The sequence below is a fragment of the Levilactobacillus sp. FUA 3915 genome (assembly GCF_044053135.1).
In the GTDB taxonomy this organism is placed as follows: Bacteria; Bacillota; Bacilli; order Lactobacillales; family Lactobacillaceae; genus Levilactobacillus; species Levilactobacillus lanxiensis.
On the sequence record NZ_CP168704.1, the window covers coordinates 2,479,873 to 2,595,215 of the forward strand.

Sequence of the window (115,343 nt, forward strand, 5' to 3'; positions counted from 1 at the left end):
ATCAAGGGTGGCGACCAGGAAGAGAAGCGGCGTGCGGGAACGGAAAATGTGCCCGCCATCGCTGGGATGGCCGTGGCCGCTAAGCTGTTGACGCCGGAAGTAAAGGCTGAAAAACGGGCCCGGTTCCACGGCTTCAAGCAACAGGTCGTTGACGGTCTGACCAAAAATGGCGTGGACTTTGCCATCAACGGCTCACTGGAAGGCGAGAACCTGGAGCACGTCTTAAACATCTGGATCAAGGGTATCTCGACTTACGTGATGCAAACCAACCTGGACTTGGCGGGCATCGCTGTTTCGGGCGGGTCTGCCTGCACGGCCGGGTCAATCGAACCGTCACACGTGTTGACCGCCATGTTTGGCGCCGACAGTCCCCGCATTGCGGAGTCGATTCGGTTATCCTTTGGTTCACAAACGACGAGCGACGACATTGACGCGTTCATTAAGAACGTTAGTGCCATCGTGAAGCGACTTTCAAAGAACGAGGTGAAGTAACATGTTATTTGAAAAAGAAATGAAGATCACGGGTGACACGGATACTTACGAATTGCACCCAAATATTAAGGCTTACGCGTTGAAGGATGTGGGTTTCCAAGTCTCCAACGCCGGTAACTACACGCTGGAACGGTCAGTTGACCCAACGTCCCCTTACAACAAGAATCAAATGTTAAAGGTCGTCGTGGCCAAGGACCTCAGCGGGTTCAAGATGTCCACGACCAACGCCTCCGGTAACGCCCGCGTAAACATTTTCAAGGGCACCCATGCCGAGGGTAACGTGGAACAGTACCATTTCATTCTGCAAAACCTGATTGACCGGGAAATTTTACAGAAGAAGTAAAGCATTTAACGTGGTTCTCTCCGGAGAGCCACTTTTTTTTCGCGAAAAATTAAGTTGGTATAAGAAGGTCGTTCCCGGCGGCGAATTCAAGGTGGCCTGCTGTGGGGCACGACTCCGGCCTGGAAAGCGGTCCTACGTCTCGCCTTGAAACCTCGCAAAGCCCACGAGTTTCCAAGGTCGTCCCATGCTCTAGGCTGAGTGAAGAAACCTCAGCCAAGACCATCGACACAGCAGGCCACCTTGATTCGCCTCTGGTCACTCAGGGTAGTCGTTGAATTTTAGCGAGGTGAACGTAGATTTGCTTGTGGGTGTAGTTTGGTTGGGTGACTTAAATTCTTTATGTAGTATGTAAGGGATAGTGAGTTGGTGGAGCGTCAATTCTCGGTCAACTCAAACGCCTCAATTCTGTTCGATAATAAACATACATGCTAAACTGTTGATTATAAGAACGAGGTTCGCTATCATGACAGTAATGGCAGTCAAATAGTTGATGCTGAGTTGTTTTTAAACGTGCAGTCAATCAGATAGTTGAGGGCAGACACGATTACAGGCAGGATTAATATTGTCTAAGGAACAGTCAACTGAGGGCTACCATGTCAGTGACCAGAGGTAGATCAAGATGCACAGCTGTGTCGATGGTCTTAGCTGAGTGATTTACTCTCAGCTTAGAGCATGGGGCGACCTTTGAGACCGCACTGTGGCTCAAAGTCGAGGTGGAAGCCCGTTTCTCAGGCTGGAACCGACCCCACAGCAGGGCATCTTGAATCTGCCGTCGGGAACGGGAATAACATACTAGCTACCTCAGTAAGCCATCCGTGAACGCGTAGATTTGGGGGAATGTATTGTGAATGAAATTGCAGGCGTCACCTTTTTCCAACGAGACTTGACCTATCCTACGAACCGTAATCGGCTACGGCTTGTATACTCTAAACCGGTGAATGCCTTATTCCGGGAACACCGCGTCTATAGCGAGATTCACTCGCAGGATAGTCGATTTAAAATTGATCAGGACAAAATTTTCTTTGGCAATCAGGCCGTCATCGAACCCTACACGGCGTTTGGTCGGGGGGCGGCCTTTCATTCGATGGGGGCGTTCAGTTATTCCTGGAGCGTGCTGCCGGTGAACACGGTGGTCGGGCGCTACTCCTCGATTGCTGCCGGGTCGAGCGTGATGAACGTCGACCACGCGCTACACCACTTCACGACTTCGAGCCTAACGTTTGACCACTACCATCAGCCGTTCAACGACTACTTGGCGGATCATTCTGCGTCTAAATTTGATAGCATCGGCCAGGATGGCATGTATCAGATTAAGCCGGTGGTGATTGGCAACGACGTGTGGATCGGCAAGGGCTGTGTGTTTGGCAACAAGGGCATCGTGGTCAACGATGGGGCAGTTATCGCTGCAGGGTCGCTGGTGACCAAGGATGTGCCGCCGTATGCGGTCGTTGGCGGTTGGCCGGCCAAGGTGATTAAGTTCCGCTTTGACTTTGCGACGATTCATGAGCTGATGGCGTTGAAATGGTGGCAGTATGATTTCGGCCAATTCGCCGACATTGAGGTCCAAGAGGACATTGGTCAGTTTATCGAGAAAATTCGGGCAGCGGAGGCGGCTGGCACGCTGGTTCCTTACGCGCCAGACCCCTTGACGCTGGCGGACGTTCAGGCAGCGACGGAACGGGAGGAAGCCTAAATGATAACGGTGATCAAACACAATACTTTCTTTCAGCGAGACGTGCAGTTGACCGACAAGCCGCGGGCCATCACGGTTCCCGTTCAGCCGGCCGTCGATGACTACTTGCGGGCGCATCACATCTATACCCGCTTTAATTCGGCGGACTCTCGGTTCAGGGTCGGGGCCGACCAGATTCGCTGGGGCGTGACCGCTAGTATTGAACCCTATACCACATTTGGGCGCGGCACCGCCTTTTACACGATGGGGGCGTTCAGCTATGCCTGGAGTCAACTGCCGGTGAACACGGTGGTTGGCCGCTACACCTCGATTGGGAGCCGGGTCCGTCAGCTCGGGCACAACCATCCCCTGGAGCGGTTCACCACCTCGAGTGTTAGCTTCGACGGCAAACTGGCGGCGTATCAGGATTATTTGCAAACGAGTGGACAGACTTACCGTCCCGTTGCCAATCCAGCTGCGGCGGTCCAACCCATTGTCATCGGCAATGACGTTTTAATTGGCGACGACGTGGTTTTTGGCAATCATGGCGTGGTGGTCAGTGACGGCGCGGTGGTCGCCGCTGGGAGTTTGGTAACGCACGATGTGCCACCGTACGCGGTCGTGGCGGGATGGCCGGCCCGAATCATCAAGTATCGCTTTGACTTTCCCACGATTGACCGCTTGCTGGACCTGCGCTGGTGGCAGTATGACTTTGGCCGTTTCGGGGAAATTGCCGCGGATGCGCGGATCGAGCCGTTTATTGCCCAACTGGAAAATCTGGTGGTGGCGCAAGGGTTACAGCCGTTTGACCCAGAACCGGTCACGGCTGCGGTAATACAATCGTTGGTCAGCAATCCATAAAAAACAGGCTAGCCGTTGGGTGGGTAAACCCGGGGTTAGCCTGTTTCAATTGTGAGCGAAGCTATTGTGACCGCTGACTAAACAACGGTCGCGTGTGACAACAGGATAAACTTGAGGACCGCAATCAGGAGCAGGAGAATCTGCAGGGCGAGGTCGGCCTCGTTTAGGAAGCGGTGGTCCTTGGTCGTGGTGAAGAAATCAAAGTGGCCCGTCAGCGTGACCAGAGCGAGAAAACTGATGACGGCGAGGACGATGGGCTGGGTCGTCAGGGCGGCCAGAATCAGTAACAGCAACGTGACGCCAAACAGGCCTTCCTGCAACTTAGAATTTTGTTGGACAACGTGCATAATGATCCCTCCAGTGAGCCCGGTAGATAGTACTGGGTTCGTTTGATACCGCCATTATGCCGGATTCTAGCGAAATGACCAGTTGCCGCAACTATTTTGGCAGAGATGGGTTAGCAAACTATCATAATTGACCGCGAAATCTTGCAAAAGAAGTAGTGGCTGATTGCAACTAAAAAACGTCGCTCTCCATGCTATAGTCCCCTTAAGGTTGACAGATGAAAAACTATAATTCATCTGTTAACTTTAAGGGGATTTTTCTATGCCTAGGACAAGATTTACAGCTATGGAGAAACTGGATATTTTGACTGGTCTATCACAGACCAAGTTGAACAGAAGCAAATACCTTGAGCAATATGGTATTTATGGCTCTACTATTCGTTTGTGGCGAGAACTTTACAAGCGTGATGGCCTCGACGGCCTAGAAGAACGCCATATCTGGACACGTTATAGTGCAAAGACCAAGCAGCAAGCCGTGGAAGCCTATCTAAATGGTAAAGGTAGTTTAGTTGAAATCAGCAATCGTTTTGGATTGAGAAGCGACAAGCAACTTCGCGACTGGATTAAGAAATTCCAGTATAATGGGACCAATAAATCATTGATGGCTACCCCGTCAAGAAGGCAGGTCCGCATTATGAGTCGTAAAACAACATTCGAAGAACGAATTAAAATTGTGGAGTATGTCACAGCTGGAAAGCATTCGTACTCCCAGGCATCCGAACACTTCAACGTCTCTTACCAACAGGTAAGAGCCTGGGTTCTCAAGTCCAAAGATGGTGGGTACACAGCATTAAAGGATGGCCGTGGACGTACTAAACCAGTTGAAGAAATGACTGAAGTTGAACGTTTAAAACTAGAGAATCGTCAACTAAAGGCCCAGCTCAAAGAACAGGAGGTAATGGAGCTCTTCGCAAAAAAAATCCGGGAACTACAGAACAAGGAGTGAACGCCCAACATAAATTAATATTCCAGACAATCCAGGAACTCAGTCCACAGATTCATGGCGCCCAAACCATTATTCTTCGCAAAGTGGGTCTATCTCGCCAAGCATTTAATCAATGGCTTCATCGTGAAGAAACCCCTTGGGAGCAACAAGAAGCGCAGCTTAAGCAAAAGATACTCATGTACTTCAATGCACATCGTCAGAGAATCGGCGCAGGAAAATTGAAGATTTATCTAGATCATGATTCAGATCTTGATTTTTACGTCTCGCTTAAGCGCGTTAAGCGGATTATGACTCTCCTGCATCTCAAGTGTCAAAGCAGACTGAAGAAACACCATCGAGTAAAACAAGCCGAACAAGAAATACGAGACAACGTATTAAATCAACGGTTTAATATGGCAGATAATCCAAATGAAGTGTGGTTGTCGGACGCCACCGAAGTTCGTTACGGTATCAATGGCGAGTACAAGGCTCGTTTGTGTGGTGTACTAGATCTATATGGCAGATATCTTTTATCCTACAATCTGAGTGTTACTGAGACCAGTGACGCAATGGTTGAAGTCTTTGAGCGAGCCTTTAGCAAAGCTGGAGAAGTTCATCCAATGGTTCATACCGATCGTGGTTCGGCTTACACTTCCAAAGATTTTAATAATCTAATGACCGAACACAAAGTCGTTCGGAGCATGTCCCGACCGGGAACGCCTTATGACAATGCCCCAATGGAACGTTGGTGGAATGAATTCAAGTTAAACTGGCTAGACAGCCACCCAATGCCTAAAACCAAGGAGGAGCTAATTAAGCTTATTGAGGAAGGTATTCACTACTTCAACTATATTGACCGTACAGCACAAAGAAACGGCTCCACCGCGGTTGAGTACCGCGGTGAAGCCGCTTAAACACATCTACAAAAATTATAGTATTTCATCCGTCAACTTGACAGGGACTAGTACACCATAATGGGGACGGCGTTTTTATTAGGCTAAATTTTGCCGCACTGCGGCTGCCAGGGATTCCGCCTGCTGTGGGGACGCTTCAGACTGGAAAAACACCAGTCTTCTCGCTCGCTTTGAAGCCACGAAGACCACGTGTCTTCAAAGTCGCCCATATTGTGAGCTAGCCACTGGCCAGCTCACAATATTACCACGGCTGGCTGCATCCCTGTCCTCCTCCGGCTCCACTTGTGGTTTATTACGACAATGGTTGGAAAACCTGGAGACTTAGAACTTTCAGCCTTTAGCTCACAAACTAGACCCAAAGCCATCATCTAGGTCTTGAACATAGTGTGGTGACTGATTCGGTTGGAGAAACTGGCAGAGTTCTGCTGGCTGAAAATCAATCTTGGCGAGCTGCTCTGGTGTTTTCCAGAGTAAGTGGTCGCCACTACAGGTGGTCGCTGGTAAGGTGACTGTCGTTTCGAGTTGAAATAGGAGCACCACTTGTTGCCAGGTTTCGCCAGGAATCGTGACGTGATGGTCGGCCACCGCTAGTAAGTGAATCGGGGTGACTGCAACTCCCAGCTCCTCGCGAAACTCACGGGCAATGGCCGCCGCAGCAGATTCGTGGAGTTTGACACGACCACCGATCAAGACGACGTCGGCGGTGGTCGAGGTGGTGACGAGAATGCGGCCGGTCGCATCAAAGATGGTTCCAGCCGCACGGTAGTTGAAGTTCCCGTTGGTCGTTTCTAACGTGATGTCATTGGGTTCGTGTTCCATGTCAATCTCCTTAGTTAGCCGAAACATACTTCAGTAGACCTCGTTGCCATTCAATGTAAGAAATAACCAGCAACACCCCGGTGACCAGGGCCGTCCACAGCAGCAGCCAGGTGGGCTGGTTGTGGCCGAACTGGGCCGGGACGTTGGTGATGGCCAGTGAGGGGATGACCCACAGGAAGAGCTGTTGGATCACCCGCGGATAAATTTTAGCCGGGCGCGCGGACGCGTCCATCAGGTCTTCTGGCAAGCCGTTGAGTGCGGACAGGCCGTCGACCCAAAAGGCCAGTGTGACCATGATCTGGTTGAGGGCAAAGACAAAGCCGATGCCGACCACCACTGCGACCAGGTAAAGGAAGAGGTTCAGCGGTGTCGGTTGCAGTTTGCTTAGAATCACGCCCTCGATGCCACCGGTCAGTAGCAACGTGACCAGCGAGGGAAAGTCCACCCGGTAGCACGCGTGGAACCAGTACGAATTGACCGGCCGCAACAAAGAGTAATCCAGGTTGCCGTCCAAAATTTGGTCGACCAGGTCCTCGTGCCCCGCGACAAATAAGAATTGGTAGGCGTAGCTGATGAGATTGGCCGTGGTGATGAGGTTCAGGTAATCGAGAAAATTCTAGCCGTAAATCGTCGGCGTAAACGAGAAATACACGCCCCCGGTGATCAGCTCAATGGCGTAGAACAGGACACCGAAGAGGGCGGTCAGCACGGTCGTCATCCGGTAGGTCATGGTCTCCGCTAAGCTTTGCGTGACCAGCACGCGATAAATTTTCAGCATTAGCTCCCCACCCCCTCATAGGAACGAATCCCCCGGGGCCAAACGATCTTCAGAATACCCAGGGCGACGACGGCCCACCCCAGCGCCCAACCACCCGCCAGCAAGATCTGGTTGAGCGACAGTTTGCCTAGGAGTAGCAGCGTCAGTTGGTTACCGGCCAGGGAAAAGGGATTATAAATTAGCCAGGCAAATGCCGGTGGCAGTACCTGAAGCGGAAAGGCCTGCCCACCCAGCAACAGGAAAAGCGCGCTCAGTACGGGCCGCAGCGGCCAGACCTGCACCAGCCAGAAGCTACACAGGCTGATGGCGGTGATCATCAGGAAAAACATCCCATAGGTCAACCCCATCAGGAGTAGGCTGCTCAGCGCGTACAGCAGGCCGCGGCGAAAGACCGGACTGATAAAACCCGTTGCTAGGCCGTAAATGGCCAGAAATGGCAGGCCCCGTCCCAGGTAATCCCAGAAACTTTGAATAAAATAATTGATGGGACGCATGAGCACGACGGAGAGGTTGCCACTGCGGACCAGTCCGCTGAATTTGAAAATGGGTTCCGCGGAAAAAATAAGGGCTAAAACGTTGACCACGATCAGATAGATGACCATCTGGTTGGGCTGGATGCCGGCAATGTCGCTCCGGCCGCTAAAGTTGTAGACGGCCAGCCACATGAAAATCGTGACCATGACGTTGACGGCGGTCGTCAGTAAGTGTAAAACCAGGTTGCCCCGGTAGGCCAGGGTGGCCATCAGGGCGTTTTGACAAGTCAGCCAATATTTCATTTGGTCGGCGCCTCCTCGGAAAACAGTTGCGTGAGGATGGCGTCCAGGCTGCCGTTGTGCCGGTTGACGCTTAAAATGTGGCGCGGGTCGATCGGCAGTTCGGTTAGCGTTGTCGCGTCAATTTCGTAGTGGGTCGCATCCACTTGGCGCACGTGGGTGGGCAGCGGGTCCAGCGGCGCGTCGGTCACGATTTCCAGGAGCGGGACGGTAGCGTAACGACTGATCAGGCCGGTCATTGTGCCGTCGAAGATCTTTTTACCATGGTTGATGACCGCAACGCGTTGGGCCAGCGCCTCGATATCCTTGGTGTTGTGGCTGGTCAGGATGATGGTCATCTGGGTGTCGTGATTCAGCTGCTTGAGGAACCGGTAAATGTTGGCCTGACTACTGACGTCGATACCAATCGTGGGTTCGTCCAGAAAGAGAATCTCGGGCTTATGGATCAGCGCGCAGATGAGTTCGAACTTGATGCGTTGGCCCAGCGAGAGCTTCCGGACGGGCACGTGGAGTTGGGGCGTCACGGCCAGTTCCTTGGTGAGAAAGGCCAGCCAGGTGGTGAAGGCGTCGTGGGGGATGTGGTAGATCTCCCGCAGGAGCACCAGGGTGTCCAACGGTGGTAGGTCCCAGGCCAGCTGACTCTTCTGACTCAGCATGACGCCGATGCGCTGCAGGAAGGCCGGCCGCTTGCGAAAGGGGACCTGATCGGTGAACAGGCGGACGTCACCGGCATTAACCGGCAGGATGCCCGTCATCAGTTTGATCAGGGTCGTTTTACCCGCCCCGTTGGCGCCCAGGAGGCCGAGAACCTCGCCCCGGTTGACGTGCAGTGAAATGTCTTGAACGGCCGCGACGGTGCTTTTTTGGCGGTGAAAGAGGTCGTGCCAGGCCCCGCTGAAGCCGGCTTGCTTGGTGAAGGTCACGTAGCTAAAATTCGCGTGGTCGACCGAAATAATGGGTGAAGGCATAGATGTCGCTTCCTAACTGTGATGGCTTCTAATTAATTTCTCATCATTTTATCATTATACACGTTCGGGGCGGTTTGACCAGTCATACCGCTGGAAACGGGGCAGTTAGGTGAAAGGAAACGCCAGGCTTGCAAAACCGTTTGAAAATGGGTAAACTAGGCAATACTGGATTTATGCGACCTTCAAATCGTAGATTCTCCAGAATCTGAGAGAAATGATGGTGATATCATGCAGGACAACAGCCATACACGGGTTGTCGTTGGTATGAGTGGCGGGGTCGATTCCTCCGTTGTCGCTTTGCGCTTAAAGCAGCAGGGCTACGACGTGATCGGCGTCTTCATGAAGAATTGGGACGATACGGACGAGAACGGGGTTTGTACCGCCACTGAAGACTATAAAGATGTAGCTAAGGTTGCTTCACAAATTGGCATTCCTTACTACTCCGTCAACTTTGAAAAGGAATACTGGGACCGCGTGTTCACGTACTTCTTGGATGAGTACAAAAAGGGTCGGACGCCGAACCCCGATGTGATCTGCAACAAGGAGATCAAGTTCAAGGCGTTCTTGGACTACGCATTGGAATTAGGTGCCGACTACATCGCAACGGGTCATTATGCCCAGTTGACGCGTGACGAGAACGGCGACGCACACTTAATGCGGGCCGTGGATCAGAACAAGGACCAGACTTACTTCTTGAGTCAGCTCTCAACGGAGCAGCTGGACCGCGTGATGTTCCCAATCGGTGACCTGGTTAAGCCCCAGGTCCGTGAAATTGCGAAGGAAGCCGGTTTGGCCACCGCTGATAAGAAGGACTCCATGGGAATCTGTTTTATCGGTGAAAAGGGTCACTTCAAGGACTTCTTGAACACGTATCTGCCAGCTAAGCCCGGCAAGATGATGACGGTCGACGGTGAGGTCAAGGGTGACCACGCCGGGTTGATGTACTACACGATCGGTCAGCGTCGCGGGTTAGGTATCGGTGGTGACGGTGAGGATAACGAGCCTTGGTTCGTGATCGGTAAGGACTTGACCAAGAACATTTTGTACGTGGGCAAGGGTTACCATAACTCTCATCTGTACGCAACGCACCTGTCTGCTTCGGACATTCACTGGGTCAACACGATTGACCGCGGCAGTGACTTCCACTGCACGGCGAAGTTCCGTTACCGGCAAAAGGATACTGGCGTGACCGTTCACTTGAGTGAGGACGGCCAGCAGGTCACAGTTGAATTTGACGACCCAGCCCGGGCCATCACGCCTGGTCAGGCCGTTGTGTTCTACAACGGTGACGAGTGCTTGGGGAGTGCCATCATCGACGCTGCCTACAACAAGGACCGCGAGTTACAGTTAATCTAATCTTTCAGCTCCTCATTGAACCGGCCTCGCTGGTTCAATGAGGAGCTTTTTGGTTACACGAGTCGTTGATGGGCCGCCTTACCGGGCGGAGAAAATGGGATCGGAACGCTGAGGGGAGGACGTCTAGAGCCAAGGAGCGGTCTCTAGACTCGCTTTGAGCCGAAGCCCGCGTCTCAAAGTCGCCATTTTCTGAGTAAGTCACTCAGAAAATCCCACAGCTGGACCCATTTTCTCCGCCCTCACGGCTCACGACGGTGGTAACCAGCTCCTATCGAAATGGCGGGCCGATTCATGACAACTGTGACTGTCACGAAGGGTGAGTCGTCAGTCCTGAGGTGGGGGTGACTGGTCTAGTTAGTAAGTACACGCGGTGGGCAGGACGGCCAGAGCCAAAGGGCGGTCTCTGACCTTGTTTCTGAGCCGAAGCCCGCGTCTCAAAAACACCACTTGTCATGAGAACGGAACGTTCTCACGACAAGTCCCACGGCTGAAACTATTTTCACCATCCCTGCGGCGGAGACGGCGGTCACTGGCAGCTGATGTGGTGGCGAGGTCGGTTTGATGGGAAGCTAGCGATGATTTGACTACTGGTAACTGGCAGTCGGAGTTGTGGGGATGTCCTAGGCAACGTAAGTTTAATTGAGAATTTTTAGTTAACTTAAAGTGGTGGACACGCCGACGGTAGATATAATGCCAGTGACCTAAGTGAAAGAAACACCCGTAAAATTTAAATCAGTCCGTTCTTGGGCTACCGGAGCGGAGGTGAACGGTCGGTGGGGACAGCCAGAGCGAAAGGGGGACGGGGATAGAACCCTGTGTCGGTGGTGTTAGCTGGGTGAATTTTTCCCAGCTTTACAGCACGGGACGACCTTTGAGACGTGGGCTTCGGCTCAAAGGCGAGCCGGAGGACCGCTTCTCAGTCCGCAGGCGGTCCCCACAGGGGAGCAGTCCCTAATTCACCGCAGCGGAGGCAGACCAAGAACCCAGGCAATTTGAATTTTCTAACGGATGTTTCTTTGAAAACTTAGGAAAAACTGGCATAATATAGACTATGTGACTTTACGGAAAGGACGGCAACAATTTTGAAATTATACTTTATTCGCCACGGCAAGACCGAGTGGAACCTGGAAGGCCGGTTCCAAGGCGCCGGGGGCGATTCTCCCCTGTTAACCGAGAGCTACGACCAGATGGTGCAGGTCGGCCGCTTCTTGAAGGACACGCCGTTCACCCACGCGTACGCCAGCCCCATCAAACGGGCCCGGGTGACGGCCCAACACGTGGTCAAAGAATTACATCAACAGGTGCCGCTGACGCTGGTTAGCCGCCTGGAGGAATTTCATTTAGGCAAGATGGAAGGTATGGCGTTTACCGCGGTGCGCGACCAATTTCCAGCTGAACTCGATGCCTTTCGCAATCATCCGGACCGCTACGATGCGGCGAAGATTGGTGGGGAGACGTTTACCCAGGTGATCGACCGGATGACGCCCGCCATTCAAAAAATCGTGGCGGCTAATCCTAAGCCGACCGACAACGTTCTCATCGTCAGCCATGGGGCGGCCCTGAACGCGGAAATCAACGCGTTACTGGGGACGCCACTGGCCGACCTGCGGAAACGTGGGGGCCTGCGAAACACCAGCGTGACGGTTCTGGAGACCGTGGACGGGCACCACTACGACCTGGTCGACTGGAACGATACCAGCTTCTTGACGGCAACTGCGACGCCAACCGATACAATTTAGGTGATAAAATGACTGAAGAAAAAATGACCCGCGATGCGGATAAAGAAAAATCAGAACAAATGGTTCATCAATTAGTTCAACGAATCGACACCCATCCCGGTGATGCGGAAGCGTATTACGAATTGGCAACGGTGTTGGTCGACCTGAACTCCTACGCCCAGGCCGAGGAACTCCTGATGAAGGCCCTCGGGCTCTTTGCGACCCAACCGGCCGTGGTGGAAAAGCTTCGCTACGGACTGGGCAACGTGTACTACGCCGCGGAAGATTACACCAAGGCTATTCAGCAGTTTGATCAGCTGGGGGCGCAGTGGAAGGGCGCCGGCTACCTGATGATGGCGCAGAGCTATATGGCTAACGGCGACCACAAGCGGGCACTGGCCTTTGCCTTAACGGCGCTGACCAGTCAACCGACCGACGAGGCGACCCTCCAGGTCATGGCTGAAAACCTATTGGCCTTGGGCAACATGGACCAGGCGGCCGAGTACTATGACCGCGTGCTCCAACTGGATGCCAAGAACGGCCGAGCCCACTTTGACCGCGGCCTGGTGGCCATGGTCTTAGGCCAACCCTACCAGGACCATTTCGCCCAGGCCAAGCGGCTGGACCCCACGTACTATGAGAAGGGCCAACAACGGCTAGCCGACATTGAACGCTTCGTGCAAACGCAACGGGGCAAGACTGACGACCAAAAGTAAGGGAGGCGCACAGATGGCAACCGAATCGCTCGATTTATTTGAAGAAAGTGGCGCGCCTCAGGCCGATTACGTGGTCGGCACCGTCAGTGCGGTCTTTTTTGCCAGCAACGATAGCTTCTACAAGGTCATGCTGGTCAAGGTATCCGAGACCAGTATGGACTGGCACGAGGACGAAATCGTCGTCACCGGGAACTTTGCCGATATCAAGGACGACGTGACCTACCGCTTCACGGGGAAGCGCGTGGAACACCCCAAGTATGGGGTCCAGTTTCAGGCGGATAACTATCAAAATGAAACGCCAACCACCCGCAGCGGCGTCGTGGGCTATTTAAGCGGCGACGACTTTCCCGGGCTGGGCAAGAAGACGGCCGAGAAAATTGTGGATGCTTTGGGCACCAACGCTATTGAAGAAATTTTAAACGATCCGGCGGTGCTCCAGCCACTTGGCTTGTCGCCCAAGGTATCGGCGACCCTGATCAGTCAACTCCAGACCAATAACGGGATGGAACAGATCATCATCGGCCTCAACGGTTACGGCTTCGGGAGCACGTTGGCCGCGGCCATTTACAACCGGTATCAGGAAAAAACGCTGGACGTGATTCACGAGAATCCGTACCAATTGGCCGAAGACATCAACGGGGTCAGCTTCCGACGGGCAGACCAAATCGCCACCCAGCTGGGTTACGAGGCGGATAAGCCCGAACGGTTGCGGGCCGGCCTGCTACAGACGCTCAACGACCTGTCGGTGGCTAACGGGGATACCTATACCACGGCTAAACCGTTACTGGCCAACGCGTTGAGCCTGTTGGAAAATTCACGCAACGTTCGCCTGGACCCAGCCAAACTAGCGGATGAACTGCTGGAACTGGCCAAGGAACAGAAGGTTGTGGGCGATGACCAGCGAATCTACTTGAAGACGCTCTATGACGCCGAATGGCAGATTGCGGAGCACCTTCAGCGGTTATTAAAGGCGGATGATTCGCCGGCCAAGTTCAACGATGACGCCATCCGTAAGCAACTACGTATCGTGGAGAAGCAGGGTGACATCGTGTATGATGAGTCCCAAACGGCGGCGTTGACCGCGGCTATCCAGGCCAAGGTCATGCTGCTGACTGGGGGACCCGGGACCGGGAAGACCACCATCATTCGCGGACTGGTCAATTTGTACGCCCGCATGCACGAGGTCTCGCTGGATATCAATGAGTACAAGGAAAAACCATTTCCAATCCTCCTAGCCGCCCCAACCGGCCGGGCGGCCAAACGGATGAGCGAGTCGACCGGCTTACCGGCCAGCACGATTCACCGTCTGCTGGGCCTGACCGGTCGGGAAGACAACCTGGATGAGGCGGCTACCAACGACTTAGAGGGCGGGCTGTTGATCATCGATGAAATGTCGATGGTCGACGTCTACCTGATGAAGACGCTCTTGCGGGCCGTACCCGTGGGAATGCAGGTCGTACTGGTCGGTGATAAGGACCAATTGCCATCCGTCGGCCCCGGTCAGGTCTTTCACGACCTGTTGGCCAGTGACCAGCTGCAAAAGATTCAGCTCGATACGATTTACCGGCAGGGGGATGGCTCGTCCATCATCCCGTTGGCCCACGCCATTAAGTCGGGGAAACTACCGGCTGACTTCACCAAGAACCAAAAGGACCGGTCGTTTATCGCCTGTCACGCCAATCAGGTGGAGAGCGTGATCGACCAAATCGTTCAGAAGGCCCACGCCAAGGGCTTTTCCGCCAGCGATATTCAGGTGCTGGCGCCCATGTACCGCGGCTCAGCTGGGATTGACCGCTTGAACGTGGTATTACAGGATATCTTGAACCCGAAAAAGTCTGAACGGACCAAGGAAGTTGAGTTCCGTAACCAGAAATTTCGGATTGGCGACAAGGTCTTGCACCTGGTCAACAGCCCCGAAAACAACGTGTTCAACGGGGATATCGGGGTGATCACTGGGATCGATTTGGCCAGCGATAAGCACAGCGAGGTCAAGAGTGACCAGCTGACAATTGCCTTTGAGCAGACCGAGGTCACGTACGCCCGCAACGACTGGAACCGGCTGACCCTGGCTTACTGTATGTCGATTCACAAGTCACAGGGGTCCGAATTTAAAATGGTGATCCTGCCCATGGTTGGCCAGTACAACCGAATGCTCCAACGAAACCTGCTGTATACGGCGGTCACGCGGGCAGCGGACATGCTGATTCTCCTGGGTGAGTCGCGGGCCTTCGAGGCCTGTGTCACCAGCCTGGGCGTCAACCGGAACACCACGCTGACAACGCGGATTCAAACGGTACTGGACCCAGATGGGACGCCCGTGACGCCTGCGGAGCCGGAAGAAACAACGCCAGCTGCTGAGACCGAGACGCCGGCACCGGCTGCGGCACCAACCACGGCTGAGGTGGAAACGTCCGAGCCCGTCACGGCGGATGTCGCGTCGACTGACACCCCAGAACCCACGACGCCAACGGATTACCGCTTGACGCCGGAGCTGGTCTTGAGCCGAAAGATTGACCCCATGATCGGGATGCAGGGTGTGTCACCCAAACAATTTATGCCATCCGTATAAAATAGCGGTTGCAAGCGTTGCGTTTCCGGTCAAAGATTGCGATAATAAAGACAGAAAAAAGCGCGCTACTGGGCGTCAGTTGGTCTGATGAAAATGACCAGTGCCCGGTAGTCCGTAAAATATACGAATTTGTGGAAAACCCACAGGGAGGCTGTTATGGCAGAACACGTCGAAGCTGGCAGAATGAAAGTCTTTGCTTTGAACTCGAACCGACCACTCGCCGAAAAGATTGCGAAGGCGGCAGGTGTCGAATTAGGGAAGTCAACAATCAAGCACTTTAGTGACGGTGAGATTCAGATCAGTATTGACGAAAGTATTCGGGGGGATGAATTGTTCCTGATTCAATCCGTTTCGGATCCGGTTAACACGAACCTGATGGAATTATTGATCATGGTGGATGCCGCACGGCGAGCCAGCGCTGAGAAAATCAACGTGGTCATTCCGTACTACGGTTACTCACGGGCCGACCGTAAAGCCCGTTCCCGCGAACCCATTACGGCCAAGTTAATTGCGTCATTGCTACAAATGGATGGTGTCAACCGGGTCATTGCCTTAGACCTGCATGCGGCTCAGCTGCAAGGATTCTTTGACATTCCCGTTGACCACCTCCAGAGTGACCGGTTACTGACCAGCTACTTTGAAAACAGCACGACCTTGGCTGATGAGGATATCGTCGTGGTTGCGCCTGACCATGCTGGTGTCAGTCGGGCCCGGCGGTTAGCTGAACTCTTAGGCGCCCCGATTGCCATCATTGACAACCGTTCCGATACGGAAAATGCGGCGCATCCTGAGGCTGTCATTGGGGATGTGAAGGGTAAGCACGCTATCCTGGTGGATGATATCATTGATACCGCCATCCGGATCACCGTTTCCGCTGATGCCTTGAAGAAGGCCGGTGCGGCGGACGTTTACGCGGCAGCGACCCATGCGGTTCTGTCCGGTGACGCGACCCAACGCATCAACGATTCCGTGTTGAAGAAGGTTGTCATCACCGACTCCATTCAATTGCCAGAGGACAAGCAAAGCGACAAGTTTGTCGTGATGTCCGTGGGCGAAATGTTTGGGAAGGCCATCGACCTGATTTACCATGAAGAACCCGTCGATTCCCTGTTCCACAAGGCACTTAAGCGCCAAGAACAATAAAAAAATGAATTTAATGAAGTGGTTGAGAAATAATCTCAATCACTTTTTTTCGTCGTAACAGCTAATATACAGATTTAGTAAAGTTAATGTACAGGCTTGGTAAAGGGAATTTACAACCTTTTGTGCGTTAGCTATAATGAACGAATCGGGGTGATTGTGAAAATTGGGGGGAGGTCAGAATGATGTCTAATTGGAAAGCTTTTGGGATCGATGCGCCACTCGTTCCCGTGCTGTATCTGTTGGCGGCGGTCTTTTTGTTTGTGCAGGGCTACGTGTTGCGACCAGCGGCACCCATCGTCCTAGAGGTGATTGCGGCGGTCATCGTGTTCATCGAAGGGGGCCTCTTCTTACATACCACGGTTCGCGGAAAGTATCGGTTGTTTGATCAGCTGATTCCGCGACTGGGTGTGAAGGCGACCGACCAGATTCTGGATCTCGGTTGTGGTCGGGGGGCGCTGTTAACCCGGTTGGCCGGGAAATTAGAAAAGTCGGGACAAGCCGTGGGGCTGGACTTGTGGCATTCACGCGACCAGTCGCATAACGCCGCGGCAGTCACCCAGCGAAATGTGACGGCATTAGGACTCACCGACCGGGTCAAATTAGTGACTGGCGACATGGTGGCTTTGCCCTTTCCGGACGACCAATTTGACGTCATCACCACCAGTTTTGCGTTGCATAATATTCATGGCGTCCAGCAACGACAGCAGGCGTTACAAGAGGCGGTCCGGGTGTTGAAACCAGGCGGCCAGTTGGTCATCATCGACACTGGCCATCACGCCGCTGAGTATCGTCAGATTCTCAGTGCGGCGCATCTGGATGTTCGGGAAGCCCATTCGCTGGGCATCAACGGCTGGTGGTCTGGCCCCTGGATGAACAGCTATTTGGTGCGCGGGGTTAAGTTGTAAATCAGCTGTCAGTGGTGACGGAATTTTATTTTGTACAAAAGGGGTTCCACCAAGTCGGTGGGACCCCTTTAACGTTAAATCATTTTCATATGAATTGATTTCCGGTCATAATCTAAATACCGCTCGAGCCAGTTCTGCCCGGCCGTTAAGACCACGCAACAGAGCCAGTAGAGAATGGCAATCGTGATGTAGATCGTCATGTAGTCCTGATTTGCTCCGGCCACAATTTTCGCGTCCATAAACATTTCGGTCACGGTAATCATGGCGGCCAACGAGGTGCCCTTGAACATGTCCAGCAGAATGTTGCCGAGGGCTGGAATGCTGATGCGGAAGGCCTGCGGAATGATAATCAGGCGCATGACCTTGCGATAGGGCAACCCAATCGAGTAGGCGGCTTCGTACTGACCGTGGTCGATTCCCAGAAATGAGGACCGAAAGACCTCGGACACGAACGCCGCGGCACCAATCGTAAACGAGATGATGGCGGCGGGAATGGCGGTCAGACCAAAGCCAAAGTAGACGATGAACAGGACGACCAGCATGGGCACGCCGCGCATAAAGGAAATATAAGCGCGGGCAATCCAGTGCAGTACCCGAATGTGGCTGAGTTGCGCCAGCGTCAGGAACATCCCCAGAATCGTGGCCAGCACGAAGGCCATTAAAGTTAGGTAGATGGTCATCGGCAGTCCCGCCAGGATCTGGGGGATGGATGACCAAGCCAACTTGGCGTTAAAAAATCCCGGAATCGAGAAATATTTTAGCACAGTGGCGTCACCTGACTTTCTATTGACCCGTGTACTTAGACTTAATGGTGAAGTTCTTAGAAATCTTTACGTTCGGCTTCTTCGTAACATCGGCGCCATAGTACTTTTCAGAAATCTTCTTGATGGTACCGTTCTTCAATAATTTTTGAACTTCTTTGTCGACTTCGGCCTTCAGCTTGGTGTTGCTCTTCTTCATCAAGATCCCCACACCCTGACCATCATCGCTGGTGGTAAAGTACATGTTCTTGACCAAATGCAGACCGTTGTTCGGAATAGCCTTCAACGCCAGCTTTTGCAGGTAGTAGTCGTTCATGATCATATCAGTCTTGCCATTTTTAACGTCCTTCAAATAAACATCATTCGAAACGTTGTCATAGTTGACCAATTTGGCACCAAGTTGTTGGGCCAACCGTTGATAACCCGTTCCGGCTTCACCAGCAGACTTCTTACCCTTGATGTCTGACCAGTTGTGGATGCCGGAGTCATTGCTGTTCCGGACCATGATACTGTTGAAGGAGTGCTTGTACACCGTGGACAGCGCGTACTGCTTCTTCCGGGCAGGGGACAACCCAAAGTCATTAGCCGCCATATCTGCCTTACCCGTGTTGACCGCCGTTAATTGACCGTCAACGCTGAGTTCCTTGAATTCAACCTTCTTGTGCAGACCCTTGGCGACGGCACGGACAACTTCAATGTCATACCCCGTCAGCTTACTGTTCTTAGAGGTGTGGAATGACGTGGGATACAAAGTCCCGGACGTTGCCACAATCAAGGTCTTCTTGTTAGCCACCTTGGTGTTTGTTGACTCCGACGACGATGAGCTCTTCCCGCAACCAACGAGACCGACGCCCATCACTAAGCTTAAACCTAAACCTAAAACCAACCATTTTTTCGTCTTATTCATCAATTTTTCATTCCTTTCAATTTGTGACCTAAGACTTTTTAAGTATAACTATTTGAAAACGCTTTTACAACCGTCGCGTTCGCAAATGGTGTGGCAAAAAATACTGCCGTTCCCGGCGGCGAATTCAAAGTTCCCTGCTGTGGGGAACGCTTCCAGCCAAAAGGCGGTCTTCCAGCTCGCCTTGAAACCTCGCTGAAAGTCGCGAGTTTCCAAGGTCGTCCCGTGCTCTAGGCTGAATGAAAAACTTCAGCCAAGACCACCGACACAGCAGGAAACTTTGATTCGCCTCTGGTCACTCAGATTTGCCACGGCACTTACACTTGGCGGTTGACGTCTCCTGATGTATGCGAGTGTGAAAACTTTTTCAGCGACTGTGGTGTTGTGGGCGCCTATTAGACACAACTATCGAGACTTTGTACTAGAGAGCGTGGAATGGAAATTCACAAATAGTCCATTTTGTTAGGACTTTTGGCTGGTGTTGCAGGTAAACAAAGATCAGTAAATTAGAAAACTCGTTCTTACTATGAAAAGTCGGCAAATTGCGGGGCACTGTACAACAAAATTTAATTGGAAAGCGGTATAGTTACAGTTGGTCCTAGTTTTTAGTAAGTGAATTTTTAGTGTGAGTGGTTTAATCGTGTAGTCAAAGGACTTGTTGACAGACTATTCAAATTGAATTGACATGGTTCATGAATGCATGACACGGTTACTCGCTCACTAATCGGTACTGGAATCGTAAAATATTGCGTCAATATCAGTGACCAGAGGCGAATCAAGGTGACCTGCTGTGTTGGTGTTGTTGGCTGGGGTTCTTTCCCAGCCTAGAACACGGGACGACCTTGGAAACTCGCGAACCTTAGCGAGGTTTCAAGGCGAGGTGGAAGACTGCTTTTCAGTCTGGAACCGTTCCCCACAGCTGGGCACCTTGAATTCGCCGGCGGGAACGATGGCGATGGCCCAATTTTTATGGTCTCAGAGCGACGTACATAAAATTTGTAGGAGGCGTTTGATTTGGCAATTACGGATTGGATCGGTACACCAGCATTAACGTGGGCACAACGGTTGCGCAGCGGTGAAGTGACCAGCCAAGAGCTGATTGAACGAGCATTTACCGAGATTGAAAAACAGAACCCGCAGTTAAATGCGGTGATTACGACTAGAAAAGAGAAAGCCTTAAAGGAAGCCGCGGCCCAAACCGATACCGGCCAACCATTTCTGGGCGTGCCGTTACTCTTGAAGGGCCTGGGTCAACAGCTGAAGGGCGAATCGAGCACGAGCGGGTCGCGCCTGTTGAAAGACAACGTTGCCACCCAGACGAACTTCTTTGTCGAAGCGTTGCAACGGGCCGGATTCATTGTGATTGGTCAAACCAATTTCCCCGAATTTGGGTTTAAAAATATCACGGACGCCGATATTTATGGCGACGCCCACAATCCGTGGAACCTGGATTACCAACCCGGGGGGTCCTCTGGTGGTGCCGGGGCTGCGGTAGCCGCAGGGATGGTGCCTCTAGCTGCCGGCAGTGATGGTGGCGGGTCGATTCGGATTCCGTCATCCTGGTCCGGAACCATCGGCCTGAAGCCAACACGGGGTCGCGTCCCCGTGGGCCCTGGCGATTGGCGTTCCTGGCAAGGGGCAGCCATTGACTTCGGTCTGACCCGCTCCGTGCGGGATACCGCGGCCTTACTGGACAGTTTACAAACGATTCAACCGGCGGCCGTTTTCCAGCAACCGTTGGAACAACCAGGTTTCTTAGCGCAGTTGGATCAGCCGGTTCAGCCCGGAGTCATCGGCTATACGACCGAATCCCCAGTGGGGACACCGGTCAGTCCGGACGCTGTCAAGGCGGTCGAAGAGGCCGTCGCCTTTTTAACCAGTGAAGGGTTTGACGTCGAAGAGGTTCACAATCCCATCGATGGCGTGGCCTTAATGGAAAGCTATTACACCATGAACGCTGGGGAAACGGCGGCCTTCATGGGCGATATGCAGGACGCTATGGGCCGGCCATTGACGCGTGACGACATGGAGCTCCTGACGTGGGCGCTGTATCAGACCGGGCTGAATACCAGTGCGGCCGAGTACAGCCAATCTCTGGGCAAATGGGATCAGGCGGCCTGGCAAATGGCCCAGTTACACGCCAAGTATCCGGTCATCCTGACGCCAACGACCGCCTGGCCAGCACCTAAGATCGGCGACACCTTGGTTTCTGCAGAAAATGCCGCGAAGATGGCTGACATCACGAGTTTGAAACCAGCCGCACAGAAGCAACTGATCTACGACCAATGGTTACCCGCCCTGACCCGCTCGCCATTTACGCAACAGGCCAACTTAACCGGGGAACCGGCCATCAGTTTACCAACGACCGTGACCGCCGATGGATTACCACTGGGCATCCAATTTAATGCGGCAAAGGGTCAGGAAGCGGTTTTATTAAAGCTCGGGGCTTTATTCGAACGCGCAGGTAAGTTAAAATTGTTACACCAGACTATTTTAGATTAGAGGAGCGAAAGTTTTGAAGGGAAAGCAAGTTAGTATTTTAATTGGGGTCGCGTTGGTGGTTGCGGGCGGATTAGCCGCTTGTGGCAAGTCAACGTCCAGCACCAACAAGTCCGGCCAGTTGGCGACGAATCAGTCCGTCAAGTTGTCGGCCAAATCTGAGGTCACCACGCTAGACGTGTCCAAGGCCGCAGATTCCACGAGTTTAACCATGCTGTACCATACGCAAGAGGGATTGTATCGGTTAGGCAAGAATGAAAAGTTGATCAACGCCATGGCTACCAAGACGACGGTGTCTAACGGCGGGAAGACGTACGTGTTTAAATTACGGCAGAACAACCACTGGAACGATGGCAAGGCCGTAACGGCCAACGACTTCGTTTACTCTTGGCGCCGGACGGTCAATCCCAAGACGGCATCCGAGTATGCGTACTTGATGGCCGGTCTGAAAAATTATAATGCCATTCAAAAGGGGAACCTCGGACCGGACCAATTAGGGGTTCAGGCGGTGAACAAAAACACCTTGAAGGTTACCTTGAGCAAGCCAGTCGCTTACTTCAAACTGTTGTTGGCCTTCCCAACCTTCTTCCCACAGGAACAAAGTGTCGTGGAGAAGAACGGGAGCGACAACGGTCATTCAAGTAGCCAGACGGCGTACGATGGGCCATTTACCATGACCAAGTGGCAAGGGACCAACCAGAGTTGGGTCTTGAAGAAGAACACCAAGTTCTGGGACAAAAAGGCCATCACATTGGACAAGATGAACTTCCAAGTGGTCGCTGATCCTTCGACCGGGTTGAGTTTATACCAGAAGCATGAACTGGACGCCACGACCCTGGATGGGACGCAGGTCGCCAACCTGAAGAACAATCAGGACATGAAGACCTTTGTTGGCGGGACCACCTACTACATGCAGATGAATCAGAAGAAGGTCAAGGCCTTACGGAACTTGAAGGTGCGTCAAGCCTTATCCATGGCCATCGATAAGCAACAATTGGCCAAGAGCGTTTTGCGTGATGGGTCCAAGGCACCAATGGGCTTCGTTTCGCAAAACCTGTCCCGTAATCCAAAGACGAAGACTGATTTTGCTAAGGACGCCTACGTTAAGGATGGGGTCACTTACGATTTGAAGCAGGCCAAGACCTTGATGAAGGCCGGCTTAAAGGCTTCCGGTCAAAAGAGCCTGAAGTTAACGTTGCTGGCGGATGATACGAGTGTGACCAAGACGGTGGCGCAGTACATCCAAGCTGAGCTGCAAAAGATGCCAAACGTTAAGGTCACCATCAACACGTTGCCTTACAAGACGCGGTTGAGTCGGTCAAACGCCGGGAACTTTGAACTGGTTCTGTCCAGTTGGGGCGCCGACTTCGCCGATCCAATCAACTTCTTATCCCTGATGAGCACCGGTAACACCAACAATAACGGTGACTTCTCGGATGCCAAGTATGACGGCTACGTGAAGGATTCAGAAAACAAGGACGCCAATAACCCAACGGCCCGTTACCAAGACCTGGTCAACGCCGAAAAGCGCTTGATGACGCAACAAGGGGTCGTGCCATTGTATCAACCCGCTACCGTTGAAATGTGGAACTCCAAGGTTTCTGGGTATGTTTGGAATCCGGCGGGGATGAGTCGTGGCTACCAATGGATGAAGGTCGAAAAGTAACGGTCACTGGTTAATTTAGTGTCTTACAGCGCCTTACCGGGCGGGGAAAATAGCCTGGAACGCGGAGGGGAGGACGCCCCGAGCCAAAGGGCGGTCTCGGGACTCGCTTTGAACCTCTGGAAAACGAGTTTCAAAGTCGCCATTTTCTAAGGAGATCACTTAGAAAATCCCACGGCTGAGGCTATTTTCCCCGCCCTCACGGCTGACACGGGATTAACCTGTGACGGTATTGTTCGAGCTTTCCGGGTTTACTTTTTGAAATTAAATGGTTTATGTGGGTCGTGTTAGAGAATATGCTGAAAGGCATTTCTTGACACGACTTTTGTATGGCTGGAGGCCGGTCCTCTGATTCGCTTGGTAGCGAGGTTAAGGTTATTGCGGCTTTCTCTAGTTTATAAGGTTAACTATGATCTGGGAGTGTTCAAAAAAGTTGACTGGAAGAGAAATATATATTAAGATGGCAAATGAAGAAGAGGCAGATACTCGTCTAGTTGCCCTTTTCTTAATTGTTATAGATTGACGTAGTTGAGGTACACTACGTTGCCTGACGGAGGCTTTATATCCGATCACTAGTCCTAATTGCGGACGCTTCGCAATTCGTACCTATAGTTTAAACTTTGAACCGTCAGTTTATTTTTTAATAGGCTGGCGGTATTTTTTTGTAGAAGGAGTGAATTTTGATGACTAGAGATGTGACCAGTATTCCTTTAAATCATTTGCTTATAAGTTCTGGAACCGATATTGATTTTAAAATGATTTTAGAGGACTACAGGGCATGTTTTTCTGGACATAAAGTTCATTTGACAACCAATTATAATCAATTGAGTCAATTCGATATTGTATTTTCTGAGAATCAATTACCGCATTTGATGGGATGGGAAAAAGTTAAGGGGCGGGGCAGTAAATCTGCATCTGCAATAATTACAGAAGTGGATTCAGGAACGTGGACGTTGAGTGATGCAAAGAAAAATCAGCGTTGGCATGAAGCAAAGAAAAGAATGCTGAATTATAATATTATGCATCGAATATTCTTAGATCAAGATTTGGTGCCGATGGTTTTAACCTCTGACATGAAACCGAATCGTTTGAAACTAGATATTGTTTTTGTTGCCAATAAAGCTCATGAATCAGTGATTTTGGGATTCAGGAAGTCTAAGGATAAAGACTTTTTTGTTCCCACAACACTACACACAGAGAGTCTAAATAATTCATACAACTTACGTAGGAGAACTAAGATTAGCTCGTTAGAGTGGGTGGATTAGTTCTGTCCGTTAGGTAGTGGTCGTAGTGAAAATTACACTGAGAAGCGCTCTCAAACATGAATTTGTGCGTGCCTTTGGGAACGGCCTGTGCAGTTGAAGTTGTCACTTACTTCAGTTTCGTGGCAGGCTTAATTTTCACCACTCCGGAGGCATAAACAAGGTTCAACCCTTTAGTAAATGTTAACTAAATAACAGGTGAAATTTTGATTTTCCATGAAAGCGGATGGCACCGGTCATTTGCTTTTTTATTTTCCGATAATGGTGAAGAAATTTGCCTGAAAATCAAATCCGAATTGAAATTAAATATGAAACATGTTATACCTAGGATAGTAACTATGAAAGCGAATACATAACCGTGAAACTTGCGGATTTGGAGGCCGACACGATGCAATTTGATGATTTACTGACAGAACAACGGAATCACCGGTCAACACATATTGATCGAGAATCCACGTTAGAAATGGTTGCGACGATCAACCGAGAGGATCACCGCGTAGCGCGCGCCGTACAAAAGCAATTACCGCAAATCGCAGCGGCGATTGATGCTGCGTACCCACTCTTTGATCAGGGTGGCCGTTTGATTTACGTGGGGGCCGGGACTTCTGGTCGACTCGGCGTGATTGATGCGACCGAACTGCAACCGACCTATGGACTGAGTGGCGAGCAGACCTTTGGCTTGATTGCCGGGGGCACGGACGCTTTGACCCACACGGTTAAGGCGGCAGAAGATTCTGTTGAGCTGGCGCAAAACGACATGGCTGGCGTTGACTTGACCGACAAGGATGTGGTGATTGCGAGTGCCGCTTCCGGCCAGACGCCTTACACGTTGGCTGCCTTGCAGTATGCGCAGGATCATGGTGCCGTGGGCATTGGTTTTTCCTGTATCGAGGGGAGCCCGCTGTCCGAGCTAGCCGACTATGCAATCACACCGGTCGTGGGACCGGAAATCATTACCGGGGCTACGTTACTAAAGGCTGGGACTGCCGAGAAGATGGTGCTGAACATGTTGTCCACGGGCATCATGATCAAGACGGGCAAGGTCTACCAAAACCTGATGATCAACGTCGTGCCAACCAACGACAAGACGTTTGAACGGGCCAAGAAGATTATTGCCGAAGCCACCCAGACGTCCACCTTGGCCGCAGAACGGGCCTTGGAACGGTCAGATAACAACGTGCCGCTCGCCATCGTGTTGATTGAAACGAAGGGAACCATTGCGGAGGCGAAGGCCTTGCTGGAAGCTACCGGCGGCCACGTTTCGCAAGCGGTTAAATTGAACGATTCACAACATTAAAGTTGGCAAGAAACTTGACTGGTCCACACCAATTCTCTATACTTTAACTCAGGTATAAGTGGAAAGGAATGTGGCAGAATGTATCTTGCAGATGAACACCGTTACGACAAAATGCCGGTTCGCCGGGCAGGAAATACGGGTTTCCAATTACCCGCAATTTCTTTTGGGATGTGGCACAGCTTTGGGGAGAACGCCAACTATGGCGACACCCGCGACATTATCCTGAAGGCCTTCGACGCCGGTATTTTTAGTTTCGACTTGGCGGCAAACTATGGTCCTGGCTCATACGCCGCGGAAAGCCTCTTTGGTGAGGTTTTACACCGCGAATTGATGCCATACCGTGATGAATTGGTCATCAGTAGTAAGGCTGGCTTCCATATGTGGCCTGGCCCTTATGGTCAAATGAGTTCCAGAAAGGCTTTGACGGCCTCTTTGGATCGTTCCTTGAAGGCAATGGGGTTGGACTATGTGGATATTTACTACAGCCACCGGTTTGATGCCGAAACGTCTCCTGAAGAAACGGCCGTGGCCCTGGACGACTTGGTTCGCCAAGGGAAGACGCTGTACGTTGGGATTTCCAACTACACGAAGCCACAAGCCGAAGCCATGATCAAGATTTTCAAGGACTTGCACACGCCATTCGTCGTGGACCAAGTTTCTTACAACATGTTGAACCAAACCGCTAATGACGATGGCTTGTTCGACATGCTGGCCCAAAATAACGCCGGGGCTATCGCTTACGGGCCACTGTCCGAAGGGTTATTGACGGACAAGTACCTCGATGGGATTCCTGAAGACGTGGACATTCACTGGTCCAACGAATTTGTCTTGGACAACGGTCGCGACAAGATGGTCCAAAAGCTCCAAGCACTCAACAAGATTGCGCAGAGCCGGGGCCAAAAGCTCTCCCACATGGCCTTAGCCTGGTTATTACACAACCCGGTTATCACCAGTGTCATCACGGGGGCTTCCAAGCCAGAACACTTGAACGAAAACATCAAGGCTGTTCAAAACCTGGAATTCGACCCAGAACAATTAGCAGCAATCGATAAAATTTTAAAGGCTTAATGATTAAGCGAAAAGGACTAAATTTGGCGGGCAATCGTCAATTTAGTTCTTTTTTTCGGAAAATTTAGTGAGCAACTTCATCATTGAAGTAAAACTGAAAGTCACAGTTGGCCGAAATTGGGTGGACCAATTTTAAAACTGGACTCTAAGAAAGTGGCCGATTTGGAGGATTAACCACTAAGCCACCCCTAATTTGCGGGTAACTGTGTGAATACGTTGCAGGTGAAAAGGGTCAAACGCTGAAATTTTTAAAATAGTCGCAAAATCCCGCGTGCCATGGGGTATAATAAAACATAGGTTAAACTTGGTGCCGGCGAAATTACCGGCCTACAAAGTATGTGACAATCAGCTGATAGACAAGCCATCAATCGGTGAGCGGTTTATCAGAGGAGAAGTGATTGTCAGCAATCGGCTAGTGAAATGAACACGCAAGTCAGAGTGACCAGAGGCGGGCCAAGGTGCCCAGCTGTGTCGGTGGTCTTAGCTGAGTGACCTTCTCAGCTTAGTCCATGGGACGACCTTGGAAACTCGCGAACCGCAGCGAGGTTTCAAGGCGAGGCGCCAGACCGTTCCTCAGGCTGGCACCGTTCCCCACAGCAGGGCATCTTGAGCCCGCCGGCGGGAACGGCCTTGATGACTGTTCATTTCATTAGCCAGGTGCGCTGGCGGTTAAATCTAGACGGTGGAGGTTGGCTATGACACGTAAAGTAACGATCCGGGACCTTGCTGAAGCGGCGGGCGTTTCGGTCACAACGGTTTCGCAAATTTTAAACGGTAAGGGCGAGCGCTTCAGTCTGGATACTCGGCGGCGGGTTCATCAGTTGCAAGAAGAGATGGGCTACGTGCCCGACTTCAACGCCCGTAACCTGATTATGAAGTCGGCCCAGACAATTGGTGTGCTGGTGCCGAACCTGGGGAACCCCTTCTTCAGTATGTTTGTCCGCGGGGTGCAGGAGACTAGCCGGGAGCGGCACTTCATCCCCTTAATCTTTGGGGCTAATCATGATGAAAAGCTAGAGAGCTACTACCTTGAGGAACTGATCAAGCGCGCGGTTGACGGCCTCATCATTGCCAGTGCCTCGATTACGGCCGAAGCTATCGATAATATTTTAAAAAAGAACGGGATTCCGTACCTGTTGATCGATCAAAACGGGGGACCTAGTGTGGACCGCGTACGGATCAACGATGAACAGGGTGGACAGCTTGCTGCGGACCATCTGTTAGCGTTGGGCCATGAGAAAATTGCGGTCGTCATGCCAGATGACCCGACTCAAAACCTGCAGATTCGGTTGGCTGGGTTTAAACGTCGGCTTGCTGAACATCACGTGGACCTGCCGGAAAATGCTATCGTGCATTCAGCCATGACCAAGTTAGGCGGTTACCAAGCAACGGCTGCCGTCCTGGCTCAGCACCCAACCGCGGTCTTCGCCATCAACGATGAGACGGCGTTGGGACTCATGCGTGGGCTCCACGAGCAGGGATTATCGGTGCCCAACGACATCTCAGTATTAGGCTACGATGACATCGACCTGGACGAGTACGTGGTGCCGAAACTGACCACGATTCACCAACCGGTCGTAACCATGGGTCAACAGGCGACCGGGCTATTGATCAATCGCATCAAGGATCAACGGCAGGCGGCTCAGCTGGTAGATTTACCGGTCGACCTGCGTGAACGCGAAAGCACGGCGCATTTGAAATAAATTTCAGTTAGTTCTTGTAAGCCTTTTCGAAACATGATACGCTAAGGGTAATCTAAACGGATACCCTCGGTGTGTCAGCATTGAGTAAAACGTTTTACAATTTTAAACACTGCTTAAGGAGTGAAGGTAAATTATGTCAAACAAAGTTACGGTTCTCGGAAGTCTAAACGTCGATACGACGCTGCGAGTTGCTCGGATGCCCCAACCAGGGGAAACGTTGTCAACGGAAAACAAGAGTAGCGCTGCCGGTGGGAAGGGTGCCAACCAAGCGGTTGCGGCTGCCCGGGCCGGTGCTGAAACCAGCTTTATCGGTAAGGTCGGTAACGACGACGCCGGTCGGTTCATGGTGGAATCTCTGAACAATGACGGCATCGATACCAGTGCCATCATCACGGATAAGACCGTTGGAACTGGTTCTGCGTTCATTCTCCTGGATGAAGCTGGCCAAAACAGTATTTTGGTTTACGGTGGGTCCAACCAACAAATCAAAGCGGACGAAGTCATTGCCCGTGAAGATGAAATTGCGAAGGCTGATTTCCTGATTACCCAGTTTGAAACGCCACAAGCCGCAACCTTGGCAGCGTTTAAAGTTGCCAAACAACACGGGGTCACGACCATTTTGAACCCGGCACCAGCTGCGAAGATCGACCCAGAGATCCTGAAGGTGACGGACCTGGTTGTCCCTAACGAAACGGAAAGTGCTGAGCTGACCGGTATCGAAGTGACTGACGAAGCTTCTATGGATGCGAACGCTAAGAAATTCCGTGAAATGGGCGTGAAGAACCTGATCATCACGGTCGGGAGCAAGGGGGCTTACTACGCCACCGCTAACGAATCTGGCTTCGTGCCAGCGTTCAAGGTACACGCAGTCGACACCACGGCTGCTGGGGACACGTTCATTGGGGCCTTGAGCTCACAATTAAAGCCTGACCTGAGCAACGTGGCCACGGCCTTAGTCTTTGCCCAACGTGCTAGTTCCTTGACTGTTCAAGGTTTAGGCGCAATGCCATCGATTCCAACGGTTGCTGAAATCGAAGCGGCTAGCCAAAAGTAATCTTTCAGAAAACAGATAATAAAATCGCAGACTTAACCGATAATTTTCGGAAAAGTTTGCGATTTTTTTTGCGTTTTGGGACAACCGGTTGCAAGCTAGCTAAATCGGTCTATTTGGTATATCTGATTTTTGACGTTTAGAATCACCGGTATAACAACTTTTTGACGAGGGGTTGCATTAATCATTTTAAATTGGTATAGTGATGAAAGTCGATGAGCGATTGGCGATTTTACCGGTAAGATCAACGAATTGGGAACATCAACCAAAAACAAGGCCGTGATTGGTCCGGCCGATTTAAGTGAGGTTATTTAAAAATGTTGAATGAAGAAGTCGTTACTAACCAAATGGATTTTGATGAAACGGATACACAAGCGGTCACTGCCGTGCGGATGTTAAGCATGGATATGATCTCGCGGGCACGGTCGGGCCATCCCGGTCTACCGTTGGGGGCGTCACCGATGGCTTATGTGTTATTTTCTCGGCACCTGCGGGTTGACCCGTCATTTCCACAGTGGTTCAACCGTGATCGGTTTGTCCTTTCCGCCGGGCACGGGTCAGCGATGCTTTACAGCCTGTTGCACCTTAGCGGGTTTGCGCTGGACCGCCACGATTTAATGAATTTCCGACAACTGGGCAGTAAGACCCCGGGCCATCCCGAAGTCGGCGTGACCCCTGGGGTGGACGCGACGACCGGGCCATTAGGTCAAGGCATCGGCATGGCGGTTGGGATGGCCATGGCCGAAAGTCATTTACGGGCAACCTACAACCAACCGAATTTAAACGTTGTCGACCACTATACTTACGCGTTGTGTGGCGACGGTGACTTGATGGAAGGGGTTGCCGCCGAAGCCGCTAGCTTAGCCGGCCAACTCCAACTCAATAAATTAATTGTTTTGTATGATTCAAACGATATTTCACTGGATGGGCCATTAAGTAACGCCTGCCAGGATGACGTGGGCCAACGGTTTGAAAGCTATGGCTGGAACTATCTGCGGGTCGCCGATGGTGAGGACCTGGAAGCCATTGACCGGGCCATTCGCACGGCCAAGAACAATCAATCTGGGCCAACTCTGATCGAGGTCAAGACACAGATTGGGGCCGGGAGCCCCGCCGCAGGAACGAACAAGGTTCATGGGGCACCGCTCAGCGAGGCGGATCTGGCCACGACGCGGCAGAACTATAATTGGGACTGTGATCCCTTTACGGTGCCAGCCGCCGTGCACGAACGGTTCATGACCACTATCAAGGCTCGCGGCTGGGCGAGCCACCAAGAATGGTCGAACCTAGTTGCCCGTTATTCCGACGTGGAACCAGAGTTGGCCACCCAATTTGCGCAGGGCATCAGTCAGGCGTTACCCGATGACCTGGCCACGCAACTGCCAACGTATTACAAGAAGGACCAGTTAGCCACGCGGGCTAGCGGTCATGAAGTTCTCCAACGGTTGAGCGCGGCGGTTCCTAACTTGTGGGGGGGATCCGCGGACTTGTTTAGCTCCAACAAGACGGCGGTGACCGACAGTGAGCGGTTCAGTGCTGAGAACCCTCGTGGGAAGAACTTGTGGTTTGGGGTGCGGGAATTTGCTGAAGCCGCAGCGATGAACGGGATTGCCTTACATGGTGGGACCCGAATTTACGGGTCAACGTTCTTCGTGTTCTCCGATTACATGAAACCAGCGATTCGGTTGGCGGCTATCCAACACCTGCCAGTGACGTACGTGTTTACCCACGATTCTCTGGCGGTGGGGGAAGATGGCCCGACCCACGAACCCGTTGAACAATTAGCCGCTTTACGGGCCATCCCCGGGTTAACGGTCTACCGGCCAGCCGATGGCAATGAAACCGCGGCGGCCTGGTTGGCAGCGATGCAGGCGACGGACCATCCAACGGCCATCGTCTTGTCCCGTCAAGGCTTAGCGACGTTGCCACGGCCCATGGCTGTTAAAGCGGGTGTCAAGCGGGGGGGCTACGTGGTCGCAGATGCGCACGATGAGGCGGAAGGTATCTTGATGGCTTCCGGTTCAGAAGTGAACCTGGCCTTGGCCGCACAGGCAAAATTAAGCGAGCTCGGCCACGACGTCCGCGTCGTTTCACTGCCAAGTTTTGAAAAATTCAATGCGCAATCCGCTGAGTACCAAGACCGAATTCTCCCACGGCATTTGCGCCGTCGGGTCGCCGTGGAAATGGCCAGTGGCTTAGGCTGGTGCCAATACACGGGCCTGGATGGCATCATGCTCACCCAGGAACGGTTCGGCGCCAGTGGTCCAGGAAGCACCGTCACCGAGATGGCGGGCTTCACACCAGAACGCGTGGTGCAAGCTTACTTAGCGCTAAACTAATGCGGTCAAATGAATAACCAATATTCGGGGAAGCAACAACCATCGGAGACAGCAAAGCTGGGACACGGGTCCTGGCTTTGTTGCGTTCTGAAGCAATCAACTGGCTAACAGGGCTATAGTAAACATGTCATTAGCTATAAGACAATTTAATAACCATTCGAAAAGGAGCACGATTGTTGTTGAAAATAAATGGGCGATGTCAGCGGACCAGAGGCGGATCAAGGCGACCGGCTGTGTCGGTGGTCTTGGCTGGGGTATTTTCCCAGCCTAGACCACGGGGCAACCTTTGAGACCGCACCCCAGGCTCGAAGGTGAGGTGGAAGCCCGTACTTTGGCTGGAACCGTTCCCCACAGCAGGGCGCCTTGAATCCGCCGTCGGGGAGCGAAATCACCAACCAATTGATTTTCAACGTAACAAGTTTCCGCCCAAACCTAGTAAGTTGTTAAAATTATTGGTATATTGGGGGTAAAGACACTGGAGGCGGTTTTTAATGGATATTCGACGGATCAAGGTACCGACAGCGCTGGTGTGGTCTACACCAACGACCGTCACAAAAACGGATCGACCTTACTTGAAGGATGGCAATCTCACGACCTGGTTAGCGAGCTTAAAACCAGCAGAACGGGAACAACTCGCAGATAAGAATCGGGTGGTCAGTGAAGCCCTGTTTAACGATCGGGTGATTTTAGACCGGGTCGAGGGTGAATGGGCCCACGTTTTCGTTACCCGGCAAAGCAGTCGTCAAGAACGACGCGGTTATCCTGGTTGGATTCCATTAACGCAACTGACTACCAGTGACGAAGAACTCGATTACCCAACGACCACGGTGCGGTTGGCCCATCCGGTTACCCAACTCTTAGATGAGAACAAGCAACCCCTGATGGAACTGCCATTGGGCACCATTTTGCCGACGACGGGTCAGGACAGCGAGTGGATCCAAGTGGTCACGCCGCTGGGGCATGGCTGGATCACGGCCGCCGCGGCTACGCTAGGCGTCGAGGGTGCCGATGATGGTAGCCGGCTCCTAACCTTAGGCAAACAATTTCTGGACACGCCTTACCTGTGGGGTGGCATCACACCTCAAGGCTTCGACTGTTCCGGCTTGATTTATGCGTTACACCGGGCGTTGGGCTACATGATTCCCCGGGACGCACAGGATCAATTTGCCAACGGCTATCCGGTTGCGCCCGAAGAACTGGCTGCCGGTGACCTGGTCTTCTTTGCCCGGGAGCACGGCACGGGTGAGATTCACCACGTGGGTCTGTATGCCGGCAGTGGGAAAATGTTACACGCGCCTAAGCCGGGTGAAGCGGTGCAATTAGTCTCGATGACGGCGACCGGTTTGGCCCCAGAATATGCGGGTGCCCGGCGTTTCTGGCAATAAAGCAAGTCTGAAGAATTCTCTAAATTCATGGCAGGACTCCACGCAACGGGTGGGGACCTGCTATACTTGTTTTTGGGGGAAGTATTCTAACGAGAAGAGAGGAACATTCTAATGAAGATGAAACACGTTGTTTTAGGATTGGCCGCGGCCTTATTAGCAGTCGGCATCGGCGGTCAAACGTTGGCAGTTCACGCTGACACGACGGATAGTTCCACGGATACCACCAACACCAGCAGCTCCGCAACGAGCGGTAGCACCGTGCAAACCAAGGCACTCTCCAAGGCCTACGTGGTCTACGGTGCTGGTTTAGCCAGCGAGGACAAGGATACGGTCGCCTCTGCCTTAGGGGTAAAATCAAATTATACAGCCTTAACGGCAACGGGGAGTGATTATGCCCAATACCTAAATTCAGCCGGAACGACCGATGCCAGCATGATCAGTTCCGTGGCGTTAGCGCCCGCTGACCCAGGAACCGGCGTCAAGGTCAACATTGCCGAATATAATGGCAGTAACAACATTACCGAAGTGACCTCACAACAATATGCGATGGTCGCAACCATGGCGGGGGTCAAGGACGTCATCATTACCGTGACGGCGGACAAATCCGTTTCCGGTGAATCTGCGCTGACCGGCGTATACAAGGCCTTGGCCGCAGACGGCTTGACGTTGAATTCAGAAAACACCCAAGCCGCTAACGGCGTGCTGGATGCCACTCAACCAGCCATTGATTCCAATAGCAGTAACAAGAAATACCCAGGGAAATTAATGTCCGCTGTCGGGTCCGTTTCCTCCGACCTGGCTAAGCAACGACAAAATGGCGATGACCTGGCCACCAAGGCGGACATCGAAGAGATGTTGCAAAAGGCCCTGGCTAAACAAGGCATTGACGGTCAAACGAATTCCACCCAGATCACCAACATTGCCATTGCATTGAGCAAGGTGCAACAAGCCCCAGTCTCAACCAGTAAGAACTACGTCACCAATGTCACCAACGTTGCCAATAACCTGGCAAATAGTATTGGGGACAAAATGGCTGGTGTGAAGGATTTTGCCAACAGTGCGGATGCCCAAAAAGCGGAAAACTTCATTGTGCAAATTTGGCAGAAAGTCGTCAACTGGTTTAAGAGCTTAGTTGGCTAATAAGCAGTAAGAACGGCGGGTTAACAAATTAACGGGAGTTTATCTCCCGTTTTTTTGTGCCCTTTTTTAAATTTCACAAAGTCGAGGGCTCGATGAATACTTGTAGCATGCAGAAAGCGCCGCCAACATTAATTTGTATTCTGCAATTAATCGTAAAATGTGACGCTTATGTAAATGTGTGATAGTGACGGGTAACCAGTTGATGAATGAAAAAGAACAAATGTTTGAATAGTAAGCGAAGGGAAATAGCGATAGAAAGGGCTTTCAAGAACGTCGTAAATTTCAGAAAACGTCAAAGGGAACACCGGTTCAGCTTAAAAAATCCGTTAACAATTCCTTAATATTTCACAAGGAACTGGGAAAACGTGTGGTACTATTAGTTTGTGATTCGTGTTGACTATGAACGAACGGGATTACGCTTGATCGGCGTGTGACCACGTTCACTTTGTTTGAAAAAATCTAAAGTCATAAAAGGACGTGTTGGTGAAGATGAGTACAGGACAACGCAAAACCAAAGCATTTGTTGGGGTCGTCGGGGCCATTGGGGCATTCGCGGCGGGCGCAACAATTACCGCAAATGCGGATAGTATCCAAGTTAAGCCGGGAGACACCGTGTGGGACCTTTCACAAAAACTCGGTGTTTCTATTCAGGATTTAGAACAACAGAATTCAATTGATGCCAAGACCGATTTAATCTTTGTTGGGCAACGATTACAAGTCAAATCAGCTAAAACCGCTAACCAATCATACACAGTCAAGTCTGGCGATACCTTATGGGATCTCGCTCAGACCTACCACTTAACAGTGGCACAGTTACAGAAGGCCAATGATATGTCCGGCGATATGTTAAGTGTCGGTCAGAAGTTGACGATTCCACAAACGAACGTAACCAAGAGTGACAGTACGACCAGTCAAGCAACGGCTAGCGCTACCAGCCAGTCCACGCAAAAAGCCAACGCCGTTCAAGCCCAAATTGTGGCTGAACAACAGGCCGCTGCAAGTAAGCAAAAGCAACAAACCGCCGCAGCAACTAGCAGCTCGACGGTGACGAGTGCGGCGAAGTCAACGAGCTCAACGCCAGCAACTACTGGACAGAGTAATGCCGCCCAGTCATCATCAACGACGGCGTCGAGTCAGGCGAAGTCCTCAACGGCCCAAACGAGTTCGCAAACGACTAGTCAATCAGCTTCAACGAGTTCGACGATGAAGCACCAGGCGGCTGCACAATCAGCTTCACAGCCAGCGGCTAGTTCATCCGTGACGACGCCTTCATCAAGCGTATCAAGTCAAAGTGCCACGTCAAACGCAACGACGTCTTCAGTTGCCAGTCAATCGCAATCAGCAACGAGTAACCAGACGCCAACTAGCAACGCCACGACGACGGCACGGCGCAGTCGCGCGGCCTTAGTACGGTCAACGACGCCAAGTGCGACGAGTCAAAGCACGACGAGCCAGAGCCAAACTAGTACGGCGGCTAACCAGTCAACGACTAGTCAAAGCACCGTACAGAGCAGTACCAGTACGCCAGCTGCCACGAGTAGCAGTGCGGTCACCCAAACGGGCAGCCAAAACGCGACGGCCACGACTGCGGCTAAGAAGACCAAGCGGATCAAGACCACGACGCGTTCTGCTGTGAATAATCAGACCACGTCATCTGCTTCTGCAGCCCAAGGGTCCACGTCTAGTTCAACGGCAGCCGTTGCATCGACCAGTAGTTCCACAAAGAAGCAAGCTAGCACCAGTGGCTTGACCTCAGGTTCCGTCACGGGCTTGGCCTTGAAGCTAGCTTCAGCCAACATTCCTTACGTCTGGGGTGGGTCTTCCTTGAGTGGGATGGACTGTTCTGGTCTGGTCGCTTACGTTTACCTGCACGCTCAGGGCGTTAGCCTGCCACATAACACGGTTTCCCAAGAAAGCTACGTTACCACGCACTCTGTGGGCTCAGCTAAGCCTGGGGACATTCTGTTCTGGGGATCTAAAGGGGCTACGTACCACGATGCCATTTACTTAGGCAACAATCAATTTGTTGCGGCACCAGAACCTGGTCAAAACGTCAAGGTCCAATCCATCAGCAAGTACTTCATGCCTTCCTTCGCGGGAACCCTGAAGTAGAGCGTTTCCACCCGAAGCAGGGGTTTAGCCACTTTGGCCAAACTGCCGAAAAAAGTTAAGATTATCGTTAACAAATCCGTGACCAAGTGTTATGATACTTTTTGTCATTTAGAGACAAACAAGTAATCATAAATAAACCTGGTTGAAGGAGTTGTGTATTGATGAGTAATCGAATTGAGATTCTGGAAGAATACCGGCAAGCTAATTCACAGTTAGCCACGCTTAAGCGGAAAGAGTCTGAGAGTGTTTGTTCTAGTTCGGAAACGGTGCGGATTGAGCCCCGTTACGGCGAGGAAATGCATGACCTATCCAATAAGTGCGCTCAGCTGGACATGATTCTGGAAGCAATGGATGCTTCGGAAGATTAACTAAAAACCTATCGAGGAGTTTGGGGATAAATCCCAGGCTCCTTTTTTGCTGGCTAGATTTCGGTGGCTGACAACCGTCAAACGTCAATATTGGGATATACAAAAAGCCGTAGAATGGCTAGACAGATGTCCAGATCATTCTACGGCTTTTAAGATAGGAAGCTTATTAGATGGTTAAATCAAACCAGAAGGGATACTGTTTAACCCCAACGTAGACGTCGAAGAAACGTCCACCCATCTCTTCACCGTCTAATTGGCCGTATTCGATGGCCGGAACGGTGAGGTGGACCTTTGATGCCTGATAGTAGTGAACGGCCTTAGACGTCAAATGACGCTTAAATACGAGCCGTAGGGCTAACCACATCAGCTTCAAGAAGTTAGGCTTCTCGATAACCACCAAATGAAGTTGATGATCTTCAATCGTGGCCCCTGGAGCGATTCCGACGCCACCGCCGAAGTAGGGATGATTAGTTGTAGTCACCAAGAAGGCGTTGGCATAGATGTCTCGTTGATTGCCCACGTGAACGGTCAACGTGAAGCCAGATTGGTTGTAATACACATCTAATGCTGACGCCAGGTAAGATAGGGAGCCCATGTGGTGCTTGTTGAGCCAAATTTTGGCTTTGGATTGATTGGCCTTCGTGATGATGGCCGCATCGAAACCAATCCCCAAATTGTTCGTGAAGACACCGTGTTCATGCTTAATCGTTTCATCGTACGCACCAATATCATAATTGGTTGCGTGGGTACACTGGATGACCTGATCAAAGGCGTCTTCCCACTTCAGGGCCATACCGGCGCCACGGGCAAAGTCGTTGCCGGACCCGATGGGGATGTAGCTAACCGGAATCGGGTAAGTCCGGGGTTGTTTGGTGAGACCGTTAATAGCCTCGTGCAGGGTGCCGTCGCCCCCAATGGCGAGAACCACCCAATTTTGGTGGGGTTCATCGGGGAGTTGTTTGGCAAATTGCTCACTCAACAGAATGGCGTGGTGCGGGTACTCCGAAACAGCCAGTTGGTAGGAGACCTGGGCGTCATCAAGGCGTGCCTTGATCTGAGGCCAAAGTGTAGCGGCCTGACCACTTCCTGCATGTTCATTTAGGATGATATAGAACTGGACAGTCACCGTACTGCTCCTCTCAATTTTTAGTCCATTTCATTATAAACGAAAACTAGCGGGGTGCCTAGTGATTATCGTCGACTTTCCTTAGTTGTAATGTAAGCACCTAATAACTGACCGTCTATGATTGGTGGTAAATCCACGATATGATAACCTCATCAAATAAATTGGTGAGGTTTTTATTATGGAAAAACAAGACATCGTTCAAGTCCGAATGCCACGTGAGGCTGCCGGAACAACGCCAGTTGTTCCCAGCCGGGCAATTCAGTTGAAAATTGGTAAGAACAAATCAGTAATCATCTACAATAAAGCCAATGGTTACATCGTTGATGCTGTTCTTAAGGCGGTGTTCAATGATGCTCATTGACCCGTCTAAAATTAATCAGGTCTATATTGTCTGTGGGAAAACCGACTTACGTCGTGGTATTGATGGCTTGGCAGCTGTTGTACAGGAACAATTTGAGCTAGATCCATACAATCAGGCTCTTTACCTGTTTTGTGGTACCAGAAAGGACCGCTTCAAGGCTCTTTATTGGGACGGTGATGGATTCCTCCTTTTGTATAAACGGCTAGAAAACGGTCGACTTCAGTGGCCGACCAATCAAAATGCCGTTCGTCGCCTTAACTTTAGACAGTTCAAACTCTTACTAAGTGGGTGGTCGCTTGACGCGACTGTCCACAAAGTCAGGACACCTCGGCACGTAAACGTCGCCACGGAAAGATAGCTATTCATTTCCAGAAGGCTATGGTAAACTCAAAAGAAATCGATACAGAATGGGTGGGATTGCCAATGACTGCGGAACAGGAACAAATCGCCATGTTAACCGCAAAGGTAAAAGAACAGGCTGAAATTATCGATTACCTAACGAGAAAAATGTTCGGCCAAAAGTCAGAGCAGGTCGATCCTAATCAGTTATCACTTCTGGAAGAAGATGACCGTGTTTTTACCGAGCCAGAGCAAACTGGCCAAGAAAACCAAACAGATCAAGTACAGTCAACGAAAAAGCGTAAAAAGACGCGGCAAGAAGTCTTAAGCCGTGATTTACCTGTAAAGATTACTTTCGTTGATGTCGAAGACAAGCTGTGTCCGCACGGACACAGCTTAGTTTTAGTGGGCGAAAAATTTGTTCGCGAACAACTATACTTCCAGCCAGCAAAGTTGTACCGTGAAGAAATTCACGCTCATACATATAAATGCGTCGATTGTGAGAGCATTGATGGCCTCGCTCATTTGATACAAGCACAAGTTTCAAATCCAGTGATTCCTCACAGCCTTGGTTCGGCTTCGGTAATTGCGGAAATTATCCATCAAAAGTACGAGCAAGGCGTTCCCCTTTACCGACAGATAAAAGATTGGCAACGCCTGGGAGTCAACCTATCTGAGACAACACTGGCCAATTGGATGATCAAGTCTGGGAAATTGATGAGGCCACTTTATGAGCTGATTAGAAAAACATTGATGGCACAGAGCTGTCTACAAGGCGATGAGACACCCATTCAGGTTCTGCGAGAACCTGGAAAGAAAGCCAGCTCCAAGTCTTACATGTGGGTAGCAAGGTCGGTTCGGAAGTCTCCGATTCAAGCAGTGTTATATGCGTATGGTAGTACTCGTTCAGGGACCTTTGCCCAAGACCTCTACCGAGGTTTTAGGGGTACTTTCCAATGTGATGGGTATTCTGGCTATAACAGTTTAGGAGACTCGGTCACTCGAATTGGCTGTTTCGCCCATGTTCGGCGGAAGTTCTATGACGCAGCAAACGTTAAGGGAAGAATTCAAATGAGTCGTCCCTTAAAGCTACTGGACAAAATGTTTGCGCTTGAACGGGAATGGCAACACTTCTCTCCACGTTCTAGGAAGCGTCGGCGACGCGGCAAATTGCGAGGCCTGCTTAATAAATTCTGGAGATGGATTGATCAGGCAGATGAGCTGCCAAAAAGTCAGCTTGGCAAAGCAATTACCTATGCCCAAAATCAGCGAGCCACATTGAATAAGATTATTGAGCACGGTGAGTTTGATTTCAGTAACAACGCCGCTGAACGTAATATGAAGAGTCTAGTGATTGGCCGAAAAAACTGGCTGTTCAGCACTAGTCCAGCTGGAGCAAAGGCTACAGCTATTTGGATGACTTTGATTGAATCGGCCAAAACAAATGGTGTTAATCCACGAGACTACATCCTTTATCTTTTAGAAAATATTCCCCAACTGCCGGCATTCGCGAAGGAATCTGAGCTAGTAGCTTATTTACCATGGAATTTTACACAGCGACCGGCTGGCCGCTACGAATTAAACACGATAGCCGCTTAAGACATGGAAAGAAGATGGCGTCCTCAAAAACCGAGGACGCCATCTTCTTTTTAGTCTGTATTTCAATACGGTCAGTTATTAGGTGCTTACGTTGTAATAATTAAGACGCCAATGGGTTCGAAAATGGCTAAATGACAACGTTTTCATGGACTTTATACAACTAAAAAGGACCCGAGACGATTGGTCTCGAATCCTTTAAGTAAATTACTTAGTCATAATGAACATTGGCAGAATCATTGGGTGCCGCTCAGTCTTCTCAAACAAGAAGTTTTGCAGGTCGTCAATGACCGCGTTGCGAATGGAGGCTTCAGTCGCCTTCGGATTGCGCATCGCCCGACGGATCGTCTGGAAGACGCGCCGCCGACCTTCGTTCAACAGTTCACCGGATTCTCGCATGTAGACGAACCCACGAGAAAGCAGATCAGGACCGGCCTTGATCTCTTGGTTCTTGAGATCGATCGTGGCAACCACGACCACCAGACCTTCTTCGGAGAGCAATTGACGGTCGCGTAACACGACGTTGCCAATGTCACCGATGCCAGAGCCGTCAATGTAGACGTCCCCAGCGGTGAAGTGACCAGCGACCCGAGCAGAGTCCTGGGTGAGGGCGAGAACGTCCCCATTTTGCAGGATAAAGCTGTGATCGAGGGGAACTCCACATTGTTCAGCCAGTTCGGTATGAATCTTCAACATCCGGTATTCCCCGTGAATTGGCATGAAGAATTTCGGTTGCATCAGCCGGAGCATCAACTTCTGTTCTTCTTGACCACCGTGACCGGAAGTATGAATGTTGTTGACCTTACCGTGAATGACGTTGGCGCCGGCTTCTTCTAGTTCGTTAATGACCCGGTTGACCGAAATGGTGTTCCCAGGGATTGGGTTACTAGAGAAGACGACGGTGTCACCTGGTTGGATGGCAATTTGCCGGTGGGTCCCGTTAGCGATCCGTGAAAGGGCCGCCATGGGTTCACCTTGCGAACCGGTACAAAGAATCATGACCTTGTTCGCCGGCATGGAGCGGATGGTATTGGCGTCAACTAACGCTTCGTCGGGGATGTTTAAGTACCCGAGTTCTCGACCATTAACAATGGCTGCTTCCATGGAACGTCCAAAGACCGCAATCTTACGACCGTGGGCCAGTGCTGTTTCACAGGCAGTTTCAATCCGAGAAATGTTCGAAGCGAAGGTGGCAAAGATGACCCGGCCCTCGACTTGGTCAAAAATCTTACGGATGGACTTACCCACCCATTTTTCTGACTTCGTCCAGATAGGGCGTTCAGCGTTCGTGCTATCAGACATCAAGCACAAAACGCCTTCTTCGCCCAGCTTGGCCATCTTTTGCAGATCAGGCGGCTGGTTGGTAACAGGTGTTAAGTCGAACTTATAGTCACCCGTTTCCACAATCGTGCCGACTGGTGTATGGACGGCAACCCCCAAGGTATCAGGGATTGAGTGGGTCGTCCGGAAGAAGGTGACACTCATCTTCCGAAATTTAAGCACAGTATCATCATCAATTGTGTGTAGTTCAGTCGATTTAAGTAATCCGTGTTCTTCAAGCTTGTTCTTGATTAAAGCTAAGGCTAACGGCCCCGCGTAAACGGGAACGTTGAGTGCCTTTAATAAATAAGGAATACCGCCAATATGGTCTTCATGGCCGTGGGTAATCACTAGCGCCTTGATTTTGGCTTGGTTTTCAACGAGGTATTGGTAATCGGGAATCACATAATCGATTCCTAATAATTCGTCCTCTGGAAATTTAATCCCGGCATCAATTAGGATGATTTCATCCTGAAATTGAATCCCGTAAGTGTTTTTCCCAATTTCGCCAAGTCCACCCACGCCAAAGATAGCGGTCTCGTTATTTTTGACGTTTAACTTGTTCATTCAGTGAACTCCGTTAATTTGTAATTCGGATTCTGTTGTTCGTAAGCTAAGTCGTTGCCTTCGATAGCTTCAATGAATTCGATATTGTGGTCCGTGTGTGCTTCCACTTGTGCCCGGGCTTCAACCTCGGTTGGGGCCTCCAGGTAAAGGGAATGCGTATCCTCGCGCTTAGGATTCCGCTTGTTATCTTCTTGGTAATATACTTTGTAAATCACAGACAAAACTCCTTCAATTTAAACGATTTAATTCGTCAATTCGTGAGCGAACGATGAATTATTTATGTCCTGCCGAACTGCGGGTTGCTTACACAACAATTAGCACAATTTTAGCATAGTTTCAGCCGATTGTATAGAATTACCCCTAGACCGTAAAACATGCTATGATTAAACTAGCGTAAAGTGAACGGAGGAGTCGCCATGGCACTAATAGTGGAAATAATTATTGGCATCATTATTGCGTTGGTTATTTACGTTGTGATTCACCGAATGATCGTGCAACGGGCTACCAGAATGGTGCGGCGAAACGCCCAGGATGAAACGGATGTGGCGGTCAAGGCCGCCTTACAACGGTTGGTGAATGATGAGGTGCTGACCGAAGAAGAGTGTCAAATTACTTCAGCGGTGACCGTGGCCGACGTCTGGGGCCGGGGCGTGATGGCCTTTGAGTACGCCATGCCGACGGGGATGGATACAGATCGCCGGTTACCGCAATTAGAAACAGCCTTCAATGACGCGTTGGCCAGTTTTAGTGCGGATCACCAAGTCAAAGCAGTTGTGGCCGGACCCGCATTTGTGGTCAGTGACATCTGGTTGTATGAGGGACAACTCCACGTGGATGTGGCCTACCTCATGAATGAATCCACGGTGGAATACTTGAAAGATTTAAAGAAACTTAATGATCCAGCGATGAAGGACCTCTAGTCCTGGTCAGAGCGACTGATTGGCGGGCTAGATGGCTTAAGCAAATGACGTGTTCTTCCACTAGAAGACATTCGGGATACACGCAAGCGATAGGCCAGTCCAGTTAATGGTTCACTCTCACGAGTTGTTTTAGCGAGGACTGAATAGGGACCGTTCCTAGGTTGTTGAAACACACCGAATATGATGTGTAGAAATAGATTGTTAAAATAATCACAATATAATAGAAGAAACGCGTTTATTTTGACTAGAAATCGTCATGCCATTGTTGTCGGTTAGGGAGGTATCCCGTGTTTGGCTGGGAGAAAATCCCCCAAGAAATTTGCGGTTTCTACTATAAAGTGAGTTAATCGAAAAGGATTCAAGCCTGGGTGCCTGGTTGGCATCGAAGAGCTTGAATCCTTTTTGCTTGGTGTTGCCGATTCTTATCCTGAAAGCTGAACCCCACGCTAGATTAGTTTAGCAAACTAAAAAACGCCGCCACCCAATTTTCAGGGTGGCGACGTCATTCTAGTTAATTACTCAATCATGATCATGTCATCATTACGGGCGAACGGCTCGTCCTTGTTGATGTGATCGTAGAAGAGGGTGCCATGTAAGTGGTCGATTTCGTGTTGGCAAACGATTGCCGGGTAATTCTTCAGGCGAATCTGGTGCTTCTCACCGGTCACGTCGTAGTAGCGCAAGGTGATGCGGTCGTGGCGGGGCACGAAGCCGGGCACGTCTTTATCAACGGAGAGGCAACCTTCACCCTCGGTCAGGGCACCGGGTTGAACGGATTCGGACACGATGACGGGATTGATGATGACATCGGTGAACGGTGACTTGCCACCTTCTTCTGGTGCGGGCACCAGCACGGAAGCCATCTTCTTGGAAACACCCACTTGGGGAGCGGCCAAGCCAACGCCAGCGCGCAAACCGTATTTCTTACATTGTTCTGGGTCTTGGGAAACAACTAAGTATTCCATTAAGTCCTTAGCGAGTTGTTGGTCTTCCGCTGAGAGGGGGAACTTCACGTCCGCAGCCTCTTGACGTAGGACGGGATCGCCGTCGCGGACAATATCTTTCATGAGAAACAAGAGCAATTACCTCCGCAAAAATTAAATATAGTTACGTACTATTGTAACATACCGGTTAAAGGAAATGAAATGAAAAGAAAACGGTTTCTATTTTCAAAAAAAGTGAAAAATGTAAAACCGCAACTCGCAGTAGGAGTTTGGCCGAATCCCTTTATTTGTCACAATGAAAGGGCTTGCAAGAGCTGTGAAAAAATGGTACATTTTAAACGTAGTCAGGAAACGCAACGTTAACTCACTTTTAGTTAACAATTTCATATCAAGTGAAAGGAAAGTGTTACTTATGGCTAATGGAAGCAAACAGATTGTAGACTTTGCCAAAATCAAAGCTACGATGGCCGATCCGTACAAGCACCCGGTTCAAGTCATCAATGGAGATGGCAAGGTTGTTGATCCAGACACGTTGGCAAAATATTCAGATGACCAACTTGTTGACTTCATGAAGAAAATGGTTTGGGAGCGTACGTTACACGAACAAACAATGAACTTCTCCCGTCAGGGTCGTCTCGGTTTCTATGCTCCAACTGCCGGTGAGGAAGCCAGTGAAATGGGAAGTGTTACCGCATTTAAGGAACAAGACTTCCTGTTACCTGCATACCGTGATTTACCACAAATGATTCAACACGGTACTACCGTTGCAAAAGGTTTCTTATGGTCAAAGGGTCATGTTGAAGGTAATCAACACGAAAATCCTAACATGATGTTCCCACAAATTATTATTGGTGCCCAATACGTTGAAACTGCCGGCGTTGCTCTGGGTATCCAAAAGAACAAAGACGAAGACCGTGTAGCGTTTGTCTACACCGGTGATGGTGGTACTTCACAAGGGGACTGGTATGAAGGAGTTAACTTCACCAGTGCTTACCAAGCACCTGCCGTATTCTTCGTTCAAAACAACGGTTGGGCTATTTCCGTTCCACGGAAGAAGCAAACTGCTGCTGAAACCTTAGCACAAAAGGCCGTTGCCATGGGTGTTCCTTCCGTCCAAGTTGATGGGATGGATATCGTGGCCGTCCACGAAGTTTCAAAGGCTGCTCGTGAGTATGCCGCAGCTGGTAATGGTCCAGTTGTTATTGAAACTTTAACTTACCGTTATGGTGCTCACTCCTCTGCTGGTGATGATCCTTCTCGTTACCGGACCGATGAAGAAACTAAGCCTTGGTTCGATGCCGATCCATTAATTCGTATGCGGAAGGTCTTAACTGACAAGGGCGTTTGGTCACAAGATCAAGAAGACAAGTTAGTTGAACAATACAAAGACGAATTTAAAGACGCAATGAAGGAAGCTGAAGCAGCACCTGCACAAAAGGTTTCTGACTTCTTGAAGTGGACTTACAATGTTCCTACTCCAGCTGTTAAGAAGCAAATTGCAGAATTCGAAGCAAAGGAGTCGAAGTAATCATGGCTAAAATGACGTATATCAAAGCGATCACTTCTGGTCTGGACCAAGTCTTAAGCGATGACCCTAAGACGTTGATCTTCGGTGAAGATGTTGGTAAAAACGGTGGTGTGTTCCGGACGACCGTTGACTTACAAGACAAGTATGGCGAAGACCGTGTCTTCGATACCCCACTTGCTGAATCCGGTATTCTTGGATTAGCTATTGGTTTATCATTGACTGGCTGGCGTCCAATTCCTGAAATCCAATTCATGGGCTTCACGTTCGAAGCAATGGATGGGATTGTTGGACAATTAGCTCGTGACCACTACCGTTTCGGTGGCCAAAAGAACTTCCCTGTTACCATCCGTACACCATTTGGTGGTGGGACTCATACCGCCGAAATGCACGCTGATAACTTAGAAAACTACTTCGTAAGTACTCCAGGTCTGCGGGTAGTTACCCCTTCAAATCCATACGATGCAAAGGGCTTGGTTATCTCCGCTATTGAAAGCGACGACCCAGTTCTGTTCATGGAAAACTTGAAACTTTACCGTTCAATGAAGGATGAAGTTCCAGATGACAAGTACACTGTTCCGTTGGACTCCGCTAAGGTTGTTCGCGAAGGTACTGATATTACCCTCGTTGCCTACAGTGCTGAAGTCAACGAAGCCTTGACCGCTGCCGATGCTTTAGCTAAGGACAACATCTCTGCTGAAGTTATTGACCTGCGTTCCTTGTCACCAATTGACACTGATACGATCTATGCTTCTATTGACAAGACCCACAAGGTTGTTGTCATTCAAGAAGCACAACGGATGGCCGGTGTCGGCGCCGTTGTCGCATCAGACATTGCTGAAGACAAGATCATGTCATTGGATGCCCCAATCGGCCGGGTAGCTGCGCCAGATAGCGTTTACCCATTTGCCCAAGCTGAAAATGACTGGATCCCTAACTCCGATGATATCGAAGCTAAGGCTCGCGAAATCTTCAACTACTAAAAATAACATCTAAACATTAAACGATAAAATTAACGATGTGGGAGACATCCTGCATTAGATGAAAGAAAGGAAGTTTTCCCATGGCTTATACGTTCAAACTCCCAGAGCTTGGTGAAGGAATGGCCGAAGGCGAAATTTCTTCATGGCTTGTTAAAGAAGGAGACGCAGTTAAGGAAGACGACACATTAGTCGAAATCCAAAACGATAAGTCTGTTTCGGAATTACCATCACCCGTTGCTGGTACTATTTCACAAATTGTTGCACAAGAAGGGGACACTGTTGAAATTGGCGATCCACTGATCGTCATTGACGATGGTTCAGATACCCCTGCTGACTTGACGAAAGCTAGCGACTCTGCAGACGACGCTCCAGCTGAAGAAGCTGCTCCAGCACCTGCACCAGAACCAGCCGCAGCTCCAGCAGCACCTGCTGCTCCAGCCGCTGCACCTACTGGTGTTCCAGCCGCTTCAGATCCTAACAAGTTAGTTATGGCAATGCCATCTGTCCGTCAATACGCACGTGACAAGGGCGTTGACATTACCCTGGTTGCCCCAACCGGTAATCATGGTCAAGTTCTTAAGGCCGACATCGACAACTTCAATGGCGCCGCTGCACCTGCAGCCGCTGCTACTCCAGCTGCCGAAGCTGGTGGCAAGGCCGTTGCTGGTCAAGCTATCAAGCCTTGGAACGCTGACAACCCAGATCTGGAAACTCGTGAACCAATGTCACCAATGCGGAAGATCATTGCTAAGAGCATGCGTACTTCCAAGGACATTGCTCCTCACGTAACTTCATTTGATGAAGTTGAAGTTTCTGACTTAATGGCTAACCGTAAGAAGTACAAGCAAGCTGCTGCCGACAAGGACATCCACTTGACCTTCTTACCTTACATTGTTAAGGCTTTGGTTGCCGTTATGAAGAAGTACCCTGAATTGAACGCATCTATTGATGACACGACTCAGGAAATTGTTTACAAGCACTACTACAACATTGGTATCGCTACCAACACTGATGATGGTCTTTACGTACCAAACATCAAGGCTGCTGATTCCAAGGGTATGTTTGAAATTGCTAAGGAAATCACTGAAAACACCCAAGCTGCTTACGACAACAAGTTAAGCCCAGCTTCTATGGCCGGTGGTTCCATCACGATTTCTAACGTCGGCTCAATCGGTGGTGGCTGGTTTACCCCAGTTATCAACCAACCTGAAGTTGCTATTTTAGGTGTTGGCCGGATTGAAAAGGCTCCTATCGTCAACGAAGATGGCGACATCGTTGTTGGTCGTATGTTGAAGCTTTCTCTGAGTTACGATCACCGTCTGATTGATGGTGCCTTAGCTCAAAATATTTTGAACGACATGAAGGCATTGTTACACGATCCTGCAATGTTGTTAATGGAAGGGTAGGAATAATATGGCAGATGTTGAAAAAAAGGACACCGTCATCATTGGTGCCGGACCCGGCGGTTACGTTGCCGCCATTCGGGCTTCTGAATTAGGCCAAAAGGTCACTTTAGTTGAAAAGTCCGATACCCTTGGTGGTGTCTGCTTAAACGTTGGTTGTGTACCTTCTAAGGCCTTGATTCAAGCGGGTCACCGTTTGGAACAAGCTAAAGACGGTTCCACCTACGGGATTTCAACGAAGTCAGCTGAAATCGACTTCGCCAAGACTCAGGAATGGAAGCAAAAGAAGGTCGTTGATCGGATGACCAGCGGTGTTAAGATGCTGATGAAGAAGCACCACGTTGACGTTGTTAACGGGGAAGCTGTCTTCCTGAGTGACACCCAACTACGGGTTATGCCTACGGGTGAAAAGCAGTTCATGTCCACTGATACGGGCCAGACTTTCGAATTCAATAACATTATTATTGCATCCGGGTCTCACCCAATCGAAATCCCTGGCTTCAAGTTTGAAGGTCGGGTTGTCGATTCTACCGGTGGTCTGGGCTTGCCAGAAATCCCTAAGGAATTCGTTGTTATCGGTGGTGGTTACGTTGGGACTGAATTAGCTGGTGCATACGCTAGCTTAGGCGCTCACGTAACAATCCTCGAAGGCACGAAGTCAATTCTGCCTAACTTTACTAAGGACATGGTTTCCGTTGTCCTTAAGAAGTTGAAGAAGAAGGGCGTTGATGTCATCACCAACGCTATGGCTAAGAGTTCCAAGCAAGACGACAACAGTGTCAGTGTGACCTACGCTGTCGACGGCAAGGAATCTACGATTAAGGCTGACTACTGCATGGTTACCGTTGGTCGTAAGCCAAACACTGACGACTTAGGCTTGGAATACACCAAGGTTAAGTTGAACGACCATGGTCAAATCGAAGTCGATAACCAAGGCCGGACTGCTTCAGAACACATCTGGGCTGTCGGTGACGCTGTTCCTGGTGCTGCATTGGCTCACAAGGCCTTTGCTGAAGCCAAGACTGCGGCTGGTGCCATCTCCGGTAAGAAGACGGCTAACGACTGGCTGAGTGTTCCAGCTGTCTGCTTCTCTGATCCTGAAATTGCGACCGTTGGTTACAGCGCCGACGCAGCTAAGGACAAGGGAATCAAGGTCAAGACTGCGCAATTCCCATTCGCTGGGAACGCACGTGCCGTTTCATTGGACGCCGCTGATGGGTTTGTTCGTTTCATCTACACGGATGACGACAACAAGAACATCGTGGGTGCCGAAGCGGTTGGCCCTGAAGCCAGCACTATGGCTGGTGAATTATCAATCATCGTTAACGACGGCTTGAACGTTGAAGACGTTGCCTTGACCATTCACCCACACCCAACGTTAAACGAACCAATCCAAGAAACTGCCGATATCGCTTTGGGCTTCCCAACCCATATCTAAAGTCTCTCGTGATTGTAAAAAGCGTTACAGAAAAGGTTGCCAGCAATGGCGGCCTTTTTTGCTGTCCTTGGGTTTTGGTTTGGGGCTTTAGGGTCAGGTCCTCTAGGGTCAGGGGCTTAAGGTCAAAACCAGGGTCAAGGGCACGTGGCATTGGTCACCTGCGGCTTCCAGGTGTTCCGCCTGCTGTGGGGAACGGTGCCGGCCTGAGAAGCGGTCCGGTACCTCGCTTTGAAACCTCGCTGGGGTGCGCGAGTTGCCAAAGTCGTCCCGTGATGTAAGACCGGGCAGGGCACCCGGTCAACATCACCGACACAGCCGTCTCCACACCTGGCTTCCTCCGTCTCTTGATGGTGAGTGGTCTGTGTACCAGGTTTAACCCAAACCTGGTACAACGGGTGTGTCCGGTGATAACAAGGTTGTAGCCCTCATCGTTCGTATCGGTCAAGGCATTGCCTCAATGACGTGAATATAGATGTAAAAGGCGTGGGGATGTTTTACTGAATTATGATTGGGAAGGGCAGCGCAATACTGATAGGCACGATAGCAGGCGGTGACAGTCAACTTTTTCTGGGTTTCAACAAGTAGCTTGTTGGGGAACTTGTGTCAGCCGAGAGGGTGGTAAAAATGGGCTCAGCCGGGGGATTTTCTGGCTGGTCTTTAGCTAGAAAATGGCGACTTTGAAACGTGTTCTTCGGTTCAAAGCGAGGTTGAAGACCGCACTTTGGCTTCGACCGTCCTGCCCCCCAGCGTTCCGGCCCATTTTTACCGCCCGGTAGGCGCTGGCGAGAGGCGTGTGAAAAGGGTGCTCATTCTTAAAATTTTAGAACATAAAAAGTTGATTGTTACAGCTTGCTATCCCCGGGCGTTCACTTATAATGGAGCTATGACTTGCGTTTTGCCCGGACCACACCGTGTGCGTCTGGGCGCGAGAGAACGTGAATTGGGCAAAAGGAGGGTCACTATGAAGCCAACGTTGATTATTCAAGGAAACTTTGATCAGGCCAGTCGGTTTATCCGGCAATTACTGGTGGCAGATCTGCCATTGGAATGTGTTGTGATCCCGAATGTAACTGACGACGCCCCGCGGTATCAAGCGTTGGTGGTGGCCAGTGCCCTGTGTCCTCGGATGACGCTACGGGTGGGGACGGCCGTGGACTATGGTAAGGCCACTTGGTTGGTTTTGCTTGACCGGGCAGATGCTGAAACCGTTCCGGCGGCTGAAGTCGCTGAATTACGAGTGTTCATGAACCGAATCGTAGAAAATGGGTTTAAGGGGCAATTAGTTTTCTGTGGTGAGCATGATGAATTGTTGACCTACTTTGCCTGGAAATTCTCTGGATTGAACCAGAGCCAAATCTGGGGCCTGGGAACCTTCCCGTTGGCGCGGCTATTAACGTACCGCTTGGCTGAACGACTCGGGGTCGGTGTGGCAGCGATTCAGGCGGCCGTCGTCGGGACGTCGGATAAGCCCATCGTGGCGTGGAGCCGGACTTACGTGGGGCCAGCACCCATTTTGATGTATCTGGCTAACGAAGACGCCAAGTTTAACGCGGATGACTTAGGCAAAATGAGTCATTGGCTTCAACGCGAGGCTGGGACGGACCAACGACTGTTGCGTTCTATGGCACTTATTCGCCTGCTAGAGGCCGATTTGACGAATCAACCCCTAATTGCCTCAGTCACGAATATTCACGATGAGGAGCCAGTTTACGCCGCAGCGACCCCTGTGCTGGTGAATGGCAGTGGGGTCAAGCATCTGACCAATTTAGTGTTATCTGAAGACGAACAACAAGAATTTACCGAGCAAATTACGACGCTACGGGAAAACATTGCGACCATTGCCGGTCAGCAAACGGAAGGACGCGCTTAACATGGAACCAAATAATTATGCTTACCCCTTAGAACCAGATTGGTCGACGGAAGACATCGTTGCGGTGACCACGCTCTATCAACGGGTAGAAGACGCGTATGAGTTGCTACACGGCGTGGCTAGCAGTGACTTGCTGAACGCCTACCGGGCATTTCAGACGGTCGTTCCGCAAAAATTTATGGAAAAACAGCTCGATAAGTCTTTTGAAGAGGCAGCTGGGTATAGCATTTACCGGACGATGAAACGTGCCCGGCAGGAAGATGGTCAGATTAAGATGAAAGGACAGGCGTAGCATGAGCCAAGATTGGCAGCAACTCAACACCGCAATTATTAAGTTATTAAAAGAGGCTCGGCAACGGGTTTTAACGAAAATGCAAGATCCTTTGACGGTCGCTGAAAAGAGCAATCGCAAAGATTTAGTCACCAACGTGGACCGCGCCAATGAAAAATTTTTGATTGCCGGTATTCGCGAAATTGATCCCACCGCTCAGGTTTTAGGCGAAGAGGGCTTTGGGGATGAACTCACCAGTCTCGACGGTCGGGTCTGGATCGTTGACCCCATCGATGGCACGATGAACTTTGTGAAACAGCAAGATAACTTTGCCATCATGATTGGCATCTACCAGGACGGCGTTGGTCAGTTAGGGTACATCTATGATGTCATGAATGACGTGCTGTACCACGGTGGACCGCAACTGGGCGGCGTTTGGGCCGATGATCGGCAACTCGCAGCGCCGGCTGATATTGCGTTGGCCGATGGCTTGATTGGTGCCAGTGGTCCCTTAGTGATTCATGATGTGGCGCACATGCAAGAAATTATTCACGTTAGTTCGGGAATGCGCGTCCTGGGAAGTGCCGGAATCGAAATGATTAATATCATGAATGGCAAGACGCTGGGGTACATTTCGCACCTGAAACCTTGGGACATCGCGGCAGGTCAAGTCCTGCTAAATGAGTTGGGGGTTCAAGTGTCGACTATTGACGGAAAACCACTCGATATGTTATCATCTAATCTTGTACTAGTAGCGACGAAAAAAGCGCAACGTGATATTCTCCGAATCGAAGAAGATGACGTCTCACTGTGACCCTGTCACAGTTTTTTTATGCGGCTGGCCGATACGGATGGACTTTACCAGCTATTGACGCTACAATAAGCGTACTTACAGACGTAAGCATGCCGTGATCCATCTAATTCACCAAGCACGAAAGGAAGAAATACACTTGAAAATCAGAGATGATATCCGTAACATTGCCATCATTGCCCACGTTGACCACGGGAAGACGACCCTGGTTAACGAAATGCTGAAACAATCCGATACGTTAGACGAACACACGGCCATTGACGACCGTGCCATGGATACTAATGCAATCGAAAAGGAACGGGGCATTACGATCCTGTCCAAGAACACCGCTGTTCGTTACGGCGACAAGCAAATCAACATCTTGGATACCCCAGGACACGCCGACTTTGGTGGTGAAGTGGAACGGATCATGCGCATGGTTGACGGCGTTCTGTTGGTTGTCGATGCCTACGAAGGTACGATGCCACAAACCCGTTTCGTTTTGAAGAAGGCCCTCGATCAACACTTAACCCCAATCGTGGTTATCAACAAGGTTGACCGTGAAGGCGCCCGTCCTTCCGAAGTCGTTGACGAAGTCTTAGACCTCTTCATCGAATTAGGTGCGGACGAAGACCAATTGGACTTCCCAGTGGTTTACGCCTCAGCTATGAACGGGACTTCTAGCTACGAGCCAGAAATCTCCTCACAAGAACACACGATGAAGCCTGTCTTTGACACTATCATCAAGCACATCCCAGCCCCAATTGACAACACTGACGAACCCTTACAGTTCCAAGTTGCCATGCTCGACTACAACGATTTCGTTGGTCGGATTGGGATTGGCCGGATCTTCCGTGGGAAGGTTAAGGTTGGTGACAATGTTACTGTTATGAAGCTTGACGGTTCTAAGCAAAACTTCCGGGTTACCAAGTTATTTGGTTTCTTCGGTTTGAAGCGTTTGGAAATCAACGAAGCCCAAGCCGGTGACTTGATTGCCGTATCTGGGATGGATGAAATCAACGTTGGGGAAACTGTTGTGGCTCCTGACACGCTGGAACCACTTCCAGTCTTACGGATTGACGAACCAACGCTGCAAATGACTTTCCGGACCAACGACTCACCATTTGCTGGTCGCGAAGGTAAGTTCGTGACGTCTCGTCAAATCGAAGAACGTTTGAAGCGTGAATTGCATACCGATGTTTCCTTACGTGTCGATGACACCGACAATCCTGGTGCCTGGGTCGTTTCTGGTCGTGGTGAACTTCACTTGTCCATCCTGATCGAAACGATGCGTCGTGAAGGTTACGAATTGCAAGCTTCTCGTCCAGAAGTTATCTACAGAACAATCGATAACGTTCGTTGCGAACCATTCGAATCAGTTCAAATCGATACGCCTGACGAATACACCGGTTCAATCATTGACACCTTATCTAAGCGTAAGGGTGAAATGAAGAACATGGAAGCCGTTGGGAATGGTCAAACGCGTTTGACCTTCATTGCCCCATCACGTGGGTTAATCGGTTACTCAACTGAATTCTTGTCCTTAACTCGTGGATACGGGATCATGAACCACACGTTCTCCAAGTACATGCCAGTTATCAAGAACTGGAACCCTGGTCGTCATAACGGGACTTTGGTTTCCATCAACTCTGGTAAGGTAACGACTTACGCTATCATGGCTGTGCAAGACCGTGGGATCATCTTTACTGATGCCGGGACTGAAGTTTACGAAGGCATGATTATTGGCCAAAACAGCCGTGACAACGACATTTCTGTCAACATCACGCGTGGTCGTAACCAAACCAACGTCCGGGCCGCTGGTTCTGAAGATATCGCCAAGGTTAAATCACCTTTGAAGATGTCCTTGGAAGAATCACTGGAATTCATCAACGAAGATGAATACTGTGAAATCACCCCAGAACACGTTCGTCTTCGGAAGCAAATTCTGAACACCGGTGAACGTGAAAAGGCTGCCAAGAAGCGGAAGACTGCTTCACGGAAGTAATTTAAACCTTAAATAAATTTTAACGGTAAGACCTAGTGAGGGAACTCACGGGCCTTACCGTTTTTTTTGTGCCAAAATCAGGAGTGAGCTATGCTATAATGTAAACATTCGATTACCGCTAGACGGCGGTAGACTTGGAGCGAATCAATCGTATGCGAAAGTTAAAATATTTAGATTATTGGTTACTGGTGCCTTATTTGATTTTGAGTGTCTTCGGGATTGTGATGGTGTATTCTGCCAGTGCTGACATCGGCACGCAAAATGGGGGGAGTCCGGGTAGTTATTTAATTAAGCAGGCTCTGTATGTCTTCCTGGGATTAGCTATCCTGGGGTTCATGATTATGATGAACATTAATAAATTGCGGAATAAACGATTGTTGAAGATTGCCGGGTACTTTGCCTACGGGGCGTTGTTCTTCCTGCTAATCAAGGGTGAAACCGTCAATGGGGCCGCTGGCTGGATCAGCCTTGGGCCCATCAACATTCAACCAGCCGAATTCATTAAGTTTTATATCATTATCTGGTTATCAAACGTCATCACGAACCGCCAGGATGACTTGGAAGAATACAGTTGGCTGTCGACGATGCAAAAGCCGTTATTAGTTTGCGCGATTATTTTGGTCTTGATTGTGAGACAACCCGACTTAGGGGGCGCAGCCATCAACGGCGCTATCATGTTTGTCCTGTTCTTAAGCAGTGGGTTTGCCTCACGTTGGGCTAAGATTATTTTTACCGGAATTATTGCTGGCGGAATTTTTGTGCTTATGCCGGCGCTTTCCTGGTTAGCATCGTCGTCTGCAGGAAAAGGGTCGTATCAGTTACAACGAATCGTGGCCTTCATGAACCCCTTTGAGCATGCTCAGGGTGTGGGGCAACAGTTAGTTAATTCTTACTACGCGATTAGTAATGGCGGGATTTTTGGTGTCGGTTGGGGAAATAGTATCCAAAAAACGGGGTACCTACCCGAACCCAATACCGACTTTATCATGGCTATTTTGACCGAGGAGTTAGGCTTGATCACGGCGCTGGCCGTTGTAACGTTACTCTTTGTGATTATCTTACGGACCGTACTGATTGGTGTTCGGAGCAATTCGACCTATCAATCGCTAGTGTGTTACGGGGCAGCTACTTATTTAGCCGTCCAAACGTCGTTTAACTTGGGTGGGGTCTTAGGCTTCCTCCCAATCACCGGGGTCACGTTCCCGTTCATCAGTTACGGGGGTTCTAGTACTTGGACCCTGGCGCTGGTAATGGGGGTCGTGATGAACATTAGTGCCCGGCAGAAGCGTTATCGGATGACGAACTAGTTTGTGAGGTATAAGTATTGAGATACCAATCTATTCCTGATGTCATTAGAGATAACGCAAATTGTTTCTGAGTAATAAATGATAACTTATGATAGCAAAGTTCTGTATGGGCTGAACTAGTGTTAGCCGCAGTCATAGACTGTTTGGTGGATTAAGTAAGAGACAGGCAAGTGATTGACGGGCTAACTGCGTGTCAGCCGTGAGGGCGGTGAAAATAAGTTCAGCCGTGGGAATTCTCTTAGCGATTTATCGCTTAGAAAATTGGCGTCTTTGTGACTCGGTCTTTGAGGCACAAAGCGAGCCCGGAGACCGGTTCTTGGCTCCGGGTGTCCGCTCCGGGTGTCCGCTCCGGGTGTCCGCTCCGGGTGTCCGCTCCGGGTGTCCGCTCCGGGTGTCCGCTCCGGGTGTCCGCTCCGGGTGTCCGCCCACCGCGTTCCGACTTATTTTCACCGCCCGGTAAGGCGACGGACACGCAAGCCTAGCCCGTAAAAGAAGGAGGACGAACGAATGGCATTTGAAATGCAAGCGCGGCAGAGTCTGATTGTCTATACCTATAGCTTAAAGCAGACGCGCCAACTAAAACGCTACGGGACCGTGATGTACGTGTCAAAGAAGATGCGTTACGTGGTCCTCTACGTCGATCAAGAGGACGTCAAGAGTTTAACTGACCAGCTGAGTCAATTGCGTTTTGTGAAGCGCGTAGTGGCTTCGGCACGGCCAGAAATCAGTGAAACGTTTAACGGGGTCGCCGAAGAGATGACGGCCCACCAAGACCCTGAAGCAGAGGATGATGAAGAATGAGAATTGTAGCTGGTGATTTTGGTGGCCGGCGGTTGAAGGCCGTTCCTGGCATGGCCACGCGACCAACCACGGATAAAGTTAAGGAAGCCCTGTTCAATATTATTGGACCTTACTTTGAGGGTGGCCGGAGTCTGGACCTGTTTGCCGGTTCCGGGGGCCTCAGCATTGAAGCCGTCTCCCGGGGAATCGAACAGGCCGTTTTGATTGACCGCCAGTACGCGGCAATCCAAACGATCAAGGACAACGTAGCGGTTACCAAAGACGTGGACCGTTTTGAAATTTTAAAGCGAGACGCGAACCGGGCGCTGCAGGAATTGTCTGACCGTGGCGACCAGTTTGACCTGGTCTTCTTTGATCCGCCATACGCCCAACAAAAAATTTTGGACCAGATGGCACGGCTACGGGAATTAAATCTGTTGACGCCAACGGCTCGGATCGTGTGCGAAACGGACCAGCAGGCAAAATTACCAGATGACGTTGACGGCTTTCACTTCATCGAACGCCGGGACTACGGGATTACTGAGCTGACCATTTATGGAATGGGAAGTGACGCTGAATGACGATTGCGGTCTTTCCAGGCAGCTTTGATCCGTTGACCAATGGCCATCTGGATTTGATTACTCGCGCCAGTAAAATTTTTGATCAGCTGGTCGTCGCTGTGGGGCAGAACACGTCTAAGCGCGGCCTGTTCACGACGGCAGAACGGGTGGCCTTTATTGAAGAGTCCACGAAAGACTTGCCCAATGTAACTGTGCGGGTCGAAAGTGGCCTGACGGTGAGCTTCATGCAGTCGATTCAGGCGACCGTGCTGGTCCGGGGCATTCGCAACAGCGTGGACTTTGAGTATGAACAGGGCATCGCGGGGATGAACCGGACGCTGGACCACAATGTTGATACGGTTTGCTTGATGGCAGACCCCCAGTATCAGTTCGTCTCCTCGAGTCTGTTAAAGGAGGTCGCGCGCTTCGGTGGGGACCTCACCAATTTGGTGCCGCCCGTGGTGGCCCATGCCATGGTTGCGCGCTTAGAAGGTGAACAGTAAATGTGGAAATTGACCCGCCGTGAGTGGCGGCAAATTATCGTAACGATTGGCCTTTCGGTGCTGGTTTTGGCATTTTTCTTCCTGCCACTCCCCAAGTACATTGAGGGACCAGGCGAGGCGGATAATTTAAAATCATTTGTGAGCATGCCGGGGCATCCCGATAAGTATGGGGGCAAGTACATGATTACGTCCGTGGCCCTGTCACAGGCGCGTCCTGCCACGTATTTATACGCGAAGTTAAATTCTTACTACAGCATTGAAAGTGTGGATGATGTTACTGGGGGCGAAAGTAATGCCACCTATGACAAGGTTCAGGACTTTTATATGCAGAGTGCGATCAATGAATCCATTTACACGGCCTATCAGGCGGCCCACAAGCCGGTGACGCGGCGTTATCTGGGCATCTACGTGCTGAGCGTGGATGCGAAGTCACCGTTTGCTGGTAAGCTTAAGGTGGGCGATACCGTGACCAAGGTCAACGGTCGCCATTTTAATTCGATGGTCGGGTACCAACGTTACATCCAGAAGCAAACTGTTGGGAAACCGGCAACCATTACGTATAAGCACAATGGTCAAACAAAACGGGTGACCAAGAAGCTGATGCGCCTGCCAACCAAAAAGGCGGGAATCGGCATCACGCTGACCGATAACGTTAAGGTCACCGCAAAGCCAAAGGTCTCCATCGACGCGGGTCAAATCGGTGGGCCTTCTGGTGGGCTGATGTTTAGTCTGCAGGTCTACTCACAGGTCACCGGCAAGAATTTGCGCCACGGCCGGAAGATTGCGGGGACCGGGACCGTTGATGGTGACGGTAACGTCGGTGAAATTGGTGGCATCGATAAGAAAATTATCGCGGCCAAGCGTGCCGGCGCGACGGTCTTCTTTGCACCGTACGTGAAACCGTCTAAGCTCTTGCTAAAGTACGAAGAGCAGCACAAGACCAATTACCAATTGGCCAAAGCAACGGCGAAGAAGTATGCGCCAGACATGAAAGTCGTGCCGGTCAAGACGTTTAATGACGCCGTGCACTACTTGGAGACACATAAATAAGATGTGTGATGAGGTTGGAGAATTTTTCCAGCCTTTTATTTTTGAAAATTTTTTGGCGAAATAAAAAATATTTGCGCCCCGTTTACGCAGTTAATCTGTAAAGGGGGCGCAAAATGAGTCGCATACAAGAATGGTGGTTGACGTTGAGTCGGCAGCAACGGTGGTTAGGATTAACAATTGGGATTAGCGTCGTGGTCCTGGGGGGCTGGTTAGCGCTGCGGCAACCCGCACAGGCGGCCGAATCGACCATGATTCCGTCCGCAACCGGGAGTGGGCAAATGCAGCAGTCGTCGGCTATTAGCAGTGGTCATCGACCAGCTACTCAGTCGATGGCGGGGCAGTCCAGTCAGGCGAGTAGCCACGATACCCGGGTCTTTGTAGATGTGCAGGGGGCGGTTGCCCATCCGGGACTCTATCAGTTTGGGGCCGACATGCGGGTAGCCGATGCGTTGAAGGCCGCCGGTGGTCTGACTAGTCGAGCGGACCGGCAACAGATCAATCTCGCCACGCGCTTGACCGACCAGCAACAGCTATACGTGCCCATCAAGGGAGAAAAGCCACCGGCTAGCAGTGCGGCAACAGCAACCTCTGGTAGTGGCACTCAGAAGTCAGGGAGCCAGGCGACAGCTACTAGTGGGGGAAGCGACAAGCCCACGGCCGTGGTGAATTTGAACACGGCCACGGTGGCGGACCTACAGCAGCTAACCGGTATCGGGGAGAAGAAGGCTCAAAAGATTGTTGATTACCGTGAGGCCCACGGGAGCTTTCAGACGGTGGCCGATTTGGCCCAGGTTCCTGGCTTTGGGGCGAAGACGGTGGCGAATTTACAAGATCAACTCACGACGTCTTAACTGGTGGTATACTAAAAAATAAAATTGCTAAAGGGGTAATTGTGATGAAACGAGAACGGATTCCTTGGGACCAATATTTTATGCTCCAGGCACTAGTGATTTCCACGCGAAGCACCTGTAACCGGCTGGCGGTCGGGGCAACCGTGGTTCGGGATAAACGCATCATTGCGGCGGGTTATAACGGCTCGGTTTCGGGTGATGACCACTGTTTGGACGAGGGGTGTTACATGGTTGACGGCCACTGTGTTCGGACCATTCACGCGGAAATGAATGCCATCTTACAGTGCGCCAAGTTTGGGGAGGCGACGGACGGGGCAGAAATTTACGTGACGGACTTTCCGTGTCTCCAATGCACCAAGATGCTACTGCAGGCCGGTATTCGTAAAATTACTTACATGCGAAGTTATCACAATGACCCGTACGCCCAAAAGTTAATCGATTTGAAACATGTGGTGTTAAATCAAGTAACCGTTGATCCTGCTTTACTGGCGACGTTGCCGTTTGATCAACCCAAACAAGATTAGTGACGGCTGACCGCTGGTTCTTTATGAGTCTGCCGGTGGCAGCACTGAGCGTGATCATGGGCGGCCATCCCTGGGCCGGTGCGCTTCTTCTGGGTGTGATGTTGGCCCGGGTTTGGACCTTAAGAGTGCGGTCCATTTGGGTATTGACACTGGTCTTGCTCGGCTTATTTGGCGGGCTCTGGGGGATGCGACAGGCGACACTAACGCGCCGGCAACTGCCATTTGCGACCCCGACACTGACCAATCGAACCTTACGCGTGCAACCGGACGCCGTGGTTCTGCGCGGGGCAGCCTATTATTTTGTGGCCCGAGATATTGTGACCGGCGAAGGTTTAACGGTGCGGGGCGCGGTGAAAACGGCTGATGAGCTTCAGCAATTGCAGCATGAGAGCCACGCGACTGTCTGGCGGGTGAGTGGCCAACAACAAGGCATTTTGCCGGCCACAAATTTCAATCAATTCGATGGTGCGGCTTACTGGCGGCATCGGGGAATCGTGAAGACACTAAAGATTACGGCAATCACCGGTCGGGAGCGGGCCCAATCCACGCTGATGTCAGGGTTTACGGACTGGGGACATCATTGGCGAGCGCGGCTAATTCAGGCCTGTGAGCGGTTGCCTGGCGCGTTACGGGTCTACGCGCTAGGCCTTTTGCCGGGTACCAAGGCGGCAGAGTCGGTGGCTGAACTACAGGGGATGCAACGGTTAGGTCTGCTCCATTTATTTGCGATTTCAGGGCTCCACGTGGCGTTACTTCTGACGGCGGTCGAGTGGCTGTGTGTGCACCTGCGACTGCAGCGCGAACACTGGGAGACGGGGATGCTTCTTGGCTTGCCGGCTTACTTCATCCTGGCTGGTAGTGGGAGTGGGGTTCTTCGTGCCTGCTGGATGCGTGGCCTTCAATTGACGGGTAAACGCCTGGGCTGGCGGCTCAGCACCCTGGACGCGTGGGCCTTGGCCTTTTTGGTCGGGCTGGCGGTGAATCCTGGGTTACTATTTGAGCTAGGGAGTCAGTTGAGCTACGGCTTGTCCCTGGGGCTGATTTTGCTGAAGGATGAGTCCAAGGCCTGGCGGCAGGTCGGCCTCACGTTACTGGGCCTGCCCAGCCTTCTCAGCGGCTTGTTTCAGTGGCATAGTCTGACGCTACTGGCCAACTGGTTGGTGGCGCCATTATTTCCTATCGTCATTTTACCCGTGACGTTGCTGGGAACCGCAGTGTTTCCTTGGTTGCCCGGTGTCAGTCGCTGGTGTGCGAGCCTGTTAAAGAGATTAGACGATGGTCTAGCCTGGTTGGCAACGCTACCTGGAAATGTGCCCTTTGGCAAACCAGCGTGGTGGGTGGCGTGGCTCTGGCTTGCCGGAACCTGGTGGCTGTTTACCCGCGCACCCCGACAGCGTCGGCGGTGGGTCTGGGCGTTACTGGTGAGTTATGTCCTCGTCTACGGGACGATTCACTTACCGCTGTCTGGTGAGGTGGCTTACTTTGATGTGGGTCAGGGAGACAGTATTCTGTTGCGCACGCCCTTCAACCGGCGAATCTCACTGATTGATACCGGCGGTCGCTTGGGCTTTCCTCAGGCCGACTGGGTCCCGCCAACACCCACCACGTACGGTGCAGAGCGCACAAATATCAATTACTTAAAGAGTCGGGGCATTGATCACGTGGATGACCTTTATCTGACCCACCACGATGCCGATCACATTGGGGACCTGCCAGCCTTCTTACAGGAGCTGCGGGTCAAGCGACTGCTGGTGCCAGCGGGGATGGAAGCAGAGCCAGGGTGGCAACGCTTATTGAAGAACAGTGCCACGCCGGTTAAAATCGAACCCATTCAAGTTGGCAGTCAAGTATCCCTATTGGTGCGGCATCCTTATCACGCCGCACCGGCTGAAAATGAAAATTCCTTAGCACTACAGGGAACCTTTGGCGGCCTGAATTTCCTGTTTATGGGGGACTTGGACCAGGCCGGCGAACAGAAAATGTTGGCGGCGGACCCGCAGTTGCGCACGGACGTGTTAAAATTAGGACATCACGGAAGTAAAACGGCGTCGGCACCAGCTTTTATTGCTCAATTGAAACCTAAGTGGGCAATTATTTCTGCGGGCCGACAGAATCGTTATGGCCATCCGAATGCGGAGACCCTCACCACGCTGCGACAGAATCAGGTGCCGGCGGTGAGTACCCAAACGAGCGGGATGATCCGCTACGTTTATCGGGGGAAGCACGGGTATTGGCAAACTAAACTTAAAGGGGCACAAGTGTCGTGACAATCAATGAACTTTTAAAAACACTCGAACACGGCGGGCAGTTGGCCAACGTTTATTTAATTCTGGGCCAAGCGGATTATCTGCAGCGGCGGTTAAAGATGGGCTTCAAGAATAGTGTGCCAGCCGAAGAACAGACCATGAACTTTGCCAGCTATGACATGGACACGGTCCCGCTGGCGGTCGCCCTGGATGATGCCATGGCGGCGCCGTTCTTTGGCGAACGGCGGGTCGTCTGCATCGACAACCCCCAATTTTTAACCGGTGAAACGAAGAAACAGAAGGTCGATCACGATATCGATAGTCTCCAAACGTATTTGGGCGCCCCCATGCCCAGTACGGTACTGGTCTTCTTTGCTCCGTATGAGAAGCTGGATGGCCGGAAGAAAGTGTCGAAGCAATTAAAAAAAGTTGCCACGACGATTGAAATCGGCAACTTTGCGGAGCGTGAGGTGCGGCAGTTTATTGAAGGCCAGCTCAAACAGGATGGTTATAGCATGGCACCGGCCGCACTGAACGAATTGATTCAGCGAACCGATGCGGACTTGACTCTCATGATGAGTGAGTTGCCTAAGTTGGAACTCTTCTCCTTGCCCAGCAAAACGATTGAGCTGACGGCCGTCACTGGACTGGTGCGGCAGACCTTAACACAAAATGTGTTTGACCTGGTCAACCGGGTCTTGGCTAAGGACACAGCGGGGGCGGTGACGCTGTACCGGGAACTGCTGCAGGCTAAGGAAGAACCGCTACGAATCAATGCCATTTTACAGGGACAATTTCGCCTGCTGATTCAGACCAAGGTCTTAGCCAAGCAGGGATACAGTCAGGGGAAGCTAGCCAGCATCTTAAAGGTGCACCCGTACCGAATTAAGCTGGCGTTGCAGAGTCAGCGACGGTTTAAGCTGACCGATTTGAACCGGGCATACTTGGGACTTTTCCGAGTCGAGCAGCAGATGAAGTCGACGGCGATGGAACCGGAGATGCTGTTTTCGTTATTCATGACGCAATTTGCGAGTCAAGTTGCCTAAACATAGATATGCGTGGTGCCGGCAGGGGATGTCGGCACCTTTTTTCGACGACAAAAAAGGCGATCAACCACCGAAGTGGTCAATCGCCTGATTGCATCATCTAATCGTTTTGATTAATTGATTACTTAGCTAAACGTGCAGCCATCCGTGACTTGTCACGGGCAGCCTTGTTACGCTTGATCAAGCCCTTTGAAGCGGCCTTGTCAACTGCAGCACTAGCTTGACGGAATAAGTCTTCCGCGTTGTCGGCACCGGCGGTCTTAGCTTGTTCAAAACGCTTAACGGCAGTCCGCATAGTGCTCAATTGAGCAGAGTTACGTTCGTTAGCCTTAACGTTGGTCTTGGCACGTTCGATTGCTGATTTGATAATTGGCATGAAAATTTCACCTCCGAATGAGAAATCCTTTGTACCGGAAATCTTAATTTCAACGTATGTAATTATACAGAAGGCCGGGGCCGAATGCAAGACCCTGTTGCGATAAATGTAAAGTAATTTTACTTGATAGGCAATCGGGGAAAAAACTTGCACTTTATCGGTAAGTCCCGTATAGTAGATAACTGTGCTTAAGCACAAACCTCTAACTTAGTTCGCCAGGCGGCCACCGCCGACTTACTCAGTTTGGGGCAATTATTTGAAGGGTGGTATATTTACCATGGCTATTAGTCAAGCAAAGAAAAACGAAATCATCAAGCAATACGCTCGTCACGAAGGTGACACTGGTTCTACCGAAGTCCAAGTCGCTGTTTTGACCGCTGATATCAACGAAATCAACGTTCATATGCAACAACACCGGAAAGACTTCCACTCACAACGTGGTTTGATGAAGAAGATTGGTCACCGTCGTAACCTTTTGGCTTACTTACGGAAGACTGATGTTCAACGTTACCGTGAATTAATCAAGAGCTTAGGCCTGCGTCGTTAATTCGTCGCACCGGAGTCCCTTGCCAGAAATGGCGAGGGGCTTTTTCTTTTGCCTCAACTATCATCTTAGTACTGCAAACGGTTAAAGTGTGGTAAACTGAAGAAAGTTTAATCATGGACGAATCTGGGTTATTCTACCCAGCATAAAGTACTGGTGATCAATACCAGGATTGAATTAAAAAAACTATTGAAGATATCTTGAGGTGAACTTATGAGTGCGAAGATTAAGATTATCCCGTTTGGCGGTGTCCGCGAAAATGGGAAGAACATGTACGCCGTCGATGTTAACGGCGGAATTTACATTTTAGATTGTGGTTTAAAATACCCGGAAAATGAATTATTGGGGATTGACGTGGTCATTCCTGACTGGGCTTACTTACGTGAAAATAAGGATCGGATCGTGGCGGTCTTCTTGACCCACGGCCATGCCGATGCGATTGGGGCGTTACCTTACTTCTTAAGTGAATTTAACGTGCCCGTCTTTGGATCCGAAATGACGATTGCCTTGGCTAAAATTGGCGTCGCTGCTGAACCAAAGATCAAAGATTACGATGATTTTCACATTATTGATGAAAAAACCGAAATCGACTTCGGTGACGTGGTGGTTTCCTTCTTCTCAACGACCCATTCCATTCCAGAATCATTGGGAATTGATTTGAAGACTGACGAAGGCCAAATCATCTATACCGGTGACTTTAAGTTCGATCAAACCGCTAAGCCAGGCTACCAAACCGACTATGCTCGGTTAGGGAGCATTGGTCAGGCCGGGGTACTCGCTGTACTGAGTGACTCCGCCAACGCCGAAAATCCAGCGATGAATGCCTCAGAGCAAACGATTGCGGAAGACATTGAAGAAACTTTCCATTACCGCGATGGCCGGGTGGTCGTTGCTTGTGTTGCTTCGAACATTCTCCGGATTCAACAGGTCTTTGACGCCGCCGCTAAGACGGGACGGAAGGTCTGCCTGACGGGCCAAGACCTGGAAAAAATTGTGAACACGGCGATGAAGCTGGGCAAGTTGTCCTTTGACGACGACTTATTAGTGACGACCGCCCAACTGGACAGTCTGTCACCAGCCGAAACAGTTATCCTGCAAACTGGTAAGATGGGTGAACCCATCAAGGCAATTCAACGGATGGCTAACAAACAAGAAAAAGACTTAAACATCCAAGAGGGTGACTTGGTCTACATCACGACCACGCCATCTCACGCCATGGATACGACGGTTGCGCAGACCCGTGACATGATTTACCGGGCCGGTGGCGAAGTCAAGGCTATTTCGGATGACCTGAATTCATCAGGCCACGCTTATAAGCGCGACCTGCAGTTAATGCTGAACCTGTTGAAGCCCCAGTACCTGGTCCCAATTCAAGGGGAATACCGCTTACTGAACGCCCACGCTGAAGCTGCGCAAGAACTTGGCATGGCCGCTGACCACATTTTCATTCTGGCCAAGGGTGACGTGTTGACCTATGACAAGGGCAACATGGGCTTAGGCGAAGGCATCGACGTTAGCGATACCATGATTGACGGTATCGGTGTTGGTGACATTGGGAACATTGTCTTACGTGACCGGAAAGTCTTGGCCGACGACGGGATTTTTATCGCTGTCGTTACCATTGACCGGAAGAAGAAACAAATCGTGGCTGATCCTAAGATTACGTCACGGGGCTTCGTTTACGTGAAGGCCAACAAGGACCTGATGCAAGAGAGTGCCCAAATCATTCGGAAGGCTGTTCAAAATAATTTGGATAACAAAGAGTTCGATTGGGGTCACCTCAAGCAGGATGTACGGGAACACTTGAGTCATTATCTCTTTGAACAAACGCACCGGCGTCCCGTGATTTTGCCCGTGATTATGGAAGTTAACCAACATCACCGGCGGAGCACCAGCAAGGCGAAGGATGGCGGTAAGGAAGAGACGCCTGCTGCTCAACCAAAGCCAAAGGCTAAGAAAAAGTCAGCTAAAGCCAAAGAAACGAAACAACCGGCTAAGGCAGAAAAAACGGCGAATAAGCCACATCGTAACCGGAAACGGCATCACAGCAACAAGCCGGCCGCAACGACCGACCAACAAGCTTAATTAAAATGAGCGGGCCTCCTACCGATTCGGCAGGGGTCCGTTTTGAGTTGGCAACGAGATATCCCCAAAGGAGGAAGACCCATGTCAAATTTCCCTAGTCCAGCGGCCCGTGATGAGGCCTATCAGAAGGCCGTAGCCGCGTTTGAAAGTCGTCAGTGGTCACTTGCTAGTGATCTCTTCGAAACGCTCTATCAGGACCAGCAAACGCCCGAATTGAACCGCTATGTGGTCGTGAGTCTCTACCATAACGAAAAATACCTGATGGCCGAACAGTATGCCGCCGAACAAAACGGTATTTATTTGACGTCGGCCAAGGATTTTCAGTTGCGCCTGGATGTGGCCTTGAAAAACCAGCAATTTATTTTTGCCCGAGAATTTTGTGCGCTGGCTGCGGCCGAAACCTGGCGGGCAGGGGGACTGGCGCAAATCGAAGCGGCCGAAGCAGCCTCGACTGAGACCCTCGCGGCAACGCAACGGGTGATTGCCAAGCAATTCTATCATCTGGGGGATGTTCCCTTTAACGAACAACGGGAGCGCTTAGAGCACGCCCGACAGCTGCCATTAGCCATGTATCTGCAGGGCGTTCAGTATCTACTGGTCGATCCCTTTTTACACCCCTTACTGCGGGCAGACCTGTTGGAGGGCCTAATGCGGCTACACGTCGATCAGACAGTCAAATTGCACTGGCTGGATGATCAGACCTACACCGTGGCCGTGAAGGATCTCCAGCCAGTGGGGACGAGCAAGGCCGCCGTGGCATTTCAGAAATACTTGCAGGAAGATTTAGGGCAGCGAGATCCGATGCTGGCAGCGAACCTGCAGCAAACGATTACGTTACAGCTGATGATGCTGTACCCATTTATCGACCGCACCATCACGGATCCGGTCAGTTGGGCGCAAACTATCGCGGGATTACCGCTGACAACGGCTGTTTCTGAAGAAATGATTAAGGAAATGCAAGACTGGCAAACCACGCTAAACCGCTTCATGGCGGAACTCTTCGGCGCAATCGGGGGACAAAATCCCGAAAATCCCGAAAATGAGTGAAATTTTAGTTTACAAATAATTCTTCAGCATATATACTGGTCAAGGATTCTTTTTTGGGAGGGTTCCAGCTTTCCCTTTCTGAAAAGAAGTAGTATAATTTTACGCAAAGGGTGGTTTGTTTTCTTCGGAAGATAAATTGCGCTTGCGATAAAATACAGGAGGGTTTCATTAATGGCTGAAAAAGAACATTATGAAAGAACTAAACCCCATGTAAATATTGGTACTATTGGCCATATTGACCATGGGAAAACGACGTTAACTGCTGCAATCACTAAGGTACTTGCTAGCAAAGGTTTAGCAAAGGCCGAAGATTACGCTGATATCGATGCTGCTCCAGAAGAACGTGAACGTGGTATCACGATCAACACCGCTCACGTTGAATACGAAACGGAAAAGCGTCACTATGCGCATATCGATGCCCCAGGACATGCTGACTACATCAAGAACATGATCACCGGTGCTGCCCAAATGGACGGTGCTATCTTGGTTGTTGCCGCTACTGATGGCCCTATGCCACAAACCCGTGAACACATTTTGCTTGCTCGCCAAGTGGGTGTTGAATACATCATCGTCTTCTTAAACAAGACTGATCTTGTTGACGACGACGAACTTGTCGACTTAGTTGAAATGGAAGTTCGTGAGTTGCTTTCAGAATACGATTACCCTGGTGATGACATTCCTGTTATCCGCGGTTCTGCTTTGAAGGCTCTCGAAGGCGACGAAGAACAAGAAAAGGTTATCCTTCACTTGATGGATGTTGTTGATGATTACATCCCAACTCCAGAACGTGAAAACGACAAGCCATTCTTGATGCCAGTTGAAGACGTCTTCACGATCACTGGTCGTGGGACTGTTGCTTCTGGTCGTATCGACCGTGGGATGGTTAAGGTTGGTGACGAAGTCGAAATCGTTGGTTTACATGACGACGTATTGAAGACCACTGTTACCGGTCTTGAAATGTTCCGTAAGACGTTGGACCTTGGTGAAGCCGGGGATAACGTTGGTGCATTGCTCCGTGGGATTAACCGTGAACAAGTTGTTCGTGGACAAGTTTTGGCTAAGCCAGGCTCGATCCAAACGCACAAGGAGTTCAAGGGTGAAGTCTACATCTTGAGCAAAGAAGAAGGTGGCCGTCATACGCCATTCTTCTCCAACTACCGTCCACAATTCTACTTCCACACCACTGATATCACTGGTGTAATTGAATTGCCTGATGGCGTTGAAATGGTTATGCCTGGTGACAACGTGACGTTCACTGTTGAACTGATCCAACCAGCTGCCATTGAAAAGGGTACGAAGTTCACTGTTCGTGAAGGTGGCCACACCGTTGGTGCCGGTACCGTTACGGAAATTGACGACTAATTTTAATTAATTAGCGTATCTGCAAGAGGGGTCGAAAAGTTTATCTTTTCGGTCCCTTTTGTTTTGACCAGAAATTCAAACCCGTGTTCAGTGGCCAATGGTTTCGATTTGTGAATTTTTTACGAAAATATGCAAAGAATCCGCGCCATTCACGGTGTTTCAGCAAAAATCATTTTACAATTTGGGCGCCATAAGGTACACTAATACAGTATGCAATTGCTAGAATTGTAAATAGTAATATCTTTCATTTCGGAGGGAAAATAATGGCTGCAAAGTGGGAAAAAAAGGATGCTACTAAAGGTGAACTGACCTTTGAAATTGCTCCTGATAAGATCAAGGAAGGCTTGGACAAAGCATTCCAACAAACTAAGAAGAATTTAGCGGTTCCAGGTTTCCGTAAGGGCCGGGTTCCACGTCAAATCTTCAACCAAATGTACGGTGAAGAAGCACTCTACCAAGACGCTTTAAACATTGTCTTGCCAGAAGCTTACGAAGCTGCTATCAAAGAAGCTGGCATCGACCCAGTTGACCAACCCCAAGTGGATGTTGAATCCATGGACAAGGGTAAGGCTTGGGTCTTAAAGGCTGACGTTACGGTCAAGCCTGACGTTAAGCTTGGCGAATACAAGGGCCTTAGCGTAACTAAGCAAAACACCCGTGTTTACCAAAAGGACATTGACGCTGAATTAGAAAAGCAACGTCAACAACAAGCTGAATTAGTCTTGAAAGAAGACGAAGCCGCTGCTAAGGGCGATACGGTTGTTATCGACTTTGACGGTTACGTTGACGGCAAGCAATTCGACGGTGGCAAGGCTGATAACTACTCCCTGGAATTGGGCTCTAACTCCTTCATTCCTGGCTTCGAAGACCAATTAGTTGGTCACAAGGCTGGCGAAAACGTGGACGTTAAGGTTACCTTCCCTAAGGACTACCAAGCCGAAGACTTACGTGACAAGGAAGCCACTTTCAAGGTTACCATCCACGAAGTTAAGGAAAAGCAATTGCCTGACTTAGACGATGAATTCGCTAAGGATGTTGACGAAGACGTTGACAGCTTAGAAGAATTAAAGGCTAAGACTAAAGACAACTTAAAGGAACAAAAGACGACTGCTGCTCACGAAGCCATCGAAGACGAAGCCATCAGTGAAGCTGTTGACAACGCTGAAATCGCTGAAATCCCAGCAGCTATGCTGAAGGATGACATCGACCGTCAAATGGATCAATACCTGGCTAACATGCAACAACAAGGTATCGAACCTAAGATGTACTTCCAATTGACTGGTACGACCGAAGACGACTTGCGTAAGCAATTCACTGACGGTGCAGACAAGCGGGTTAAGACCAACTTGGTTCTGGAAGCCGTTGTTGAAGCCGAAAAGATCGAACCTTCCGAAGACGAAGTTGCTGCAGAAGTTAAGGACTTAGCTGCCCAATACGGTATGGAAGAAAGTGCTGTTCGCAGTGCCCTTTCAGATGACATGTTGAAGCATGATATCGCCATCAAGAGTGCCGTTGACTTAATTGCCGACTCCGCTAAGCAAGACAAGAAGAAGGATGCCGAAGACGACGAATAATATTCGTTGCCATTAGACATGACCGGGACGACAGGCGCTGTTGTTCCGGTTTTTCTTATATCTTAAACTTGTCGTGCGAGGCAAAATAATTTTCAGGTGCTGTCAACTGTGGTATAGTACACGATTGATGGGAGACCTGGTTAGTTCGACGGGTTAACTGACCAAAAATGATTCATTTAGTTAAGGCTTAAGCCTGGAGAGAAAGGGTGAGTTTATTTGTTTGAAAACACCGACGAAACGAATGGCCCAGTAACGTGCTCGTTCTGTGGTAAATCACAAGATCAAGTAGAGAAGATTGTTGCTGGCCCAGGTGTTTACATCTGTAACGAATGCATCGACCTCTGTAAAGAAATTGTTGATGAAGAGTTCAGTCAAGACGCCGCACAAGAAACCTTAGAAGTGCCCAAGCCAGCTGAAATCGTCAAGACGCTTGACGACTACGTTATTGGCCAAAGTGAAGCTAAGCGGACCCTCTCAGTGGCCGTTTACAACCACTATAAGCGGGTCAATGAAATGGCTCAGGCCGACAGTGAAGGACCTGAATTGCAGAAGAGTAACATCGCTGTGATCGGACCGACTGGTTCCGGGAAGACTTACCTGGCACAAAGCCTGGCTAAGATTCTGAACGTACCATTTGCCATTGCCGATGCCACGACCTTGACCGAAGCCGGTTATGTGGGTGAAGATGTGGAAAACATCCTGTTGAAGCTCTTGCAAAGCGCCGATTACGACGTTGAACGGGCTGAAAAGGGTATCATCTACATCGATGAAATTGATAAAATTGCTAAGAAAGCCGAAAACGTTTCGATTACCCGTGACGTTTCTGGTGAAGGGGTCCAACAGGCCCTGCTGAAGATCTTGGAAGGAACAATTGCCAATGTGCCGCCTCAGGGTGGTCGGAAGCATCCCCAACAAGAATTCATTCAAATCGACACGACCAACATTTTATTCATCGTTGGTGGGGCCTTTGATGGGATTGACGGTATCGTTAAACGGCGTTTGGGTGACCAGACGATTGGTTTCGGTGCCGATACCAAGGAACAAAACGTGTTGGCCTCAGGCGATAGCTTGATGCAACACGTTATTCCGGAAGACCTCTTACAATTCGGGTTAATTCCTGAATTTATTGGTCGGTTACCAATTCTGACGGCGCTGGAAAAACTGGACGAGAATGACTTGGTCCGGATTTTGACAGAACCTAAGAACGCGTTGGTCAAGCAATACGAAAAGTTATTGTCCTTGGACAACGTTGAACTCAAGTTCCAGCCCGCTGCTTTACGTGAAATGGCGAAGTTGGCCATCGCACGGAACACGGGTGCCCGGGGCTTGCGGTCCATCATTGAAGACGTGATGCGCGATATCATGTTTGATCTGCCAAGTCGTAACGACGTGGCCGAGGTCATTATTACGGCCGACACGGTTACTGACCATGCCGAACCGGAGCTGGTCTTAAAGGATCAAAAGGCGTCATAATTTTTGTGTCACCGGGAGTCGGGGCGAAGGCCTTGGCTCCTTTTTTTGTGGAACGAATTTTACCATTTTAAAAAATTTCGTTGCCCGTCATGGCTGGCTTCCACCGCGTCGCCTCAGAAATTTTGCCATGTGGCCAGTCGTTCTGTGTTAAAATGGTGAAAGATATTTTGGAGAGGATGGACTAACTAATGGAAGTCAATCATGTGGAATTAGTCATGAGCGCGGTAGACCCCGTGCAGTACCCAACGACGGGGTACCCAGAGATTGCGCTGGTCGGTCGTTCTAACGTGGGTAAATCCTCACTAACGAACGTCCTGATCAACCGGAATTCTTATGCCCGGACATCGAGTCAACCAGGGAAGACACAAACCCTGAACTTTTATAACGTGGAGGATCAACTCTACTTCGTTGACGTCCCCGGTTATGGCTATGCCAAGGTTTCAAAGTCAGAACGGGAAAAGTGGGGGAACATGATCGAAACCTACCTGACCCAACGTGACCAGTTAAAAGGGGTCGTTTCCCTCGTGGACGCCCGTCATGCGCCAACTGAGGCCGACGTGACCATGTATCAATGGCTGGCCTACTACGGCTTACCAACGCTGATCGTTGCCACCAAGAGTGACAAGATTGCGCGTGGGAAGTGGAACCAAGCGGTTAGCTTGATCAAGAAGACGATGGATCTGCCTAGCGATGCAGATAACATCATCATGTTCTCGGCACCCAAGAAGATTGGGAAGGATGCCGTCTGGAACTGGATTGAGCAACAAGCCTTTGGGGAGGAATAAATTTGGAATTTAACGAATATCAAAAAGCTGCGAACCGGACGCTGTACGGCAACGAACAGGTCCTGACGAACTGTGCGCTGGGCTTAGCCGGCGAAACGGGCCAGGTCGTTGATTTGGTTAAAAATTACACCTTCCACGGCAAGGACTTGGATCACGATGCCATCGTCAAAGAAATGGGCGACGTGTTGTGGTACCTGAGTCAGATTTCCCAGTGGGCCGACATCGACTTCGATGAGGTCGCTCAGGATAACATCAAGCGACTTAACGCGCGTTATCCCCATGGGTATCAACCAAACCACTAATAAGTGTAAACAAAAAGACCTCACGGAAAAATTCCCGTGGGGTCTTTTTGCGGAACAACGACCTAGTCGTGTTCGTGCTTCTTTTCGTGTTTGATCTGATCGTCCTTGATCAGGCCCTTACCCTTTTTGTCGTTCTTGTGTTCGTCGTTGCGCTTCAGAAACTTATCACGCTTGACGTCGGTCGGGTCCATTTGGGCAAACTTACCGAACATGGAATCCAGGTCGTCTTGACGCTTGACTTTCAATGCCAAATCGAACCACCTCCTTGCTTTTTCAGTAATCATAGCAGAATTCGGTGGATTTGTCATTTTTTCGGCCGCAGCGGCGGGACGGGGGCTTTCGCTTGCACCAAACAGACATTCGTTTTATAATTTAAAAGCTAATCTAAACGATAAAAAACGGGAGGGATTTTCCTTGGCGTCGGAATATTTAGAACACAAGCTAGCCTTACTGCCGGGCCTTCCCGGCTGCTACTTGATGAAGAACATCAACAGTCAGATCATCTACGTGGGGAAGGCGAAGAACCTCAAGAACCGGGTGCGCTCGTATTTCAAGAGCAGCCATACCGGGAAGACGGCTCAGCTGGTCAGTGAAATCGTGGACTTTGAAACGATCATCACGTCGACCGACAAGGAAGCCTTCTTGTTGGAAATCACCCTGATTCAAAAGCACCAACCCTACTTCAACATTAAATTAAAGCGGGGGACCGGTTACCCCTACATTAAAATCACCAATGAACGGGACCCCCAGCTCCTGCTGGTCAGCGATATTCGCAAGGACGGGGCCTACTACTTTGGCCCGTACCCCAACGTGTACGCCGCGGAGGAGACCATGCACTTCCTGCAGAAGGTCTACCCCTTACGCCGATGCACCGGCTTTCAGGGGCGGCCGTGCCTGTACTATCACATGGGCCAATGCCTGGGCGCCTGCTTCCAAGAGGTGCCAGAAGAGGCCTACGCCAAGCAGATTCGCAAGATCAAGTCCTTCTTAAATGGCAACGTTGCCCACGCCAAGAAGGAACTCGCGACGCGGATGGACAAGGCCGCCGGCGAGATGGAATACGAACGGGCCGCTGATTTGCGTGACCAGATTCGTTACATTGAAGCCACGGTTGAAAAGCAAAAGATCATTTCCAACGACAACACGCCCCGGGATATCTTCAACTTCTACCTGGATAAGGGCTGGTTATCGATTCAGGTCTTCTTCATTCGGCAAGCCCGCTTGATGAAACGGGAGAAGCGACTCTTTCCCGTCGTGAACTCCGCTGAAGAAGAGCTGGCGAGCTTTATTGTGCAGTTCTATCAACGGAAAAACACGGTTTTACCGCGGGAAATCCTGGTACCAGCCAGCATTGACCACGACGTCATCGAGGAACTGCTCAAGGTGCCCGTTAGAACGCCGCAGCGGGGCACCAAACGCGATTTGCTGGAGATGGCCGGGAAGAACGCCAAACTGGTCTTAGACGAGAAATTTCGGCTGTTGGAGCTGGATGAAAGTAAGACCACGGGTGCCATGAAGGAAATCACCGACGCCCTGGGGATTGCGCCCGGGCATAAGATTGAGGCCTTTGACCACTCGCACATTCAGGGGGCCGATTTGGTCTCCGCAATGGTCGTGTTCGTTGATGGTCAACCCAACAAAAAGTTATATCGGAAATATAAATTGCGAACGGTCGATCACGCGGATGAAACCGCCAGTACCCTGGAAGTCATTCGGCGACGGTATGGCCGGCTCTTAAAGGAGCATGGTGCCATGCCAGACCTGATTTTGATGGATGGGGGCGACATTCAAATGAATGCCGTCAAGGAGGTCTTAGCCGACGAATTTGACCTCCACATTCCGGTCGCCGGGATGGTCAAGAACGACCACCATAAGACGGCCGACCTGTTGTTTGGTCCCAACGATGAACACATTCATTTGGACCCTAAGAGCCAGGGCTTCTACCTGGTCCAACGGGTGCAAGATGAGGTCCACCGGTTCGCCATTACCTTCCACCGGCAGGTTCACACCAAGCACTCGTTGAGTTCGCGGTTGGACCGCATCCCTGGTGTGGGGCCCAAGACGCGAAATAAACTGCTGCGGAAATTTGGCTCGACCAAGAAAATTGGCGAGGCTTCCGTGGATGACTTGCGGGGCCTGGGAATCAGCGAACCCGTGGCCCAGACGATTCACGTCACGCTGGCAACCGAAACGGCCGAAATAAAAAGCCCGCGGACGCCAACGAAACTTTGACGTGGCGACCGTTTGCCGGTATACTGGCTAGCAGGAGTCTTAGAGAGAAAGCAGCACGCGCTGGTTTAGAAAACGAGGAATAAAAATTATGTTTGTAGATCAAGTTAAAATTAACGTGAAGGCCGGTAACGGTGGGAATGGTATGGTGGCCTTCCGGCGCGAAAAATTTGTGCCAAACGGTGGTCCAGCCGGTGGTGACGGTGGTCGTGGTGGCAACATCATCTTCCAAGTCGACGAAGGCTTACGGACCCTGATGGACTTCCGGTACTCCCGTAAATTCAAAGCGAAAAACGGGGGCAACGGCGCCATCAAATCCATGACGGGTCGTGGCGCCGATGATACCATCATCAAGGTTCCCCAAGGCACGACGGTCATCAATCTGGAAACGGGCGCTGTGATGGCCGACCTGGTTGCCAGTGATGATGAGGTCGTGATTGCCAAGGGTGGTCGTGGTGGCCGCGGCAACATTCACTTCGCCTCACCCAAGAACCCGGCACCAGAAATCGCCGAAAACGGTGAACCTGGTCAAGAGTTTGAAGTGCAACTCGAATTGAAGGTCTTGGCCGATGTTGGGCTAGTCGGGTTCCCATCCGTTGGGAAGTCCACGCTACTGTCCACGGTGACGAGTGCCAAGCCAAAGATTGCGGAATATCACTTTACCACGCTGGTCCCTAACCTGGGGATGGTGCGGTTGCCCGATGGCCGTGACTTTGTGATGGCCGATTTACCTGGTCTGATCGAAGGCGCCGCAACCGGGGTTGGCTTAGGTTTCCAATTCTTACGGCACGTTGAACGGACGCGGGTCATCCTCCACTTGATCGATATGAGTGGGCTGGAAGGCCGCGACCCCTACGAGGATTTTGAAAAGATCAACGAAGAGCTGAAGACGTACGATCCAGATATCTTGAAGCGCCCACAAATCGTGGTGGCGAACAAGATGGACATGCCGGACTCAGCGGACAACCTGGCCAAATTCAAGGAAGACTTGAAGCAGGACAAGCTGTTGGCACAGACCCCAGAAATCTTTGCGGTCTCCGCATTGACGCATGATGGGTTGACCCCACTGTTGGGTCGTACGGCGGATATGTTGGCCGAAACACCACAATTCCCAGTTAAGCAGCCAGAAGTGGCCACCTCTGCGGAATACACGTTCAAGCCTGAAGCTGAATTTACGCTGACGCAGGATGAAGACGGCACTTGGATCTTGGGCGGCGACAAGCTCGAGAAGCTGTTCCAAATGACCGATATCAACCATGAAGAAAGTCTCTTACGCTTTGCTCGGCAAATGCGGGGGATGGGGGTTGACGACAGCCTGCGGAGCCACGGTGCCCAAAACGGGGACTCGGTTAAGATTGGCGACTTCACCTTCGAATACATGGCTTAATTGGTTTAAACGGCTGTCGGGACGGGTTAAACCTGTTCACCTGCGGCTTCCAGAAACTCCGTCTGCTGTGGGGCACGGTTCCAGCCAAAGAGCTGGCTTCCACCTCGCTTTGAAGCCGTGAAAATCACACGTCTTCAAAGTCGGCCCATGCTGTAGGCTGGGAAAGAACCCCAACCAACACCATCGACACAGCTGACTCCGTTTCTGGCTTCCTCCGGTGAAGACAGCTTTTTACCCAAGACACCAGTTGAAACCAAAAGCTATAGAGTTTTATTGTCTTTGAATTGTCGTCACTACCTAGAAAATGGGTGGTGGCGATTTTTTTGTGTCCTGAGTGATTGTGTGGGTATCAAAAAAGGACGGCCAGTGCGGCACGTCCTTAATGTTTTCGTTCAGTTTGATGGCGTTTCCTACAGCGTCAACTTCAACCAGCCAGTTGGGTCGGCCACTTGCTTGTGGTCCGCGTAGGCGCCGGCGAATGCAATTTTGACGGACTTGAAGGTGGGTTTGGTCTTTTCGCTGGCGAGGCCGGTGGCGAAGGTGTCGAGCTTGTCGTGGGCGGCAATCGTCTTGCCGGCACTGGCGTCGCTCAGTTGGTTGGCGGCGTTTAGCTCTAAGCCCTTTTTCAAACGGATTGCTTGAATACCATCTGTCGTGACGTCCTGGTCGCCATCGTTCGTGATGGTGAATTTCACCTGAATCGTGTAGTAGGGACTCTTCAGTGTGGTCAGGTTCAAGGCCTGGGCCGCCATGCGTTTGGCCGCCGCCGTCTTGGCCGTATTCTTGATCAAGCGCACCGTCGTGACCTTATAAGTCAGGTCGCCACTCTTGATGGTGGTCCGGGGATGTTTGACCTTGGCTAACTGGAGCTTGGTGCCGACCTTGTCGTACGTGTATTGGCCGGACGTTTTAAGGTTGCCCGATTTCACGTAGCGCGCACTCTTGGTTTGGTCAGCTTGGGGTTCGTAAGTTTGGGCTTCCTTTTTATTGGAAGATGATTGGGTCACGGCCGCATCCGGGTTGGCAGCGTGGTAGCTGCTGGACTGACTGCTGCTATTTTTGAAACTCGCGGTACTCTTTGACGCGTTGTTTTGGCAACCGGCCAGACCAACGACGGCGAGCAGACTGGCTAGGATGGCAACTTTTGATAAACGCATGGTAAAACTCCTTTCATCCGAGCAAAATTTGGTGGGGCACAAGACGGTAACCGTACAGCCGAATCGGGGGTTCCGCCGCGATAAAGAGACTCGCGTGGGGGTCAATCTGCTGGCACCGAGCCCGAAATTGGTCAAGTGTCAGGGGATGGCCTGGCCCGCTGACCAGCAGAAGTTGCTGGTCGCCTGGCTGAAGGTCGGTGATGGGCTGTAACTGATGGTCGCGTTCCCAGTAGAGCCGTAACGCGGGATGTAGGTCAATCGTGGACCGGTTAAAATCAATGAGACGCAAGGCACTCCCTCCCCAGTTCGTGTCGTCGTTGCGCTGAAAAAGTGACAACGACTTCGATTACCTTCAGTATACCGAATTTTTTCGGGGAACCCCAGCCCTCGTAAAAAAATTTAACGGAAATTTGCCAGTTGGGGGTGAAAGTGAGTGGTTACGGGGTTCGTAGCATCCTGGGGATTAACCGGGTGCTGGGGCTAACGTGGGTAGGACCCGTTGCGGCGGCGTTAGGCGAGTTGCGAGTAGTCACGGACAAGTGGAAAAGTGGGGTGGAAAAGTTGCGGTTTGCCCGAAAATCCCCTAAAATGGTGTTCGGACTTCTAAATAGGATAGGAACGAAAAAATTATGGAAATTGAATTCTTAGGGACCGGCGCTGGTTCGCCAGGAAAGTTCCGCAACGTAACGAGTACGGCCTTGCGTCTACTAGACGAACGGAACTCCGTTTGGCTGTTTGATGTCGGCGAGGCGACACAGCACCAAATTTTACGAACGACCTTAAAGCCACGTAAAATTGATAAAATTTTTATTACCCACCTGCACGGGGACCATATCTTTGGGTTACCGGGCTTGTTGAGTAGTCGCTCCTTTCAGGGGGGCAATGAACCACTGACGATTTATGGACCTAAAGGGATTCGGAGCTTCGTGGAAATCAGTCTGCGGGTGTCCGAGACCAAGCTATCCTATAAGATTCATTATCAAGAATTAGCCAGCGATGGGTTGGTCTTCGAGGACAGTAAGTTCCGGGTCTATGCCCAGCACCTGGATCACCGCATCGAGTGCTTTGGCTACCGGGTGGAGGAAAAGGATCATCCGGGCGAACTCCAAGTGGACAAGCTGCGGGAGGCTCAGATTCCATCGGGTCCCGTTTACGGCAAGCTCAAGGCCGGCGAAACGGTCACCTTACCCGATGGTCGGACCCTCAACGGCCAGGACTTCTTAGGCCCCGCGCAACCGGGCCGTATCGTTGCCATTTTAGGCGATACCCGGCAGACGCCTGGTGAAGAACGATTGGCGCGCAACGCGGACGTCTTGGTGCACGAGAGTACGTTTGCCAAGGGTGAAAGCAAGTTAGCCCGTTCTTATTACCATTCCACCAACATTCAGGCGGCAGAACTGGCCAAGCGGATGCACGTGAAGATGTTATTATTGAACCATATTTCCGCCCGGTACACCGGTAAGATGGCGTTAGACTTGCAACAACAGGCCCGCGACGTCTTCAAGAATACCAAGGTGGTCAAGGACTTTGATGAAGTAGATGTGCCGTTTCAAAAAATAATTAAAGCTGGTGCGAAGTGATGAAGAATCAATGGCGAATCGTTGTAACTATTTTATTGGTAATCGTTGTCGCGGTTTTTGCAATTCTAAACGTGGAGAGTGTGCCCGTTTCGTTTGGCTTTACCACGGTTCATTGGCCGTTGATTCTGATTCTGTTGGTCTCCATCTTAATTGGGGCCATCCTGATGATTCTCTTCTCAACCATCAATAGCTTCCAGCACAATCGCGCTTACAAGGAGTTGGAAAAGACCAGCAACGACCGGATCACGGCATTAAAGGCCGATAACGACCGGTTGAACAAGCGTCTGCAAAACTCCAACAGCAAGCAGGCAGCTGGCCTACAGGAAAAGCAAATCAAGACCCTGAAGGCGCAGGTGGCTGATTTACAAGCTCAGTTGGATAAGCAGTAGATTAACTGAATGACGCGTGCATAGCTGTCATTGGAGTTAACCGATCAATGGGGCTACCAGTTGTCCGACCAATCAGTTGGTAAGATGAATATGATAATGGTGGACCTAATCAGAATGATAGATGGATACGGGGTTAACGCCGTGTTAGCCGCAGGGATGGTGAAAATAGGCTCAGCCGTGGGAGTTATCTTAGCGGTTTACCGCTTAGACAACTGCTATCTTTGAGACTCGGCCTATGAGGCTCAAAGTAAGTCTGGAGACCGCTCTTCGGCTCCAGGCGCGCGCCCACAGCGTCCCGGCCTATTTTCACCATCCCGGAGGCGCAAGCAAAGCGCAACCCAAGTACCCAGGAAAATAGTAGAAGGCCAACGTTCTCAATTGATGGGCGTTGCAGGGATTAGCGCTGAACGTAACACTAATTTCTGCGGCGTCCGTTTCTATTTTGAACGCTGACCACACAGATTTAGTTTGGAAAGGATGGTTTGCTGGTGATTGCCGCACAGTACCAATGGAATATTAAACATGTTGATCAGCCGTCAGCCGAGGCCCAAGCGGTGGCGCAGGCGGAAAGTATTTCGCCAATCGTCGCCCAGATTCTTTGGAACCGGGGGTATCAGACGGCGGAAACGGTCCACACCTTTTTGAATCCGGGACCCGAACAACTCCATGACCCGAACCTGTTACACGACATGGCCAAGGGGGTCGCGCGAATCGAAGACGCGATTGGCGCCGACCAACAGATCACCATTTATGGGGATTATGACGCTGACGGGGTCACGAGCACGTCCATTCTGTATGAAACGTTGAACGAAATGGGAGCCAAGGTTAATTACTATATCCCGAATCGGTTTACCGATGGTTATGGTCCCAACGTCGCAGCATTTAAAAAGCTGATTGCGGCAGGCACCCAACTTTTCGTGACGGTGGATAACGGGGTGGCCGGAAACGAAGCCATTGCCGCTGCCAACGAAGCCGGGGTCGACGTGGTCGTGACCGATCACCATGAACTGCCCCAGGAGTTGCCGGCTGCCTACGCGATTATTCATCCGCGTTACCCAGGCGCAGAATACCCGTTTGGGGGCCTGTCTGGTGCCGGGGTGGCCTTCAAAGTTGCGCAAGCCTTGCGCGAAGAGATTCCACAAGACCTGTTGGACCTGGCGGCCATTGGGACCGTGGCCGATTTGGTGCCCCTGGTCGATGAAAACCGGGTACTGGTCTACTACGGCCTTCAACTTTTAAAACAGGACGAACGGCCAGGCTTACAGGCGTTGATGAGTGGCGCCGGTTTGAAGCCCGCTGAATTGGACGAGCAATCAATCGGTTTCGGGATTGCCCCCCGGTTGAACGCCTTAGGCCGGTTGGATGACGCCAGTCCCGCCGTGGAGCTCCTGACCACGTTGGATGACGAGCGTGCCAAGTCTTTGGCCAATGACACGGAACAAAAGAACCGGCACCGCCAAGACCTGGTCAAGCAGATCAGCGCGGCGGCATTGGCGGAGGCGGCCGATGCGGATCATCGTGACCGGCCGACCCTGATCATCAGCGGGCACGACTGGCACGAAGGCGTGCTGGGAATCGTGGCCAGCAAGGTCGTGGAAACAACGGGTAAGCCGACCCTGGTCGTCAACATTCAGGATGGCCGTGCCAAGGGGTCTGGTCGAAGTGTCGAGGCGTTCAACCTATTTACGGCCTTAGACGGTCACAGGGACCTGATGACGGCTTTTGGGGGTCATCACATGGCCGTGGGGTTAACCTTCCCTGAGGACCAATTAGGGGCCTTAGCGGATGCCCTGGATGCCGAAGCGGTAACGCAGAAATTGACCGAGAGCGGCCCTAGCGAATTAGCTGTTGCCGCCTCCTTAAAGGTCGGTGACGTCACGATGCCACTTTACCAGGAATTGGCCAAGATGGCGCCGTTTGGGACGGACAACCTCCAGCCGTTATTTGCCTTTGAATCGGCGACCTTGACGCAGATCAAGGCCATCGGTCAGGACCACTCCCATTTGAAATTCCAATTACAAGAAGGCCAGCACCAACTCAATGCGATTCAGTTCGGTGCCGGTAAAAATGTCCCCGCACTAACCGCCGCACCGAGTGATGCCGCGGTGTTGGGCGCGATTGAAGACAACGTGTGGCAGGGACGGCATTCCCTGCAGGTGATGGTCAAGGATTTGAAATTAACAGCCACTACCGTTGCGCCGACACCAACCGTCGCTGAAGCCCAGCCGACCGCACCACAGGCCGCCACCAGTGCGCCGGCGACTGGACGGGTCGTGGATGCGCGGACGATGCACCTCAACCAGGCGATGTTTACGGCGTTTGGCGTCTACGTCTTCTTCCATCGCAACGTCTATCAACAACTGGCGGGGCAATTGCCAACTGGGGCCACGGCACTCTTAGTCGATGGCTCGGTTCAACAGCCACTGCCAGCCGACACGCCGGCATTTATCGTTGACTGCCCGGATGATACGACCGATTTGACCCGCGTTTTGACCGAGCTGAAACCGCAACAGGTCACGGCTTATCTCTATAAGAAAGAAAGTCTTTCGCAATTAGGGATGCCAACTCGCGCGCAATATGCTAAACTGTTTAAGTTCGTTGCAACACATCAACAAGTCGATGTGGGACACCAACTGGACCAGCTAGCCACATTTTTGCGGTTACCACGGACCCAGTTAGTCTTCATGATTCAAGTCTTCTTCGAGAGTGGGTTCATCACAATCGATCACGGCATCATGAACGGTGTGGCGCACCCGGAGCACAAGGATTTGACTATGGCCCCGAGTTACCAACTCAGAGAACAGCAGATGCAGACGGAAGACGCGCTTTTAAGCTGTCCGACCGCGGCACTCGTGCAACGTCTCCAGGCCTCATTGACCTAATATAAAGGAGCTACTTAATCTTATGGCAACTGATTTTACGAAATATATTGCAAGCGTTCCGGACTATCCCGAAAAGGGCATCATGTTCCGGGATATCTCCCCATTAATGGCGGACGGCAAGGCTTTCCACGCGGCAACCGACGAAATCGTCGAGTACGCGAAGGGCAAGGGCGTTGAAATGGTCGTGGGTCCAGAAGCCCGGGGCTTTATCGTCGGTTGCCCAGTGGCTTACGAAATGGGTATTGGGTTTGCCCCTGCCCGTAAAGAGGGCAAGTTGCCCCGCAAGACGGTCAAGGCCAGCTACGATTTAGAGTACGGCCAATCCGCCTTGTACATGCACGAAGACGCCATCAAGCCAGGTCAAAAGGTCTTGGTGACCGATGACTTATTGGCCACTGGTGGCACCATCGAGGCCACGATTCAATTGGTCGAAGACTTGGGCGGCATCGTTGTCGGCACGGCCTTCTTGATCGAATTGAAGGACCTGCATGGTCGCGACAAGCTTAAGGGTTACGATATCTTTAGCTTGATGGAATACTAAGCGTTAAAATAGGTTAACCTAAAAACTGGCATCAACGACCCCCGCGGAGGGACGTTGGTGCCAGCTTTTTTGTTTGGATTTAGGATGAGTGGTTAATCCGCAATGGTGCCATGCCGCTGGACCACGATACCCGTCAATGTCAGGGCTAGGGCGAATACCACCAGAAGACCAATGACCGGGGTCCAGGAGCGGGTCGTTTCTTCTAAGAAACCGAATAGAATGGGGCCGACCGCGGCTAGGAGGTACCCCGCCGATTGGGCCATGCCGGAGATGGCTGCCGTTTGATACGGATTGGTGGTCTTCTCGGTGAAGAACATGATCGATAGGTTGAAGGCGACACCGGAACCGAGGCCGCTAATCAGGGCCATGGTGGCCAGAAAACCCAGCGATTGCGTGGGTACCAGGAAGGTCAAAGGTGCTACCACGTAGCCCAGCGTCATGATGGCCAGTAATGCAGCCAGACCGTGACGGCGGTTGTAAAGATAAGGCACCAGAAAGGCCAATGGCAGGCCGCTCAGTTGAAAGAGTGTCAGGAGGTTACTGGCGACGATGGTCGAGACGCCATGTGCGGTGAGGATGCTAGGCAGCCAGGTCAACAGGACGTAGTAGACCAGCGACTGTAGACCGAAGAACAGGGTGATCAGCCAGCCGGACCGTTGGTGCCAGACGCTTTGGTAGTGGGGCTTGGCGGCACGCTGCTCGGCGGTCAAGGTCGTTGGGTGGTGTCCTCGTAAATTGGGGAGCCAAGCCAACGCTGCCACGATGCTGAGCAGACCCAGTAGACCCTGCGTTAGACCGAAGCTGACGTGCGAGATTAAGTAGCCGGCCGCGGCGGTGCCCAATGCGCCGACCAGTAGCATGGAGAGCGTGTATAGGCTGGTGCCGAGCTGAATTTGGTCGGGCACGTGTTCCTTGATCAACGCGGGAACCAGGACGTTGCCACTGTCGGCACCGATGCCGACTAGAAAGGTGCCCAGGAAGAGCGCCGCAATCGTGGGGATGATCCGCAGATAGCTCCCAGCAATCAGCAGGAGAAACAGCGTGAAGACGGTCCGCTCGTTGCCCCAGCGGTGGGCCAATTTTACGATAATCGGTGAAAAAATGGCAAAGGTGACCAGCGGAATCGACGTCAACAGGCCGGCCAGCGAACTGGGTAGGTGCAACGTCTTTTCCAGACTAGGCAATAGCGGTGGCATCAGGGTAATGGGTAGCCGCAAGTTAGCGGCAATCAGCATCATGCTGACTAGAAACCAGGAACGTTTGGGTTGAGACACGGGGGTTCCTCCTTAAAGAAATATTAGTACAGATTAAACAGAATGATTAGTGCAAGAAGTCGTGGGAATAAATAAAGTCGATGCCTAAAACAGCTGGTGATAGGATTAAACCAGTGTGAGCCGGAGAACTGGTGAAATGAGCCCAAGTGGCCAGTCCTAGTGACCAGAGGTGGACCAAGGTTGCCCGGCTGTGTCGGTGGTCTTGGCTGGAATTTTCAGCCTAGAGCACGGGACGACCTTTGAGACCGCTCTTTGGCTCAAAGTCGAGGTGAAAGACCGGGCCTCAGTCTGGAACCGGCCCCATAGCAGGGTGCCTTGAGGTCACCGCCGGGAATGACCCGCCGCGTTCTGGCTCAATTTTCTCCGGAGGTAATGACAACGCCAATTTAACCCATTACCAACCAGTATAGACCTGAAAACGCCACCGAAAAAAGACCAAATAAAAAGTCAGGGTCGTGGGAGGCGACCCTGACTAGCGAAGAAAACAGCCCCGTTGAGGAGGACTATTGGGGGTGAACCAAGATTCGTGCGGAATCTGTGGGCGATGCAAAAGGGGAGAAAATGTGTTTATCAACTAATCTATTTGATTAGTTTGTAATTATATTATCGGACAATTGGTTGCAATCTTCAATGAATATGCTCAGGGAAAATCGGAGTCAAAAAAAGACGCTTGAGTTAGTCTCAAACGCCTTAGGTAACGCGGGTTTAGTGTTTGCGCGACAAGAAGTAGCTGTAGAGCGCAATGCCCAGGCCAATCACGATGAGAACCAGGACACTAATTTTAACAGTGGGTGACACGGCAACCCCTTCTTTCTCTCAAGACTTCCCCTAAGTATAGCAAGTTAATCGGTTTCACGGCAAGCGCGTTAGGCCTGGTCGTGGTAGTGTTTACCCGTTTTCAGGTTGATGTATTCTAGGCTGTAGGCATTGCCACCGTCGAGTTGATCGGTCATAAACATCGCGTAGTGGCCCTTGTGGGTGACGGCCCCGTGAGCGTGAGATTCCGCACCGGACCCGGTATGAACGTTAGCGCCTTTGGAAATACCGAAAAATTGGTTGTGGACCCAGGTAACGTGCGCAATGTCTTTAGTTTTATAGTATTTCAAATGGAACTTTCGCCGCATCTGTTTGACGGTGTACTTAGACCGGTACTTCTTGCCGTGCCACTTGATGACGTGGTGGGTGGCGGCCTCAGCCGGAACGACTGGTGCGGCGGCGATGGTGCCACCACCAATGGTTAACAGCGCAACGATGAGTAAGAGTGACTTTTTGAACATGTGAAATTCCTCCCTGAAATAACAACGATTGGGGTTCAACCCCTGACTCTCAGTGTACCCTTCCAGTGACGGACAAGCTAGCTGCGGATTGGAAAATCGTCGGTATCCGGGTAAAATGGAGAGTAAGAAGGTGATTGGATGGATTTTGTTGACTTAACGCCAATTCAATTGCGGTATACGCCCCTGGGAAGCCGCCAGCAGGCCCCTAAGCTACATGACTGGCAACTAGACTGGCAAAAGTTAGCCGCGCTGATACGGGATAATGGGGATGTTATGGCGGTCGTCCAGGCGGGGCTGGCTGAGGACTGGTTGAATACGCAGGGCACCATTTGGGATGAGCAGTGGGGCTACTACCGGTACCCAAATGATAATCGGGAGCCCGACGACACGGTCTTCTGGGCGGCTTCGACCTGGGCAACGCCGGCTATCCTGGTGACGTTCCACAATGAACTGACCAAGGCGTTTGCCTGTTATACCGAGGGGCGAGACCCGGATTTTCACTATTTGGGACGCTGATCTAATGGCTCAATCATTTATGCAGAAAATAAAATTAGAATTGAGATATAGCTTTTATAAGAAAAACACCATTCTGTAATCGTTTTGACTTTTAAGCCGGTTATACTTAAGCCAAGTTAATTGGAAAGGGAGTTTGACTTATGAGTGACCTGTTTATTAGTTACCAGTCCGCTGACCCGTTGGCCCATTCATTTCAACTTCAACTCCAGAAATGGGCGGACAAGGACTGGGAGTTCCCGAGCGTCAGCTTTCACGAACAAGAACCGCCCATCAAATTTCAAACACGCGCGGCCGGTGCAGTGCGGCGTCAACTCCGCAAAGAAATCAAACAGGCACACCAACTCCTGGTGATTGTTAGCCGGCAGACGTGGCAATCTGAGTGGACGGACTGGGAAATTGCGACGGCCTACGAGGCAGATAAACAAGTGTTAGCTGCCAAGGTTGATTCGACCAACATCTCGCCGCTGGGCTTGTTGACCGCCAAGCCGGTGTGGATCGACCCGTTTGATCCCGTCGCGCTGATTCAACGAAAATTTTAAACAAGGCTTGCATTTATAGTCATTATTGGTAAAATATATTAAGTAGTGACTTGGAGAGTTGGCAGAGTGGTAATGCAACGGACTCGAAATCCGTCGAACCGGCTAATACCGGCGCGCAGGTTCAATTCCTGTACTCTCCTTAGATTAAACTGAACGTTTGAGCTGTGTGATCACTTGCCTGTTAAGGGTGGGCGGGTTACACAGTTTTTTTGTCGCAACTAAAAAATCCCACCAAAATGAATTAGTGGGATAACGCAATGATTAATTTTTGAACAGTCTTGAATGTCATTATTTAAACTGGCCGCAAACCAAAATCCCTTAATCCGCCAACCGCCCAATAACCTCATCTAACCCAGGATACTCCCGCAACAAGTCCGCCTTAGCCGGCATCGTGAAGTCGCGGAAATCAAAGCCCGGGGCGACGACACAGCTCACCAGGCAAAAAGCATTGGGCGTCGTGACCTCAGCGGCAAAGAGGGTGCCTCGTGGCACAGTAAATTGGAGCCGCTCGTCGTTGAGCACGTCCGGACCCACCGTCACGTGGTAGTAATTGCCATCCGGTGCGATGCAGTGAATCGTGATGGCCGCACCGTCGTGGTAAAACCACAGTTCATCGTGATTAAGCTGGTGGAAGTGGGAGGGGTTGGCGCTGTCGAGCAAGAAGTAGATCGACGTGTAGTGATACCGGGCGTCCTGACTGGTGTTGTCAAAGAACTGCTCGTCGCTATGAGCCGTTTGGCGGTACCAGCCGCCCTCTGGGTGTGGCTTGAGTGCCAACGCGTCAATGTAGGTTAATTTACCGGTCATCAAAGTTGCCTCCTTAAAGCCTGTGCTTACTGGTCTTCGCCCCAGGGTGTCTGGGTCGATTTGGAAATTCCCTTGGCCTGCTTGATGGCCTCGTTCAAGGCATTGGTAACTTCCTTGGGGGTCCGCTTCGTCAGGTCCTGCTGCTTGAGCCATTCGTAGGCAGCAGCTTCAAAAATATCTTCGGGAAATGTCATGTCTGTTCACCACCTTGTCCTTGATTATAGCAGAACTCGGGGTCAAGCGGGCACAAAAAACGGGTCGCCAGCTGGCAGACCCGTTTCGTTAATTATTCGGTGACTTTTTGTTTCTTGGCAACTTGTTGATGGGCTTCGACGGCCAGTTCGGGGAACCAGATTGCAATTTCGTGATGCGCGTTCTCCCGGCTGTCAGAGGTGTGGACGATGTTTCTCAAGATGCCATCTGGATATTCATGGGCAAAGTCGCCCCGAATGGTCCCAGGTTGGGCATCGTTGGGCCGTGTCTTACCCGCCAAATTGTGGACGGCCTTCACGACATCGGTCCCGGTAACGATGATGGCAACCAGGGGGCCTTCCGTCATGTAGGTTTCAATTTCATGGAAGTAAGGCTTGTTGACCTGATCGCGGTAGTGCCTTTCAAGTTGTTCAGGAGTTGCGCGGACTACTTTTAACGCCGTAATTTGGTAGCGCTTACTTTCTAGCCGTGAAATAATCTCACCGATGTGGCCTTCGGCGACACCATCGGGTTTTACCAGTACCAAAGTCTTTTCTGAATTTGCCATGATAGAGACCTCCTTGTATTTTGAACAACGAACCTTCATTGTTCATGACCTAACAAGTTACAATTTAAATTGTAGGGGATTCTATGAGCCACGTCAACTAAAAAAGCAGCTCCCGTCAAAACGGCAACTGCTTAGGTCAATGCTATTCTGGATCACCCATGATCATCCAGAGAATCAGGTAGGCGATTAGCCCAGGAAAGGCGGGGGTGATGGCTAAGACCACGAACAGGACCCGGGCCACCCCGGCGTTCCAGTCGAAATGTTCCGCTAGACCGCCAATGACGCCGGCAAAGACGCGATTATTAAGTGAACGGTGAATATTTTTCATGAGAAATCCCTCCCACTGGATAATTTTTAAGACTGGAAATCAGTTTTGTTGAAGAAGTCGACGTGAATCGTGTCGTCGGTGATCTCCAGCTTGGTAATACTACCGTTGATGGTGGCAATCCCTTCGTCGAGTTCAGGGGCGTAGCGGTCGACGATGGACCGAATCGTCATCCCATGGGAAACGACTAACACTTGGTCGCCATCCTTGGAGTTGGCCCGCAGCTTGTCGAAGCCTCGGTCCAAGCGTTCCCAGAACATGTCGTTACTTTCGGCTTCCCCGTACAGGTCGGCTTGGTGAATCAGGTCCCGGGCCTTTTCCAGGCCGTAGGTGCCCAGCACGTCGGATTCGGAGGTCAACTTGACCTGGGCCCCGACAAACTGCCACATCTGGTTCAAGTCGTTGCCCTCAAAGTAGCCATGGCACTGTTCCCGGAATTCGGGGTACTGGTAAGACACGATGTTCATGTTTTCAGGATTTTGTTTCAGCGCAATCCGCGCGGTTTCGATGGCCCGACCGGAATCACTACTGTAGGCGGCAGTCAGGGGAACGCCCTTGAGCTGTTCACCGGCGCGTTTGGCATCGGCCTGGCCCTTTTCAGTCAGGGGAGAATCGATCCAGCCCTGAACCTTGTTGTAGTGGTTTAACATGGTTTGCCCGTGACGCACGAAGTACGCAGTAATTTTCTTCATTTTTCAAAACTCCCTCATCAACTTAGTAAGTGGTTACAAGCCTAGTATAGCAATGCCACGCGGTGAACGCACCCATTTAGCCGTTGAAATGAAAAATCTTCAAATTTTAAAGGTTTTGCCAGCGCCAAGTTGCGCAAAGAATGCTATGCTTTTCAATAACAGGAGGCGATGCGTATTGAGTACTGAAAGTAGTTATCGTTATATGGGGGACCATCCCCTCGATCTTAGTCAATTGGCCACGCGGGTCGACCATGTGCCCGAACAGGCGGTCATTACCAACGCCTTGGAAGCTAATGTGGCGACGCTGAGTGACCTGCAGAGTCGGTTGTATTCTCAGAAGAAGACCGGGGTCATCATCATCTTGCAGGGGATGGATACCGCCGGGAAAGACGGCCTGATTCGGCACGTGTTCAGCGGGTTGAACCCCTCCGGTACGAGTGTCGTCAGCTTCAAGCAACCCACGCATCTCCAGTTGGACCACGATTTTCTCTGGCGGGTTAACCAGGCATTGCCACAACGCGGTGAGATTCGGATCTTCAACCGGTCTCAGTATGAGGATGTCCTGATCAGCCGGGTCCATCCGGAAATGTTGTTGAAACAAAATCTTCCCGGCGTCGAGACGTTAGACGACGTGGGTGATAAATTCTTCGACCGCCGGTATCATGACCTGCGGCATTTTGAAACGTACCTACGTCACCAAGGCTTTATCACCATCAAGTTCTTCTTGCACCTTTCCCGCGAAGAACAGACAAATCGGTTTGAACGACGGATCGAAATTCCTAGCAAAAACTGGAAATTCTCACCTAGCGATATGCAGGAACGGGCCTTCTGGGAGGATTATCAAGTTGCCTATACCAAGATGCTGGAAAATACGGCCACGAAGAAGGAACCTTGGTACCTGATTCCGGCCGATGACAAGGGGGTTGCCCGCCTGCTAGTCTCCAATATTTTGGTCAAGCGGCTACAGAATATCCACCCAACTTACCCGAAAGTTTCGCCGGGAACGAAGGAAAAATTGAAGACAACCCTGCATCAGCTCAAAGAGGGAGAATTGTAACTAACAATATGTACTGTGTCAGTACATGATGCCGCGTTCAAAACACTTAAATTGTATCATACAATTAGCGATAAATTTGCCTTATCCCCTGAAGAAATGCTAAAGTAACGGTAACTTAATTTCAGTGATTTTACTTAGGAGGATTCAGACGATGACCGTTGCGGTAGGAATCGACAAACTGGGGTTTTATACGCCAGGACTTTATTTGGATATGACGGACCTCGCTCACGCCAGAGGGGCTGAGCCGAACAAGTATTTAATTGGCATTGGCCAGTCCAAACAGGCGGTGATCCCCCCAACTCAGGATGTGGTCACGATGGCAGCCAATGCGGCCGAGCAAATCTTAACGCCGGCCACCAAGGCAGAAATCAGCATGGTACTCTTTGGCACGGAATCGGGCATCGACAATTCCAAGGCCACGGCGGTATATCTGGCGCACCTACTGGGTCTGCCCAGCAATACCCGAGCCGTGGAAATTAAACAGGCTTGTTACGGGGCGACGGCCGGGCTGCAATTAGCCGCCGACTTTGTTCGGGCCCGGCCCACGGCCAAGGTACTGGTCATCGGTGCCGATATCGCGCGCTACGGGTTACGGTCCGCCGGTGAGGTCACCCAGGGTGGCGGTGCCGTGGCCATGCTGGTAACGGCCAATCCGCGCATCTTGGCGCTAGATGCCATCAGTAGTTACCATACGGCCGACGTCATGGACTTCTGGCGGCCAACCTACCGGACCGAGGCACTGGTAGATGGGAAATATTCAACCAACGTTTACCTCGATTTCTTCCAGCAGGTCTGGGACGACTACCAAGCCCAAACCCACCGTACGATTGCGGATTTCTCCGCGTTCGTGTTCCACTTACCATTTACAAAAATGGGGCGGAAGGGGCTCCGACAGATCCTGCCAACGGCCACGAGTGACCAACAGGCCACGTTGACCGCGGCCTTTGAGGCCAGCCAGGCGGACAACCGGGAAGTTGGCAATCTCTACACGGGGTCACTCTACCTGAGCCTGTTATCGTTGTTACGGCACGGTAATTTGCAGGGTGGCGAACGCCTGGGGCTGTTTAGCTACGGGTCGGGCGCTGAGGGCGAGTTCTTCAGTGGCACCGTGCAACCGACCTTCCAGCAAGGCTTTGACGAGGCCTTTCTTGCCAACCAACTGGCGGATCGCCAAGCCGTGAGTGTGGCGGAGTATGAAGAAATTTATCGCGCACAACTGCCAAACGACAGCCGCGATGTCCAACTGGCCGTGGGTCAGGAAACGGCACCGTATTATCTGGCCGGTCGGCAGCATGAGCAACGACAGTATCGTCAGCAATAATTGGTAGAATTAAATTGGTACGCGTAAAGGCCCGGCAGATTGCCGGGCCTTTATGGTCTCTAAATGGGTGTGAACACTTGAATATTTTAACGTTTCACCGATTTGATTCCCAGAATCAGAACCCCACCAATTAAGGAGAAGATGAACGACACGATGAAAATCCCAGAGTATCCGAAGAGGGAAATCACGGCGGCTGCCAGTACGGGGGCAATAGCTTGCGTAATGGTGTTCCCCAGGTTATAGACGCCTAGGAAGAAGGCCACCCGGTTTTGGTCGGGAATGACTTCTAGGTTCAGCAGGTTATCGAGGGAGTTCCACATGCCCATCCCAATACCGGCAGCGAAGGCGTAAGTGACGATGCCAAACGTGTCACGGAAGAAGAATAGCATGAGGGCGCCAAACGCCAAGAACAGTGTCGAGAAGCCGACAGGGAGTTTCAGAATTTTAAATTTGTCAGAAACGGGTCCGGCAACGAAGCCCATGAAAATGCCGAAAATCAGCATGATCAGGTTAATCAGTTGAATGGAGGATTGCGTCTGACTGCCACGGTGGAGAAAGTCGGTCATGATGTAGAGAATGTATCCGGTAATCGCGAAGTTGCCGACCCCCTGGAACAATTTGGCAATCAGGGCCATATAGTAATCACGGCCAATCGACCAGCGGGGAAAAATCGAGGCCGCGTCCTTCAACGTTAGTTTGGGTTTCGGTGCCTTTTCCGTCAACTCTTCGTCTAAGTTAGACGGTTCATGGACGATGATGGCGGCAAGGGTCACCCCGATAAAGGTAATGATCCCGAAGATAATGAAGCCGAGTCGGTACTGACTCAGGAACATGGCACCAATGACGTTGAACCCGTTGTTCCCCAGGGCCATCCCCAGTCCGCCATAAGCGGAGGAAGCCGTTGCCCGGCCGTCCTTGGGCGCAAAGTCAATCCAAGCGACCATAGGAGAGACAATGAAGTTAAGCGCGGCTTGACCAATCATCCAGGCGGTCAGCAGAACCGGAATGTTAGGTGAAAATGAGGCGGCAATCATGGCGAGCATGAAGACGAAGGCGCCACCGAGCAACCAGGGTGCTCGTTTCCCAAACCGAGATTTGGTTTTATCGGATAGAGCACCGGCAATCATGTTTGAGAGGGCCGCCACAATCATCCCGCAGGTCGAGAAGAAATCTTATGGGGTGCATTGAAGTGTTGAATCAAGGCTGGTAGGAACAGACTGTTCATAACGATGTAAGGCCCCAGCCAGCTGGCCGGACCGATGATGAGTCCCGGAATTAAACGTTTGAGTGAAATGGTCGTTTTGTTCATAGCTGCGTGCCTCTTTCTAGGTTGTTTTTGACGGTGTAGTAATCAAAGTCGGCAAATGATGTCAGCTGATGGGCATCCACGGCGCCGATGAAGTTAAACAGGGCAGTGAAACCACCGATTTCCCCGGGAGCGCCGTTAACGCCCTCGTCTGACAGGTAGGTGACATCCAACGGCGTGCCCAGCGTTTGCCAGGTTGGCATATCGGTTAACCGGTAAAGAACTTGGGCGGTTCCCTGGTGGTACGCTAACCGAATCTCGGCCGTGTCGTCAGGGACCGTGACCTCGTCAGTCAGGTGATCGATTCGCTCGCCAAGCTTGGCCTGAAGGACCCGCAGAACGGTGTGATTTTCGGTGTCGGCCTGACATAGCCGGGCGTATAGCCAGTTGTTGGAGTCATAGTAGAGACCAACACCAGCAGTCTCGGAGTAGTGATCCGGATGGAAGGTCAGTTTGGTCTGAACCGTGTAGTCAAGCGAAGTGGCGCGCGTTGCCATGATGGCTGGGTTGACCTGTGAGAAGAAGGAATTGTGGCCGTGGATGCGCAAATGCCCGGGATTTTCGGTGGTGTTGACCCACGTGGCGTCCTGCGTTCTGTACGGCGTCATGAAGCGGGGATCATAGGTGTCATTGGTAAAGTCGTCGTCGATATCAAATTGCGTGGCGGATTGGTGAACGGGGACATCTTTGAGCCCGTCCACGTGCATCTTAGCAAGATTGCTGCCGTCGGCCATTTCAAGCCAGCCGTCAGCCGTCCACTGCATTTTCTGGAGTGAAGTTTCGCGCCCCAGGGGATTCTTCTTTTGCCCAGGGAGTGGTCGGGACATGAGATGGGCCACGTACCACTCGTCCGTTTGCGTGTGCACTAGGGAGCCATGACCGGCCTTTTGCATCAGTGACTGGGGATTAAACATTTCAAAGTGGCCGGCGTCTGGGTCGCCCAGGGAGAATAGATGTTGTGGGGATGAGGTGATGATGGGCTCACCGGTGGGGTTCGGTTCATAGGGACCGAAGACGGTCTGGGACCGACCAATCTCAACACCATGGGCGTAACCCGTACCACCAGCCGCGATGAGCAGGTAGTAGTAGCCGTTGTGTTTGTATAATTGCGGTGCCTCCGCACAGCCGCGGGTGGTAAAGCCGGTGGTCACGCGATGCCAGTCGCCGATGATGCCGCCGTTTTCGAGGTCGACCTCGGCAATGACGATGTGGCCAGGGGCTTGGTAGCCGGTCCGTGTTTCCCATTCCAGGATAGCGGCGTAATGCTTGCCGTCAGCGTCGTGGAAGAGGGCGGGGTCAAATCCGATGGATGTTAAGTAAACCGGTTTGGACCACGGTCCCGTGATGCTGTCGGCTGAAACGGCGAAGGAATCCGAGTTGAATTCTCTGCCGGCCATGTTTTGCATGTGAGAGTACGCTAACCAAAACTTTTGGGTCCGTGAATCGTAGGATAAGTGCGGTGCCCAGATACCGGCCGGTGTGTTCGTACCACGAAGGTCGACTTCCCCGTGATTCAGGGCATAGCCAACGAGTTGCCAGTTGGCTAGGTCGGTTGAATGAAAGATCTGAACGGCTGGTGTCCAGTGGAAGGTTGAGGTAGCAATGTAATAATCTGCACCCACACGAATAATTGAGGGATCGGGTGCCATTCCGGGAATAATCGGATTTTGAATTTGAGTCATAGTCATTTCACGCTCCATTTGTTAAAATTAAGTTATTTATAAGCCGTCATTGTCGAATTCTGAGTTAGTTGTTTTTGAGAACTAATTGTTGCATTTAGAATACTTTGAAAGCGGATACAAGTCAACGGCATTTCACAAGGTCGTCGTTTATTGGCGGCAACTAGGTAATGATTGTCACTTTTTTAGGGGGATGAGTCACATGAACCGACAACATCATGAGAACGTGGTGTCAAACTTAGACATCGGGATTCGCTTCTTTGAGTCAACCGTGACGCGGAGTGGGTACGTGCCGTTCCACTGGCACAGTAGTATTGAATTGGTCTGTGTGCTGTCTGGGCAGTTGACCTTCCAGTTTGACGGCCAGGCCCACGTCATTCACGCCAATCAGTTTTCCATCGTTTCATCGGGGGTGATTCACGATGTGACGAATACGCCGAACCAGTCGTTAGTGCTGCAAATTCCGCTGACGTTTATCGAACGGTACGTTGCCCATCCCGAACAGTTGAACTTTTCGACAGCTGGGCGGGAGCAGACTGCGGCCTACCAAGAAGTGGTCACTGCGTTCAAACGGCTCGCTCAAATTAACCGAGAGCGCCAATCTAACTACCTGATTGACACGGGGATTACGGTGCTGACTATGTTGAAGAATCTGGTCAGCAACTTCACGGATACAGCTAGTCCGTTGACGGCGAGTTCAAGTAGCTTGAAGTCCATTGTTATCTATGTGAATGAGCATTACCGGGAGAAACTGAGCGTCAAGGCGGTGGCCCATCGGTTTGGCTATAACGCGAGTTACCTGTCACGGTTATTTAAGGCACAGACCGGGGTGACTTTAGGCCACTACGTTTACTTGATTCGGCTAAACAATTTCTACCGGGACTTGATCGATACGACCATTCCCGTGGATGTCCTGATGGACAAGCATGGACTGACCAATCGGCGGACGGCACGGGAGAAGTTTCAGGAGATGTATGGGGCGTTACCCAAGCAAGTTCGTCTGCAATACCAGCGAAATTAAAAAAAGCGTTGATCTCATCAAAATTAGATGAAATCAACGCTTTTCTTGTGGGGTGTTCAGTTGTGAGTAGCCGAGCCGATGGCACTATTCAAAAATATTCTTCGTTACATACCCGTCCTTAAACACCAGCACGGGGGATTGATCACCAACGCGCATGACCAGCTGGTAACCGGGACCGAGGGCCTTCTTGAGCGATTGGCTGGTCTTGGTAAAGTTGTCGACGAACTTCGGCCACTTGGCGGCCTTGGCCTGACTCGGGTCGGCCTTTAAGCCCTTAATAGTTTTCTTGAGACTCTTGTTGGTGATAGTCAACGTGTAGGTCTTGCTGGCGTGATCGAAGGTAACGGTGCCTAGCTTGACTAGGGACTTGGCCAACTGCGTCTTGACTTGTTTTTCGTTGTCGGCGCGGGTAGCCGTCTTGTCGCTCGTGGCGAAGGCTTGCCCGGATTGCGAGCTTAGTGATGATGATTGCTTACTGGTCTGAGTCGCCTTGTCGTGAGTCGAGGACGCTGACCAGAAGGGCAACTGGGTGATTGCGCCCACGGTGACCAGAACGGTGATGACCAGGACGATGATGGAACTGCGCTTGGATTCCCCCCGACGACTAGCATTGACGACGGAAAACGCGGTGATGATAATGAAGATGACCCCCAAAATAGTAATACCTAAAAACATGATGGACCCCTCCGTAGGTTAGGGCGGTTTAGGCTGATGCGACCGCCGTTTAATTAGTCTCAGTATAGCATGAATCAATTAGAGAATGAAACAACTGCACTAAGGTGGGAGACCTTGACTGGGTCAGTGACAGTATTAAGGGTCAAAAGGTTCGTGAAAAAAGGTTTAAAGTCGAATAATTAGAACTGACAAATGATTAAAATCCGGATTGTGTGAATTATAACCGAATATTAATCAAAAAATAGTCGCCAAGAGTTAACATTTCCGGTATAATTAATCGTAATAAAGAGAGAAATGAGGAGATTAGAGTGACGAACGTTTATTTAGCAGGTCCCTTCTTTGATGACGAACAAATTTCCCGGATTGAACGCGCGGAAAAGGCCTTGGCTGCCAATCCCCGGGTCGCCAATGTCTTTAGTCCCCGTTTGAGTGAGATTCCTGGTTTAGAAATGGGCACGGCCGAGTGGGCCACCCAAACCTTCCAAATGGATGTCCACCAGATTGACGAGGCCGACGTTGTGGTGGCCCTGGTCGATTTCGTGGATGATCAGGTGGATTCTGGTACCGCCTTTGAAATTGGCTATGCCTTCCACAGTAAGAAACCGGTAGTCGTTCTCCATGAAAAGGATACCATTTTAAACCTGATGCTGGCGGAAGGGCTACATGCCTACTTACGCGAAGCCGAAGCGCTGGCCGCCTATGACTTTGCGACGCTTCCCGAAAGTCACTATCAAGGGAAAGTCATCTAGTCTTGCATTAACGATGAATGAAAAAATCACCCGCCACATTTGCTGTGGCGGGTGATTTTGATTGTCCCTTGTTAGTGAACGTCGTCGCGGAAGAGACCCACAACGCGGCCTAAAATGCTAACGTGATTCAAGATGATGGGCGCCATGGTATCATTTTCGGGTTGTAACCGGAAATGGTCGGCTTCCTTAAAGAATCGCTTGCAAGTGGCTTCGTTTTCCTCGGTCATGGCGATGACAATGTCACCGTTGTCCGCGGATTGTTGCCGACGGACAATGACTTGGTCACCGTTTAAAATGCCGATGTTGATCATACTTTCGCCGCGAATCGTCAACATGAAGAGTTGATCGTCGTCGTTTTCAAATTCTGGGGGAACTGGGAAGTAGTCCGTGGCTTCCTGAACGGCCAGAATCGGTTCGCCGGCGGTAACGGTGCCTAAGACTGGAATTCGGGTCTGTTCCTCGTGGACGCCTAGTTCTTCCAAACCAGCGGGCGTGACTTCTAGTGCCCGGGGCTTAGTGGGGTCCTTGACCAGCAAGCCCTTTTTTTCCAGGCGGGCGATGTGGCCATGAACCGTAGAGGTTGAAGAGAGCGATACGGCTTCACCAATCTCCCGGACGGTTGGCGGATACCCTTTTTCATTGACTCGTTCCCAAATGAAGCGGAGAACGGCGATTTGTTTGCTTTCAGAAGCTTTACTCATTTTTTCTGCCACCTCGTTCGTCATTCGTAGTATAGTTTAGTGTTAGTGTAGCATACAGACCGAACATTTTCAAACAGATGTTCGGGTAAATAAGTTGAAATCTAAAATTAACCCTGATATGATAGACCCTGACTTGAAAAAGCGGGGTTAATACCCACAAAAATACTGAAATTAAAGGAGGGTCGTTCATGGCAGACACGACAATGGACACCTTGCTGGCCCGGATCAACGAGCTGGCACACAAGAACAAGGCTGAAGGCTTGACCGAGGCCGAAAAGAGCGAACGCGCTGACTTACGCCAACAATACCTGAAGTTATTCAAGCAGAGTTTCCGGAGCCAAGTTGAAATGCTGCAGGTCTACAACAAGGATGGTAAGGAAGTTACCCCTGAAAAGGTCCGGCAGATTCAACGGAACAAAGGTTTACGTGACGATTAAGGAAAGAAGCGAGTCCTTTTTGGGATTCGCTCTTTTAATTTCCCTTAAGTTTGTGTAGAATTGTTAAATGAATGACTTCATCAAAGGAGGGGAACGAACTTGGCAACTTGGATCTGGATCTTAATCGTGATCGTCGTCGGCCTGGCCTGCGCAGCGGGTGGCTTTTTCGGCGCACGGAAGTACATGGAAAACTATCTGAAAGACAATCCACCAATTAACGAAGACCAATTACGGGCAATGATGTTGCAAATGGGGCAAAAGCCTTCACAACGAAAGCTTCATCAAATGATGAACGCGATGCAACAAAACGCTAAAAAATAAATTGGCTTTATTGAGACTCGCTTCCAGCTTATTTCCTGGAGGCGAGTCTTTTTGATTGTATTTTATGAAAATTCCAGTAAAATGATAAAGTCTGTGCTATATTTTAATCATATTCTAATTTTTAAGGAGGGATGTTCGTGAGTATCTTTCGCAAATTATCCTGGTACTTTCGTCTGGAATGGCGACGGTATCTGATAGGGGTCATTGGCCTCTTGTTGACGGCTATCATTGCCATCGTGCCCCCTCGCATCATCGGGAACATGGTGGATGGCATTCACGGGCAGACCATGACGAGCCATTTATTGCTGCTTGATCTGCTGTTCGTGACGCTAGCAGCGCTGGCCCAGTACGGGACCCGATACATCTGGCGCAATGCCATTTGGGGTGGGGCTGCGCGACTCGAACAACTGCTGCGGAATCGACTCTTTGGGCACTTTATGAAAATGGACCGGGTCTTCTACCAGAAGTACCGGACCGGGGACTTGATGGCCCACGCCACCAACGACCTGGAAGCCATTCAACGGGTGGCCGGTGGGGGGATTCTCCAGTTTGCCGATGCTATTATTACGGGGGGCACCACGCTGATTGCCATGATGGCCTTAATTGATTGGCGGCTGACTCTCTTAGCCATTATTCCATTCCCCCTGTTGGCGGTCGTTTCCTGGTACCTGGGACAAAAGATTCACCGAGCCTTTGGTGAATCCCAAGCAGCCTTTTCTCGGCTGAACAACAAGGCCCAGGAAAGTATCAGCGGCATCAAGGTCATTAAGGCCTTGGGCCAAGACGATGCGGACGTGGCGGACTTCGATGCCCAAGTTGACCGGACCATTGGGATTAATCGCCGGGTTAACCGGTTGGATTCCATGTTTGACCCAGCCATCACGTTGATCATCTCGATTTCCTACGTGGCAACGATTGTCCTTGGAGGACTGTTTGTCACCCACAACATCATTACCATTGGGAACCTGGTGTCCTTTATCAGCTATCTGGCCATGATGATCTGGCCGATGTTTGCCGTGGGGATGCTGTTCAACACCATGGAACGGGGGAATGCCAGTTACGACCGGGTCATGGAACTGTTGAACGAGAAGACCCATATCATCGACCAAAAAGATGGGATTCAACAACGGCCACAGGGGACTATCAGTTACCACGTGAACCAATTTGATTACCCAGACGACGGTGGGGCTAGCCTGCAGCAGGTTGATTTTGAATTGCCAGCCGGCCACACCTTGGGCATTGTTGGCCGAGTTGGGGCTGGGAAGTCCACGATTATGAAATTAATTTTGCGGGAGTTTGACAACTATTCCGGTGAAATTGACTTTGGGGGTCATCCGATTAAGGACTACGCGCTGGACAGTTATCTGCCGGCAATTGGGTACGTGCCACAAGAAAGCTTCCTATTCTCTTCGAACATTTTTGAAAATATTCGTTTTGCCCAACCGGATGCGACCCAAGAACAGGTCGAGGCGGCTGCGGCCAAGAGTGATCTGGCCGGGCAAATCGCCAAACTGCCGGCTGGTTACGATACCGAAGTGGGTGAGGAAGGGATTTCCTTGTCTGGGGGTCAACGCCAACGGTTAGCGATTGCCCGTGCCCTGTTGATCAATCCAGAACTATTGATTTTGGATGATGCTTTGTCCGCGGTCGATGCCGAAACGGAAGCGGAAATTCTCGCCAACCTGAAGGCTGAACGGGCCAACAAGACCACGATTATTTCTGCGCATCGGTTAAGTTCCGTGATGAATGCCGATGAAATTCTGGTACTCAGCGACGGTGCCGTGGCCGAACGGGGGACGCATGAACAATTGATGGCGTCTCACGGCTGGTACCAACGCATGTTTACGCAACAACAACTTGAAACTCAGGTGAAGGGAGGCGTCAGTGATGGCAGATAAACCACACGAATCCGCTTGGGCCCATAGCATGTCGACCAAGGAACAACTGACGGTGGTCAAGCGACTCTTTCATTTTGCCGCGCCCTACAAATGGTTCTTCGTCGGCTCCGTCATCTTGTCGGCGCTGATCAGTGCCGTGAACGTCTTCCTGCCTTGGCTGCTCCAGACTTACATGGACAAGTATTTACGAACTAGCAACGCCACGATTGCCATTATGTGGATGTTTGCCGGCCTCTACCTGTTCGGGATGGTCGTCAAGGCGGTCTTCCAATTCTGGCAAAACTACACCAGTACCATGGGTGCCGAGTACATGCTAGAAAATGTGCGCCGCAAACTTTTCCATGATTTACATGGTAAGGGGATGCGGTACTTTGACCAAACGCCGGGCGGGTCCATATTGTCGCGGCTGATGAACGATACCATGACCTTCTCCAACTTCTGGGCGTTGTTTAACACCCTGGTGCTGGCGTTGTTTGCCGTGATTTCATCATTCATCGCCATGTACGTGACGGACGTGAAGGTGGCACTCTGGACGTTGATCCTGGTGCCATTCTTAGGCTTGACGATTTGGTATTACCAACGCTTCAGTTCCAAGGTTTACCGGCGGATGCGGGAACGCTTGAGTGAATTGAACACCAAATTGGCCGAGGCCATTACGGGAATCAGTGTCATTCAAGAGTTCCGCCAAGAAAAGCGGACGGCGGCCAACTTTGAAAAGACCAACAAGGCCTATTACGGGACCCGTCGCGATATGATTCGGACCAACTCGTTACTGTTGAGCCCCATCATCAATCTGTTTTACGCGTTAGGGACCGTCATCATCTTGGGCATCTTCGGTGTCCGTGGCCTGCATGAGGTCGTGGCTGCCGGGGTGATTTACGCGTTCATTACCTACCTGAACAACTTCTACAGCCCCATGAGCAACATGATGGATAACCTGAGTGACTTCCAAAACGGGATGGTTGCGGGTTCCCGGGTGTTACGCATCTTAGATGACCAAACGCTCGCACCCCAACAACATCCCGTGGCTGATGCCAAGATCACGGCCGGCAAGGTTGAATTCCGCCACGTGACCTTTGCTTACGACCAGGAACATCCCGTCTTGCGAGACGTCTCGTTCGTCGCTGAGCCAGGTCAAACGGTCGCTTTGGTTGGGCAAACGGGTTCTGGGAAGACGTCAACAATTAACGTGTTGATGCGGTTCTACGAGTTCCAATCCGGTCAGGTCTTGATTGATGACCGTGATATCCGGGACTATCCGGCAGCCGAACTCCGCGCTAAGATGGGGTTGGTTTTGCAGGAACCTCAGTTGTTCTATGGTGATATTCAAACCAACATTCGGATGTTTAATCCGGATATCTCCGACGAACAGGTGGCCCGGGCCGCGCACTTTGTTCAAGCCGATGAATTCATCGACAAGTTGCCGGAGGGCTACGCTACGCCAGTGCTGGAACGGGGAACCGAATACTCCGCTGGTCAACGGCAACTGATTACCTTTGCCCGGACCGTGGTTACTGATCCGAAGATTCTGATCTTGGATGAGGCAACGGCCAACGTCGATACGGAAACGGAAACCATGATTCAGAATGGCTTGAATCGGATTCAGGAAAACCGGACGACAATTGCGATTGCGCACCGGTTGTCTACGATTCAAAATGCCGATTTGATTCTGGTTCTGAATCAAGGAAAAATCGTGGAACGCGGGACCAACGACGAGTTGATGGCGCAACACGGTTACTATTACGACATGATTCAGCTCCAAAACGCTGCTCACGTGGACGAATAATTTTCAGATGGGCGGGTGTGTTGCTGTCAGCGCCTCCGGACTGGTTAAAATATGCCGGGACGCGGGGCTGTTCGTTCCCGGCGGCGGACTCAAGGTTCCCTGCTATGGGGCAGGTTACAGCCTGAGAGGCGGGCTTTCACCTCGACTTTGAGCCAAAAATCGGTCTCAAAGGTCGTCCCATGGTCTAGGCTGGAAAAGAACTCCAGCCAAGACCATCGACACAGCCGGGAACCTTGGCCCGCCTCTGGTCACTGAGACTGCCTGCGGTGGACATATTTTAACCAGTCATGCGGCTCAGACTGGCGTAAAATTATCAGTTCTGTGTTCGGATAGTTAAGCGTTCTGTCAGCATTCATCTACTTTATCGTTGTGACTGTTGGCAGCTGAATTAAAAGTGAAACGAAAAAGGGCTTCGTTAGTGCGGCACAGTAGATACTGTGTCAGACACTAACGAAGCCCTTTTATCATGGAATAATGATTGCGTTAATCTTTTTTCTTTTCGCCCGTGACGTCAACGTAGTGGAAGTTCGGGTCGATTTCGTTGTCGAGCTTGTCGAAGGCCGCCTGCATTTCTTTTTCGATGACGGCTTGGCCTTCCTCGTTTAATTTCATCTTGCGGTCGATGACGATGGGGGTTCCAAAGGCGATCGTGACCGGTTTACGAGAAAATAGTTGCTTGAAAGTCAGGGGACCTTGGTAGACGGCAGGAACTAGGGGGACGCCAGCCATCTTAGCAATGACCGCCGCACCGCCCTTGAGTTCGGCGGAGTGCCGGGAACCTGAAGGGAACATAATCAGTGATAGCTCACCCTGACGTAGAATCCGGACCGGGGTTTTGATGGCTGAAGGGCCCGGATGGTCACGATTTACTGGAAAACCGTTGACATGTTTCAACAACCATCGGAAAATAGGGTTTTGGAACAATTCTTCCTTGGCCATAAAACTAAACTTGCGCGGATAACCCGCCATGGCAAAATAAACGGGATCAAACCAGGTCCGGTGGGGACCCACCAAAACGTAAGGGCCGTCCGGTAAGTCAGCTTGGTGAACGTACCGCGCCCGGCCATTGACAATGTACAAAATCGTACAAACCACGCCCCGTAAGAATTTATAAAACATGTGATACACTCCTCTCGCAATGAAACTGATTGTTTCTAGTATGCAAAAAAAGTCGCGGGGTTGCAAGTTATCTTGTGAAAATGCCAGAGAATTGTGCGCGTGACAACTATCTGGGTGGCTGGTTTGATGACCCGAATATGTAAAAATAGCGTGAGTGTCTAAAGCATTCGTTCATGCAAGAGAAATATAGAATGGCAGCTCAAGAGAGTGAGTTACCAGGTTGGCAAAATGCGGCAGAGTGGCCAGTGTCAGTGACCAGAGGCGGGCCAAGGTTCCCAGTTGAGGTGGAAGCCCGCCTCTCAGGCTGGAACCGACCCCACAGCAGGGAACCTTGAGCCCGCCGCCGGGAACGAACAATTACCGCAAGCCAACTAATTTTAATCAAAAACCATTTAACGAAACGGAGGCGTTATCGGTGAACCTGAAACCCGATGAACGAATCGATCAATTATATAGTCAAGATATTCAAATTATTCAGAGTCCCGAGGTCTTTGCCTTTTCACTGGACGCCGTATTGTTGGCGGACTTCGCCAAGCTCCCGTTGCGCGCCACCAGTCAAACGGTCGACCTGTGTGCCGGCAATGGCGCGGTGGGCCTGTTTATGAGTGGCAAGACGCACGGCCAGCTAGCTGAGGTGGAGATTCAGCCGCGGTTGGCCGACATGGCCCGGCGCAGCATCGCTTTGAATGACCTGACGGACCGCATGACGGTATACGAGGGTGACTTGGCCCAGGTGAACGACTGGATTCCAAAAGATTCGGTGGACGTGGTGACCTGCAATCCACCGTACTTCGAAGATCTGCCGGATAGTCAGAAGAATCCGAACCGGTACCTGGCGATTGCCCGCCATGAGATTTTGACTAATTTGGCAACGATTGTTGAAACGACTAGTGGCTTGCTCAAGATGAATGGGAAGGCCTACTTTGTCCATCGGCCAGACCGACTGCTTCAGCTGTTGGAGCTGATGACGGCGAACCGGTTGGCACCTAAACGCGTGCGGCTGGTTCACCCGAAGCCCGGCAAGGAAGCCAACATGGTCCTGGTCGAAGCTATCAAGGACGGCAAGCCCGGGGGACTGCGGTTTCCAACACCACTCACAGTTTACGACGCGCAAGGCCATTACACGCCCGAAGTGGAGGCGTTACTCTATGGCCAACACTAAGTTGTATTACTTCTACGTGCTCTTGTGCGCGGACAATTCCCTGTATGGCGGATTCACGACCGACGTTGCTAAGCGCTTTGCCACCCATTTGGCCGGCAAGGGCGCCAAGTACACGAAGGTTCATCGGCCATTGAAGGTCCTCTATAGTGAAGAATTTAACAGCAAACATGATGCCTTACACGCGGAGTGGGCCTTCAAGCATCAGAGCCGGCAAAAGAAATTGGCCTACCTAGCCGATCATGGGGTAACGCTTTAGTGGAGAAAATTGGTTTATCTGTGTTACACTATCCCCGTGCTTCAAAAAAGTGTCTCAAATTAATTTGAGGAGGAAATTACTGTGAAAATTATTGCTTATGGCATTCGTGATGACGAACAACCTTATTTGGAACAATGGTCCAAGGAACAAGGGATTGAAGTTAAGGCTGTCGGCGACCTTTTAGACGACAAGACGGTTGATCTTGCTAAAGGCTATGACGGGGCAGTGGTTTACCAACAAAAGCCTTACACGGCGGCTGTCTTAGATAAGTTGGCTGCGAATGGCGTGACCAATCTGTCATTGCGGAATGTCGGTGTGGATAACGTTGATGCTGATGCTGTTAAACGTAACGGCTTTAAGGTCACCAACGTTCCCGCTTACTCACCAGAAGCGATTGCTGAATTGACGGTTACCCAATTGATGCGTCTGTTACGGCGGACACCAACGTTTGACCGCAAGCAGGCCAATGGTGACCTGACGTGGGCCCCAGACATTGCGGATGAATTGAACAGCATGACAGTGGGTATCGTCGCCACCGGTCGGATTGGTCGCGCGGCCATGAAGATTTACCAAGGCTTCGGTGCCAAGGTGATTGCTTACGATGTCTTCCACAACCCAGAACTGGAAAAGCAGGGCATCTACGTGGATACGCTGGATGAATTGTACGCCCAAGCCGACGTTATTTCCTTACACGCACCCGCAACTAAAGACAACGAAAAGATGTTGAACGACGACGCCTTCGGTAAGATGAAGGATGGCGTCTGGATCTTGAACCCTGCCCGTGGTGCGCTGATTGACACGGACGCTTTGATCCGGGCCCTCGACAGCGGCAAGGTTGCCGGCGCAGCGCTGGATGTTTACGAAGACGAAGTGGGCATCTTCAACACCGACTTCGGTAGCTTTGATGCCATTCCTGACGAACGCCTGAAGAACTTGATGAAGCGCGAAAACGTGCTGGTTACGCCACACATCGCCTTCTACACCAAGACGGCCGTTAAGAACATGGTCCAATTTGCTTTAAACAACAACAAACAATTAATTGAAACTGGCAAGGCTGAGAACGAAGTTAAGTTCTAAAAAATTGCTAGCAAAAAAGCCGCTCAACGTGAGCGACTTTTTTTATGCTTACTTTTCAATTTAGGAAGACTAACCGAATCAAACAAGTTTGCCAGTTATAATTAGTCAAATTAAGAATGAACTGTAAACCGTTGCGCAATGTCAGTGACCAGAGGCGGGTCAAAATGGTCAGCTGTGTCGGTGGTCTTGGCTGAGGTTTTGTCTCAGCCTAGTCCACGGGACGATCTTTGCGACCGTTCTTTGGCGCAAAGTCGAGGTGGAAGCCCGTTTCTCAGGCTGGAACCGACCCCATAGCAGGCCGTTTTGAACCCGCCGCCGGGAACGACTGACAAAGCACAATCGGTTCCTACAGTTCAGGGACGGCGGAGAGGGCGAGCAGGAGGTCCTGCAGTTCCAAAGAATCGCCGACCGTCTGATCAGGAATCCAACTACCGCCATCGGTCATTTCCGCGTTGCGGTGGTTGAACCAGAAGGCGTGCCAACCGGCTTGCTTAGCCCCCTTGACGTCCATGCCGTAGCAGTCACCCACGTAGGCGACCTCGGTGGCACGGAGGTTCAAGCGGTGATTCATCATCGTGAAGATCTGCGGGTCGGGTTTGGCCAAACCGGCTTCTTCAGATGTGATGATGTTATCCCGGTCGATCCAACGGTGCATTTCCAATTGCATGACTTTGGCGAGTTGGTGTTGCGTTTTACCATTGGTAATAATGCCCAACTTAAATTGGTCTTTCAGTTGGTCCAAGGCGGTTGCCAGCCCGGGGAACAATTTAATCTCTTGCAGGCCAGCGGCATAGGCTTGTTCAAACGCTAATGCCGTGGCACTGTCAACCGGCGCGGCGTCCTGCTTTTGCAGGGTAGCGTTCAAACGGTTGACGGCCATTTCTTCGTGCGACCAGCGGCCACTGGCGACCTGGTCGTAGGCACTAGCGCTTTGGCAGCGGTAGTCCTGAAAGGCCTGGGTGAAATCGAGCGTTTCTGAATTGGTTACTAGTGGTTCCAAGGCGGCCACGAAGGGAGCCTTTTGGTCATAGAGCGTGTCATCGACATCGAAGACGACCGCTTTTATCATTTCGTTTCCTCCTCATTTAGTTCTTTGGTAGTTTATCATACTTATTAAAAAATGCCAATTTTCTGGGATGAAGGGGACTAATGTTCGGCTCTGGCTTTAACCAAGGGACTAAGAGAATCCAGCAGGGCGGAAATTAACGAACGGCATCACACCAGCCTTCGGACAAGGTTGCCAAGAATCCTAAACTTTTGCTTGTGTTTAGCCGAGAGATTTTGTATAATTACTTTCGGTGCGTATGCGCCAATTCACACCTCGCGTGATGACCGGAGGGGTGCTCGCTTGCGAGTTCTCCAGTCAGTTGAGCGCGGGGGAGGAAATCAAAAACTATTTGGAGGCATTTTATCATGGCTGTTATTTCAATGAAACAACTGCTCGAAGCCGGTGTCCACTTTGGTCACCAAACCCGTCGTTGGAACCCTAAGATGAAGCAATACATCTTCACGGAACGTAACGGTATCTACATCATCGACTTACAAAAGACGGTGAAGTTGATTGACGCTGCTTACAACTACATGAAGGACGAAGCTGCTAAAGGCGCCGTTGTTCTGTTTGTTGGGACTAAGAAGCAAGCACAAGACTCTATCGAAGAAGAAGCTACCCGTGCTGGTCAATACTACGTTAACCACCGTTGGTTAGGTGGGACTTTGACTAACTGGGAAACCATCCAAACTCGGATCAAGCGTCTGAAGTCTTTGAAGAAGATGGCTACTGACGGTACTTTTGATGTTCTTCCTAAGAAGGAAGTTTCCTTACTTAAGAAGTCTCAAGACAAGTTGGAACGTTTCTTAGGCGGTATCGAAGACATGCCTAAGCTGCCTGACGTTATGTTCATCGTTGACCCTCGCAAGGAACAAATCGCTGTTCACGAAGCACAAAAGTTGAACATTCCGATCGTTGCCATGGTTGATACGAACACTGACCCAGACGAAATCGACGTTGTTATCCCATCTAACGATGACGCTATCCGTGCCGTTCGTCTGATCACTTCCAAGATGGCTGATGCCATTGTTGAAGGCCGTCAGGGTGAAGACCAAGTTGACGAAAAGACCTTTGAAAAGAAGTCTGATGCCGCTAAGGGCGACAAGAAGACCGACAACTCAATGGAAAGCATCGTTAACGCTGTCGAAGGCGACAACAAGTAATTAAATGCAAGGTTGCGGGCAACCGTGACTTTCCAAATATGATTTAAAGCACCTTAGGCTGGCTTAATGTTTAGGACCGATAATGGCCTGAGATTGAGTCAGTCTTTTTTGGTACCTTAGATGAATTGATAAAAGGAGGCCATTACACATGGCAAGTAAAATCACTGCAGCACAAGTTAAAGAGTTACGGGACAAGACTCAAGTTGGGATGATGGATGCTAAGAAGGCCCTCGTTGCCTCTGACGGCGACATGGACAAGGCCATCGACTTCTTACGTGAAAAGGGTATCGCTAAGGCCAAGAAGAAGAGTGGCAACGTTGCTGCTAACGGTTTGGCTCGCGTGAAGGTTGACGGTAACACCGCTGCCATCATCGAAGTCAACTCAGAAACTGACTTCGTCGCAACCAACGACACCTTCAACGGTTTAGTTGACTTAGTTGCCGACACGATTGCTGCTAAGCAACCAGCTGACTTGGATGCTGCTTTGGCATTACCAACTGCTGATGGCTCAACGATCAACGAAGAAATCGTTAAGACCACGCAAGTCACTAGTGAAAACGTCCAATTACGTCGTTTCGCTATCGAAAAGAAGACGGATAGCCAAGTCTTCGGTTCTTACTTACACCAAGGTGGCCAAATCGCCGCATTGGTTGTTTTGGAAGGCGCCGACGAAGCTACTGCCAAGGATGTTGCGATGCACGTCGCTGCCATCAACCCAGAATTCGTTTCTCGCGATGACATTCCTGCTGACCGCTTAGCTCATGAACGTGAAGTTCTGAAGCAAGAAGCCCTCAATGAAGGCAAGCCTGAAAAGATCGTTGAAAAGATGGTTGAAGGCCGCCTGCACAAGTTCTTGTCAGAAATCAGTTTAGCTGACCAACCATTCGTTAAGGATGGCGACCAAACTGTCAGCCAATTCGTTGCTAGCAAGGGTGGCAAGTTAGTAACCTTTGTTCGTTACGAAGTTGGTGAAGGAATCGAAAAGCCAACGGTTGACCTGGCCAAAGAAGTTCAAGACCAAATCAACGGTTAATTCCTGAAGAAAAGCGTAGATTCCGCGAGGGAGTCTACGCTTTTTTGCTGGAATTAAAACCAAACATTAATAATGATGACAATAAAATAAGTCAAAACAAGTCATGGATTCTGCGTTACACTAGACTTAGCTGGAGGCGCTATCAGTGAGAGTTTTCCAAATATGGGGAAATTTGTAAGGAATTGTCAGGAAAAACAGGTTTTCGTGCGCCCTGACTATCACTGGCCCCCTGTTTATGATAGAATTATTGTCAGAATACAATAGGAGGAAACACAATGGCGGACGTAAAGTATAAACGGATTATGCTGAAACTCAGTGGCGAGGCTTTGGCCGGCGACAAGGGGTTTGGCATCAATCCGCCAGTAATTAAAACCGTAGCGGAAGAGGTCAAGAGCGTTTATAACTTGGGCATTCAAATCGCTATTGTGGTTGGTGGCGGTAACATGTGGCGCGGGGTCTCTGGCGAACAGATGGGTATGGAACGGGCCCAAGCCGATTACATCGGCATGCTGGCCACCATCATGAACGCACTGGCACTCCAAGATAATTTGGAATCCATCGGGGTCCCAACCCGCGTGCAAACGTCGATTGAGATGCGGCAAATTGCCGAACCTTACATCCGGCGCAAAGCTATTCGGCACCTGGAAAAGGAACGCGTTGTCATCTTTGCTGGGGGCACGGGTTCACCATACTTCTCCACGGATACCACGGCTGCTTTACGGGCAGCTGAAATCAACGCCGATGCCATCTTGATGGCGAAAAACGGGGTTGACGGGATTTACTCAGCAGATCCCAACAAGGATCCTAACGCCGTGAAGTTTGACCAATTAACGCAGTTAGATATTATCAACAAGGGCTTGCACGTCATGGATACGACGGCTAGCTCACTTTCAATGGATAATGACATCCCATTTGTCGTCTTTAACTTGAACCAACCGGGGAATATCCGCAAGGTCGTCGAGGGCGAGAACATTGGGACAACAGTTAGGGGTAAATAATTATGGCTGATCAGATAGTTACAACAGCAGAATCAAAAATGAAAAAGGCGGAAGAAGCCTTAAAGCGTGAATTGGGAACGATTCGTGCCGGCCGGGCCAACGCCAGCATCTTAAACCGGGTCATGGTGGACTACTATGGCGCCGCAACACCACTGAACCAAGTGGCTTCCATTACCATTCCAGAAGCACGGCTTTTGTTGGTGACACCTTACGACAAGTCTGCCTTGGAAGACATCGAAAAGGGAATCTTGGAATCCGATGTCGGTATTACGCCAGCAAACGATGGTTCCGCTCTTCGTTTGGTCATTCCCCAATTAACTGAGGAACGGCGTAAGGAAATTGCTAAGCAAGTTAAGGCCAAAGCCGAAGAAGGCAAGGTTGCCATCCGGAACGTCCGTCGTGACGCCATGGATAGCATCAAAAAGGGCCATAAGAACGGCGATTACACCGATGACGACCTGCACAACCTGGAAGACCAAGTTCAAAAAGTAACGGACAAGGCCATCAAGGGTGTCGACACAATTGCTGCCGACAAAGAAAAGGAAGTTATGACCGACTAACCACCTATAAAAAGGAGCGCTTAAATATGGCAGAAGACAAACAAAACAACCAAGAAGATCCAGAAAACATTGAAATCACGCCAGGTACGGAACAATTTGGCAAAATGGTCTTTCGTTTAAACAATCCGGTCAACGCGGAAAACGTCTCAATCTTGAACTACAACGGTGCTGAACTGGAACAAATTCAAGACGGCGTTTACGCCCAGCCAGCCTTTGTTAGCGATGACTTCAACCTGTTCTTTGTGGTCACCCAATTGATCGGTGACGACTGGATTGTGGCCTTTTCTAAGGCAACCATCGAAAACGGCAATGAAATCACGGACCTGTCCGACCCACTCCCAACCGGGGAAGGCCTGAACCTGTTAGGCCAAGTTAGTGCCGATGACGCCAACAACCTGTTAAGCTACTTTGGTACGTTAGCGGATGCTAAGCGTGGCGAATGGCGGTTAATTGAGTAGCCGGTCAAAATTAAAGTTTTCGCTCAATTTGGGGGCCGGGATAGTTTCCCGGTCTCTTTTTTGTTATGATGAGAGGTTGTAAAGACCAATGGAGGTGCGCCGTGTTTTCATTTTCAAAAAAAGATCAAGCAACGGGTGAAGTGACAGAACGCCAGCTGGATGACGCCAACATCCCGGCTCACGTCGCCATCATTATGGATGGTAACGGCCGGTGGGCGCAGCAGCGGCATTTGCCCCGAATCGCCGGACATAAGCAAGGGATGAACACCGTCAAGACGGTGGCCAAGGCCGCGAGTCATTTAGGGGTCAAGGTGTTGACGCTCTATGCTTTCTCAACGGAGAACTGGAAGCGGCCAACTGCCGAAGTAAATTATCTGATGAAGTTGCCCGTGGATTTCTTTGGGACCTTTGTGCCCGACCTAATCAAGAACAACATCCGTGTGAAAGTCATGGGCTACACTGATCAATTGCCAGCCGCCACGCAAAAGGCGGTCAAGGATGCGATTGCGGATACCGCTGAGTGTACGGGAATGGTGCTGAACTTCGCGTTGAACTACGGGGGCCGCGCAGAAATCGTGACGGCCGTTCAGACGTTGGCACAACAAGTCCAGGCGGGGACCTTAGATCCTGCCGCGATTGATGACGCTGCCATCGACCAACAATTGATGACCAGTGACCTGGGTGAGTTGCGTGATCCCGACCTGCTGATTCGGACCAGTGGGGAAGAACGCCTATCGAATTTCATGCTCTGGCAGGTCGCCTACAGCGAGTTTGTCTTCACCCAGCAACATTGGCCGGACTTTGACCAAACGGCGCTGGAAGAGGCTATTTATGAGTATCAACAGCGACACCGGCGGTATGGGGGATTAGCCTCCGAACCGGAGAAAAAATAAAATTGAGGAGCTTTTAACATGAGACAACGGGTTATTACGGCGGTCATCGCCTTAATCATATTTATCCCCATTATTATCGCGGGGGGCATCTGGGTGGACATCGCCGCCATTGCGTTAGGCTTGGTTGCGTTGTCAGAAGTCCTGATCATGCGGAAAAAATTGCTGATCAGCCCGGAAGCTTGGATCTCTGGTATCGGTATCATTGCCGTTATCGCACCTAGCAGTTGGTGGGACTGGTTACCCAGCTACCTAAATCCTTGGTACATCGTTTATTTGTTTGTCCTGTTATTATTGTTACGGACGGTGGTTTCCAAGAACCGGTTCTCCTTTGACGATGCCGGGGTCATTACCTTGAGCATGCTCTACATCGGGATTGGGTTCCACTTTTTCATTGCCGCACGGGGCGTGGGCCTGATTGCGCTGCTGTACGCGCTATTCATCGTGTGGACGACCGACTCTGGCGCCTACATGATTGGCCGGAAGATTGGGAAAAACAAGTTGGCTCCCCACATCAGTCCTAATAAGACCTGGGAAGGCTCTATTGGGGGGTCCTTAGTGGCCACGATTGTTGGCAGTGTCTTCTGGTACTTCTACCCAATTGGTCACTACAGTTTGCTGGTCATGGTTCTGTTGACGTTGGTCTTCTCCATCGTGGGTCAGTTCGGTGATTTAGTTGAGTCCGCTTTGAAGCGTTATTACGGCGTGAAGGATTCTGGAAAGATTTTACCCGGTCATGGTGGCATCTTAGACCGGTTCGATAGTTTACTGTTAGTTCTACCAGTCATCCATTTATTCGGATTGATTTAGACTTAGCTGTTCGCTTGCGCCCCCTAGGGTCCTTAGGGTATGCTAGGGAGCAGATGCAAAAACGAAACGCTACTCTCGACTGAAGAAGGGACGACACCTGTGATTACAACGATTATTACCTTTATTATCGTTTTCGGGATTCTGGTCATCGTGCATGAGTTTGGGCATTTTTATTTTGCCAAACGCGGTGGGATCCTGGTGCGTGAATTTTCTATCGGGATGGGCCCCAAGCTGGTCTATCACCGGGGAAAAGATGGGACGACCTACACCCTGCGGCTCTTGCCGGTAGGGGGGTACGTTCGGATGGCCGGGGCCGAGGACGACGAGGAAGAAATTAAGCCTGGGACGCCAGTCAGCCTCTACGTTGGTGACAACGAGCAAGTTGAACGAATCAACACCAGTAAGAAATCGACGCTGTTTAACGGGATTCCACTGGAAGTCACCGGAACTGATCTGGAGGATGAACTCTGGATCGAAGGGTACGAGAACGGCGATGAATCTGAGGTTAAGCGCTACCCTGTGGCGCACAACGCAACGATCATTGAGTCCGATGGGACCGAGCTGCAAATTGCGCCTAAGGACGTCCAGTTCCAGTCCGCGACGCTGGGTCGCCGGTTAATGACGAACTTTGCCGGGCCGATGAACAACATTCTGTTGGCCATTGTGACCTTTATGCTGATGTCATTCGTTCAGGGTGGCGTGGCAATGGGCACCAACCAGATTCAGGTGGCGAGTTCACCAATTTCTGTGGCCAAGAAGGCTGGCGTTCAGACGAACGATAAGATTACCGCCGTCAACGGCAAGAAGACCACGAGTTGGACGGATCTGAGCAATGCCATCCAGCCACTGGCGCATAAGAAGACCACGCTGACCATTCAACGGGGAACCACGACAAAGCACGTCACGGTAACGCCCGCCGGACAAAAGTCTAACGGCAAGACCGTGGGGATGATTGGGATTACTCAGGCGCAGGACAAGCATATTGGGGCCATTTTGGCCTCTGGCTTCACCCAAACCTGGACCATGACCAAGGCTTTGTTTGGCGCGCTGTGGCATATGGTCTCCGGTCACTTTAGCTTGAATGATTTAGGGGGGCCTGTCGCCATCTTTGCGACAACCTCTCAAGCCACGCAGTACGGGGCCGTTGGGGTGCTGAACTTCTTAGCATTCCTCTCAATTAACTTAGCAATTGTCAATTTATTGCCAATTCCAGCCCTCGATGGTGGTAAAATATTATTAAACTTTATTGAAGCCATTCGACGCAAACCACTTTCAGAAAATGTGGAAGCGGCGATTACGTTGGTGGGGGTAGGGTTCTTGGTTCTACTCATGCTCTTAGTGACGTGGAACGATATTGAACGTTACTTCATTCATTAACAAATTCGGTCGTTACGGGAAGGGAATATTTAACTATGAAACAATCGAAACTACTCATTCCAACTTTGAAGGAAGTTCCGAATGGGGCAGAAGCGTTGAGCCACCAAATGATGTTACGGGCGGGGTATATTCGCCAAGTCACTGCTGGGGTTTACGCTTATTTGCCACTGGCTTACCGGGTCTTAGCGAACATCGAAACGATTATTCGCGAAGAAATGGAAAAAATTGACGCTGTTGAAACGTTGATGCCAGCCATTTTACCCGCTACCTTGTGGCAGGATTCTGGCCGTTACGAGACGTACGGTCCGAACTTATTTAAGTTTAAGAACCGCCACGACACCGACTTTATTTTAGGGCCAACCCACGAAGAAACCTTTACCATGTTGATTCGTGACGCCATTAAATCCTACAAGCGGTTGCCGTTGGTGATGTACCAAATCCAACCCAAGTACCGGGATGAAGACCGGCCACGGTACGGCTTATTACGGGGCCGTGAGTTCATCATGAAGGATGCTTACTCCTTCTCAATTAATGATGAAGACTTAGACCGAATCTATGATCAAATGGAACAGGCCTATGAGAACATCTTCAACCGGGTCGGCTTGAACTACCGGGCCATCGTTGGGGATGGTGGTGCCATGGGTGGGAAGGATTCCAAGGAATTCTCCGCCATCGCACCCGTTGGGGAAGACACCATCGTCTACTCCGACTCCTCTGATTACGCAGCTAACTTGGAAATGGCTAAGAGCCTCTTCATCAGTAAGAAGTCTCACGCCCAAGCCGAAGACCTGAAGAAGGTTGCGACGCCTGGTGCCAAGACCATTGATGAAGTTGCCGATTTCTTTGACGTGAAGCCTGCAACTTTAGTTAAGAGCATGCTTTACGTTGCCAACAAGGAACAACCCGTGATGGTCTTGATTCGTGGGGACCACGAAGTCAACGAAACCAAGCTGAAGAATTACTTGGATGCTGACTTCTTGGACCCAGCAACGCCAGAAGATGCACAGAAATACTTGAACGCTAACTTCGGTTCACTTGGTCCCGTTGGTGTCGGCGAAGACGTTAAGATTTTAGCCGACCAATACGTGGGCGACATGGTCAATGTGATCGTGGGTGCCGATGAAGATGGTTACCATTACGTGAATGCCAACGCTGGCCGCGACTTCCGGGTCGACGCCTACGCTGACTTCAGAGATGTCCAACCCGGTGACCTGTCACCAGACGGTTCTGGCGTCTTGAAGTTCACCAAGGGAATTGAAATTGGCCATATCTTTAAGTTAGGGACGCGTTACTCCGATGCACTCGGCGCAACCGTTCTGGACGAAGGTGGCCGGCAAAAGCCTGTTGTGATGGGGTCTTACGGTA

111 protein-coding genes and 1 tRNA gene (2 of these 112 only partly in view) are annotated in these 115,343 nt (G+C 50.9%); 82 read left to right on the forward strand and 30 right to left on the reverse strand.

Translation table 11 applies throughout. The annotated features are described in order from the left end of the window. The 4 genes from ACEPST_RS11430 to ACEPST_RS11445 form a co-directional block, all read left to right on the forward strand. Nucleotides 1–492: the final stretch of a cysteine desulfurase family protein gene (locus ACEPST_RS11430; RefSeq protein WP_236000759.1), read on the forward strand. Its footprint begins 633 nt before the window's first position; only the last 492 of its 1,125 coding nucleotides appear in the window; the start codon falls outside the window, past its left edge; it ends in the stop codon at nucleotides 490–492. Nucleotide 493: 1 nt separating this feature from the next. Then, on the forward strand, nucleotides 494–835 hold the full coding sequence (locus tag ACEPST_RS11435; RefSeq protein WP_203646036.1) for a DUF1831 domain-containing protein: 342 nt from the start codon (nucleotides 494–496) through the stop codon (nucleotides 833–835). An 844-nt stretch (nucleotides 836–1,679) separates the two neighbouring features. Beyond that, nucleotides 1,680–2,528 carry a CatB-related O-acetyltransferase gene (locus tag ACEPST_RS11440; RefSeq protein WP_275404344.1) on the forward strand — a complete coding sequence of 283 codons (849 nt, stop codon included), beginning with the start codon at nucleotides 1,680–1,682 and terminating at the stop codon, nucleotides 2,526–2,528. Then, on the forward strand, nucleotides 2,529–3,368 hold the full coding sequence (locus ACEPST_RS11445) for a CatB-related O-acetyltransferase (protein WP_204122247.1): 840 nt from the start codon (nucleotides 2,529–2,531) through the stop codon (nucleotides 3,366–3,368). A gap of 77 nt (nucleotides 3,369–3,445) precedes the next feature. On the opposite strand, the gene ACEPST_RS11450 is transcribed toward ACEPST_RS11445, so the two are convergent. Next, complete coding sequence (locus ACEPST_RS11450) at nucleotides 3,446–3,715, reverse strand: hypothetical protein (RefSeq protein ID WP_204122248.1); 270 nt, start codon at nucleotides 3,713–3,715, stop codon at nucleotides 3,446–3,448. Nucleotides 3,716–3,998: 283 nt separating this feature from the next. Here ACEPST_RS11450 and ACEPST_RS11455 point away from each other — a divergent pair, with 283 nt between their 5' ends. After that, nucleotides 3,999–4,658, forward strand: a complete 660-nt coding sequence (locus ACEPST_RS11455) for a helix-turn-helix domain-containing protein (protein WP_395390461.1) — start codon at nucleotides 3,999–4,001, stop codon at nucleotides 4,656–4,658. Continuing rightward, a complete protein-coding gene (locus ACEPST_RS11460; protein ID WP_395390462.1) occupies nucleotides 4,655–5,551 on the forward strand; it encodes an IS3 family transposase in 897 nt (298 codons plus the stop codon). The genes ACEPST_RS11455 and ACEPST_RS11460 overlap by 4 nt, the downstream gene beginning before the upstream one ends. Nucleotides 5,552–5,893: 342 nt before the next feature. On the opposite strand, the gene ACEPST_RS11465 is transcribed toward ACEPST_RS11460, so the two are convergent. The 5 genes from ACEPST_RS11465 to ACEPST_RS11485 are packed head-to-tail and all read right to left on the reverse strand — an operon-like array spanning nucleotide 5,894 to nucleotide 8,889. Beyond that, nucleotides 5,894–6,370, reverse strand: coding sequence for an NUDIX domain-containing protein (locus tag ACEPST_RS11465; RefSeq protein WP_204121503.1), 477 nt, complete (start codon nucleotides 6,368–6,370; stop codon nucleotides 5,894–5,896). 10 nt (nucleotides 6,371–6,380) lie between these two features. Further along, the gene (locus ACEPST_RS11470; protein WP_395391011.1) at nucleotides 6,381–6,971 is read right to left on the reverse strand and encodes an ABC-2 family transporter protein; all 591 of its coding nucleotides are present in this window, start codon (nucleotides 6,969–6,971) and stop codon (nucleotides 6,381–6,383) included. Nucleotides 6,972–6,986: 15 nt separating this feature from the next. Then, nucleotides 6,987–7,148 (reverse strand): hypothetical protein, encoded by a 162-nt coding sequence (locus ACEPST_RS11475; protein WP_395390857.1) that lies wholly within the window; start codon nucleotides 7,146–7,148, stop codon nucleotides 6,987–6,989. After that, a complete protein-coding gene (locus tag ACEPST_RS11480) occupies nucleotides 7,148–7,924 on the reverse strand; it encodes an ABC-2 family transporter protein (protein WP_204121501.1) in 777 nt (258 codons plus the stop codon). Before ACEPST_RS11480 ends, ACEPST_RS11475 begins: the two co-directional genes overlap by 1 nt. Continuing rightward, nucleotides 7,921–8,889 carry an ABC transporter ATP-binding protein gene (locus ACEPST_RS11485; RefSeq protein WP_204121500.1) on the reverse strand — a complete coding sequence of 323 codons (969 nt, stop codon included), beginning with the start codon at nucleotides 8,887–8,889 and terminating at the stop codon, nucleotides 7,921–7,923. Before ACEPST_RS11485 ends, ACEPST_RS11480 begins: the two co-directional genes overlap by 4 nt. A 228-nt stretch (nucleotides 8,890–9,117) precedes the next feature. Between ACEPST_RS11485 and mnmA the strand changes: the two genes are divergently transcribed. The 6 genes from mnmA (at nucleotide 9,118) to ACEPST_RS11515 (ending at nucleotide 17,296) form a co-directional block, all read left to right on the forward strand. Further along, entirely contained in the window at nucleotides 9,118–10,245 is a 1,128-nt protein-coding gene (mnmA, locus tag ACEPST_RS11490; protein ID WP_125763044.1) for a tRNA 2-thiouridine(34) synthase MnmA, read from the forward strand. A 1,079-nt stretch (nucleotides 10,246–11,324) separates the two neighbouring features. Then, complete coding sequence (locus tag ACEPST_RS11495; RefSeq protein ID WP_204121506.1) at nucleotides 11,325–11,984, forward strand: histidine phosphatase family protein; 660 nt, start codon at nucleotides 11,325–11,327, stop codon at nucleotides 11,982–11,984. An 8-nt stretch (nucleotides 11,985–11,992) separates the two neighbouring features. After that, nucleotides 11,993–12,679 carry a tetratricopeptide repeat protein gene (locus ACEPST_RS11500; RefSeq protein WP_204121499.1) on the forward strand — a complete coding sequence of 229 codons (687 nt, stop codon included), beginning with the start codon at nucleotides 11,993–11,995 and terminating at the stop codon, nucleotides 12,677–12,679. 13 nt (nucleotides 12,680–12,692) lie between these two features. Continuing rightward, the gene (locus ACEPST_RS11505) at nucleotides 12,693–15,248 is read left to right on the forward strand and encodes an ATP-dependent RecD-like DNA helicase (RefSeq protein ID WP_204121498.1); all 2,556 of its coding nucleotides are present in this window, start codon (nucleotides 12,693–12,695) and stop codon (nucleotides 15,246–15,248) included. Between the two features lie 156 nt (nucleotides 15,249–15,404). Beyond that, nucleotides 15,405–16,391 carry a ribose-phosphate diphosphokinase gene (locus ACEPST_RS11510; protein ID WP_204121497.1) on the forward strand — a complete coding sequence of 329 codons (987 nt, stop codon included), beginning with the start codon at nucleotides 15,405–15,407 and terminating at the stop codon, nucleotides 16,389–16,391. Between the two features lie 182 nt (nucleotides 16,392–16,573). Continuing rightward, nucleotides 16,574–17,296: a class I SAM-dependent methyltransferase gene (locus tag ACEPST_RS11515; protein WP_204121496.1), complete on the forward strand. Its 723-nt coding sequence runs from the start codon at nucleotides 16,574–16,576 to the stop codon at nucleotides 17,294–17,296. A 74-nt stretch (nucleotides 17,297–17,370) separates the two neighbouring features. Here ACEPST_RS11515 and ACEPST_RS11520 read toward each other — a convergent pair whose 3' ends face one another. Both ACEPST_RS11520 and ACEPST_RS11525 read right to left on the reverse strand, forming a co-directional pair. Then, nucleotides 17,371–18,060, reverse strand: coding sequence for an amino acid ABC transporter permease (locus tag ACEPST_RS11520; RefSeq protein ID WP_125763032.1), 690 nt, complete (start codon nucleotides 18,058–18,060; stop codon nucleotides 17,371–17,373). 19 nt (nucleotides 18,061–18,079) lie between these two features. Next, nucleotides 18,080–18,964 carry a transporter substrate-binding domain-containing protein gene (locus ACEPST_RS11525; RefSeq protein WP_203646048.1) on the reverse strand — a complete coding sequence of 295 codons (885 nt, stop codon included), beginning with the start codon at nucleotides 18,962–18,964 and terminating at the stop codon, nucleotides 18,080–18,082. Between the two features lie 1,011 nt (nucleotides 18,965–19,975). Between ACEPST_RS11525 and ACEPST_RS11530 the strand changes: the two genes are divergently transcribed. From ACEPST_RS11530 to ACEPST_RS11585, 12 genes are all read left to right on the forward strand, one after another. Then, nucleotides 19,976–21,463 (forward strand): amidase, encoded by a 1,488-nt coding sequence (locus ACEPST_RS11530; protein WP_395390864.1) that lies wholly within the window; start codon nucleotides 19,976–19,978, stop codon nucleotides 21,461–21,463. A gap of 13 nt (nucleotides 21,464–21,476) precedes the next feature. Beyond that, nucleotides 21,477–23,126: a peptide ABC transporter substrate-binding protein gene (locus ACEPST_RS11535; RefSeq protein WP_204121494.1), complete on the forward strand. Its 1,650-nt coding sequence runs from the start codon at nucleotides 21,477–21,479 to the stop codon at nucleotides 23,124–23,126. Nucleotides 23,127–23,806: 680 nt separating this feature from the next. After that, complete coding sequence (locus ACEPST_RS11540; RefSeq protein ID WP_204121493.1) at nucleotides 23,807–24,388, forward strand: PBECR4 domain-containing protein; 582 nt, start codon at nucleotides 23,807–23,809, stop codon at nucleotides 24,386–24,388. A gap of 385 nt (nucleotides 24,389–24,773) precedes the next feature. Then, entirely contained in the window at nucleotides 24,774–25,682 is a 909-nt protein-coding gene (gene murQ, locus ACEPST_RS11545) for an N-acetylmuramic acid 6-phosphate etherase (protein WP_204121492.1), read from the forward strand. 78 nt (nucleotides 25,683–25,760) lie between these two features. Further along, nucleotides 25,761–26,750 (forward strand): aldo/keto reductase, encoded by a 990-nt coding sequence (locus ACEPST_RS11550; RefSeq protein WP_203646052.1) that lies wholly within the window; start codon nucleotides 25,761–25,763, stop codon nucleotides 26,748–26,750. A gap of 695 nt (nucleotides 26,751–27,445) precedes the next feature. Beyond that, nucleotides 27,446–28,453: a ribose utilization transcriptional repressor RbsR gene (gene rbsR / locus ACEPST_RS11555; RefSeq protein WP_204121491.1), complete on the forward strand. Its 1,008-nt coding sequence runs from the start codon at nucleotides 27,446–27,448 to the stop codon at nucleotides 28,451–28,453. Nucleotides 28,454–28,586: 133 nt separating this feature from the next. Beyond that, nucleotides 28,587–29,507, forward strand: a complete 921-nt coding sequence (gene rbsK / locus ACEPST_RS11560) for a ribokinase (protein WP_203646054.1) — start codon at nucleotides 28,587–28,589, stop codon at nucleotides 29,505–29,507. Between the two features lie 314 nt (nucleotides 29,508–29,821). Then, the gene (tkt, locus tag ACEPST_RS11565) at nucleotides 29,822–31,843 is read left to right on the forward strand and encodes a transketolase (RefSeq protein ID WP_395390868.1); all 2,022 of its coding nucleotides are present in this window, start codon (nucleotides 29,822–29,824) and stop codon (nucleotides 31,841–31,843) included. Nucleotides 31,844–32,334: 491 nt separating this feature from the next. Further along, complete coding sequence (locus ACEPST_RS11570) at nucleotides 32,335–33,228, forward strand: C40 family peptidase (protein ID WP_203646056.1); 894 nt, start codon at nucleotides 32,335–32,337, stop codon at nucleotides 33,226–33,228. A 111-nt stretch (nucleotides 33,229–33,339) separates the two neighbouring features. After that, a complete protein-coding gene (locus tag ACEPST_RS11575; RefSeq protein ID WP_204121489.1) occupies nucleotides 33,340–34,368 on the forward strand; it encodes a DUF1002 domain-containing protein in 1,029 nt (342 codons plus the stop codon). Nucleotides 34,369–34,857: 489 nt separating this feature from the next. Further along, nucleotides 34,858–36,480, forward strand: coding sequence for a peptidoglycan endopeptidase (locus tag ACEPST_RS11580; RefSeq protein WP_204121488.1), 1,623 nt, complete (start codon nucleotides 34,858–34,860; stop codon nucleotides 36,478–36,480). A gap of 161 nt (nucleotides 36,481–36,641) precedes the next feature. Further along, nucleotides 36,642–36,848: a hypothetical protein gene (locus ACEPST_RS11585; protein ID WP_125763008.1), complete on the forward strand. Its 207-nt coding sequence runs from the start codon at nucleotides 36,642–36,644 to the stop codon at nucleotides 36,846–36,848. A 166-nt stretch (nucleotides 36,849–37,014) separates the two neighbouring features. On the opposite strand, the gene ACEPST_RS11590 is transcribed toward ACEPST_RS11585, so the two are convergent. Next, nucleotides 37,015–37,974 (reverse strand): diacylglycerol/lipid kinase family protein, encoded by a 960-nt coding sequence (locus ACEPST_RS11590; RefSeq protein ID WP_203646059.1) that lies wholly within the window; start codon nucleotides 37,972–37,974, stop codon nucleotides 37,015–37,017. A gap of 178 nt (nucleotides 37,975–38,152) precedes the next feature. On the opposite strand from ACEPST_RS11590, the gene ACEPST_RS11595 reads away from it, so the two are divergent. The 3 genes from ACEPST_RS11595 to tnpC all read left to right on the forward strand — a co-directional run bounded on the left by ACEPST_RS11595 (nucleotide 38,153) and on the right by tnpC (nucleotide 40,273). Then, the gene (locus ACEPST_RS11595) at nucleotides 38,153–38,335 is read left to right on the forward strand and encodes a hypothetical protein (RefSeq protein ID WP_020089635.1); all 183 of its coding nucleotides are present in this window, start codon (nucleotides 38,153–38,155) and stop codon (nucleotides 38,333–38,335) included. Then, complete coding sequence (gene tnpB, locus ACEPST_RS11600; protein WP_020090538.1) at nucleotides 38,325–38,693, forward strand: IS66 family insertion sequence element accessory protein TnpB; 369 nt, start codon at nucleotides 38,325–38,327, stop codon at nucleotides 38,691–38,693. The genes ACEPST_RS11595 and tnpB overlap by 11 nt, the downstream gene beginning before the upstream one ends. Nucleotides 38,694–38,758: 65 nt before the next feature. Then, nucleotides 38,759–40,273, forward strand: a complete 1,515-nt coding sequence (gene tnpC / locus ACEPST_RS11605) for an IS66 family transposase (RefSeq protein WP_395409182.1) — start codon at nucleotides 38,759–38,761, stop codon at nucleotides 40,271–40,273. Nucleotides 40,274–40,477: 204 nt separating this feature from the next. Here the strand turns inward: tnpC and rnjA are convergent, their stop codons facing one another. Together rnjA and ACEPST_RS11615 are read right to left on the reverse strand one after the other, a co-directional pair. Further along, nucleotides 40,478–42,157, reverse strand: a complete 1,680-nt coding sequence (rnjA, locus tag ACEPST_RS11610; protein ID WP_125763004.1) for a ribonuclease J1 — start codon at nucleotides 42,155–42,157, stop codon at nucleotides 40,478–40,480. Next, nucleotides 42,154–42,372 (reverse strand): DNA-directed RNA polymerase subunit epsilon, encoded by a 219-nt coding sequence (locus tag ACEPST_RS11615; protein ID WP_125763002.1) that lies wholly within the window; start codon nucleotides 42,370–42,372, stop codon nucleotides 42,154–42,156. Before ACEPST_RS11615 ends, rnjA begins: the two co-directional genes overlap by 4 nt. 201 nt (nucleotides 42,373–42,573) lie before the next feature. On the opposite strand from ACEPST_RS11615, the gene ACEPST_RS11620 reads away from it, so the two are divergent. Further along, complete coding sequence (locus ACEPST_RS11620; RefSeq protein ID WP_203646060.1) at nucleotides 42,574–43,077, forward strand: hypothetical protein; 504 nt, start codon at nucleotides 42,574–42,576, stop codon at nucleotides 43,075–43,077. A 515-nt stretch (nucleotides 43,078–43,592) separates the two neighbouring features. Here the strand turns inward: ACEPST_RS11620 and def are convergent. Beyond that, on the reverse strand, nucleotides 43,593–44,153 hold the full coding sequence (def, locus tag ACEPST_RS11625; RefSeq protein ID WP_203646939.1) for a peptide deformylase: 561 nt from the start codon (nucleotides 44,151–44,153) through the stop codon (nucleotides 43,593–43,595). A 280-nt stretch (nucleotides 44,154–44,433) separates the two neighbouring features. On the opposite strand from def, the gene pdhA reads away from it, so the two are divergent. The 17 genes from pdhA to holA all read left to right on the forward strand — a co-directional run bounded on the left by pdhA (nucleotide 44,434) and on the right by holA (nucleotide 63,173). After that, nucleotides 44,434–45,549 carry a pyruvate dehydrogenase (acetyl-transferring) E1 component subunit alpha gene (gene pdhA / locus ACEPST_RS11630; protein ID WP_203646937.1) on the forward strand — a complete coding sequence of 372 codons (1,116 nt, stop codon included), beginning with the start codon at nucleotides 44,434–44,436 and terminating at the stop codon, nucleotides 45,547–45,549. Nucleotides 45,550–45,551: 2 nt separating this feature from the next. Then, entirely contained in the window at nucleotides 45,552–46,529 is a 978-nt protein-coding gene (locus ACEPST_RS11635) for an alpha-ketoacid dehydrogenase subunit beta (RefSeq protein WP_125762994.1), read from the forward strand. 80 nt (nucleotides 46,530–46,609) lie between these two features. Continuing rightward, the gene (locus tag ACEPST_RS11640) at nucleotides 46,610–47,935 is read left to right on the forward strand and encodes a 2-oxo acid dehydrogenase subunit E2 (protein WP_395390874.1); all 1,326 of its coding nucleotides are present in this window, start codon (nucleotides 46,610–46,612) and stop codon (nucleotides 47,933–47,935) included. Nucleotides 47,936–47,942: 7 nt separating this feature from the next. Beyond that, a complete protein-coding gene (gene lpdA, locus ACEPST_RS11645) occupies nucleotides 47,943–49,370 on the forward strand; it encodes a dihydrolipoyl dehydrogenase (RefSeq protein ID WP_203646934.1) in 1,428 nt (475 codons plus the stop codon). Nucleotides 49,371–50,331: 961 nt separating this feature from the next. Further along, a complete protein-coding gene (locus tag ACEPST_RS11650; protein WP_204121485.1) occupies nucleotides 50,332–51,240 on the forward strand; it encodes a lactate dehydrogenase in 909 nt (302 codons plus the stop codon). A gap of 1 nt (nucleotide 51,241) precedes the next feature. After that, a complete protein-coding gene (locus ACEPST_RS11655) occupies nucleotides 51,242–51,532 on the forward strand; it encodes a UPF0223 family protein (protein ID WP_204121484.1) in 291 nt (96 codons plus the stop codon). Between the two features lies 1 nt (nucleotide 51,533). Then, nucleotides 51,534–52,325: an inositol monophosphatase family protein gene (locus ACEPST_RS11660; protein ID WP_203646929.1), complete on the forward strand. Its 792-nt coding sequence runs from the start codon at nucleotides 51,534–51,536 to the stop codon at nucleotides 52,323–52,325. Between the two features lie 136 nt (nucleotides 52,326–52,461). Then, nucleotides 52,462–54,306, forward strand: a complete 1,845-nt coding sequence (gene typA / locus ACEPST_RS11665; protein ID WP_203646927.1) for a translational GTPase TypA — start codon at nucleotides 52,462–52,464, stop codon at nucleotides 54,304–54,306. A gap of 152 nt (nucleotides 54,307–54,458) precedes the next feature. Continuing rightward, nucleotides 54,459–55,613: an FtsW/RodA/SpoVE family cell cycle protein gene (locus ACEPST_RS11670; RefSeq protein WP_204121483.1), complete on the forward strand. Its 1,155-nt coding sequence runs from the start codon at nucleotides 54,459–54,461 to the stop codon at nucleotides 55,611–55,613. A gap of 507 nt (nucleotides 55,614–56,120) precedes the next feature. Then, nucleotides 56,121–56,414 carry a YlbG family protein gene (locus ACEPST_RS11675; protein ID WP_204121482.1) on the forward strand — a complete coding sequence of 98 codons (294 nt, stop codon included), beginning with the start codon at nucleotides 56,121–56,123 and terminating at the stop codon, nucleotides 56,412–56,414. Then, the gene (rsmD, locus tag ACEPST_RS11680) at nucleotides 56,411–56,974 is read left to right on the forward strand and encodes a 16S rRNA (guanine(966)-N(2))-methyltransferase RsmD (protein ID WP_204121481.1); all 564 of its coding nucleotides are present in this window, start codon (nucleotides 56,411–56,413) and stop codon (nucleotides 56,972–56,974) included. The genes ACEPST_RS11675 and rsmD overlap by 4 nt, the downstream gene beginning before the upstream one ends. After that, on the forward strand, nucleotides 56,971–57,456 hold the full coding sequence (gene coaD / locus ACEPST_RS11685; RefSeq protein ID WP_204121480.1) for a pantetheine-phosphate adenylyltransferase: 486 nt from the start codon (nucleotides 56,971–56,973) through the stop codon (nucleotides 57,454–57,456). The genes rsmD and coaD overlap by 4 nt, the downstream gene beginning before the upstream one ends. Then, a complete protein-coding gene (locus ACEPST_RS11690; protein WP_204121479.1) occupies nucleotides 57,457–58,506 on the forward strand; it encodes a SepM family pheromone-processing serine protease in 1,050 nt (349 codons plus the stop codon). 113 nt (nucleotides 58,507–58,619) lie between these two features. Then, nucleotides 58,620–59,357, forward strand: coding sequence for a helix-hairpin-helix domain-containing protein (locus ACEPST_RS11695; protein ID WP_204121478.1), 738 nt, complete (start codon nucleotides 58,620–58,622; stop codon nucleotides 59,355–59,357). A 44-nt stretch (nucleotides 59,358–59,401) separates the two neighbouring features. Beyond that, complete coding sequence (locus ACEPST_RS11700; RefSeq protein ID WP_204121477.1) at nucleotides 59,402–59,881, forward strand: ComE operon protein 2; 480 nt, start codon at nucleotides 59,402–59,404, stop codon at nucleotides 59,879–59,881. 23 nt (nucleotides 59,882–59,904) lie between these two features. Next, the gene (locus tag ACEPST_RS11705) at nucleotides 59,905–62,148 is read left to right on the forward strand and encodes a DNA internalization-related competence protein ComEC/Rec2 (RefSeq protein ID WP_395390881.1); all 2,244 of its coding nucleotides are present in this window, start codon (nucleotides 59,905–59,907) and stop codon (nucleotides 62,146–62,148) included. Beyond that, nucleotides 62,145–63,173 carry a DNA polymerase III subunit delta gene (gene holA, locus ACEPST_RS11710; RefSeq protein ID WP_204121476.1) on the forward strand — a complete coding sequence of 343 codons (1,029 nt, stop codon included), beginning with the start codon at nucleotides 62,145–62,147 and terminating at the stop codon, nucleotides 63,171–63,173. The genes ACEPST_RS11705 and holA overlap by 4 nt, the downstream gene beginning before the upstream one ends. A gap of 121 nt (nucleotides 63,174–63,294) precedes the next feature. Here the strand turns inward: holA and rpsT are convergent, their stop codons facing one another. After that, nucleotides 63,295–63,549 (reverse strand): 30S ribosomal protein S20, encoded by a 255-nt coding sequence (rpsT, locus tag ACEPST_RS11715; protein WP_125762965.1) that lies wholly within the window; start codon nucleotides 63,547–63,549, stop codon nucleotides 63,295–63,297. Between the two features lie 277 nt (nucleotides 63,550–63,826). Here rpsT and rpsO point away from each other — a divergent pair, with 277 nt between their 5' ends. The 8 genes from rpsO (at nucleotide 63,827) to ACEPST_RS11755 (ending at nucleotide 72,721) form a co-directional block, all read left to right on the forward strand. After that, nucleotides 63,827–64,096: a 30S ribosomal protein S15 gene (gene rpsO, locus ACEPST_RS11720; protein ID WP_125577216.1), complete on the forward strand. Its 270-nt coding sequence runs from the start codon at nucleotides 63,827–63,829 to the stop codon at nucleotides 64,094–64,096. Between the two features lie 210 nt (nucleotides 64,097–64,306). Then, the gene (locus tag ACEPST_RS11725) at nucleotides 64,307–66,178 is read left to right on the forward strand and encodes a ribonuclease J (protein ID WP_204121475.1); all 1,872 of its coding nucleotides are present in this window, start codon (nucleotides 64,307–64,309) and stop codon (nucleotides 66,176–66,178) included. An 81-nt stretch (nucleotides 66,179–66,259) separates the two neighbouring features. Further along, nucleotides 66,260–67,225, forward strand: coding sequence for a hypothetical protein (locus ACEPST_RS11730; RefSeq protein WP_204121474.1), 966 nt, complete (start codon nucleotides 66,260–66,262; stop codon nucleotides 67,223–67,225). A 171-nt stretch (nucleotides 67,226–67,396) separates the two neighbouring features. Continuing rightward, complete coding sequence (tuf, locus tag ACEPST_RS11735) at nucleotides 67,397–68,587, forward strand: elongation factor Tu (RefSeq protein ID WP_125762958.1); 1,191 nt, start codon at nucleotides 67,397–67,399, stop codon at nucleotides 68,585–68,587. A 263-nt stretch (nucleotides 68,588–68,850) separates the two neighbouring features. Beyond that, nucleotides 68,851–70,161, forward strand: coding sequence for a trigger factor (gene tig / locus ACEPST_RS11740; RefSeq protein WP_203646894.1), 1,311 nt, complete (start codon nucleotides 68,851–68,853; stop codon nucleotides 70,159–70,161). Nucleotides 70,162–70,377: 216 nt separating this feature from the next. Beyond that, nucleotides 70,378–71,634, forward strand: coding sequence for an ATP-dependent Clp protease ATP-binding subunit ClpX (gene clpX / locus ACEPST_RS11745; protein ID WP_203646893.1), 1,257 nt, complete (start codon nucleotides 70,378–70,380; stop codon nucleotides 71,632–71,634). Between the two features lie 188 nt (nucleotides 71,635–71,822). Continuing rightward, entirely contained in the window at nucleotides 71,823–72,419 is a 597-nt protein-coding gene (yihA, locus tag ACEPST_RS11750; protein WP_203646891.1) for a ribosome biogenesis GTP-binding protein YihA/YsxC, read from the forward strand. Nucleotides 72,420–72,421: 2 nt separating this feature from the next. Further along, nucleotides 72,422–72,721, forward strand: coding sequence for a nucleoside triphosphate pyrophosphohydrolase family protein (locus ACEPST_RS11755; RefSeq protein WP_125762951.1), 300 nt, complete (start codon nucleotides 72,422–72,424; stop codon nucleotides 72,719–72,721). Between the two features lie 62 nt (nucleotides 72,722–72,783). Here ACEPST_RS11755 and ACEPST_RS11760 read toward each other — a convergent pair whose 3' ends face one another. After that, nucleotides 72,784–72,972, reverse strand: coding sequence for an SPJ_0845 family protein (locus ACEPST_RS11760; RefSeq protein WP_125762950.1), 189 nt, complete (start codon nucleotides 72,970–72,972; stop codon nucleotides 72,784–72,786). 163 nt (nucleotides 72,973–73,135) lie between these two features. Between ACEPST_RS11760 and uvrC the strand changes: the two genes are divergently transcribed. Further along, on the forward strand, nucleotides 73,136–74,953 hold the full coding sequence (gene uvrC / locus ACEPST_RS11765; protein ID WP_204121472.1) for an excinuclease ABC subunit UvrC: 1,818 nt from the start codon (nucleotides 73,136–73,138) through the stop codon (nucleotides 74,951–74,953). Between the two features lie 88 nt (nucleotides 74,954–75,041). Beyond that, the gene (obgE, locus tag ACEPST_RS11770; RefSeq protein ID WP_204121471.1) at nucleotides 75,042–76,337 is read left to right on the forward strand and encodes a GTPase ObgE; all 1,296 of its coding nucleotides are present in this window, start codon (nucleotides 75,042–75,044) and stop codon (nucleotides 76,335–76,337) included. Between the two features lie 410 nt (nucleotides 76,338–76,747). Here obgE and ACEPST_RS11775 read toward each other — a convergent pair whose 3' ends face one another. Beyond that, a complete protein-coding gene (locus ACEPST_RS11775) occupies nucleotides 76,748–77,494 on the reverse strand; it encodes a hypothetical protein (protein ID WP_204121470.1) in 747 nt (248 codons plus the stop codon). 13 nt (nucleotides 77,495–77,507) lie between these two features. Continuing rightward, complete coding sequence (locus ACEPST_RS11780) at nucleotides 77,508–77,783, reverse strand: hypothetical protein (protein ID WP_204121469.1); 276 nt, start codon at nucleotides 77,781–77,783, stop codon at nucleotides 77,508–77,510. A 340-nt stretch (nucleotides 77,784–78,123) separates the two neighbouring features. Between ACEPST_RS11780 and rnz the strand changes: the two genes are divergently transcribed. The 4 genes from rnz to ACEPST_RS11800 all read left to right on the forward strand — a co-directional run bounded on the left by rnz (nucleotide 78,124) and on the right by ACEPST_RS11800 (nucleotide 82,886). Further along, a complete protein-coding gene (gene rnz / locus ACEPST_RS11785) occupies nucleotides 78,124–79,074 on the forward strand; it encodes a ribonuclease Z (RefSeq protein WP_125762943.1) in 951 nt (316 codons plus the stop codon). Continuing rightward, entirely contained in the window at nucleotides 79,074–79,463 is a 390-nt protein-coding gene (locus ACEPST_RS11790) for a lipopolysaccharide assembly protein LapA domain-containing protein (protein WP_203647149.1), read from the forward strand. Before rnz ends, ACEPST_RS11790 begins: the two co-directional genes overlap by 1 nt. Nucleotides 79,464–79,951: 488 nt before the next feature. Continuing rightward, on the forward strand, nucleotides 79,952–82,345 hold the full coding sequence (gene recJ / locus ACEPST_RS11795; protein WP_204121467.1) for a single-stranded-DNA-specific exonuclease RecJ: 2,394 nt from the start codon (nucleotides 79,952–79,954) through the stop codon (nucleotides 82,343–82,345). A 22-nt stretch (nucleotides 82,346–82,367) separates the two neighbouring features. Then, nucleotides 82,368–82,886, forward strand: a complete 519-nt coding sequence (locus ACEPST_RS11800; RefSeq protein WP_204121466.1) for an adenine phosphoribosyltransferase — start codon at nucleotides 82,368–82,370, stop codon at nucleotides 82,884–82,886. Nucleotides 82,887–82,978: 92 nt separating this feature from the next. Here the strand turns inward: ACEPST_RS11800 and ACEPST_RS11805 are convergent, their stop codons facing one another. Together ACEPST_RS11805 and ACEPST_RS11810 are read right to left on the reverse strand one after the other, a co-directional pair. Then, entirely contained in the window at nucleotides 82,979–84,160 is a 1,182-nt protein-coding gene (locus ACEPST_RS11805) for a CynX/NimT family MFS transporter (protein WP_374706464.1), read from the reverse strand. An 866-nt stretch (nucleotides 84,161–85,026) separates the two neighbouring features. Next, nucleotides 85,027–85,437, reverse strand: a complete 411-nt coding sequence (locus ACEPST_RS11810; protein WP_204121465.1) for a hypothetical protein — start codon at nucleotides 85,435–85,437, stop codon at nucleotides 85,027–85,029. Nucleotides 85,438–85,575: 138 nt separating this feature from the next. Between ACEPST_RS11810 and ACEPST_RS11815 the strand changes: the two genes are divergently transcribed. The 3 genes from ACEPST_RS11815 to ACEPST_RS11825 all read left to right on the forward strand — a co-directional run bounded on the left by ACEPST_RS11815 (nucleotide 85,576) and on the right by ACEPST_RS11825 (nucleotide 86,632). Then, entirely contained in the window at nucleotides 85,576–85,953 is a 378-nt protein-coding gene (locus ACEPST_RS11815) for a hypothetical protein (protein ID WP_125762933.1), read from the forward strand. A gap of 140 nt (nucleotides 85,954–86,093) precedes the next feature. Continuing rightward, nucleotides 86,094–86,492, forward strand: a complete 399-nt coding sequence (locus tag ACEPST_RS11820; protein ID WP_204121464.1) for a TIR domain-containing protein — start codon at nucleotides 86,094–86,096, stop codon at nucleotides 86,490–86,492. A gap of 52 nt (nucleotides 86,493–86,544) precedes the next feature. Continuing rightward, a tRNA-Ser gene (locus ACEPST_RS11825) sits at nucleotides 86,545–86,632 on the forward strand. A 178-nt stretch (nucleotides 86,633–86,810) separates the two neighbouring features. On the opposite strand, the gene ACEPST_RS11830 is transcribed toward ACEPST_RS11825, so the two are convergent. The 5 genes from ACEPST_RS11830 to ACEPST_RS11850 all read right to left on the reverse strand — a co-directional run bounded on the left by ACEPST_RS11830 (nucleotide 86,811) and on the right by ACEPST_RS11850 (nucleotide 89,076). Next, nucleotides 86,811–87,299, reverse strand: a complete 489-nt coding sequence (locus ACEPST_RS11830; RefSeq protein ID WP_204121463.1) for a cupin domain-containing protein — start codon at nucleotides 87,297–87,299, stop codon at nucleotides 86,811–86,813. 26 nt (nucleotides 87,300–87,325) lie between these two features. Then, the gene (locus tag ACEPST_RS11835; protein ID WP_164511268.1) at nucleotides 87,326–87,493 is read right to left on the reverse strand and encodes a hypothetical protein; all 168 of its coding nucleotides are present in this window, start codon (nucleotides 87,491–87,493) and stop codon (nucleotides 87,326–87,328) included. A gap of 92 nt (nucleotides 87,494–87,585) precedes the next feature. Next, nucleotides 87,586–88,059, reverse strand: coding sequence for a nucleoside-diphosphate kinase (gene ndk, locus ACEPST_RS11840; RefSeq protein WP_203637323.1), 474 nt, complete (start codon nucleotides 88,057–88,059; stop codon nucleotides 87,586–87,588). Between the two features lie 142 nt (nucleotides 88,060–88,201). Next, a complete protein-coding gene (locus tag ACEPST_RS11845; RefSeq protein WP_203647135.1) occupies nucleotides 88,202–88,387 on the reverse strand; it encodes a PspC domain-containing protein in 186 nt (61 codons plus the stop codon). A 26-nt stretch (nucleotides 88,388–88,413) separates the two neighbouring features. Next, entirely contained in the window at nucleotides 88,414–89,076 is a 663-nt protein-coding gene (locus tag ACEPST_RS11850; RefSeq protein WP_204121462.1) for a histidine phosphatase family protein, read from the reverse strand. Nucleotides 89,077–89,251: 175 nt separating this feature from the next. Here ACEPST_RS11850 and ACEPST_RS11855 point away from each other — a divergent pair, with 175 nt between their 5' ends. Both ACEPST_RS11855 and ACEPST_RS11860 read left to right on the forward strand, forming a co-directional pair. After that, nucleotides 89,252–90,133 carry a PPK2 family polyphosphate kinase gene (locus ACEPST_RS11855; RefSeq protein ID WP_395390892.1) on the forward strand — a complete coding sequence of 294 codons (882 nt, stop codon included), beginning with the start codon at nucleotides 89,252–89,254 and terminating at the stop codon, nucleotides 90,131–90,133. 151 nt (nucleotides 90,134–90,284) lie between these two features. Next, entirely contained in the window at nucleotides 90,285–91,454 is a 1,170-nt protein-coding gene (locus tag ACEPST_RS11860; RefSeq protein WP_204121460.1) for a hydroxymethylglutaryl-CoA synthase, read from the forward strand. 86 nt (nucleotides 91,455–91,540) lie between these two features. Here the strand turns inward: ACEPST_RS11860 and ACEPST_RS11865 are convergent, their stop codons facing one another. Genes ACEPST_RS11865 through ACEPST_RS11875 form a run of 3 tightly spaced genes read right to left on the reverse strand, consistent with a single transcriptional unit; the run spans nucleotide 91,541 to nucleotide 94,442 of the window. Then, nucleotides 91,541–92,599: an MFS transporter gene (locus ACEPST_RS11865; RefSeq protein WP_395390895.1), complete on the reverse strand. Its 1,059-nt coding sequence runs from the start codon at nucleotides 92,597–92,599 to the stop codon at nucleotides 91,541–91,543. A gap of 2 nt (nucleotides 92,600–92,601) precedes the next feature. Continuing rightward, on the reverse strand, nucleotides 92,602–92,763 hold the full coding sequence (locus ACEPST_RS11870) for a hypothetical protein (protein ID WP_239064520.1): 162 nt from the start codon (nucleotides 92,761–92,763) through the stop codon (nucleotides 92,602–92,604). Then, a complete protein-coding gene (locus ACEPST_RS11875) occupies nucleotides 92,760–94,442 on the reverse strand; it encodes a family 43 glycosylhydrolase (RefSeq protein ID WP_204121459.1) in 1,683 nt (560 codons plus the stop codon). Before ACEPST_RS11875 ends, ACEPST_RS11870 begins: the two co-directional genes overlap by 4 nt. Nucleotides 94,443–94,641: 199 nt before the next feature. Between ACEPST_RS11875 and ACEPST_RS11880 the strand changes: the two genes are divergently transcribed. Beyond that, entirely contained in the window at nucleotides 94,642–95,460 is an 819-nt protein-coding gene (locus ACEPST_RS11880; protein WP_204121458.1) for an AraC family transcriptional regulator, read from the forward strand. An 84-nt stretch (nucleotides 95,461–95,544) separates the two neighbouring features. On the opposite strand, the gene ACEPST_RS11885 is transcribed toward ACEPST_RS11880, so the two are convergent. Further along, entirely contained in the window at nucleotides 95,545–96,135 is a 591-nt protein-coding gene (locus ACEPST_RS11885) for a hypothetical protein (protein WP_204121457.1), read from the reverse strand. A 308-nt stretch (nucleotides 96,136–96,443) separates the two neighbouring features. Here ACEPST_RS11885 and ACEPST_RS11890 point away from each other — a divergent pair, with 308 nt between their 5' ends. Continuing rightward, nucleotides 96,444–96,884: a nucleoside 2-deoxyribosyltransferase gene (locus ACEPST_RS11890; RefSeq protein ID WP_203647121.1), complete on the forward strand. Its 441-nt coding sequence runs from the start codon at nucleotides 96,444–96,446 to the stop codon at nucleotides 96,882–96,884. A gap of 71 nt (nucleotides 96,885–96,955) precedes the next feature. On the opposite strand, the gene lexA is transcribed toward ACEPST_RS11890, so the two are convergent. Continuing rightward, nucleotides 96,956–97,585 carry a transcriptional repressor LexA gene (gene lexA / locus ACEPST_RS11895; protein WP_203637332.1) on the reverse strand — a complete coding sequence of 210 codons (630 nt, stop codon included), beginning with the start codon at nucleotides 97,583–97,585 and terminating at the stop codon, nucleotides 96,956–96,958. Nucleotides 97,586–97,773: 188 nt separating this feature from the next. On the opposite strand from lexA, the gene ACEPST_RS11900 reads away from it, so the two are divergent. The 4 genes from ACEPST_RS11900 to ACEPST_RS11915 all read left to right on the forward strand — a co-directional run bounded on the left by ACEPST_RS11900 (nucleotide 97,774) and on the right by ACEPST_RS11915 (nucleotide 102,027). Continuing rightward, complete coding sequence (locus ACEPST_RS11900; RefSeq protein ID WP_125762911.1) at nucleotides 97,774–98,022, forward strand: DUF896 domain-containing protein; 249 nt, start codon at nucleotides 97,774–97,776, stop codon at nucleotides 98,020–98,022. Nucleotides 98,023–98,121: 99 nt separating this feature from the next. Beyond that, nucleotides 98,122–98,343, forward strand: coding sequence for a YneF family protein (locus ACEPST_RS11905; RefSeq protein ID WP_125762909.1), 222 nt, complete (start codon nucleotides 98,122–98,124; stop codon nucleotides 98,341–98,343). Between the two features lie 137 nt (nucleotides 98,344–98,480). After that, nucleotides 98,481–100,241 carry an ABC transporter ATP-binding protein gene (locus tag ACEPST_RS11910; RefSeq protein ID WP_204121456.1) on the forward strand — a complete coding sequence of 587 codons (1,761 nt, stop codon included), beginning with the start codon at nucleotides 98,481–98,483 and terminating at the stop codon, nucleotides 100,239–100,241. After that, entirely contained in the window at nucleotides 100,231–102,027 is a 1,797-nt protein-coding gene (locus ACEPST_RS11915; RefSeq protein ID WP_395390900.1) for an ABC transporter ATP-binding protein, read from the forward strand. Before ACEPST_RS11910 ends, ACEPST_RS11915 begins: the two co-directional genes overlap by 11 nt. A gap of 483 nt (nucleotides 102,028–102,510) precedes the next feature. Here the strand turns inward: ACEPST_RS11915 and ACEPST_RS11920 are convergent, their stop codons facing one another. Then, a complete protein-coding gene (locus ACEPST_RS11920) occupies nucleotides 102,511–103,146 on the reverse strand; it encodes a lysophospholipid acyltransferase family protein (RefSeq protein WP_204121454.1) in 636 nt (211 codons plus the stop codon). 415 nt (nucleotides 103,147–103,561) lie between these two features. Between ACEPST_RS11920 and ACEPST_RS11925 the strand changes: the two genes are divergently transcribed. From ACEPST_RS11925 to ACEPST_RS11935, 3 genes are all read left to right on the forward strand, one after another. After that, nucleotides 103,562–104,308, forward strand: coding sequence for a tRNA1(Val) (adenine(37)-N6)-methyltransferase (locus ACEPST_RS11925; protein WP_204121453.1), 747 nt, complete (start codon nucleotides 103,562–103,564; stop codon nucleotides 104,306–104,308). Continuing rightward, nucleotides 104,295–104,564, forward strand: a complete 270-nt coding sequence (locus ACEPST_RS11930; RefSeq protein WP_203637336.1) for a GIY-YIG nuclease family protein — start codon at nucleotides 104,295–104,297, stop codon at nucleotides 104,562–104,564. Before ACEPST_RS11925 ends, ACEPST_RS11930 begins: the two co-directional genes overlap by 14 nt. Before the next feature lie 81 nt (nucleotides 104,565–104,645). After that, nucleotides 104,646–105,641: a D-2-hydroxyacid dehydrogenase gene (locus tag ACEPST_RS11935; RefSeq protein WP_204121452.1), complete on the forward strand. Its 996-nt coding sequence runs from the start codon at nucleotides 104,646–104,648 to the stop codon at nucleotides 105,639–105,641. Between the two features lie 346 nt (nucleotides 105,642–105,987). Here the strand turns inward: ACEPST_RS11935 and ACEPST_RS11940 are convergent, their stop codons facing one another. Beyond that, a complete protein-coding gene (locus ACEPST_RS11940; protein ID WP_203645468.1) occupies nucleotides 105,988–106,710 on the reverse strand; it encodes an HAD family hydrolase in 723 nt (240 codons plus the stop codon). 344 nt (nucleotides 106,711–107,054) lie between these two features. On the opposite strand from ACEPST_RS11940, the gene rpsB reads away from it, so the two are divergent. The 9 genes from rpsB to ACEPST_RS11985 all read left to right on the forward strand — a co-directional run. After that, on the forward strand, nucleotides 107,055–107,852 hold the full coding sequence (rpsB, locus tag ACEPST_RS11945; RefSeq protein ID WP_125762893.1) for a 30S ribosomal protein S2: 798 nt from the start codon (nucleotides 107,055–107,057) through the stop codon (nucleotides 107,850–107,852). Nucleotides 107,853–108,000: 148 nt separating this feature from the next. Continuing rightward, nucleotides 108,001–108,885 carry a translation elongation factor Ts gene (gene tsf, locus ACEPST_RS11950; RefSeq protein ID WP_125762890.1) on the forward strand — a complete coding sequence of 295 codons (885 nt, stop codon included), beginning with the start codon at nucleotides 108,001–108,003 and terminating at the stop codon, nucleotides 108,883–108,885. Nucleotides 108,886–109,160: 275 nt separating this feature from the next. Continuing rightward, the gene (gene pyrH / locus ACEPST_RS11955; protein ID WP_125762888.1) at nucleotides 109,161–109,883 is read left to right on the forward strand and encodes a UMP kinase; all 723 of its coding nucleotides are present in this window, start codon (nucleotides 109,161–109,163) and stop codon (nucleotides 109,881–109,883) included. Between the two features lie 2 nt (nucleotides 109,884–109,885). Then, on the forward strand, nucleotides 109,886–110,443 hold the full coding sequence (gene frr, locus ACEPST_RS11960; protein WP_373306108.1) for a ribosome recycling factor: 558 nt from the start codon (nucleotides 109,886–109,888) through the stop codon (nucleotides 110,441–110,443). A 26-nt stretch (nucleotides 110,444–110,469) separates the two neighbouring features. Further along, nucleotides 110,470–110,901: a hypothetical protein gene (locus tag ACEPST_RS11965; protein ID WP_125762884.1), complete on the forward strand. Its 432-nt coding sequence runs from the start codon at nucleotides 110,470–110,472 to the stop codon at nucleotides 110,899–110,901. A 101-nt stretch (nucleotides 110,902–111,002) separates the two neighbouring features. After that, the gene (locus ACEPST_RS11970; RefSeq protein WP_203645473.1) at nucleotides 111,003–111,794 is read left to right on the forward strand and encodes an isoprenyl transferase; all 792 of its coding nucleotides are present in this window, start codon (nucleotides 111,003–111,005) and stop codon (nucleotides 111,792–111,794) included. Nucleotides 111,795–111,812: 18 nt separating this feature from the next. Further along, the gene (locus ACEPST_RS11975; RefSeq protein WP_203637340.1) at nucleotides 111,813–112,601 is read left to right on the forward strand and encodes a phosphatidate cytidylyltransferase; all 789 of its coding nucleotides are present in this window, start codon (nucleotides 111,813–111,815) and stop codon (nucleotides 112,599–112,601) included. Between the two features lie 99 nt (nucleotides 112,602–112,700). Further along, nucleotides 112,701–113,978, forward strand: a complete 1,278-nt coding sequence (gene rseP, locus ACEPST_RS11980; protein ID WP_203645475.1) for an RIP metalloprotease RseP — start codon at nucleotides 112,701–112,703, stop codon at nucleotides 113,976–113,978. Nucleotides 113,979–114,013: 35 nt separating this feature from the next. Continuing rightward, nucleotides 114,014–115,343 carry the 5' portion of a proline--tRNA ligase gene (locus tag ACEPST_RS11985; RefSeq protein ID WP_203645477.1) on the forward strand. 383 nt of this gene lie beyond the right edge of the window, so 1,330 of the gene's 1,713 nt are visible here — the first part of the coding sequence; its start codon is at nucleotides 114,014–114,016; the stop codon falls past the right edge of the window.

Excerpts from the sequence above, each read along its gene's own strand:
- ACEPST_RS11435 (WP_203646036.1), top strand. The coding sequence starts at position 494 with ATGTTATTTGAAAAAGAAATGAAGATCACGGGTGACACGGATACTTAC.
- ACEPST_RS11445 (WP_204122247.1), top strand. The coding sequence starts at position 2,529 with ATGATAACGGTGATCAAACACAATACTTTCTTTCAGCGAGACGTGCAG.
- ACEPST_RS11450 (WP_204122248.1), bottom strand. The coding sequence starts at position 3,715 with ATGCACGTTGTCCAACAAAATTCTAAGTTGCAGGAAGGCCTGTTTGGC.
- ACEPST_RS11455 (WP_395390461.1), top strand. The coding sequence starts at position 3,999 with ATGGAGAAACTGGATATTTTGACTGGTCTATCACAGACCAAGTTGAAC.
- ACEPST_RS11465 (WP_204121503.1), bottom strand. The coding sequence starts at position 6,370 with ATGGAACACGAACCCAATGACATCACGTTAGAAACGACCAACGGGAAC.
- ACEPST_RS11475 (WP_395390857.1), bottom strand. The coding sequence starts at position 7,148 with ATGCTGAAAATTTATCGCGTGCTGGTCACGCAAAGCTTAGCGGAGACC.
- ACEPST_RS11480 (WP_204121501.1), bottom strand. The coding sequence starts at position 7,924 with ATGAAATATTGGCTGACTTGTCAAAACGCCCTGATGGCCACCCTGGCC.
- ACEPST_RS11485 (WP_204121500.1), bottom strand. The coding sequence starts at position 8,889 with ATGCCTTCACCCATTATTTCGGTCGACCACGCGAATTTTAGCTACGTG.
- mnmA (WP_125763044.1), top strand. The coding sequence starts at position 9,118 with ATGCAGGACAACAGCCATACACGGGTTGTCGTTGGTATGAGTGGCGGG.
- ACEPST_RS11500 (WP_204121499.1), top strand. The coding sequence starts at position 11,993 with ATGACTGAAGAAAAAATGACCCGCGATGCGGATAAAGAAAAATCAGAA.
- ACEPST_RS11505 (WP_204121498.1), top strand. The coding sequence starts at position 12,693 with ATGGCAACCGAATCGCTCGATTTATTTGAAGAAAGTGGCGCGCCTCAG.
- ACEPST_RS11510 (WP_204121497.1), top strand. The coding sequence starts at position 15,405 with ATGGCAGAACACGTCGAAGCTGGCAGAATGAAAGTCTTTGCTTTGAAC.
- ACEPST_RS11515 (WP_204121496.1), top strand. The coding sequence starts at position 16,574 with ATGTCTAATTGGAAAGCTTTTGGGATCGATGCGCCACTCGTTCCCGTG.
- ACEPST_RS11525 (WP_203646048.1), bottom strand. The coding sequence starts at position 18,964 with ATGAATAAGACGAAAAAATGGTTGGTTTTAGGTTTAGGTTTAAGCTTA.
- ACEPST_RS11540 (WP_204121493.1), top strand. The coding sequence starts at position 23,807 with ATGACTAGAGATGTGACCAGTATTCCTTTAAATCATTTGCTTATAAGT.
- murQ (WP_204121492.1), top strand. The coding sequence starts at position 24,774 with ATGCAATTTGATGATTTACTGACAGAACAACGGAATCACCGGTCAACA.
- ACEPST_RS11550 (WP_203646052.1), top strand. The coding sequence starts at position 25,761 with ATGTATCTTGCAGATGAACACCGTTACGACAAAATGCCGGTTCGCCGG.
- rbsR (WP_204121491.1), top strand. The coding sequence starts at position 27,446 with ATGACACGTAAAGTAACGATCCGGGACCTTGCTGAAGCGGCGGGCGTT.
- rbsK (WP_203646054.1), top strand. The coding sequence starts at position 28,587 with ATGTCAAACAAAGTTACGGTTCTCGGAAGTCTAAACGTCGATACGACG.
- tkt (WP_395390868.1), top strand. The coding sequence starts at position 29,822 with ATGTTGAATGAAGAAGTCGTTACTAACCAAATGGATTTTGATGAAACG.
- ACEPST_RS11570 (WP_203646056.1), top strand. The coding sequence starts at position 32,335 with ATGGATATTCGACGGATCAAGGTACCGACAGCGCTGGTGTGGTCTACA.
- ACEPST_RS11575 (WP_204121489.1), top strand. The coding sequence starts at position 33,340 with ATGAAGATGAAACACGTTGTTTTAGGATTGGCCGCGGCCTTATTAGCA.
- ACEPST_RS11580 (WP_204121488.1), top strand. The coding sequence starts at position 34,858 with ATGAGTACAGGACAACGCAAAACCAAAGCATTTGTTGGGGTCGTCGGG.
- ACEPST_RS11585 (WP_125763008.1), top strand. The coding sequence starts at position 36,642 with ATGAGTAATCGAATTGAGATTCTGGAAGAATACCGGCAAGCTAATTCA.
- ACEPST_RS11595 (WP_020089635.1), top strand. The coding sequence starts at position 38,153 with ATGGAAAAACAAGACATCGTTCAAGTCCGAATGCCACGTGAGGCTGCC.
- tnpB (WP_020090538.1), top strand. The coding sequence starts at position 38,325 with ATGCTCATTGACCCGTCTAAAATTAATCAGGTCTATATTGTCTGTGGG.
- tnpC (WP_395409182.1), top strand. The coding sequence starts at position 38,759 with ATGACTGCGGAACAGGAACAAATCGCCATGTTAACCGCAAAGGTAAAA.
- rnjA (WP_125763004.1), bottom strand. The coding sequence starts at position 42,157 with ATGAACAAGTTAAACGTCAAAAATAACGAGACCGCTATCTTTGGCGTG.
- ACEPST_RS11620 (WP_203646060.1), top strand. The coding sequence starts at position 42,574 with ATGGCACTAATAGTGGAAATAATTATTGGCATCATTATTGCGTTGGTT.
- pdhA (WP_203646937.1), top strand. The coding sequence starts at position 44,434 with ATGGCTAATGGAAGCAAACAGATTGTAGACTTTGCCAAAATCAAAGCT.
- ACEPST_RS11635 (WP_125762994.1), top strand. The coding sequence starts at position 45,552 with ATGGCTAAAATGACGTATATCAAAGCGATCACTTCTGGTCTGGACCAA.
- ACEPST_RS11640 (WP_395390874.1), top strand. The coding sequence starts at position 46,610 with ATGGCTTATACGTTCAAACTCCCAGAGCTTGGTGAAGGAATGGCCGAA.
- lpdA (WP_203646934.1), top strand. The coding sequence starts at position 47,943 with ATGGCAGATGTTGAAAAAAAGGACACCGTCATCATTGGTGCCGGACCC.
- ACEPST_RS11650 (WP_204121485.1), top strand. The coding sequence starts at position 50,332 with ATGAAGCCAACGTTGATTATTCAAGGAAACTTTGATCAGGCCAGTCGG.
- ACEPST_RS11655 (WP_204121484.1), top strand. The coding sequence starts at position 51,242 with ATGGAACCAAATAATTATGCTTACCCCTTAGAACCAGATTGGTCGACG.
- ACEPST_RS11660 (WP_203646929.1), top strand. The coding sequence starts at position 51,534 with ATGAGCCAAGATTGGCAGCAACTCAACACCGCAATTATTAAGTTATTA.
- ACEPST_RS11670 (WP_204121483.1), top strand. The coding sequence starts at position 54,459 with ATGCGAAAGTTAAAATATTTAGATTATTGGTTACTGGTGCCTTATTTG.
- ACEPST_RS11675 (WP_204121482.1), top strand. The coding sequence starts at position 56,121 with ATGGCATTTGAAATGCAAGCGCGGCAGAGTCTGATTGTCTATACCTAT.
- rsmD (WP_204121481.1), top strand. The coding sequence starts at position 56,411 with ATGAGAATTGTAGCTGGTGATTTTGGTGGCCGGCGGTTGAAGGCCGTT.
- coaD (WP_204121480.1), top strand. The coding sequence starts at position 56,971 with ATGACGATTGCGGTCTTTCCAGGCAGCTTTGATCCGTTGACCAATGGC.
- ACEPST_RS11690 (WP_204121479.1), top strand. The coding sequence starts at position 57,457 with ATGTGGAAATTGACCCGCCGTGAGTGGCGGCAAATTATCGTAACGATT.
- ACEPST_RS11695 (WP_204121478.1), top strand. The coding sequence starts at position 58,620 with ATGAGTCGCATACAAGAATGGTGGTTGACGTTGAGTCGGCAGCAACGG.
- ACEPST_RS11700 (WP_204121477.1), top strand. The coding sequence starts at position 59,402 with ATGAAACGAGAACGGATTCCTTGGGACCAATATTTTATGCTCCAGGCA.
- ACEPST_RS11705 (WP_395390881.1), top strand. The coding sequence starts at position 59,905 with ATGAGTCTGCCGGTGGCAGCACTGAGCGTGATCATGGGCGGCCATCCC.
- rpsT (WP_125762965.1), bottom strand. The coding sequence starts at position 63,549 with ATGCCAATTATCAAATCAGCAATCGAACGTGCCAAGACCAACGTTAAG.
- rpsO (WP_125577216.1), top strand. The coding sequence starts at position 63,827 with ATGGCTATTAGTCAAGCAAAGAAAAACGAAATCATCAAGCAATACGCT.
- ACEPST_RS11725 (WP_204121475.1), top strand. The coding sequence starts at position 64,307 with ATGAGTGCGAAGATTAAGATTATCCCGTTTGGCGGTGTCCGCGAAAAT.
- ACEPST_RS11730 (WP_204121474.1), top strand. The coding sequence starts at position 66,260 with ATGTCAAATTTCCCTAGTCCAGCGGCCCGTGATGAGGCCTATCAGAAG.
- tuf (WP_125762958.1), top strand. The coding sequence starts at position 67,397 with ATGGCTGAAAAAGAACATTATGAAAGAACTAAACCCCATGTAAATATT.
- tig (WP_203646894.1), top strand. The coding sequence starts at position 68,851 with ATGGCTGCAAAGTGGGAAAAAAAGGATGCTACTAAAGGTGAACTGACC.
- yihA (WP_203646891.1), top strand. The coding sequence starts at position 71,823 with ATGGAAGTCAATCATGTGGAATTAGTCATGAGCGCGGTAGACCCCGTG.
- obgE (WP_204121471.1), top strand. The coding sequence starts at position 75,042 with ATGTTTGTAGATCAAGTTAAAATTAACGTGAAGGCCGGTAACGGTGGG.
- ACEPST_RS11775 (WP_204121470.1), bottom strand. The coding sequence starts at position 77,494 with ATGCGTTTATCAAAAGTTGCCATCCTAGCCAGTCTGCTCGCCGTCGTT.
- rnz (WP_125762943.1), top strand. The coding sequence starts at position 78,124 with ATGGAAATTGAATTCTTAGGGACCGGCGCTGGTTCGCCAGGAAAGTTC.
- ACEPST_RS11790 (WP_203647149.1), top strand. The coding sequence starts at position 79,074 with ATGAAGAATCAATGGCGAATCGTTGTAACTATTTTATTGGTAATCGTT.
- ACEPST_RS11800 (WP_204121466.1), top strand. The coding sequence starts at position 82,368 with ATGGCAACTGATTTTACGAAATATATTGCAAGCGTTCCGGACTATCCC.
- ACEPST_RS11810 (WP_204121465.1), bottom strand. The coding sequence starts at position 85,437 with ATGTTCAAAAAGTCACTCTTACTCATCGTTGCGCTGTTAACCATTGGT.
- ACEPST_RS11815 (WP_125762933.1), top strand. The coding sequence starts at position 85,576 with ATGGATTTTGTTGACTTAACGCCAATTCAATTGCGGTATACGCCCCTG.
- ACEPST_RS11820 (WP_204121464.1), top strand. The coding sequence starts at position 86,094 with ATGAGTGACCTGTTTATTAGTTACCAGTCCGCTGACCCGTTGGCCCAT.
- ACEPST_RS11830 (WP_204121463.1), bottom strand. The coding sequence starts at position 87,299 with ATGACCGGTAAATTAACCTACATTGACGCGTTGGCACTCAAGCCACAC.
- ACEPST_RS11835 (WP_164511268.1), bottom strand. The coding sequence starts at position 87,493 with ATGACATTTCCCGAAGATATTTTTGAAGCTGCTGCCTACGAATGGCTC.
- ndk (WP_203637323.1), bottom strand. The coding sequence starts at position 88,059 with ATGGCAAATTCAGAAAAGACTTTGGTACTGGTAAAACCCGATGGTGTC.
- ACEPST_RS11845 (WP_203647135.1), bottom strand. The coding sequence starts at position 88,387 with ATGAAAAATATTCACCGTTCACTTAATAATCGCGTCTTTGCCGGCGTC.
- ACEPST_RS11850 (WP_204121462.1), bottom strand. The coding sequence starts at position 89,076 with ATGAAGAAAATTACTGCGTACTTCGTGCGTCACGGGCAAACCATGTTA.
- ACEPST_RS11860 (WP_204121460.1), top strand. The coding sequence starts at position 90,285 with ATGACCGTTGCGGTAGGAATCGACAAACTGGGGTTTTATACGCCAGGA.
- ACEPST_RS11870 (WP_239064520.1), bottom strand. The coding sequence starts at position 92,763 with ATGAACAAAACGACCATTTCACTCAAACGTTTAATTCCGGGACTCATC.
- ACEPST_RS11875 (WP_204121459.1), bottom strand. The coding sequence starts at position 94,442 with ATGACTCAAATTCAAAATCCGATTATTCCCGGAATGGCACCCGATCCC.
- ACEPST_RS11880 (WP_204121458.1), top strand. The coding sequence starts at position 94,642 with ATGAACCGACAACATCATGAGAACGTGGTGTCAAACTTAGACATCGGG.
- ACEPST_RS11885 (WP_204121457.1), bottom strand. The coding sequence starts at position 96,135 with ATGTTTTTAGGTATTACTATTTTGGGGGTCATCTTCATTATCATCACC.
- lexA (WP_203637332.1), bottom strand. The coding sequence starts at position 97,585 with ATGAGTAAAGCTTCTGAAAGCAAACAAATCGCCGTTCTCCGCTTCATT.
- ACEPST_RS11900 (WP_125762911.1), top strand. The coding sequence starts at position 97,774 with ATGGCAGACACGACAATGGACACCTTGCTGGCCCGGATCAACGAGCTG.
- ACEPST_RS11915 (WP_395390900.1), top strand. The coding sequence starts at position 100,231 with ATGGCAGATAAACCACACGAATCCGCTTGGGCCCATAGCATGTCGACC.
- ACEPST_RS11920 (WP_204121454.1), bottom strand. The coding sequence starts at position 103,146 with ATGTTTTATAAATTCTTACGGGGCGTGGTTTGTACGATTTTGTACATT.
- ACEPST_RS11930 (WP_203637336.1), top strand. The coding sequence starts at position 104,295 with ATGGCCAACACTAAGTTGTATTACTTCTACGTGCTCTTGTGCGCGGAC.
- ACEPST_RS11940 (WP_203645468.1), bottom strand. The coding sequence starts at position 106,710 with ATGATAAAAGCGGTCGTCTTCGATGTCGATGACACGCTCTATGACCAA.
- rpsB (WP_125762893.1), top strand. The coding sequence starts at position 107,055 with ATGGCTGTTATTTCAATGAAACAACTGCTCGAAGCCGGTGTCCACTTT.
- tsf (WP_125762890.1), top strand. The coding sequence starts at position 108,001 with ATGGCAAGTAAAATCACTGCAGCACAAGTTAAAGAGTTACGGGACAAG.
- pyrH (WP_125762888.1), top strand. The coding sequence starts at position 109,161 with ATGGCGGACGTAAAGTATAAACGGATTATGCTGAAACTCAGTGGCGAG.
- frr (WP_373306108.1), top strand. The coding sequence starts at position 109,886 with ATGGCTGATCAGATAGTTACAACAGCAGAATCAAAAATGAAAAAGGCG.
- ACEPST_RS11965 (WP_125762884.1), top strand. The coding sequence starts at position 110,470 with ATGGCAGAAGACAAACAAAACAACCAAGAAGATCCAGAAAACATTGAA.
- ACEPST_RS11975 (WP_203637340.1), top strand. The coding sequence starts at position 111,813 with ATGAGACAACGGGTTATTACGGCGGTCATCGCCTTAATCATATTTATC.